Origin of the sequence: Amycolatopsis thermalba (assembly GCF_023376025.1) — a bacterium.
Classification (GTDB): domain Bacteria; phylum Actinomycetota; class Actinomycetes; order Mycobacteriales; family Pseudonocardiaceae; genus Amycolatopsis_E; species Amycolatopsis_E thermalba.
The window spans coordinates 4,477,430-4,590,119 of the sequence record NZ_CP091196.1; the positions used below are offsets into that span (position 1 = coordinate 4,477,430).

Here is a 112,690-nt window from a genome sequence, read left to right on the forward strand (position 1 = left end):
GCACGTATCCGCCGGTGGTCATGTAGCCGACCGCGTTGTTGGCGGCGAACACGATCGCGCCGAGCACGACGAGCCGCCAGTGGTGCCGGAACAGCTGGACCAGGGGCAGGCCGGCCTGGCTGCGCGTGCGGCGGACCTCCTCGAAGACCGGGCTCTCGGCGACCCGCGAGCGGATCACCAGCCCGGCGACGATGAGCACGGCGCTGAGCAGGAAGGGGATGCGCCAGCCCCAGGCGAGGAACTGCGCCGGCGTGGTCAGCGCGGCCACCAGCGCGAGCACGCCGTTGGCCAGCAGGAGCCCGACCGGAACCCCGATCTGCGGGAACGCGCCGAACAGGCCACGGCGGTCGGCCGGTGCGTGTTCGACGGCGAGCAGGGCGGCCCCGCCCCATTCGCCGCCCGCCGACAGTCCTTGCACGATGCGCAGCAGGACCAGCGCGACCGGCGCCGTCACGCCGATCGCCGCGGCGCTGGGCACCAGGCCGATCAGCACCGTGGAGACGCCCATCAGCAGCAGGGTGAGGACCAGCATCGCGCGCCTGCCGATGCGGTCGCCCAGGTGCCCGGCGATCACCGCGCCGACGGGCCGGAAGAAGAAGCTGATCCCCACGGTGGCGAAGGACAGGATGAGCGCGTCCTCCCCCAGCGCGGCGAAGTACTGCGTGGAGAAGACGAGTCCCGCGGAGATCGCGTAGATGAAGAAGTCGTACCACTCGATGGTGGTGCCGGCCATCGCCGCCAGGACGACGCGGCGGTGCTCGGGGCCGGTTCTCGTCAACGGTCGCGCCATCACGACTCCCTTGTTGTCGATGCGGACCGCCGGACCATATACGATCTGCGCGACAGCTGACAAGAACACCGAGAAGATGGACGTCTGGACGCCTGGTTCGTATATGACTGGTAGGCTGCGCGGGAGCTGCGAACGGGTCAGCGAGCAAGGAGGACCGGGTGCCTGCGCACGTGGACGACAAACCGGACGGCACGGCGAGCAAGTCCCAGCGAGCGCGCGAGGTGATCAAGGACCGGATCGCGCGCGGGGTGTACGGGCCGGGGCACCGGCTCGTCCTCGGTTCGCTGGCCACCGAGCTGGGCATGAGCACGGTGCCGATCCGCGAGGCGATCCGCCTGCTGGAAGCCGAGGGACTCGTGCACTTCCAGCACAACGTGGGGGCGACCGTGGCCGCCATCGACCCGGTGGAGTACCAGCACGCGATGGAGGTGCTGGCGATCGTGGAAAGCGCGGCGACCGCCCTCGCCGCGCCGCTGCTCACCCCGGCCGACCTGGCGAAGGCGGCCGGCCTCAACGAGCAGATGCGGACCTGCTTGCGGGATCTGGATCCGGTGGAGTTCACCCGGCTCAACCACGAGTTCCACGAGGTCCTCTATGGACGGTGCCCCAACCCGCGGCTCCTCGACACGGTGCGCCGCACCTGGTCCGGGCTCGCCACGATCCGGGAGTCGACCTTCTCGTTCGTCCCCGGCCGCGCGGCGGCGTCCGTCGCCGAACACGACCAGCTGGTGACCCTGATCAGGTCCGGCGCGGGCGCGGAGTGGATCGAGCACCTCGCCCGCGCCCACCGCACGGCCACCCTGACCGCCTTCCTGGACTGGGAGAAGGAGCACGGGACGCAGCGGCGGTCGTAGGCGCCGGGCGCCCGGCGGTCACCGCGGCGGCGTGGCCGGTTCGATTCCGGCGACCAGGTTGAAGGCGCCGGTCAGCAGGTTGAGCGACACCAGCCCGACCACCTCGGCGATGACGCGCTCGCTCCAGCCGTGCGCCCGGAGTCCGGCCACGTCGTCGTCGGTGCGGGATGCCGGTTCGGCCAGCACCCGCACCGCGAACTCGACGAGCGCGGTCTCGCGGCGGTCCGTCGCGGTGCCCTGCCTGGCCAGCGCGATGTCGGTGTCACTCAGGCCCGCGGCCCGGCCGCCCTCGATGTGGGCTTCCAGGCAGGCGCCGCAGCCGATCCATTCCTGCACGGCGATCGCGAGCTTCTCGCACACCGCGCGGGGCAGCTTCGTGCGTTTCATCGCCCGCGACAGCTCCAGGTAGCCCTGCAGCAACGCCGGCGAGTGGGCCATCGTGCGGATCATCTCCCCCGCCGAGCCGTGCCGCTCCACGATTCCGCCGAGCAGCTCGCGGGACTTCTCCGGCGCGCCGCCCGGGTCCAGCGCGCGGAGCCGGCGCCCTGTTTCCATCACATGCCTCCTACCGGTGAGGGGTACTTGACGCAGCATACCCCCCTTGGGTATAAATTCCTCATCGGCGGCAACGGGGAACCCGACCCGGAGGATACCGGTAGGGGGTATAGTCGAAGTCGTCGGCCGGATAGAGGAGATGGACATGCGGGGATACACCAGCGACAAGGACGGCTACCTGACGCGGCTGCGCCGGATCGAGGGGCAGGTCCGCGGGTTGCAGCGGATGGTCGAGAACGACGAGTACTGCATCGACGTGCTGACCCAGATCGCGGCGGCGACCAAGGCGCTGCAGTCGGTGTCGCTGGGGCTGATGGACGAGCACCTCAAGCACTGCGTGGCCGAGGCGATCGCCGTGGGTGGCAACACCGCGGACGCGAAGGTGCGCGAGGCCAGTGAGGCCATCGCCCGGCTGGTCCGTTCCTGACCACGAGAGAGGAAGCGAAATGACTCAGCAGACCTACACCGTGACCGGCATGACGTGCGGGCACTGCGTGGCTTCGGTGACCGAGGAGGTCGGCGAGATCCCGGGCGTCACGGACGTCGCGGTGGATCTGCCCACCGGCAAGGTCACCGTCACCAGCGAAAACGCGCTCACCACCGACGTGGTGCGCGCCGCCGTCGAAGAAGCCGGATACCAGCTGACCGCGTAGCGGCCGGCCCAGAGGACAGGAATGTCATGAACACTGCAGGGAAGCTCTCCGCCTACGGTGCGGCGCTCGTCCTGGTCGCCGGTGGCGCCTGGGCGATCGGCACCGCTGTCGGTCCCGTCACCAGCGAAGCTGGCACGCGCGGCGGCGAGGACGCCGCGCACGGGGACAGCCACAGCGGCACTGTCGCGGAGACCACGCAACCCGCTCTGCCCGCGGGGCTGGCGTCGTCCAGGGGCGGTTACACCCTCACGCCCACCCACACGACGCTGACCACCGGGACCACCAACCAGTTCGCCTTCCGGATCACCGGGCCCGACGGCAACGCGGTCACCGCGTTCGACGTCGAGCACGACAAGCGCATGCACCTCATCGTGGTGCGCCGCGACACCGCCGGGTTCCAGCACCTGCACCCGGAGATGGCCGGTGACGGCACCTGGACCGTGCCGCTGAATGTCGCCGACGCCGGCAGCTACCGCGCCTTCGCCGACTTCAAGCCGACCGGCGGCCAGGCCACGACCCTGGGCGTCGACCTCGCCGCGGCCGGCGACTTCCAGCCGCGGACCTACGCGCCCTCGCGCGTCGCGGAGGTGGACGGCTACCAGGTGCGCCTCGACGGCGACCTCACCGCCGGACACACGTCGAAGCTGACGGTCACGGTCACCAAGGACGGCCGGGAGGTCACCGACCTGCAGCCCTACCTGGGCGCCTACGGGCACCTGGTGGCGCTGCGCGAAGGCGACCTGGCCTACCTCCACGTCCACCCCGACGGCTCACCCGGTGACGGGACCACCCGGCCCGGGCCGACCGTGACCTTCTACGCCGAGGTCCCCTCGGCCGGCACCTACCGGCTGTTCCTGGACTTCCAGCACGAGGGCAAGGTCCGCACCGCCGAGTTCACCGTGGCGACCGGGACCACGCCACCGGCCACCACGCAGCCGCCCGCGACCGCCGACGGCCACGGCCACAGCCACGGCTGATCGAGGAAGGGGTACCACGATGACTTCGGACCTGCAGAACTCCCCGAAGACCGCGGCGCGGGACATCGAACTGGCGATCGGCGGCATGACCTGCGCCTCGTGCGCGATGCGGATCGAGCGCAAGCTCAACAAGCTCGACGGTGTCACCGCGACCGTCAACTACGCCACCGAGAAGGCGAAGGTCACCTTCCCCGCCGACCTCGACCCGGACACACTGGTCGCCCAGGTCGAGGCGGCGGGCTACTCGGCCACCGTCCCCCGGCCCGAAACCGCGGAACCGGAGGCCGCCGAGGAGGACCCGGCCCGCTCGTTGCGGCAGCGGCTCATCGGGTCGCTGGTGCTGTCGGTGCCGGTGATCGTGCTGGCGATGGTCCCGGCGCTGCAGTTCACCTACTGGCAGTGGATCTCGCTCACGCTGGCCGCACCGGTGATCGTGTGGGCCGCCTGGCCGTTCCACAAGGCGGCGTGGACGAACCTGCGGCACGGCGCGGCCACGATGGACACGCTCGTGTCGATGGGCACGCTGGCCGCGTTCGCCTGGTCGCTCTACGCGCTGCTGTTCGGCAGCGCCGGGGTGCCCGGCATGACCCACCCGTTCGAGCTGACCATCGAGCGGATCAGCGGGGACGGCAACATCTACCTCGAGGTCGCGGCCGGGGTGACCACGTTCATCCTCGCCGGCCGCTACTTCGAGGCCCGCTCCAAGCGGCGGGCCGGGGCCGCGCTGCGCGCGCTGCTCGAACTCGGCGCCAAGGACGTCGCCGTGCTGCGGAACGGCCGCGAGGAACGCATCCCGGTCGAGCAGCTGGCCGTGGGTGACCGGTTCGTGGTCCGGCCCGGCGAGAAGATCGCCACCGACGGCGTGATCACCGAGGGCAGTTCCGCGGTCGACGCGAGCATGCTCACCGGCGAATCGGTCCCGGTCGAGGTCGGGCCCGGTGACGCCGTCACCGGAGCGACCGTGAACTCCGGCGGGCGGCTCGTCGTGCGGGCCACCCGGGTGGGCGCGGACACCCAGCTGGCGCAGATGGCGAAGCTGGTCGAACAGGCGCAGACCGGCAAGGCCGCGGTGCAGCGGCTGGCCGACCGGATCTCCGCGGTGTTCGTGCCCATCGTCATCGCGCTGGCGGCCGGGACCCTGGCGTTCTGGCTCGGCGCCGGCGGCACGGTGTCCGCGGCGTTCACCGCCGCGGTCGCGGTGCTGATCATCGCCTGCCCCTGCGCGCTGGGACTGGCCACCCCCACCGCGCTGCTGGTGGGCACCGGCCGGGGAGCCCAGCTGGGCATCCTGATCAAGGGCCCGGAAGTGCTGGAATCCACCCGCCGCGTCGACACGATCGTGCTCGACAAGACCGGCACCGTCACCACCGGCAAGATGGCCCTGACCGACGTGCACACCGACGGCGCCGACACCGACGAGGTGCTTCGCTTGGCCGGAGCGCTGGAGAGCGCTTCCGAGCACCCGATCGCCCAGGCCATCGCCACCGGCGCGCGGGAGCGGGTCGGTGACCTCCCGGCCGTCGAGGACTTCACCAACCTCGAAGGTCTCGGCGTGCAGGGCATCGTCGACGGCAAGGCCGTGCTCGTCGGCCGCACCGCGCTGCTGGCGGACTGGAGCCAGCACCTGTCCCCCGAACTCGCCGCGGCCAAGGCCACGGCCGAGCAGCAGGGCAAGACCGCGGTCGCCGTCGGCTGGGACGGCCGGGCCCGGGCCGTGCTGGTGGTCGCCGACACCGTCAAACCCACCTCCGCCGAAGCCATCGGGCAACTGCGCGGCCTCGGGCTCACCCCGGTCCTGCTCACCGGCGACAACGAAGCCGTCGCCAAGGCAGTCGCCGCCGAGGTCGGCATCGAGACGGTGATCGCCGAGGTCCTGCCCGCCGACAAGGTCGACGTGGTCCAGCGCCTGCAGGACGAAGACAAGGTGGTGGCGATGGTCGGCGACGGGGTCAACGACGCCGCCGCGCTCGCCCAGGCCGACCTCGGCCTGGCCATGGGCACCGGCACCGACGTCGCCATCGAAGCCAGCGACCTGACCCTGGTCCGTGGCGACCTCCGGGTGGCGGCCGACGCGATCCGCCTGTCCCGGCGCACCCTGCGCACCATCAAGGGCAACCTGTTCTGGGCCTTCGCCTACAACATCGCCGCCCTCCCCCTGGCCGCCGCCGGCCTGCTCAACCCGATGATCGCCGGCGCCGCCATGGCGTTCAGCTCGGTCTTCGTGGTGAGCAACAGCCTGCGGCTGCGCGGCTTCCGCAGCACCATCGGGTGATCCACCGGCCCGGGTGACCGCAGCGGCCGGCGCTCACGGCAGGTGAGCGCCGGCCGCTACGGGTTTGAACCGCCCATTTTGGTCAACTACGACCTGGTGGTTTCTTCGACACCTGAGCCCACCGAATACCTCCCGCGCGTCGGCGAGGTGGGGCCCGCCCGGCCGAAGCCGTGGTGGCGGCGGCCCGCGACGATCGCCGCGGCGGCGGTCCTGCTCGCGCTCGCCGTCCTGTACGTGCTCGACCTCGCGCTGAGTTCGGGCGACGTGCCGCGGGGGACGACGGTGGCGGGTGTGCCGATCGGCGGGCTGAGCGAGTCCGCCGCCGAGCAGAAGCTGCGCGAGGAGCTGACGCCCCGGCTCAGCCGGCCGGTCCAGGTGCTGGCCGGGGACCGGGAGATCCCGTTCGTTCCCGCCGACGCCGGTGTCCGCGTCGACTTCGCCGCGACCGTCGCCGGAGCCGGATCACAGCCGCTCAACCCGTGGACCCGGCTGGTGTCGCTGTTCCGGGACCGCGAAACCGCCGTCGTGGCCGAGGCGAACCCCGGCTCCCTGACCGCCACGCTCGACGAGGCGCGGGCGGCGGTCGACCGGCCGGCCGTGGAGGGCGGCATCCGGTTCGACGGCACGACCCCCGTCCCGGTCGATCCCCAGACCGGGCAGACCCTCGACCTCGCACGGGCCGAGGACGTGCTGCGCACCGGGTGGGCCACCTCGCCGCGCCTGACGCTGCCCGTGCTCCCGCTCGCGCCACAGACCACCCCGGAGGGTGTCCGGGCGGCACTCGACCTCCTCGCCCGCCCCGCGGTGGCCGGCCCGGCGACGGTGCGCGGCGACGGCCGCGACGCCACGGTCGAGCCCGCGCAGCTCGCCGCCGCGCTGACGTTCCAGCCCGGCGGCAACGGCACGCTCACCGCCGGGCTCGACCGCGCACGGCTCGGTGTCCTGACCGATCAGCTCGCCCCGACGGAGAAGCCGGGGCAGGACGCGCGGATGCGGTTCGACAACGACCGGCCGGCGGTCGTGCCGTCCGTCGACGGCCGGGCGATCGACTGGGACCAGACCCTGACCGGGCTCCTGCAGGCCATCGGGCCCGGCGGCAACCGGACCACCGAGGCGCGCTACGTGGCGGTGCCGGCCAGGATCACCACCGACCGGGCCGGGCAGCTCGGGATCAGGGAGGTGATCGGCGAGTTCACCACCGGCGGCTTCGCCCCCGATTCCGGCGTGAACATCCGGGTGGTCGCCGAGGAGGTGACCGGCGCGATCGTGCTGCCCGGGGAAACGTTCAGCCTCAACGGGTACACCGGCCCCCGCGAGGCCGCGCAGGGGTACGTGGAAGCGGGTGTGATCGAGGAGGGCGTGCCGGAGCGTGAGGTGGGTGGCGGTATCTCGCAGTTCGCCACCACGTTGTACAACGCCGCGTACTTCGCCGGCATGACCGACGTCGAGCACAAGGAGCACAGCTTCTACATCAGCCGCTACCCCGCCGCGCGCGACGCGACGGTCTTCCAGAACCCGGACGGCAGCAGCGTGATCGACCTGAAGTTCGGCAACGAATACCCCACCGGGGTGGCGATCCAGACGATCTGGACACCGAAGTCCATCACCGTGCGGTTGTGGGGCACCAGGCACGTCACCGTCGAATCCGTGACCGGCCCGCGCGGCGACTACGTCAGCCCGTACACGGTCACCAAACCGGCGGGCCCGGAGTGCAAACCGGCCCGGGGCAAGCCGGGCTTCCGGACCTCGGACACCCGGATCGTCCGCGACCTGAGCGGCCGGGAGATCAGCCGCACCACGCGGACCGTGCGCTACGACCCGGAACCGACGGTGCGCTGCGCGGGCTGACCGCGCGCACGGTGGGTCCCGGCGGCGAGGAAGAGAAACGCGCCACTGCGGATTCCCAGCCACGTGGCGCTCCCGCCGCGCTACGCGGTCAGCAGGACCTTGCCGACGGCGCTGCCCTCTTCCACGCCGCGGTGCGCGTCGGCGGCCTGGCGGAGCGGGATGGTCCGGCCGACGACCGGCCGGACGCACCCGCGCTCGACGAGCGGCCACAGGTTCTTCCGCACCTGCGCGACGATACGGCCCTTCTCGGCCACCGGCTGGGGCCGCAGCGCGAGGGAGGCGATGCCGGCGCGTTTGCGCATCAGCGTGCCGATGTTCAGTTCGCCGGTGAGGCCGCCCTGGAACCCGATGATCACCAGCCGGCCGCCGGTGACGAGCGCGTCCAGGTTGCGGTCCAGATAGGACGCTCCCATGTTGTCCAGGATCACGTGCGCGCCACCGGTTTCCCGCTGCAGCTCGGCGACGAAGTCCTGGTCGCGGTAGTTGACGAGGATGTCGGCGCCGAGCCGCCGGCACTGTTCGAGCCGCTCGGCCGATCCGGCGGTCACCGCGACGGTCGCGCCGAGCGCCTTGCCGACCTGAACGGCGTGCGTGCCGATGCCGCCGGCAGCACCGTGCACCAGCAGCACCTCCCCGCTGCGCAGGCCGGCGCTCATCACCGCGGTGGCCCACACCGTGCAGGCGGCCTCGGGCAGGGCCGCGGCGGCGACGATCCCCACACCGTCCGGGACGGGCAGCAGTTGCGGAGCGGGCACCACGACCTGCTCGGCGTATCCGCCGCCGGCGAGCAGCGCGCACACCTGGTCGCCGACCTGCCAGCCGTCGACGTCCTCGCCGACTTCGATGATCGTGCCCGAGCACTCCAGGCCGGGGATCTCACTCGCACCGGGCGGCGGCGGGTAACGGCCCTGGCGTTGCAGCACATCCGCCCGGTTCACCGCGGTGGCGGCGACGCGGACCAGCACCTCCCCGGGGCCTGGACGGGGGTCCGGCACCTCGGTCCAGTCCAGGACTTCGGGGCCGCCGGAGGCGCGGATGGTGATCGCGTGCACGGAGATCTCCTTGACGTGACGGGTTTTCTCGGGCTGGTTCCAGTCCACCCGGAAACCCCGCCCCCACCAAGGCCCGTTTCGCGCTCGCTGCGATCAGGAAGCGTGATCGCAGGCGCGCAGCAGCTCGTCGAGACACCAGGGCGGGTTGGTCTCGGACACGGCGAGCAGCGTCGTCATGGTGATCGGCGGCACCGTGGGCCGGAACGCCACCCGGGGCGCCACCAGCCGGCGCGCCTGCGACTCGTACACGACGGTCCACGTGCCGGTGCCGCTGCCGATGATGGCCAGGGTGTCCTGCAGGTTGCCCGACGGTGGGCCGAACACCGGGTCGAACCCCGCCGACCGGCAGGAGGAGACCATCAGATCGTGCAGCGGCGCGTTGCGGCTCCGGTCGGCCAGGCGCAGCGGCAGGTCCGCCAGGTCGGTGAGCTCGACCTCGTCCGCCTCGGCGAGCGGATGCCGGGCGGGCAACGCGACGACGAGCCGGTCCAGCCACAGCGGGATCAGCCGCAGTTCCGGGCTGTGGGTCACGCCCCGGACGAACGTGGCGTCCAGCGCGTGCCCGCGGACCTGGTCCAGCCTCGTCTGCGTGGACGCCGAGACCAGCTCCACGCTCAACCGCGGGATGAGGGCGGTCAGCTCGTCCAGCACCCGGTCCAGGTGCTCGCCCAGGCCGTTGCTGGTGCCCAGCCGCAGCACGGTGGACCGGGCGGCGACGTCGGCGGCCACGGCCCGCGCCCGGCTCTCGGCGGCGAGCACGGCCCGCGCTTCGGGCAGGAACACCTGGCCCGCGGTGGTGAGCCGGACCGTCCGCGGTGACCGGTCGAACAGCTCCACGCCCAGCTCCCGCTCCAGCTTGCGGATCTGCTGGCTCACCGCGGCCTGCACGATGTGCAGCCGCTCCGCGGCCCGCCCGAAGTGCAGTTCCTCCGCGACGGTCACGAAGTACCGCAGTTGACGAAGTTCCACGAGCCCATTATCCGCCGATCACGATCGCTGATCGCAGCGGCAGCGGACTGCTCCTTGGTCGCGCCGGGATTCTCCTGTGGACTGAACCGGACCGAAAAACATCCGGCAGGAGAACGACATGCCCATCGTGACCGTTCAGCAAGGCCCGCGCACCGTGGAGCTCAAGCGGGAGCTGGTCAAGCAGATCACCGACGCGTTCGTCCGCGCGTACGCGATCCCGGCCGACGCCGTGCAGGTGTGGATCCACGAGGTCCCCACCGACAGCTGGGGCAAGGCCGGGAAGCTGACCGCGGACAAGTGATCACCTCGTCGTGGCGCCCGCCCCCCTCGCGCGCGGGCGCCACGACGGACGCCCTCGACCGGCGGGCGCGGTGGTGGACGGTGATCAGGCGCCGCCGGTGAGGGTGAGCGTGCCGTAGGCCACCAGGGCGACCAGGACGGTCGACACCGCGCCCAGCGCCAGCCCGCGGCGGCCGGTGCGCAGCAGTGCCCCGATCCGCACGCCGCTGCCCAGCCCGAACAACGCGGCGGCGAACAGCAGGGTGGTCACCACGCTGGTGGCGGACAGCACCGGCGCGGGCACGACACCCGAGCTGCGCACGGCCATCGTCGCCAGGAAGCCGAGCACGAACAGCGGCACCAGCGGCGGCCGCTTGCCCGCCGTGGCGCCGTGGCGGCGCCGCCGCACGATGCTCACCCCGGCCACCATCGGCGCCAGCAGCACCACCCGGGTCAGCTTCACCACGACCGCGGTGGCGACCGCGGCCGCACCCGCCGGGGACGCCGCCGCGACTACCTGCGCGACCTCGTGCACGCTCAGCCCGGCCCATTCGCCGAACCGCTGCGGGCCCAGGCCGAGCGCCCGCCCGGCCAGCGGCACCAGCGCGATCGCGGCGCTGCCGTACAGCGTCACCAGCGTGACCGCGGTGGCCACCTCCTCGCGGTCGGACTCGGTCACGCTGTCCATCGCCGCGATCGCCGAGGCGCCGCAGATCGAGAACCCGGTCCCCACCAGCAGCGCCATCCCGCGCGACACCCCCACCAGCCGCCCGGCCAGGATCGTGCCGAAGAAGCTGACGAGCACGGTGACCACGACGGCGAGCACCGTGCCGGCACCGAGCCGGAACACCTCGCCGAGGCCGAGCTGGAACCCGAGCAGCACCACCCCCAGCCGCAGGAACTTCTTCGTCGCCCAGCGCAGGCCGTCCTGCGCGGCCGGAGGCACGAAGCTCGCGACGAGCACCCCGAGCACGACCGCGACGGTCAGGGCGCTGATCGCGGGCACCAGCTCGTTCAGTCCGAACGCGACCGCCGTGCCGGCGGCGGCCACCAACAGGCCCGGCGCGAGCCGCCGGGCGGTCGTCGATCGCGGTGCTCGTCCCCGCGCGGATTCTGCTTTGGTCACCCTCGAATCGTCACCGCACCGGCCGCTCCCCGGTACCCGTCAAGCGATGCGGACGTCATACCCTTACTGCATGACCCGTCTGCCCGATGTCGAATCCCTGCGGCTGCTGGTCCTCGTGGGGCACCACGGCAGCCTGACCGCCGCCGCGCAGACCGCCGGGATCAGCCAGCCCTCGGCGAGCAAACGGATCAGCACGCTGGAACGGCTGCTCGGCATCCAGCTGCTGGACCGGTCCCGCCGCGGGTCGGCGCTCACCTCGTCCGGGCTGCTGGTGAGCGGGTGGGCGCAGCGTGTTCTCGACGAGCTGGACGTGATGATGGACGGCGCCGAGGCGCTGCGGCGCGAACGCGGCGCGCAGCTGTCGCTGGCGGCGAGCCTCACGGTGGCCGAGTACCTGCTGCCGGGCTGGATCGGCGAGCTGCGGCGCGCCGTGCCCGATCTGCACGTGGGCATGCAGGTGCTGAATTCCAGCCGGGTGCACGAACTGGCCCGCCACGGCGACATCGATCTGGGTTTCGTGGAATCCCGGGCGGGCTGCCCGGGGTGCGGTCCCGGGTGGTGGCCCGCGACCGGCTCGTCCTGGTGGTGTCGCCGGATCACCCGTGGCGGCGGCGCCGCCGCCCGGTCGATCCGGCCGAGCTCGCGTCGACCGCGCTGATCAGCCGCGAAACCGGCTCGGGCACGCGGGAAACGGCGGAGCAGGCGTTGCGGGCCGCCGGGGCCGAACCGGTGGAACCGCTGCTCGAACTGGGTTCGGCGACGGCGGTGCGCAGCGCGGTGGCGGCCGGGGCGGGGCCGGCGCTGATCAGCGAGCTGATCGTGGCGCCGGACCTGGCGGGCGGGGCTCTGGTGGAGATCCCGACCGTGGGCATGGACCTCGGCCGGGCGCTGCGTGCGGTGTGGCGATCGGGCACCACGCCGGTCGGTGCGGCCGCCCGGCTGCTGGCGATCGCGTTGCGCCGGAACCGCCGGACGGTCCCGCCGCCGGGGAGGTGACCGGTCAGCGGTTCCCGAGCAGGGCGGGCAGCCGGGCCACGGAGTCCAGCACGTGCGTCGCGCCGTGGGCCGTCAGCGTGGCCGCGTCGTGGGCGCCGGTGAGCACCCCCGCGACCACCGAGGCGCCGGCGCGGCGGCCGCTCACCATGTCGTAGCCGGTGTCGCCCGCGACGGCCACCGCGCGCACGTCACTGACCCGCAGCCGCAGCGCCGCGGTGAGCACCAGGTCCGGGAACGGCCGGCCGCGGCCCGCGTCGTCCGGGCAGAGCGCCAGGTCCGCCAGGTCCGTCCACCCGAGACGGTCCAGCAGGGCGTCCCGCGTCCCGGCGGAGAACCCGGTGCTCAGGCACACCCGCCGGCCCTGCTCGCGCAACGCGCGGATCGCCTCCTCCGCCCCGGGGACCGGTTCGGCCACCGCGATCGCCTGCTCCGCGAACGTCTCCTCGAAGACGGCGTTCGCCTTGTCCGCGCGCTCGTCCGGGAACAGCGCCCGGAACACCACGATCTTCGACGTGCCCATGGTGTCGTGGATGTAGGACCGCGCGCGCCGCCACTGCTCGGACCCGGCGGGCACGTCCACCGCGGACAGCGCGGCCGCGAACGCCGCCTCCACGGCGCCGTCGTCGCGGACCGTGGTGCCGGCCATGTCCAGCACGATGAGCTCGACGCGGGGGTTCACCGGACCTCCTGGGTGTCGTGGGCGGTCACCGCGTGCACCGCGGCGATCAGGGCCATCGTCTCGATCTCGGCGGCACCGCAGCCGCGGGAGAGGTCGTGCAGCGGCGCCTTCACCGCGCCGACCGCGTCCACGACCGCCGCGTCGAACTGCAGCTCGCCGTCCACCTCGATCCCGGGCAGCCGGTCGCGGACGAGCTCGGTGGCGCGGCGCACCTTGTCCACCACCGCGCAGTCGGCGAAGGTGACCGCCCGGCCGTCGCGCAGCAGCATCAGGAACGCGCTGCTCAGGGTCCGCACCCCGGGCGTGACCGACGCCGCCGCACCGACCAGCACCGGCTCGATCCCGCCGCGGTCGCGCAGCCGGGCCGCCGCGTGCAGCGCCCGCTCGTCGGTGCCATCGGCCAGCGCGACCCGCAGGCCACGGCCCGCGACGCGTTCCCACCAGCTCCCGGCCATCCTCATCGTCGGACTCCTCGCGTGCGGCGGCAGTGCTCCCCGTGAGGATGACCAGCCGCGCCGGGCGCCGACAGAGCCAGAACCGCGGCCGATGAGGGGTCCAGTCTGGCACCGCCGACCGGCCCGGTTCTGGTACTTCTGCCCGGGCCAGTCCTCCCCCACGCTCGGATCGACGCACACGGCAGATGGGAGCGGACGATGAGGATCGGTGTGCCTCGCGAGGTGAAGAACCACGAGTACCGGGTGGCGGCGACGCCGGCCGGGGTGCACGAGTTCACCGCGGCCGGACACGAGGTGTTCGTGGAACGCGGCGCGGGCGAGGGCTCGTCCATCCGGGACGAGGACTACGCCGCGGCCGGGGCGAAGCTGCTCGACAGCGCCGACGACGTGTGGGGCACCGCCGAGATGGTGCTCAAGGTGAAGGAGCCGGTCGCCCAGGAGTACCACCGCCTGCGCGAGGACCAGCTGCTGTTCACCTACCTGCACCTCGCGGCGAGCCAGGAGTGCACCCGGGCCCTGCTCGACGCCGGCACCACCGCCGTGGCGTACGAGACGGTGCAGCTGCCCGGCGGGGCGCTGCCGCTGCTGTTCCCGATGAGCGAGGTCGCCGGCCGCCTCGCGCCGCTGGTCGGCGCGCAGACCCTGATGCGGGTCAACGGCGGCCGCGGCGTGCTGATCGGCGGCGTGTCCGGGGTGGCCCCGGCGCGCGTGGTGGTGCTGGGCGCGGGCGTGGCGGGCATGAACGCGGTCGCGGTGGCCGCCGGCGCGTGGGGCGACGTCGTGCTGTTCGACAAGAACGTGGACAAGCTGCGCGCCGCCGACCGGATGTACCAGGGGCGGATCCGCACCGCCGCGGCCAACGCCTACGCGATCGAGCAGGCGGTGCTGGAGGCCGACCTGGTGATCGGCGCGGTGCTGGTGCCCGGCGCGAAGGCGCCCAGCCTGGTGTCCAACGAGGTGGTGTCCCGGATGAAGCCGGGCAGCGTGCTGGTGGACATCTCGATCGACCAGGGCGGCTGCTTCGAGGACTCGCGGCCGACCACGCACGCCGAGCCGACCTTCCGGGTGCACGAGTCGGTGTTCTACTGCGTGGCCAACATGCCCGGCGCGGTGCCGCACACCTCCACGCACGCGCTGACGAACGTGACCCTGCCCTACGCCCTGGAGATCGCGAACAAGGGGCTGCGGGACGCGCTGCGGGACACGCCCGAGCTGCGCGGCGGGGTGAGCACCGTGTCCGGCGCGCTGACGTCGGAGCCGGTGGCCCGCGCGCACGGCCTGCCCGCGGTGGGCGTGGACGCGGCGCTGGCCTGAGGTGCCGATCCGCGCCGGCGCGGGGTGGGAAAACCGGCCACGGCGGGTTAGGTTTCTGCTCACCCCGCTCCGGTGCGGCCCCACCAGGAGATGCCCTTGCCACGCACGCTGATCGAGATCGACCGGTCCTCCGACGAACCGCTGTACCGCCAGGTGCGGCGGGCGATCGAGCACGGCATCGCCATCGGCACGTTCGACCCGGCGCGCCGGCTGCCCAGCTCCCGTGAGCTGGCCGTCGAGCTGGGCGTGTCGCGCAACACGATCAACCTCGCCTACCAGGAGCTGGTGGCCGAGGGGTACGTGGAAAGCCGCGAGCGCAGCGGCCTGTTCATCAACGGGGAGATGCGCCCGCACTGCGCGGTGCAGGAACGCGACACCGAGTCCCGCATCGACTGGCCGAGCCGGGTGCGCCGGTTCCCCGACGCCGGGGTCGCCCACATCGAGAAGCGCACCGACTGGGCGAGCTACCCGTACCCGTTCCTGGCCGGGCAGGTCGACGTGTCGGCGTTCCCGGCGCGGTCGTGGACGCGGTGCCTGCGTGACGCGCTGTACCGGCCGCACGTGTTCCACAGCCTGCAGGACAGCGTGGGGTCCGACGATCCGATGCTGGTCGACATGGTGTGCCGCCACCTGCTGACCACCCGGGGCATCGAGGCGAGCCACGAGGAGGTGCTCATCACCGTCGGCTCGCAGCAGGGCCTGGACCTGCTCGGCCGGGTGCTGCTCGGCCCGGAGCAGGTGGTGGCGATCGAAAACCCCGGCTACCTGGACGCGCGGCACATCTTCCTGCGCACCGGCGCCCGCGTGGCAGGTCTGGACGTGGACGCGAGCGGTCTGCGGCCGCCGGCGTCGCTGGACGGGGTGGACCTGCTCTACCTCACCCCGAGCCACCAGCATCCGACGAACGCGACGCTGAGCATCGGACGGCGGCGCCGGCTGCTCGCGCAGGCGGCGGCGTCCGGCACGGTGGTCGTCGAGGACGACTACGACAGCGAGTTCCGGTACCAGGGCAGCCCCACCCCCGCGCTCAAGGCGCTCGACGGCACCGGCGACGCGGTGTACCTGGGCACGTTCTCCAAGTTCCTCTCCCCCGGGCTGCGCCTGGGTTACCTGGTGGGGCCGCGGGAGCTGGTGCGCGCGCTGCGCGAGGCCCGGCGCTACGTGCTGCGCCACCCGCCCGGGCACCTGCAGCGCGCGCTGGCGCTGCTCATCGAAAGCGGCGAGTACCACCGGTCGCTGCGCCGCTACCGGGCCAAGCTCCTGCGCAAGTGGACGGCCACCTGTGAAGCGGTCACCGAGCACCTGCCGTGGCCGCAACCGCCGTACCCGCCGGGCGGGGTGAGCCTGTGGATGACCGGGCCGCCCGAACTGGACTGCCGGGTGCTGGTGGAGCGCGCGGAGCGGATGGGCGTGCTGATCGAGCCCGGCGACATCTTCTTCCTCGGCGACGACCAGCCCCGCAACCACTTCCGCATCGGGTTCTCGGCCACGCCGATCTCGGCGATCGACCCGGGGATCCGGCTGCTCGGCCGCCTGTGCACCGCGCTGCTGGACGGGTGAGCCCGGCGCATCTGGCACCACCCGTCCGTCGCGTTCTGGACCTGTTCGCGGACCCAGTCCCCGGGGCACTGTCAGGGGCAGGAGACGTGGACAAGGAGGTCCAGCAGTGGGCGACACCACCCCGGGGACAGCGGCCGCCGATCTCGTCGTGCTCGGCGGCACGGTCCTGACCCTCGATCGCGGCGGCACGCGGGCGAGCGCGCTCGCCGCCTCCGGCGGCCGGATCACCGCGATCGGGGACGACCGCGCGATCGCGGGGCTGGCCGGTCCCGGCACGACCGTGGTGGACCTGGCCGGGCGCGCGGTGATCCCGGGTTTCGTGGAATCGCACAACCATCCCGCGTTCTTCGGCATGACGCTGGCCGCGCCGGTCGACGCCGGCAGCCCGCCGAACGACTCGATCGGCGACGTGGTGGAGCGGGTCCGGCAGGCGGTGCGCGAGTTCGGGCCGGGCGAGTGGATCCGCGGGTTCCGCTACGACGACACGCTGCTCGCCGACGACCGCCACCCCACCCGCGCCGACCTCGACCCGGTGTCCCCGCGCAACCCGGTCCTGCTCACGCACGTGACCGGCCACTTCTGCGTGGTCAACTCCGCGGCGCTGCGGGCGGTCGGCATCGACGCGCGGACCCCGGACCCGCCCGGCGGGGTGATCGCCCGGGACGAGCGCGGCGAGCCGACCGGGCTGCTGATCGAGACGGCGGCGTTCCTGGTCAACTCGGCGATGCCGGCGCAGGGGCCCGACCACCTGGCCGAGGCGCTGCTGCTGGCCGACGCCGAGTACCTGCGGCACGGGGTCACCTCGGTGCACGACACCGGCATCGGGCTGATCGGCGGCGCGGGTGAGCTCGCGGCCTACCGGCGGCTCACCCGCGCCGGGCGGTTGCGCACCCGCGTGCACGGCTACCTGTTCCACACGCTGGTACCCGGGCTGGACGAGGGCGAGCCGGAGCCGCCGCAGGCCGGCGAATTCCCGCTGACCGGGGTGAAGATCGTGGCGGACGGCTCGATCCAGGGCCGCACCGGCTGCCTGGCCGAGGGGTACGCGTGCGACCCCGGCGAGCACGGCATGATGCTGCTCGAACCGGGTGAGCTGGCGCGCCGCATCGCCGCGCTGGACGCGGCCGGCTGGCAGGTGGCGGTGCACGGCAACGGGGACGCCGCGATCGACGCCATCATCGACGGGTACGCGCGGCTGGGCGCCCCGGCGGGCACCGGGCGGCGGCACCGCATCGAGCACTGCCAGACGGTCCGCGAGGACCAGCTGGACCGGATGGCCGCGCACGACGTGACCGCGTCGTTCTTCATCAAGCACGTCTACTACTGGGGCGACCGGCACCGGGACGTGTTCCTCGGCCCGCGGCGGGCGCGCCGGATCAGCCCGCTGGCCTCGGCGCGGTCCCGGGGAATCCACTTCGGACTGCACTCGGACACGCCGGTGACCCCGGTCCCGCCACTGGAGGGCATCTGGTGCGCGGTCACCCGCCGCACCAGCGGCGGGGAGCTGCTCGGCCCGGAGCAGGCCGTCGACGTGGACGCGGCCCTGCGCGGCTACACCGTCGACGCGGCGTACCTGGCCGGCGAGGAGAACGACAAGGGCAGCCTGGAGGTCGGCAAGCTGGCCGATCTGGCGGTGCTGTCGGCGGATCCGACGGCGGTGGACCCGGACCGGATCCGCTCGCTGACCGTCGACGCCACCGTCGTCGGCGGCCGTCTGGCCTGGCAGCGCGCCGACGCGCCGGTGACCACGGAAGGTGCGCGATGATCCGCAGCTGGCCCAGTGTCCTCATCGGACTGGGCATTCCCGCGCTGGCGATCCTGGTCGTCACCCCGCTGCTGTCCGGCACGGCGGTGTCGGTGGCCGGGATCCCGCTGCTGTTCTTCTGGATGTTCTGCTGCTTCCCGCTGACCACGCTGTGCCTGTGGGTCAGCTGGCGGTTCTTCGACCGCCACCACTACCCCGCCGACCGGCGCACCGCACAGGAGGACCGCTGATGCTGATCGCGATCGTGGCCGTGGTGATGGCGGCGTCGGTCCTGCTGGCGTTGTGGGCGGGCCGCGCGAGCCGCGGCGGCGGGATCTCCGAGTTCCTGGTGGGCGGGCGGTCGTTCCCGGCGTGGCTGGTGTACTTCCTGGCCGTCGGCGAGGTGTACAGCATCGGCACGATGATCGGGTTCCCGAGCGGGATCTACGCCCACGGCGCCAGCTACGGGATCTGGTTCCTCGGCTACATCCTGCTCGCCTACTCGCTGGGGTACTTCCTGGCGCCGCTGGTGTGGCGGGCGGCGCACCGGCACGACGCGATGACGGTGCCCGACGTGTTCGGCCGGCACTACGGCAACCGGGCGCTCGAGCTGATCACGTGCGTGACGATGCTGATCGCGCTGGTGCCGTGGGGGCAGTACCAGTTCATCGGGCTGCAGGTGGTGCTGAGCAACCTCGGGCTGCGGCTGAGCCCGGTGCAGTGCGTGCTGCTGGCCGGGGTGATCGCGTTCGTCTACATCGCGGTGTCCGGCATCCGGTCGCCGGCGTTCGTGTCGATCCTCAAGGACGTGTTCATGCTGCTCGGGGTCGTGGCGGTGGGGCTGGCCGCGGTGCTGGCGGCAGGCGGCACCGCCGAGGTGACCGGGCCGGCGGTGCTGGCACGGGCGCAGACCACGATGGGCGGTCCGGCGCTGCTGTTCGCGATGACCACGATCCTGTTCCAGAGCGTGGTGTTCTACCTCGGGTTCGGCGGGGCGTACGTGTTCCCGGCGCGGTCGGAGCGGGCGGTGAAGAGCTCGACGGTGTGGATGCCGCTGTACATGCTGATCTACCCGTTCCTGGTGTTCGCCGCGTACTACGGCCTCCAGCACCACCCGGGGCTGGCGAACCCGAACACGGTGTTCATGGTGACGGCCAAGGGGTTGCTGCCGGAACCGGTGCTCGGGCTGGTGGCCGCGGGTGCCGCGTTGTCCGGGGTGCTGGTGCTGTCGGCGACGGCGCTGACGATCGGCGGCATGGTGAGCCGGAACCTGGTGCCGAACGTGCGGCCGGCGGCGCAGCGCCGCTGGACGGTCGGGGTGGTGGCGGCGTTCCTGGTGCTGGCCGCGGTGCTCACGCTGACCGCGTCGACGCTGATGCTGACGGTGCTGAACCTGACCTACAACTTGCTGGCGCAGGTGGTGCCGGGGTGGCTGGCGGTGCTGTTCGCGCGCCGGGTCCGCGCGGCGGCCATCGCGACGGGCATGGTGGTGGGCGTGGCGGCGGCGGTCACGCTGTACGTCACGGACGCGACGCTCGGCGGGATCAACCCGGGGCTGGTGTCGATGGGCCTGAACCTGGCGATCGTCTTCGGGTGGCGCCTGATAGCCCCCGGCCCCCGGCGAGCGCCGGTCGCGCGGGAAGGCGGCCCCGCGGTGACGCCACGCGCGGTGGCGACCCAGCCTGCGCCCTGAGCCCCGGCGGGGTGCCGATCGCACCAGCGGCAGGCACCTCCGCGGGCGGCGCCTGCTCGCCTCCGGCTGCGATCAGCGCCGGTGGCGCGCAAGAACGACCCAGCGGTGACGCCACGCGCGGTGGCGGCCCAGCCCGCGCGCCGAGGCCGCCGGGGGTTGCCGCCCGGAAGCGTCAACGCGTCAGGAGTCCCAGGATTTCCCGGAACGGGCGGTATCCCGTGCACTCCGCCGGGTCCAGTGCGACGCTGCGCCGGTAGTACCGGCTCAGGTCGAGGCCCACGCCCACCCCGTACACCTCCACCTCACCAGCGCGCTCCAAGTCGCCCGCCACCTGGGTCAGGTGCTGGTCCAGGTAGTGCCGGTCGTTCGCCAGGGCGGTCGCGCCGTCCATCGGGCTGCCGTCGGACAGCACGAAGACCACGCGCCGCCGGGCGTCGCAGCCCCGGGCGCGCTCCGCGGCCCACGCCAAGGCCTCGCCGTCGATGCCTTCGCGGTACAGGTCCGCCTTCAGCAGCGCGGCGATGTCCCGCCGGGCGCGGCGCCACGGCGTCGCCGCGTCCTTGAACACCAGGTGGCGGCGCTCGTTGAGCCGGCCGGGCCGGGCGGGGCGGCCGGCGCGCAGCCAGTCCCGCCGGGCGCGGCCGCCGTGCCACGCCGCGGTGGTGAAGCCGAGCACCTCGCTCGACGCGCCGGCCAGGTCCAGCGCCCGGGCGAACACGTCGGCCAGCACGGCCACGGTTTCGCTGTGCGCCTTCATCGACCCCGAGCAGTCCACGAGGAAGGTGACCAGCACGTCGGCGACCGGTTCGGTGCGCTCCACCCGGAACAGGCGACGCTCGGTGGGCGAGGCGACCAGCCGCGCCAGCGCCCGCCCGTCGACGTACCCCTCCTCCTGGGCGCCGTCCCAGCCGTCGCGGGCCGGGGCGGCGAGCACCGCCGTCAGGTCGCGCGCGAGCCGGGCGGCGTTGACGCCCTGCCGGGCCACGCGGTGGTCCAGCCGGTCCCGCTGCTCCCGCAGCAACTCCGGCCGCACCAGCGCCGCGGCCCGCTGCTCGCGGTCGTAGGCGGTGGTGAACACCCGGTACGGCCCCGCTTCCCCGGCCCGGGCCGCGCCACCCGCCGGCGCCGGAAGCCCACCGTCCTCATCGGACTCGCCGTCGAAGTCCAGCAGCAGCGCGTACGGCGAGTCGTCCTCGTCGCGGTCCCGTTCCTCGCCCGGCGCGGGTTCGAGCCACCCCGCCACGGCGGCCGCCAGCGCGCGGGCGTGGCGGGCGAACGCCGCCTGGTCCGCCCGGTGCCGGCGCAGCCCGGCCAGGTGCGTGCCGATCACCGGGGCGAGCGCGGCGCGCGCCGGTTCGATCAGGTCCTCGGTCTCGGCCACCACCGGCTCGCCGGTGATCCGGGACCGGCACACCTGCGCGAGCGTGTACACGAGCAGGCCCCGCTCGGTCGCCGTCAGGCCGGCCCGGTGCGCGGCGCGGGACCACCGTTCGTGCCGGCGCCGCAGGTTGGTCACCACCCCGGGCAGGGCGGCCGGGACCAGGGATTCCACCCGGAACTGTTCGAGCAGGTCGAACAGCAGCCGCTCGGCGCCGCCCGCGGGCCGCAGCCGGGCGTGCACGCGGCGGTCCGTGACGGCCAGGTGCAGCGCCAGCCCGTCGGCGGCGCCGCGGAAGGACACCACGTCCTCCTCGCCGGGCCGCAGGTGCGGGGCCGGGGCCGGCACGGGGCGGGTGCCGCGGTGCAGCCGCCCGCCGCGGAAGTGCGCGTCCGGTTCGCCGCTGATCGCGCGGATCGCGGCCGCGGACAGCTCCTCGACCCGTCGCCGCCGCCGGGTCCCGGCCCCGGTCACGCCGTGGCCGCGAGCGGGGAGGAGTCGAGCTCGCGGTCGAAGCAGCGCTGGAAGTACTCGGTGACCACCGGGCGTTCGGCCTCGTCGCACTTGTTCAGGAACGTCAGCCGGAACGCCAGCGCCGGATCGCCGAAGATCTCGCAGTTCTCCGCCCAGGTGATGACCGTGCGCGGCGACATCAGCGCGGACAGGTCACCGGCCCGGAACCCCTCGCGGGTCAGCCCGGCCACCGCGACCATCGCCGCGACCAGCCGCCGGCCGCGCTCACCGGCCAGGCCGGGCACGCGCGCGTGCACGATCGCGGCCTCCTCCGCGGGCGGCAGGTAGTCCAGCGCGGCCACGATGTTCCACCGGTCGATCTGGGCGTGGTTGAGCCGCTGCACGCCGTGGTAGAGCCCGTTGAGGTTGCCCAGGCCGACGGTGTTGGCCGTGGCGAACAACCGGAACCCGGGGTGCGGCCGCAGCACGGTGTTGGCGTCGGTGAGGGTGAACCGGCCCTCGCGTTCGAGCAGGCGCTGGATGACGAACATGACGTCGGGGCGGCCCGCGTCGTACTCGTCGAGGATCAGCGCGATCGGCCGGCGCAGTGACCACGGCAGCACGCCCTCGCGGAACTCGGTGACCTGCTTGCCCTCCCGCAGCACCACGGCGTCCCGGCCCACCAGGTCGAGCCTGCTGACGTGGCCGTCCAGGTTCACCCGCAGGCACGGCCAGTTCAGCCGTGCCGCGACCTGTTCGATGTGGGTGGACTTGCCGGTGCCGTGCAGGCCCTGCACGAGCACGCGCCGGTTGTGCGCGAACCCGGCGAGCAGGGCGAGGGTCACGTCCGGGTTGAACCGGTAGGCCGGGTCCGGCTCGGGCACGTGCTCGCCGGGTTCGGCGAAGCCGGGCACCACCAGGTCGGTGTCGAGTCCGAACACCTCCCGCACCGCGATGCGGGCGTCCGGGCCGTTGCTGGTCATCCGGGGGACCTCCGTCAGGACGGGATGGCGTCGGCGGCGCCGGCCGAACCCTCGGCCTCGACCTCGCGGATCGCCTCGGCGGCGCGCTGCAGGGCGGGCAGCGCCTGCAGCGCCTTGTCCGCGGTGAGCCGCATGACCGGGGCCTGCACCGCGACCGCCAGGTTGGAGCGGCCGGTGCGGCTGGGCACCAGCACGGCCACGCACACCAGCCCGGGCAGGAACTCCTCGTCGTCGAGGGCGAACCCGTCGCGGCGGATGCGGGCGAACTCCTCCTCCAGCGTGCCGAGGTCGGTGATGGTCTTGGGCGTGTACCGCTTGAGCGGGGCGTGCGCGAGCAGCTTGCGGCGCTGGCCGGGGCTCATCTGGGCGAGGATGATCTTCCCGCTGGCCGAGCAGTGGATCGGCACCCGCGACCCGGGCCGCAGGTAGAACCGCAGCGGCTCGGGGGTCTCGACGCGGTCGAGGTAGACGATCTCGCTGCCGGACAGGGCGGTGATGTTGCAGCTCTCCCCCAGCTCGTCGACCAGGTGCTTGAGCACCGCGTGCCGGGCGCCGTGGTGGGTGGCGTTGAGCAGCAGGTTCTCCGCGAGCCGGCGCAGCCGGACGCCGGTGCCGTAGTGCCGCCCGTCGGCCTGGCGGACCAGCAGCCCGGCGCCCTCCAGCTGCTGCAGCATGCGGTGCAGGGTCGGTTTGGGCATCCCGGTCTCCTCGACCAGGCCCTGCAGCGTGACCAGCTGGTCCTTCGCGGCGATCAGCTCGAGCAGCGAGAACAGCCGCATCGTGGGGGTGTCCCCGTTCACGCCGGCGGCGTCCGCTTCGCGCACGAGCTCGACGGCCCGGTCCTTCGACTGCACCATGTTCCGAAAACTAGCACATCTCGTCTCGTTTTTCACCGAACCCTGTTGACCCTCTCCCGCGCGAGCCTTATCGTCCATCCTGTTCAGGTTTCAGGAACGTGACGTTCCGGAAGTTCGGATTTCCACTGCTCGAAGGAGTGCAGCATGGCGGAGCGGAAGACGGGCGACGGGCGCACCGTCGTCAGCGGCCCGGCGAAGATGACCCCGTCGGAGGCCTTCGTCGAAACCCTGGTGGCCAACGGGGTCACCGACATCTTCGGCATCATGGGCTCGGCGTTCATGGACGCGATGGACATCTTCGCGCCGGCCGGCATCCGGCTGATCCCCGTCGTGCACGAGCAGGGCGCCGCGCACATGGCCGACGGCTATTCCCGGGTCAGCGGGCGGCACGGCGTGGTCATCGGCCAGAACGGCCCGGGCATCAGCAACTGCGTCACCGCGATCGCGGCGGCCTACTGGGCGCACAGCCCGGTGGTCATGATCACGCCGGAGGCCGGGACCATGGGCATGGGGCTGGGCGGCTTCCAGGAGGCCAACCAGCTGCCGATGTTCCAGGAGTTCACCAAGTACCAGGCGCACGTCAACAACCCGCGCCGGATGGCCGAGCTGACCGGCCGCGCCTTCGACCGCGCGATGTCGGAGATCGGCCCGACGCAGCTGAACATCCCGCGCGACTTCTTCTACGGCGAGATCGAGGCGGAGATCCCCGAGCCGCAGCGCGTCGAGCGCGGGCCGGGCGGGCAGCGGTCCCTGGACGAGGCCGCCGAGCTGCTGGCGAACGCCGAGTTCCCGGTGATCCTCTCCGGCGGCGGCGTGGTGATGGCCGACGCCGTGGAGGAGTGCCGGGCGCTGGCCGAGCGGCTGGGCGCGCCGGTGGTCAACAGCTACCTGCACAACGACTCGTTCCCGGCGAGCCACCCGCTGTGGTGCGGCCCGCTGGGCTACCAGGGCTCCAAGGCGGCCATGAAGCTGATCTCGCGCGCCGACGTGGTGGTCGCGCTCGGGTCGCGGCTCGGCCCGTTCGGGACGCTGCCGCAGCACGGCATGGACTACTGGCCGAAGAACGCCAAGATCATCCAGATCGACGCCGACCACCGGATGCTCGGGCTGGTCAAGAAGATCAGCGTCGGGATCTGCGGCGACGCCAAGGCCGCCGCGGTCGCGCTGACCCAGCGGCTGGCCGGCCGGGACCTGGCCTGCGACCACACCCGCGCGCAGCGGGCGGAGACGATCCGGTCCGAAAAGGACGCCTGGGAGACCGAGCTGTCCGAGTGGACCCACGAGCGCGACCCGTTCAGCCTGGACATGATCGCCGAGCAGGCGCAGGAGGACGGCAACTGGCTGCACCCGCGGCAGGTCCTGCGGGAGCTGGAGAAGGCGATGCCGCCGCACGTCATGGTCTCCACCGACATCGGCAACATCAACTCGGTGGCCAACAGCTACCTCCGGTTCGAGGAGCCGCGCAGCTTCCTCGCCCCGATGAGCTTCGGCAACTGCGGCTACGCGCTGCCCACCGTGATCGGCGCCAAGGCGGCCGCGCCGCACCGCCCGGCGATCGCCTACGCCGGCGACGGCGCGTGGGGCATGAGCATGGGCGAGATCATGACCGCGGTGCGCCACGACATCCCGGTCACCGCCGTGGTGTTCCACAACCGGCAGTGGGGCGCGGAGAAGAAGAACCAGGTCGACTTCTACAACCGGCGGTTCGTCGCCGGCGAGCTGGACAACGAGAGCTTCGCCGGGATCGCCCGCGCGATGGGCGCCGACGGGGTGGTCGTGGACCAGCTGGACCAGGTCGGGCCTGCGCTGCGGCAGGCGGTCGACGCGCAGATGAACGACGGCCGCACCACGGTCCTGGAGATCATGTGCACCCGCGAGCTGGGCGACCCGTTCCGCCGGGACGCGCTGTCCAAGCCGGTCCGGTTCCTGGAGAAGTACCAGGACTACGTCTGATCGACCGGACTGCCCAAAGCCGGCCGGGCGCGTGCCCGGCCGGCTTTTCGCGCGTCCAGGGCCCATCTGGACCCAGTGATCGCGCGCTCTCTGGCTCTGGGCCGGGGCCAGAGTTGTTGCGATCGTCGGAGGAGTCCCGTACTCGCACACACAGGAGGTCGCCAGGTGAACGTCACGGAGCTGCGAGCCACCGCTCGCCGACACCTCGGGCCGCACTTCACGCGCAAGGACACCTGGGCCGCCGACTTCCCGGTGTTCGTGCGCGGCGAGGGCAGCTACCTGATCGACACCGAGGGCCGGCGCCACCTCGACGGCCTGGCCGGGCTGTTCTGCGTGAACATGGGCCACGGCCGCGAGGACATCGCCCGCGCCGCCGCCGAGCAGGCCGGCACTCTCGCCTACGCCAGCAACTGGGGTTCGGCCCACCCGCCGTCGATCGCGGCCGCCGAGCTGATCGCCCAGCTCGCCCCGGGTGACCTGGGCACCACGTTCTTCGTCAACTCCGGGTCGGAGGCGGTGGAGACCGCGCTGAAGTTCGCCCGCCAGTACCACCGCAGCCAGGGCGCCCCGGAGCGGACGAAGATCATCAGCCGGGAGATGGCCTACCACGGCACCACGCTGGGCGCGCTGTCGGTCACCGGGCTGCCGAAGATCAAGGAGCCGTTCGGCCCGCTGCTGCCCGGCATCCGGCACGTGCCCAACACCCTCGGCTTCACCGGGGACTGCGGCCCGGCCGACCAGCTGGCCTGCGTGCGGGCCATCGAGGAGGTCATCCTGGAGGAGGGCCCGGAGACGATCGCGGCGGTGTTCGCCGAGCCGGTGCAGAACGGGCGCGGCGCGCTGGTCCCGCCGGAGGGCTACTGGCCGGCGCTGCGCGCGCTGTGCGACAAGTACGGCATCCTGCTGGTCTCCGACGAGGTGATCTGCTCGTTCGGGCGGCTCGGCCATTTCTTCGGCCACGGCCTGACCGGCGTGGTGCCGGACCTGATCACCTTCGCCAAGGGCTCCACCTCCGGCTACGCGCCGCTGGGCGGGGTCGTCGTGCGGGAGTCGCTGGTGGCGCAGCTGTACGACTCGCCGCTGGGCGGGGTGTTCACGCACGGCGCGACGTGGGGCGGGCACCCGGTCGCCACCGCGGTCGCGGTCGCCAACATCACCGCGATGCGCGACGAGAAGGTGCCCGAGCACGTGCTGGCCGAGGGGCCACGGCTGTTCGCCGCGCTGCGGTCGCTCCAGGACGCCCATCGCTGCGTCAAGGACGTGCGCGGCACCGGGTTCTTCTACGCCCTCGAGCTGATGGCCGACCGGGACGGCGGCCGGGAGTTCACCGAGGAGGAGTCGCGGACGGTGCTGCGGCAGGTGCTGCCCGAGGCGTTCCGGCGCACCGGCGTGATCCTGCGCGGCGACGACCGCGGCGCGACGATGCTGATGATCGCGCCGCCGCTGGTCGCCGACCAGGCCGTGCTGTCGGACCTGCTGCACGGCGTCGACGGCATGCTGACCGACGTGGAGAAGGCCGTCCAGCCCTGACGTCACGGGCGCCGCGTGGGCGCCGGGCACCCGGACCTGCCGGGCACCCGGCGCCCGTCGTGCTGCCCGGGGAATGTCCGCACTGGACCCAGAGCATGCCGCGCATCTGGCACTCGCGCAGGGGCCGGTCCGGTTCCTACGGTGACGGGAACCACACAGCAGTTCTCGGCGAGATCGCGGTGGTGCCGGCGCAGGGACGCGCAGTCCCTCCGGCGTCGCCGGAAGGAGGAGACGTGGGTTCTGCACCGGAGACGGCCGCCTCGAGCGGGCTCAAACCGGGTCTCAAACAACGCCACATGAACCTGATCGCCCTGGGCGGGGTCATCGGCGCCGGCCTGTTCGTCGGCAGCGGCGTGGTGATCCAGTCGGCCGGGCCGGCGGCCGTGGTCTCGTTCCTGATCGCGGGCCTGATCACCGTGCTGATCATGCGGATGCTGGCCGAGATGACCGTGGCGCGGCCCGCGCTCGGCTCGTTCTACGTCTACGCCCGCGAGGCGATGGGCAACCGCGCCGGGTTCGCGGTGGGCTGGATGTACTGGTACTTCTTCGTGATCGTGGTCGCCGTGGAGGCGGTGGCCGGCGGGCGGATCATGCAGCTGTGGCTGCCCGGCGTGCCGCTGTGGGTGCTCAGCCTCGGGCTGCTCCTGCTGCTCACCGCGACGAACCTGGTGTCGGCACGCTCCTACGGCGAGTTCGAGTACTGGTTCTCCTCGATCAAGGTCATCGCGATCGTGGTCTTCCTCGTGCTCGGCGCCCTCTACCTGCTCGGGTTCTGGCCCGGTTCGCACGGCGGGGTCGGCAACCTCGTCTCGCACGGCGGGTTCGCGCCACTCGGGATCGGGGCGGTGCTGGCGGCGGTGGTGCCGTGCGTCGGGTTCTACACCGGCGCGGAGATCGTCACCATCGCGGCGGCCGAGTCCACCGAGCCGCGGCGGGCCATCGCCAAGGCGATGCGGTCGATCGTGTTCCGCGTGGTGGCCTTCTACGTCGGGTCGGTGTTCGTGGTGGTCGCCGTCAAGGCGTGGAACGCGCCGGACACCGCGGTCAGCCCCTACGCGGCGGTGCTGGACGTGCTCGGCATCCCCGCGGTGTCCACGATCATGAACGCGATCGTGCTGACCGCGGTGCTGTCCTGCCTGAACTCGGCGCTGTACACCTCGTCGCGGATGCTGTTCGCGCTGACCCGCAACGGGGACGCGCCCAAGGCGTTCACCAAGCTGTCCCGCAGCGGGGTGCCCCGCCGGGCCATCATCGCCGGCACCGCCGTCGGGTACGTGTCGGTCATCGCCGCCTACACCTCGCCGGATCTGATCTTCCAGTTCCTGGTGAACTCCTACGGCGCGGTCGCGTTGTTCGTGTACCTGTCGATCGCGCTGGCGCAGGTGCGGCTGCGCAAACGCCTGCAGAACACCGATCCGGGGGCGCTGAGCCTGAAGATGTGGCTGTTCCCGTGGCTGAGCTACGCGACGATCGCGTTGATGGTGGCGGTCATCCTGGCGATGGCGTTCCTGCCGTCCACCCGGTCGCAGTTCTGGCTGAGCGCGGTCACGCTCGTGCTGATCCTCGCCGCCTACCAGGTCCGCAAACGCCGGCCGGCCGCACCCGCGCCGGTCGCGCAGGCGAGCGTGTCCGAGGGGACGGTGGGACGGTGAAGCTGCTGGAACCCTCCGAAGTGGACGACGGGGCACGCACCGAGGCGAGCCGGGTGCTCGGCGGCCTGCCGTCGTGCGTGGCGGTGGTGACCGCCACCGCGGCGACCGGGCCGGTGGGGTCGGCCGGCCACCCGGTCACCGCGGTGTCCGCGGATCCGCCGCTGGTGGCGTTCTTCGCACCGGCGCGTGCGGCGACGGTCGCGGCGGCACGCGAGTCCGGCCGGTTCGCGGTGAACGTGCTCGCCGCCGACCAGGGCGCCGTCTACGACCGGTTCACGCGCGCGGCCGCGTTCGACCCGGTCCACTGGGAGCCGGGGGCGCCACCCCGGCTCCGGCGGGCGCTGGCGGTCCTGACGTGCGACCTGGAGGCGGTGACCCCCGCCGGCGGGCGGGTCCTGGTCCTCGGCCGGGTACGCCACGTCGCCGGCCGGCGCGCCGACCCGCTGATCGCCAGCCGCGGCGCACTGCACGGTCTCGCCCACACGGCACCGGACCACCCGCACTACCGCACGGTGCCCTGAGCAGGCGCGGGGGGAGCCGTCCCGGTACGGCTCCCCCATCTGGCACCACCGGATACCCCGGTTCTGGCCCTACCGCTGTGTCCAGAAATGCACCAGGGTGATGGGCGTTCCCGTGCCCTGGAGGTCCGATGACCGCGCCCACCTTCTGGCAGCTGCCGGTGGCGGCGATGGCGTTCGCCGTCGGCGCGCTGGTGCTGGGCGGGGTGATCCGCGGCTATGCCGGCTTCGGCGCGTCCACGGTGTGGGTGGGCTGTCTCTGCCTGGTGCTGCCGCCGTCGGCCGTGGTGCCCAGCACGCTGCTGCTGGAGGTCGCCTCCAGTGCGGCTCTCGCGCCGCGCGTGTGGCCGGACGCGCACCGGCCGTCGCTGCGGTGGCTGCTCGCCGGGACGCTGGCCGGGTTGCCCGCCGGCATCTGGGCGCTGGCCGCGCTGCCGGTGCACGCGACGCGGCTCGCGGTGGGGCTGGTGGTGGGCGTCTCGGCGCTCGCGCTCGCCGTCACCCGCCGCACGCGGCCGCTCGGCGGGCCGGCCCGCACCGGTGGCGCGGGTGTCCTGTTCGGCCTGCTCAACGGGGCGTGCGGGGTGGGCGGGCCGCCGGTGGTCCTGATGTACCTGGCCTCGCCGCTGCCGATCGCCGTCAGCCGGGCCAGCCTGGTGGTGTTCTTCCTCGCCGCCGATCTGCTGACCGTCGCCGCGGCGGGCGCGGGCGGTCTGCTCGGCTGGGCCGTGCTCGCGCAGACCGCGCTGTTCCTGCCGATCGCGCTCACCGGGGTCGCCCTCGGTGGGTGGGCCTATCGTCGGGCGGCCGGGGACGTGCGGCAGATCGTGCTCGGCATTCTCGCCGTGGTGTCGCTCGGCCTGGTGGCCCAGGCGGTGGTCGCGTGACGCTGGTGCTCGCCGCGCTGGCCGTCGCCTTCGCGGGCCTGATCGGCGGGCTGACCGGGTTCGGCGCGTCCCTGGTGGGCACGCCGTTGCTGCTGCTGACCGGGTTGCCGCTGCCGCAGGTGGTGCTGATCAACCTGATCGTCACGATGACCACCCGGTTCGCCGTGCTGCACCGCGAACGGCGGCACGTGGTGTGGCGGCGGGTGGCGGTGCTGGGGGCGGCGAGCCTGCCGGGCGCGGCCGCCGGGGCGCTGACGCTGCACTGGCTGCCGCCGCACGGGTTGCGCATCCTGGCCGGGGCCGTGGTGATCCTGTCCGGGCTGCGGCTCCTGCTGCGCCCCGCGGACCGGGTGCACGAGGCGACCCCACGCAGGCAGGCGGTCGCCGGGCTGCTCGGCGGCTACCTGTCCACCACCACCTCCCTCAACGGCGCGCCGCCGGCCGTCCTGCTCGCCGCGGCGAAGGTGCCGCCGCGGACGTTCGTGGCCGATCTGGCCGGCTACTTCGTGGTCACCAACGCGTTGTCGCTGCTGCTGCTGGCCGCGGCCGGGCAGGTCAGCGCCGAGGGTCTGTGGCCGCAGCTGCTGGTGCTGCTCGCCGCGGGGGCGGTGGGCAACGCGATCGGCGGACGGCTCGTCGGCAGGGTGCCGCGGAAGCTGTTCGAGCGGGCGGTCGTCGGGCTGATCGTGGTGTCCGGAGTGGTCACCGTGGTGGGCGCCTGACCCGGGACGGCTGGACAGGTGCACCCGGGGGCCCACCGTCCACATCCGACGGCTCGTGCCCGCGCCCAGGCCCAACCCGATGGCCGGGACACCTAGTGGCGCTGCTGGCGGTGGGCGGCGGCGCGCAGGGCCGCCGCCGCGAGCAGGAACGCCGCGATGATCGCGAGGGTGAACAGCAGTTCTGCCATGTCTCGGTTCCACATCGTTGTGACCGTCGTTTCCGGCATGGTAGCTCAGGCGAGGAGGAAGTACCGCAGCCACAGGTAGGGCGCGGCGAGCAGGATCGTGATGGCGGTGACGACGATGCCCTTCTTGGTGAACTCCCAGAACGAGATCGGCGTGCCGGCCCGCTTGGCGATGCCCAGCACGACCACGTTGGCGCTGGCGCCGACCGCGGTGAGGTTGCCGCCGAAGTCGGCGCCCAGCGCCAGCGACCACCACAGCGCCTCGGCCTGCACGGGGTCGGCGATGCCCGCCGACAGGTCGGCGACCAGGGGGCTCATGGTCGCCACGTAGGGGATGTTGTCGATGACCCCGGATAGCACCGCCGAGACCCCGAGGATCAGCATGACCGCAACCAGCGCGTTCCCGCCGGTGGCGTCGGCGGCCCAGCCCGCGAGGGTGCCGATGACGCCGGTGTGGATGAGGGCGCCGACCATGATGAACAGGCCCGCGAAGAACAGCAGCGTCTCCCATTCGACACCGGCCAGGTAGTCCTTGGGCCTCGTTTTCGAGATCAGCACGAGCACGCCGGCGCCGAGCAGCGCGACCACCGACGGTTCCAGGTGGAAGATCGAGTGCCCGACGAAGGCGGTGAACACCGCGGCGAGCACGACGCCGCACTTGATCAGCAACGCGGGATCGTGGATGGCTTCACGTTCGTTGAGGGCCATCACGTCGGCCACCCGGTCCGGGTCGGCGTCGAACGAGCCGCGGAACAGCCACGGCAGGATCAGGGTGAACACGATCAGCTCGATCACCACGATCGGCGCCATGTTCACCAGGAAGTCGTTGAACGTCAGGCCGGCGCGGCTGCCGATGATGATGTTGGGCGGATCGCCGATCAGGGTCGCCGCGCCGCCGATGTTGGAGGCCATCACCTCGGCGATGAGGAACGGCACCGGGTTCACCCCGAGCCGGTCGCAGACCAGCAGCGTCACCGGGGCGATCAGCAGCACGGTGGTGACGTTGTCCAGGAACGCCGAGGCGACCGCGGTGATCAGCACCAGCAGGATCATCACCCGCAGCGGCGAGCCCTTGGCGCGTTTCGCCGCCCAGATCGCGACGTACTCGAACACCCCGGTGCGGCGCAGGATCCCGACGATGACCATCATCCCGAACAGCAGGAAGACGACGTCCCAGTCGATGCCCGTGTCGTGGGAGTAGAACGCCTCGTCCGAGCCGACGACCCCGGCGGCGAGCACCACCCCGGCGCCGGCCAGGGCGGCGACCATCTTCGGGATCCGCTCGGTGGCGATGAGCAGGTAGGCGACCACGAACACCGCGATCGCGATCGCGGTGGTCATGCCGGCCCCCTCAGCGCAGCGCCAGCTCCAGCAACCGCGACGCGGTGATCACCCCGACCAGCCGGCCGTCCCGGAGCACCGCCGCGAGCGGGCAGCGCAGGCGGGCCATCACCGCGGCGACCTCCACGATCGTGTCGTCGAAGCTGACCACCGCCAGCTCCGGACGGTCCTCCGGCAGCAACGAGCGCACGGTCTTGCCGGACAACTTGTCCGCGACGTGGTCGGCCATCGACTCCGACAGCACCCCGGCCAGCGACGGATCGTCCTGCACGTAGCCCGGCACCAGGAACCGCACCACCTGGGAGGCGGGCAGGATCGCCGTGGGCGCGCCGTTCGCGTCGGTCACCACGAGGCCGGGCAGCCGGTTGCGGGCCAGCAGACGGGCCGCTTCCAGCGCATCGGAGTCCAGGTCCACGACCGGGAAGTCCTCGGCGATGTCGGTGCAGCGCATATCCGCAGACTACGACGAAACGGGCACCTTCGCCGTGGGGCGTCCGATCTCCGAGCACCACACCGAAGGCGAATACCAGCGCCACCGAATCTCCCGCCGTCGACAACGAACCCGCCCCGTTGCGTGGGGCGGGTGTGCCGACCAGACTTCCCGGCGCGCCGCCCGTAAAGATGCCGCAAAGCCGGGCCCGAAGCAAACCGGTCGCGCCGGTGTGTGCAGTGACGTGACACACCCGGTGACCGCGCCGGTTTCCTCCGGCCGGTCCGTAGGCTGAGCCCCCGTGGCGTCCCTGAAATCGGTGCGTGCGGGGTGGCGGCGGGTGTTCGCCCAGTTCGCGCATCCGGCCCGGGTCGTGGTGGCGGCCTTCGGGTCGGCACTCGTGGCCGGCGCGGTCCTGCTGGCGCTGCCGGCGGCCACCGAGTCCGGCGAGCACACCCCGGTGGTGTCCGCGCTGTTCACCGCGGCATCGGCGCTGTGCGTCACCGGGCTGGTCGTGGTGGACACCGCGGGCCACTGGTCGGCGTTCGGGGAACTGGTGATCCTCGGGCTGATCCAGCTGGGCGGCTTCGGGGTGATGACGCTGGCATCGCTGTTCGGGCTGCTGATCAGCGGCCGGATGCGGCTGCGCACCCGGCTCTACGCGCAGACCGAGACCAAGAGCGCCGGGCCGGGCGCGGCGCGGCGCGTGGTGCTCGGGGTCGTGCGCACCAGCCTGCTCGTCGAGGCCGCCACCGCGGTGGTGCTGACCATCCGGTTCGCCACCGGGTACGGCGAGTCCTGGGGCCGGGCCGCCTACCTGGGGGTGTTCCACGCGGTCTCGGCGTTCAACAACGCCGGGTTCGCGTTGTGGCCGGACAACCTGGTGCGGTTCGCCACCGACCCGTGGATCTGCCTGCCGATCGCGGTCGCGGTGATCGCGGGGGGCCTCGGTTTCCCCGTGCTGTGGGAGCTGCGGCGGCAGTGGCGCCACCCGCGGCGCTGGTCCCTGCACACCAAGATCACCCTCGGGGTGAGCGGGGCGCTGCTGGGGCTCGGCACGATCGTCCTCACCGCGGTCGAGTGGTCGAACCAGGCCACGCTCGGCGCGCTGCCGGTGCCGGGGCGCCTGCTCGCGGGGTTCTTCCAGGCGGTCATGCCGCGCACGGCCGGGTTCAACAGCGTGGACGTCGCCGGGATGCACCCGGAGAGCTGGTTGTCGATGGACCTGCTGATGTTCGTCGGCGGGGGCAGCGCCGGCACCGCCGGCGGCATCAAGGTGACCACCTTCGCGCTCCTGGCCGTGGTGATCTGGGCCGAGCTGCGCGGCGAGCCCAGGGTCAACGTGCTGCGGCGGCGGCTGCCCGACGACGTCCAGCGCCAGGCGCTGACCATCGCGCTGCTCGGGGTGGGGGTGGTGATCGCGGGCATCTGGTTCCTGCTCACGATCACCCCGTTCACACTGGACCAGGTGGCCTTCGAGGTGGTCTCGGCGTTCGCGACCGTCGGCCTGTCCACCGGCATCACCGCCGACCTGCCCGCCGCCGGGCATGTCATGCTGACGGTGCTGATGTTCATCGGGCGGCTCGGCCCGCTCACCCTCGGTGCCGCCCTGGCGCTGCGGGCCCGGGCACGCCGCTACGAACTTCCCGAGGAGCGACCGATCGTTGGCTGACAAGCGAGAAGCGGGTGTGGTGGTCATCGGCCTGGGCCGGTTCGGCGCGTCGCTGGCCCTGGAACTGGCCAAGCGCGACGTCGAGGTGCTCGGCATCGACCGCAGTCCCCGCATCGTGCAGAGCCTGTCCGGCCAGCTCACCCAGGTGGTCAGCGCCGACTCCACCGACATCGAGGCCATGCGCCAGCTCGGCGTGCCCGAGTTCTCCCGCGCGGTGGTCGCCATCGGCACCGAGCTGGAAGCCAGCATCCTCACCGCGTCCCTGCTGGTCGACCTCGGCATCGACGACATCTGGGGCAAGGCGACGAGCCGGGAACACGGCAGGATCCTGGAGCGGGTCGGGGTGCACCACGTCGTGCTGCCCGAACACGACATGGGCGAACGGGTCGCGCACCTGGTCACCGGGCGGATGCTGGACTACATCGAGTTCGAGGACGACTTCGCCATGGTCAAGACCCGCGCACCCGCGTTCGCCGTCGGCAAGCCGCTGGGCGCGAGCGGGATCCGCGCCAAGTACGGGGTCACCGTCGTGTGCATCAAACGGCCCGGGCAGGACTTCACCTACGCCACCCAGGACACCGTCGTCCTTCCGGGCGACACCCTCATCGTCGCCGGCACGACGCGCCAGACCGAGCAGTTCGCCGAACTCAGCTGAGCTGCGCCCGCGACTGCCCGGCCGGCGCTCGTCCCGGAGTTCACGCCGTCAGCTGGAGACGGCGCTGGAGCACCGCCGACACCGTCCACCACGGTGCGCGGCGCCGTGGCCGGGCTACACTCCACCGGTCCACGATGCCGTGCAGGAGCCCCGTTGTGCCGATCTTTCTCACCCGGTTGATCGCCCGCCTGGTGTTCCTCCGCAGCTGGCTCACGCCGGTCCTGGTCATCGTGTTCGTGTTCGTCACCAGCTGGCCGCTCATGGCGCTGGCCGAGCCGGCCGGCAGCGACCTCGTCCGACCGGCCAACTACTGGTGGTACTTCGTCGTCACCGCGGCCACGGTCGGCTACGGCGACTTCTACCCGGTCTCGGGAGCCGGACACGTCGTCGGCGCTTACGTCGTGATCGGCGGCATCGTCACGTTGACCACCGTGTTCACCAAGCTCGCCGCGGTGCTGGAAGAGGCGAAAGGACGGCGGATGCAGGGAGTTGCCACCGTGACCGCGGCCGACCACGTGGTGCTGCTCGGCTACACCGCCGGGCGCACCGAGCGGCTGGTCCGGGAACTGGTCGCGGACGGAGCCGGCCGGATCGTCCTGTGCGCCTGGGACGAGGTCACCACCCATCCGATGCCCGAACAGGACATCGACTTCGTGCGGGGTGACCTCACCGGCGAGCAGGTCCTGCGGCGCGCCGTGGTGCAGCGTGCTCGTGCGGTCCTCATCGACGCCCGGGACGACAACGAGGCCCTCGCGATCGCCGTCACGGTGGATCACCTCGCCCCGGACGCGCACGTCGTGATCACCCTGCGGGACATGGCACGGGCGGATCTCATCCACTACGTCGATCCCGGCTTCCGGTGCGTGCAGTGGCACACCCCGCGGATGGTCACCGAGGAACTGACCTCCCCCGGGATAGCGGAGGTGTACGCCGAGCTGATGACCCACGGCGGCGCCAACACCTATTCCGCGGTGCTCCCGGCGGCGGTGCCCGTCGAGCGGTGCCAGACGACGCTGAGCCGGCAGCACCGGTCCACGCTGCTCGCCATCCGGACCGGCGAGCGGCTCGTCGTCAACCCGCCCTGGGACGCCGAGGTTCCCGCCGGATCGACCATCTACTACGTCGGCCCCCGCCGGCTCACCGGAGACGACATCGAGGCCGCCTTCGCCGGCGGCGGCTCCGCGCGCTGACGTCCCCCGGTCACAGCCACGGGACGTCCGCACCCCCGTCGACCGGCGGTTCGCCTCCTGCTTCGGTGAAGGCGCGGAGCGCCCGCACGAGGCCGCGGCGAGAGGTGACCGGCATCCTGGTCACGATCCGGGTGATCTCCGCGCGCCGCCGCCGGGTCACCGATCGCACGACCGCGGCGCCCTGGCCGGTCAGGCCGACGACCAGTTCGCGGCGGGACGTGGGGCTGGTCTCGCGGTCGACGAGGCCGGCGGCGACCAGCCGGTCCACCATGCGGGAGGCGGTCGACGGGTTGACGGCGAGGTGGCCGGCCAGTGTCGTCAGCTTCGCCGGTCCCCGGCTGTCGAGCACGACCAGCACCCGGAACTGGGCCACCGTGATCGACTCGTCGACCGCGCTGATCGACCGCGCCGACACCGCGACCAGCAGACGCGATGCCGTGAGGAAGGCGTCGGTCAGGGCGTCGACGTCGCCGGGCGCCGGTTTCGCCCCGGCGGTGCGGGTGGCGCGGCCGGTGGTGGGTGCGGTGCGTGGCGGGCGGCGAGCGGGCACATCTCAGTTCTACCCGATCGCCGATCGTTCCACCCCGGCCAAGGTTGGCGGGTGCAATCGTTGCCCTGGTCAGGGTTCCCGGCTCGGATCGAGACAACGCTCCTTCGCTCACCGCCCCGACTACGCTGTCGCGTGTCACCACTGGCCCGGGTGCATGCGAGCGCCGCCATCACGCCCCCGGCCACCCCGCCGATCACCAGCACCCCCGACGGCCACACCACGCGCGCCCGCGTTCCCCGGAACGTAAGGCAATCGCAAGGTGCGGCCGGGGCCGGGCGGGCGGCGCCGGGCGGGCGGGCGGGAAGAATGGCCGCTATGCCGACCCGAGTTCTCCTGGTCGAAGACGACGAGCGCATCGCGCAGGCCCTGACGCTGGCCCTCGACGACGAAGGGTTCGCCGTGGTGCACGTGCCCAGCGGTGAGCGCGCGCTGGAGACCGTGGAAGCCGGCCCCGTCGATCTCGTGCTGCTGGATCTGATGCTGCCCGGCGTGGACGGGCTCACCGTCTGCCGCACCTTGCGGGACAGCGGTGACCTGCCGATCATCGTGGTCACCGCGCGCTCGGAAAGCCGCGAGGTGATCGCCGGCCTGGAGGCCGGCGCGGACGACTACGTCACCAAACCGCTGGTCGCGGGCGAGCTGGCCGCCCGCATGCGCGCGTTGCTGCGGCGGCGGTCCCCCGGGCGGCCGGCCGTGCTGCACGTGGCCGACCTGGAGATCCGGCTGGACGCGGCGACGGTCTTCCGCGACGGCACGCAGGTGCACCTGACCCGCACCGAGTTCGGCCTCCTCGCCGAGCTGGCCGCGTCCGCCGGCAGCGTGGTGACCCGGGAGCAGCTGCTGAGCCAGGTCTGGGGCTACGACTACTTCGGTGACACCCGCCTGCTCGACGTCCACATCCGGCGGTTGCGGCGCAAGGTGGAGACCGATCCCGACCACCCGCGGACCATCGTGACCGTGCGCGGGATGGGGTACAGGATCGAGCCGGAACCGTGACGCGGTTCCGTCGCCCGCTCCGGCAGGTGCTGTCGCTGCGGTGGCGCGTCGCCGTCGCCTTCGGGCTCGGCTCGTTCCTCGTCTCCGGGCTGTTCGCCCTGGCGACCTGGAACCTGGCCAGCGGATACATGCTCGACCAGCGTCTGCAGAGCGCCACCCAGCAGGCCGCGGTGAACGCGCGGCTGGTCGAAGAGGCCATCCGCACCGGGTCCGGGGGCCTGGAGGAACTGCTGACCGGCCTCACCACGGGTCCGAACGCGACGATCATCGTGCAACGGCCCGGTCACGTGCTCACCGGCGGCAGGCAGGTCGAGTTCGCCGAGCTGCCCCGCGCGTTCGCCGACGCCGCCCGGTCGGGCACGCCCGTGCGGCAGCGCCTGCACGTGCGGGACGTCCCCGTGCTCGCGGTGGCGCTCCCCCTGGCCACCCAAGGCGGGTTCTACGTGGAGATCTTCCCCCTGGCCGAGATCGACCGCACCTTCCACTTCCTCAGCAGCCTCCTGGCCGGTGGCACCCTGGCCAGTGGAGTGCTGGGCGGTGCGCTCGGGTTGTGGACCAGCCGGCGGGCACTACGCCCGCTCACCGCCCTCACCGCCGCCGCCTCCCGGGTCGCCGCCGGTGACCTCGGCGCCCGCCTGCCCCAGCACGCCGACGCCGACCTGGCGCCGCTGGCCCGGACCTTCAACGAGACGACGCAGGCCCTCGAGCACCGCGTCCAGCGCGACGCCCGGTTCGCCGGCGACGTCAGCCACGAACTGCGGTCCCCGCTGACCACCATGACCAGTGCCGCCGAAGTGCTGCACCGCCGGCGGGACGATCTGCCCGAGACCGCCCGCCGGGCGCTCGACCTGCTGGTCCTGGAGGTGCACCGGTTCCGGCGCATGGTCATCGACCTGCTGGAGATCTCCCGCGCCGGCCAGCAGGGCGACGACGACGCCTGGGAAGTCCTCGACCTGCGCGAACTGGTGACCAACGTGCTCGCGCACCGGAACACGTCCTCGCCGCCGGTGGACGCCGGGCCGGAGCCGGCGCTGGTGCGGGGGGACCGGCGGCGGCTGGACCGCATCGTGGGCAACCTGCTCGACAACGCCGAGCACTACGCGGGCGGGGCGCGCCGGATCGGGATCGGCGTGGGAGCGAGCCGGGTGCGTCTCGAGGTCGACGACGAGGGGCCCGGCGTGCCGGCGCATCTTCGCGAGCAGATCTTCGAACGCTTCACCCGCGGCACGCGGGCCGGCGATCGCCGGGACGGCAGCGGCAGCGGCCTCGGGCTGGCCATCGTCGCCGAACACGCCCGGCGGCTCGGTGGGGCGGCCTGGGCCGAGGACCGGCCGGGCGGCGGATCCCGGTTCGTCGTGGAACTTCCGGAGGCCACCGCATGAGGCCGGGTGTGCGTCGCTTCGCGGTCGTCGTGGTGTGGCCGGTGCTGCTCGCGGCCGGCTGCGGGGTCACCACCCAGGACGAGCCGGAGCCGATCCCGTCGACCACCACGGCCGTGCCGACGACACCTCAGGTCACGCAACGTCCGGATCCCGCGGTGACCACGGGCCCCTCGTCACCCACTTCGTCGTGAGGGGGCCGGCGCCATTCCACGGCGTGGTTCCGCGTACCCACGTCCGCCAGACCGTGCGGGACGCGGCACGGGACCTCGAGGGACAGATCGTCGCGGAAGCTCTCGGCGAAATGCTCTACCGGCTGGCGCACTACCGCCTCAGCCGCGTCACCCACGTGCACATCTGACCCGGAGGACGGGTCGTGGTGGGTTTCCGAGCGGCCACAATGTCAGCTGACCGTCAGGCACGACCGCACCGGCCGGTGCGACGATGGTGATCGAGATCGGCGCGATCCAGGGAGAACGATGCCCACGACCACACCCCGGCTGACCCAGCTCACCATCGTCGTCAGCGCACAGCTCATGGCCGAGTTCGACGACGTCGACGCGGACGAGGTGTCCCGCGTCGTCCGCGAGTCCGTGCGCGACCTGAGCGGGCGGATCGCCTCCGAGGCGGTCAGCGAGCTGCTGCACCGCCTGGCACATCACCGCCTCACACGGCTGATCGCCGCCGGCCGCCCGCACGCGTGATCATCGGACACGGCCGGCACTGCCCCATCGCCCGGGCCGCGGAGCTGGTGGCGCTGTCCTGGATGCCGCTCATCCCGCGCGAACTGCTCCACGGGCCGCGGAAAGCCATGGAGAAGGTCATCGTCCCGTCGGGACAGTGGAGGCGGCGCCGGCCGACCGCGCGGGAACCGTCACCAGGGCTGGTACGGGCTCACCGTGATCGTCCCGTGCCCGCACACCGGGCCGTAGGACCAGCTCACGCGCAGGGGTTCGCCCCCGCCGGGCGGAACCAGGTCGAGGTGACCCGGTGGCGGCTGGCACGGCCCGGTCACCGGCTCGTCCCCCACCGGGACCACACCCCACCGCAGGTGCTGCCGCGCCGCGGTCCCCCGTTCGAGCCGCACCGGGGCCGGTCTGGGTCCGGCTTCCCGGCGGATGCGCGTGGGAACGGCACGCCCGTCCTGTCCCACCAGCCTGATCCGGCCGTACCCGTGCAGGGTGCAGGTGCCGCCGGTCGTCTTGGACAGCCGGATGACCGCGTACCTGCTGCCGGCGGCGGGGTGCTGGGCTTGCAGGTCGGCCGTCAACTCGTTCGTCGTGCACGGCGCGGCCTGGGTCGCGGCGACGTTGTCGGGCGCGGCGGCGTGTCCGCCCGGGTCCGGCGCCGGCCCGCAGGCCGAAGCCGCCGCCAGTGCGGCCAGGACGGCGATCCCACGCCGGCTGCGCGCAACGACCGTCCTCATTGCTTCTGCGATCCCATCGCGATGCAGGCGTAGTGCGGTATCGCATCGACCGGTTCCCGTGGCTGGACCTTCACGTCCAGACTGATCGGCCCGGTCCGGGAGAAGGTGAACGTCATCGGGATGGTGGTGCCCGCCAGCGCCTCCGTCGTGAACCCGGTGGCGTCCACGTAGTAGGGCAGGTGCCCGGTGAGCACCCGGCCGGGTGGAATCGGCACCGATGCCTTGGCCTGCACCGGGATCTCCGGGACCTGCTCGGCGGTGCCGTCACAGTACTGGTCCCACCGCAACGAAACAGCGCGCACCACCGGGCTGGTCACCCCGGTGAGGGTGTCGTCCTGGTCGCCGGTGTTGCTCACCGTGAAGAGCACCCGTGCGTTCTCCCCCGGCGAGTACCGCCCGTCGTCCGGCCGCTCGACGTAGACGTTGAGCAGCCGGACCGGGCCGTCCCCGGCGTTGGTCCCCATGGTGTCCGCCCCCTGCCCGTGCTGGCCGGGGTCGCTGCAGCCGGCGAGCACCAGGGCGGCCACCACCGCCGGGACGAGCGTTCGCACTCGGCTCTTCATGGTCCTCCTCGGTCGCCACCGAACCGTCGGCCCGCTGAGTCATCGTCTGCTCCCCTCGCCGGTTCACCCCCGTGGTGAGGGCATTCCCCGGCCGGGGACGGTGAACCTGACGGTTGCCTGACGAACTCGGACCGGAGCACCGGAAGGCGGACTGCGGCCGCCCGTCATCCCAGGGCGGTGATCAGGTCGCGGCAGGCCCGCTCGCAGCGCCGGCACGCCTCGGCGCACACGCGGCAGTGCTCCATCCGCTCCGCGTGCCCGGCGCACTCGTCGCCGCAGGAGCGGCACACCGTCGCGCACGCCTCGAGCACTGCCCGGGTGATGTTCGCGTCGTAGCCGGTGTGGCGGGACAGGATGCGAGCGGTGGTGTCGCAGACGTCGGCGCAGTCCACGTTGGACCTGATGCACTTGCGCAGCTCCGGCAGCCGCTCGTCCGGCTCGGACATGCAGGCGTCGGCGCAGGCGGTGCAGGCCTGGGCACAGGCGAGACACGCCTCGACGCACCGGACGAGCTGGGCGCGGTCGACCTGGCCGAGGTCGGCCGGGTAGGTGTCGAGCATTTCGGAGACCACGGTCATGACTTCTCCTTTCCCTCGGTGACGCCACGTGGCATACCCGCCGGTGTTCAGGGCAACCCCCGGACCAGGACGACGGGAGGGATCCTCGGTGGCACTCGTGCTGGCATTCGGGGTCGTGTTGCTCGTCAGCGTGTCGCTGTCCGGTCTGGCCGCCCGGACGGTGTTGTCCACCGCGCTGATGTTCCTGCTCGCCGGCGCACTGATCGGCCAGGGCGGCTTCGGGCTCGTCACGGTCCACCCCGCCGATCCCCTGGTGTCCACGCTCGCCGATCTGGCGCTGTTCACCGTGTTGTTCACCGACGGCCAGCGCGCCAATCTGCGGGCGCTGCGGGAGAACTGGCGGCTGTCCGGCCGGGCGCTGGGACTGGCCATGCCGCTGACCATGCTCGGCATCGCCCTGCCCGCGCACTTCCTCACCGGGCTGGACTGGCCCACCGCGTTCCTGCTCGGCGCCATCCTCTCCCCCACCGACCCGGTGTTCGCCTCCGCCATCGTCGGCCGCTCGGACGTGCCGGTGCGGTTGCGGCGGTTGCTCAACGTCGAGTCCGGGCTCAACGACGGGCTGGCCCTGCCCTTCGTGCTGGTCTTCCTCGCGCTCGCCACGCACGAGCGGTCGCACCCGGCCACGATCGCGCTCGAGCTGGCCGGCGGTCTCGCGCTCGGCGTCGGGATACCGGCACTGGTGACCCTGGCGTGGCGGCTGCGGATCCTGACGGCGGAACCACGCCTGCAGGCTCTCGGCCCGCTCGCGATCGCGGTGTCGCTCTACGCGGTCTGCCACCTCACCCACGCCAACGCCTACCTGGCCGCCTTCGCCGCCGGCTCCACCCTGGCGACGCTGAACCGGGCGGCCGCCGAGCGCTTCGAGCCGTTCGGCGACCTGTTGTCCGAGCTGACCAAGTTCGCCGCGCTGCTGGTGTTCGGCGCGCTGATCACCCCGGACCGGCTGAGCCACCTGTCGCCCGGCGGCTGGGCGCTGGCGGTGCTGGCGATCCTCCTGGTGCGGCCGGCGGCGATGCTGGTGTCGCTGCTGCGCACCCCGCTCCCCGGACGCGAGCGCGCGACCGCGGCGTGGTTCGGGCCGAAGGGGTTCGCCTCCGTCGTGTACGGCCTGCTGGCGCTGCAATCCGGCATCCCGGACAACCACACCGTCTTCGACCTGGTCGCGGTGACCATCGCGATGTCGATCGTGCTGCACTCCTCGACCGACGTGCCCGTCGCGCGGGCACTGCGGGTCGAGCCACCCGACAACCTGCCGGCCGGTCAGGCGGCGCCCGGCTCACCGGAAGACGCGGCGACGCCGAAGTGACTCCCATATCCGTGCGCTGCCCAAGTGTTGCCTACTGCAATAGTGTCGGCGGGAGCGAGCAGGTCGGCGGGGCGGGACCGGCGGCCCCGGGGTCGTGGTCGCGGCACCGCCGGGCGTGGCGCCGGTGATGGGCCTCCCGCCGATCCCGCCACGGCCGAAGTGTCGTCGCGCATGCCCTCAGTCCTCGCGCAGGTCGAGCACGACCTTGACGTCGTCGTCCTGGCGCTGGAACGCCTCCTCCGCCCGGGCGAGCGGCACCCGCCGCGAGATCAGGCGGGACAGCCATCCGCGGTCGGCTTTCGCGAGGGCGTCGGCGGCGATCCGGAAGTGGTCGCGGTTGGCGTTGACCGAGCCGAGCAGCGCGTCGTTCTCCAGCACGACCTCGCGGTTGAAGCCGCCCGCGTCGACCGGCAGCCGCCGCCCGGACGAGGACACGCCGGTCAAGCAGACGATCCCGTACGGCCCGGTCACGGTCATCGCCGCCACCACGACCGGGCCCGCCCCGGTGGCCTCCACCACGACATCGGGTTGCAGCTTCCGGCCGAGCGTCTCCAGGTCCTCGTGGTGGTAGGTGGCGCCCAGATCGGACACCAGCCGCGGCTTGGGACCGCTGGTGACCCGGTCCAGGACGTGCACGTCGAGGCCGCGCTGACTGCCGAGCAGGGCGGCCAGCAGGCCGATCGGGCCGGCGCCGGTGACCAGCACGGTCCGCGGGTCGAACCACGCGCGGTGGCCCACCCGATCGATCTGGTCCCACGCCTTGGCCACCACGCTCGCCGGTTCCATCAGCACCCCGGCCTGTTCGAGCCCGGGATCGAGGCGGACGGCGTAGGCCGCCTCGACGGTCCACGAGGTGCTGCCGTACCCGTCGAGTTCCTTGATCCCGCGCTCGGTGTAGCGGCCGTTGCGGCACATGTCGAACTGACCGTGCGCGCACGCGCCACACGGCACCGGGTCCGGGCGGCGCACCACTCCCGCCACGAGATCGCCGGCCGCGAAGCCGCTGTCCCCCGGTGCCTGCCGCACCCGCCCGAGTGATTCGTGCCCGAGCACCAGGTGGTCCCGCCCCGGCGGCGCCCAGCCGTACTCCCCGGAGAGGATCTCCCGGTCGGTGCCGCAGATCCCGAGCGCCAGGCCGTCCACCAGCAGCTCCCCCGCTGCCGGCGACGGATCCGGTACTTCGGCGACGGTGAGCGAGTGCGCCTGGCCCGGCCGGACCGTCACTGCCCGCATGACATCTCCTCTCGATCGCGTACCCGCCGCGGATACCCCGACCGGCCACCGGCTACCGCGCCACGGAAGCCCCCATCACGATCAGGCCGACGCATCGGAACAGCATCCGGTAGCCCGTCCGCCGGCCGGCCTGACGAACGCCTGACGATTGTCCCGGGGGTGAGCGGGGCGAACGCATGGCTGAAGTCTGCGCGGGTACCAGAGGAGAGTTGCCCTAGACAAGTGTCCGACCGGGAGGATTCGGCTGTGAAGCAGGGACGAGTGGTCGTCGTGACCGGAGCCAGTGCCGGTGTCGGCCGGGCCGCCGCGCGCGCCTTCGCCGAACGCGGAGACCGGGTGGCCCTGCTGGCCCGCGGCGAGAAGGGCCTCGAGGCGGCCGCCGCCGAGGCCGGACAGGCGGGCGGTCAGGCCCTGCCGGTGCCCGTCGACACGGCGGACGCCGAGGCCGTCGAGGCCGCGGCCGAGCAGGTCGAAGAGACGTTCGGCCCGATAGACGTGTGGGTCAACGACGCCTTCACCAGCGTCTTCGCGCCCTTCACCGAGATCGAACCGGAGGAGTTCCGCCGGGTCACCGCCGTCACCTACCTGGGCTACGTGAACGGGACCCGGGCGGCGCTGAAGCGGATGCTGCCGCGTGACCGGGGCGCGATCGTCCAGGTCGGGTCGGCCCTGGCCTACCGGGGCATCCCCCTGCAAAGCGCGTACTGCGGCGCCAAGCACGCCATCCAGGGGTTCACCGAATCACTGCGCTGCGAACTGCTGCACGACAAGTCGAACGTGCGCGTGACCATGGTGCAGATGCCCGGCGTCAACACCCCGCAGTTCGATTGGGTGCTGTCCCGGCTGCCCCGCAAGGCCCAGCCGGTCCCGCCCATCTACCAGCCGGAGATCCCGGCCAAGGCCATCGTCCACGCCGCCGGCCACTCCGGGCGGCGGGAGTACTGGGTCGGCGGGTCCACGGTCGGCACGCTCGTCGCGAACAAGGTCGCCCCCGGCCTGCTCGACCGCTACCTGGCCCGCACCGGTTTCTCCGCCCAGCAGGCCCGGCAGCCCCGGGACCGGGATCAGCCGGTGAACCTGTGGGTGCCTGCCGACGACACCGAGGGGACGGACTTCGGCGCGCACGGCCGCTTCGACCGCAAGGCCACCGCACGCAGCCCCCAGCTGTGGGCGTCCCAGCACCACGGCCTGCTCGGCGCCGCCGCGGCGACGCTGGTGGCCGCGGGCCTGGCCGCGCTGACGCGCAAGCGCTGAAGGAGACTGGATGTCCCTGCGCATCGAGGACTACGCGCTGATCGGCGACACCCAGACCGCCGCCCTGGTCGGGCACAACGGCTCACTGGACTGGCTGTGCCTGCCCCGAATCGATTCGGGCGCGTGTTTCGCCGCGCTCCTGGGCGACCCCGACCACGGTCAATGGACGCTCGCGCCGCTGGGCGGCGCCCGCACCACCCGCCGCGGCTACCGGGACGACACCCTGGTGCTGGAGACGGAACTGGTCAACGACGAGGGCACCGTGCGGATCGTGGACTGCATGCCGATCCGCCACGACCACCCGCGCGTGCTGCGGGTCGTCGAGGGCGTACGCGGCCGGGTCCGGATGCGCAGCGATGTGCGGGTGCGGTTCGAATACGGCCACGACCGGCCGTGGATCCGCACCGACGGCGAGCGGATCCGCGCCATCGCGGGCCCGCACGCGGTCGTCCTCGACGGCGACGTGCCGCACCGCGCCGACGAGCACGCGGTGTGCTCGGCCGAGTTCACCGTCGGCGAGGGCGACCGCGTCGGGCTGCGCCTGGCCTGGACCGGGCCGCGCCAGGCGGAGCCGGAGCCGGTCGACATCGCCGGGACCGTCCGCGCGACCGAACGCTGGTGGCGGGACTGGGCCGGCCGGTGCACCTACCGGGGCGAGTACCGCGACGCGGTGGTCCGGTCCCTGATCGCGCTCAAGGCGCTCGCCTACAGTCCCAGCGGCGGGATCGCCGCCGCAGCGACCACGTCGCTGCCCGAGCAGCTGGGCGGCGTGCGCAACTGGGACTACCGCTTCTGCTGGATCCGCGACGCGACCTTCACCCTGATGGCACTCCTGGAAGCCGGGTACGAACGGGAGGCTCGCGACTGGCGGGAATGGATGCTGCGGGCCATGGCCGGCGCCCCCGGGCAAATGCAGATCATGTACGGCGTCGACGGGGAACGCCGGCTCACCGAATCCGAGCTGCCGTGGCTGCCCGGCTACGCCGGTTCCCGCCCGGTGCGCATCGGCAACGCGGCCTCGGCGCAGTTCCAGCTCGACGTGTACGGCGAGCTGATGGACGCGCTGCACCAGGCCCGCACCCACGGCATCCCGCCCGATCCGGACGCCTGGCAGCTGCAGCGCACCCTGCTCGACTTCCTGGAATCCCACTGGGACGATCCGGACAACGGCATCTGGGAGATGCGCGGGCCGCGCCGGCACTTCACCCATTCCAAGGTGATGGCCTGGGCCGCGGTCGACCGAGCCGTGCAGGGCGTCGAACGCTTCGGCCTCGGCGGTCCCGCCGACCGCTGGAAAGCCCTGCGGCACGACATCTTCACCCAGGTCTGCGACCAGGGCTTCGACACCGCCCGCAACACCTTCACCCAGTACTACGGCGGGTCCGGCCCCGACGCGTCGCTGCTGCTGATCCCCGCGGTCGGGTTCCTGCCCGCCGGCGATCCGAGGATGCGCGGAACCGTCGACGCGATCGAACGGCACCTGGTCCAGGACGGCTTCGTGCAGCGCTACACCATGAACGAGCGCACCGAGGAACTGGACGGGCTACCACCCGGCGAGGGCGCCTTCCTGCCGTGCACCTTCTGGCTGGCCGACAACTACATCCTGCAGGGCCGCCACGACGAGGGCCGCCACCTGTTCGAGCGCCTGCTCGCGCTGCGCAACGACGTCGGCCTGCTGTCCGAGGAGTACGACACCGGCGCGCAGCGGCTCGTCGGCAACGTGCCCCAGGCGTTCTCCCACGTCGCGCTGATCGACACCGCGCTCAACCTGCAGAGCGAGGACGGGCCCGCCCGCCGCCGCGGCAGCCAGGGGCCGGGCTGATCAGTCCGGCGCCGGGCGGCGGGCGTCGGCCGGCGGCTGGTCCACGGTCGCCAGGACCGCGGTGAACGCCCCGGTCAGCAGCCACCACACCCCGCCGCCGGACGGGCCGGCGAGCAGCACCGCCCCCGAGGCCATTAGCGCGGCGCCGAACGCCTGCCCGGCCCTGGCGCTCCGCACCGCCGCCCGTGCCCGGTCCCCACGTCGGGCCGCGAGCGCCGCCCGCAGGATCCGGCCACCGTCCAGCGGCGCGGCCGGCAGCAGGTGGAACAGGGCCAGCGCGACGTTGAGTGCGGTCAGGCAGGTCAGCGCATCCACCGCCAGCAACGGTGCACCCAGGAGAGCACCGCCCCAGGCCGCAAGGCCCAGCAGGGCGCCGGCCGACAGGCTCGCGAGCGGACCGGCCACGGCCACGCGCAGCTCCGCGCCTGGCGCTTCCCGCTTCCGCGCCGTCCCACCGAAAAACCACAGCGTGACTTCCGGCGCGGCGGCGCCGTGGCGGCGTGCGACCAGCGCGGGCGCCACCTCGCGCACCATCAGCGACGCGACGAAGAACACCGCGGCCACCACCGCCGCGCCGAACAGCACCACGTCCGGGTAGGCGGGCAGCACCCGCGGCCACCGCGCGAACGCGAGCGCTCCGGCCACCAGTCCCAGGGCCGCCGTCACACTCCAGTGCGCGCGGACGCGGACACCGGCGAACTCGCCCAGCGGGACTGTTCCCGTCATCGTGCCGCAGCTCCTCTCCTCGGATCTCCCTCCCGGTCATACCCGCCCGCACCGGCTCGCGGTGCGGGACCGAGCTGACGAAAACCTTGCGATCACCGGGGAGCCACCGCGAGCCAGGTCGGCCCGGCACGCGATCGTCGTCGTGCTTCGCCTTCGCCGCCCGCCGACGCCTCGGCCACGGCCGGATCGCCCTCGTGCGTCGAACCGGCATCGCGCACGCCGAGTTGCGCAGGTCGTCGGCTGCCGTGTGCGCCGTCAGCTGGTGCCGCATCTCCGAGGTCAGCCTGCCGATCGAGACACCGGGGCAGCGGGTGGTCCGCGCTGCCGTCCGGCGGCAACTGCGCCGCACCACGGCCACGTCGGTCACCTCGTCGGCGGCGACCACCTGCCCGGAAGTCTCGTCCCCCCGTCGCGAAGACCACCGGGCCGGCCACGCACGTCCCTTCCCCGTGGGCGTGGGCGGTGGCCCGCCCGGGTAACCGGTGCTCGTGACACGACGGCGGTGGTGGGAAACGGTCAAGCGCATCGTCGCGGAGATCGGCGACGACAACGTCCCCACCTCGGCGGCCGCGATCGCCTTCTACGGGCTGCTGGCCCTGGCGCCGGCGCTGATCGCGCTGCTCACCATCTACTCGCTGGTCACCGACCCGCAGACCGTTCGCGACCAGCTCGCGCCCCTGGTGTCGGCGTTGCCCGATCCGGCGCGCAACATCGTGACCGAGCAGCTGGCGGGCGCCACGGCGCTCGGCTCGCGGGGGCTGACGTTCGGTCTCGTGGGCAGCGTCGTCGCGCTGCTGTGGACGACGTCCACCGCGATGGGGTCGATCATCGGCGGGCTGACGCGAGCGTTCGACGGGAGCGAGACGCGCAGTTTCCTCCGGGTGCGGCTGCTGGCGCTCGTGCTGACCCTCGGCGCGATCGCCGTCGCCGCGGTCGCGCTGGCCGCGATCACCGTGTTCCCGCTCCTGCTGGAGGTGTTGCACGTCCCCGGCGACAGCCGGTGGCTCGTCAGCACCGTGCGGTGGCTGGGCCTGGTCGTGCTGCTCGGCTGCGCGCTCGCGGTGCTGTACCGCTTCGCCCCGAACCTCGACCGCGCGCGGCGCCGGTGGTTCAGCTGGGGAGTACTCGTCGCGCTCGCCATCTGGCTCGCCGGATCCGCGGCCTTCACGGTGTACGTCGAGGGATTCGCGCACTACCACGCCGTCTACGGCACGCTCGCCGGCTTGGCCGTGCTCATGCTGTGGCTGTACCTCTCGGCGTTCGCCGTCCTCGCGGGAGCCGAAGTGGACGCCGAACTGGACCGCTGCCGGGCGCGGCACGCGGACGGCACCGGACCGGAGAGGCAGGACCGTGAGCACCGCCGGGAGGACGTCAGCGACCGGCGGCTACCGCAACCCCGCGCACCTCGCCCGGAACTGCCGGCGGAGCGGTGAGCCGCGGAGCGCGCTGGGCGAAGAACAGGCGGGCGATGAGGTCGCCGCGGGAGCCGGTGCCGGTTTGGCGAAGACCGCCTTCAGGTGGTCCTGGACGGTGTCGGCCGGCATCCGGAGCCGGTTGGCGATCTGCCTGGTGGGCAAACCCTGGGCGACGCATTCGGTGACCCGTCGCTCCCGCGGGGCGAGGCCGTACACGTCGGCCAGCAGTGGTGCCATCTCCGCCGGGCGGGCCGCTTCCAGCAGGACCGCCAGCGGTGCCGTCGGGCCCTCGCCCAGGAGCGAAGCCCGGACGATCACCCACCGGCCCGCCTTGGTGCGCACGCGCGCCCGGGCCAGGCCCGCACTCCCCTCCCCCACGTGCCCGCCGACGGCACGCGCCTGCCTGGCGACCGCACGGATCACCAGCGGGAGCGTGGTGCCTGCTCCGGGACCGATGCCGAGTCCGTCGATCCACGTCCCGGCCACCTGGTTGGCGAGGTCGACGCCGTCCTCGGGGTCCAGGACGAGCATTCCAGTGTCGTGGTGGCCGGCGCAGGCGCCGTCCAGGAGCAGCTTCCGGCGCAGCCCGTCGGAGATCACACCGGTCAGCGAGGTGACGAGCCGGACCTCGGCGGGCGAGAAGTACGGGCGGTCCTTCTCGCGGAACACGGTGAGCGCGCCCCACGTGCCGGTGCTGCTGGCCAGGACGACGCGGAGTTCGTCGGCGTAAGCCCGGGGGCGCCGGACCTCCCGGGGACGCCGGCTGAGGTCGGGTTCGCCCGCGGTGGCGTCGCTGAGACTCGCCGCGGTCCAGCCCGCGCGCGCCAGGTCAACCCATTTGGTGTAGTCCGGTTCGTGCAACTCGATCTCCACGAGCCGGCTGATCGCGTCCGCGGGCATCCCGTTCTCGACGAACTCGGCGGTCGGCAGCATGGTGGCCGGATCCATCGTCATCAGGCAGGAGCCCTCCGAAGGCACCGCGCCGTCCAGCGCATCGCCGCGAGAGGGTGTCGCGGTCGCGGGAAACCACCTCGCCGCATGATCGAAGCACTGGAGGTACCGCGATGAGAACCTTGCACGTCGGATTACGCGTGACCGATCCGCGGGCCACACCGACGGCATGACCGCCGCCGACTTCGCGGAGAAAGGGTCTGTCGACGGGTACATCGCCGGGCCGGACGACCGGATGTCCGAGGGACCCAACGGGCAGGTGTGCGCCGAAGCCCTGGCGACCGGGGCCGTGATCTCCGGACGCCGCACCTACGAGCTGGCCGGCCGGTGGCAGGGCGACCACCACGACGGGGTGCCGATCCACGTGCTCACCCACCACGTCGACCCGGCCGACGAGCCACCGGGCAGCGTGAAGTACTACGCCGACGCCGACGTCTGCGCCGCCGAAGCCCGGGAAGCGGCAGGCGATCGAGCGGTGCTGGTCCACGACGCGGGTGCGGCGCAGGCGTTGCTGGCCGCCGGGCAACTCGACGAACTCGAACTACACCTCGTCCCCGTGCTGCTGGGTGCCGGACGGCGATTGTTCGAGCCGACCGGACTCGGCCACGTCGAATGGGAACTCCTCCGCCGGCTCGACGGCCGCGATGCCACACATCTGCGGTACCGAATTCTTCATTCAGAAGGGAAACGGCCATGACTGCCGCACTGCTGACCATCGACGCTCTCGGCGCCCGGGACCTGCGAGGACTCCGGCGGTCCCCAGACGATCGCCGACGTGCCGACTGACTGCTCCCGCCACCACGACGATCCCACGGCCTCGGTGAACACTGCGAACCGCATGCGCGACCCCCGAGGGCACCGGCCCCACCGCGCGGCACGGGCTGCTCGAACTGCCCGGAAGGCTGACGATCCGGGGCATCACGCGCGCGATCGCCCTGGAGGTCGAGGTTCCTCGGCCTCAACGAGACCGGCCTGCCGCGCGGTCCCACCCTCGCGCTGTGCCAGAACACCTGGACGCCGGGCGCGTACTGCGAGTCCTACTGCCGGGTGGTCAGCATCCACCACCGGCGCGAGGACTCCGGCGTGTTCCCCGCCCTGCGCCGGTTCGCGCCCGGCCCGGCCCCGTGCTGGACCGGCTCGACCTGCTCACCGACCCCAGCTGTCGCATCTGTCCGATGAGGAACGCGAGCTGCCCGACCCCCTCGCCCGGCTGTCGCGGCGCCAGCCCCGGCAGCGGTCATGATCTGGTGTGACCGGCCGCGGCTCAGGGAAGGTAGAGGTCCCTCGCCCCCGCGTCCACGGCGAGCCAGGCGTCGAACGCGTCCCGGTCGGACTCGGCGACGGTCAGCGTGACGTCCGCGCCGTAGAGCCGTCTCGTCACAACTCGACCGCGTCGGCGAGTGCCGACCGCACAGCATCGTCCTCGAGCGTCCGGGCGGGCACGACGTCGACCGGGGAGCCGAGCAGTCGCCCCAGCTCGATGTCCAGCGTCGCGAGACGAGGTTCTGGCGCGCCGGCCAGCACACCGACCGTGCCGTCGACCAGGAACTCCATCGCGATCAGGATCGCGAACTGCAGCCAGACCCGGCCCAGCGCCGGATCGATGAACTGCGGCAGCAGCGCGATCGTGTAGGTGACCATCTTCGGGTTCAGCAGGCTGGTCAGGAACGCGCGGCGGCCCGTCACCCCGCCCGCGGGCACCTCCCCGGGCACGCCCTTGCGGTGCCGGATCATCTGCACCCCAGGTACACCAGGTACACCGCGCCCACGATGCGGACCACCGTGAACGCACCGGCACCGCGAGGAACAACGCCGCCAGCCCGGCCGCCGCGACCGCCACGTGCACCGCCTCGCTGACCGCCACCCCGGCCGTCGCCAGCAAGCCCGCGCGCGGCCCGCCCCGCATGCCGCACCCGAGCACGAACAGCATGTCCGGACCGGGCGTGATCATCGCGACGGTCGTCGTCAGCACGAACAGCGCGAGCAGGTGCGGGTCGATCGGCGTGAGCGGCTACCGCCGGGATCACAGCGAGTTTCCGGCTGCTTCCGCCCTGCGGCAGCGCGGTGCCGGCCCGCGCCCGGCGATCAGCGTCCACGGCCGCCGGAGTGCCGGGCGCGTGGTGCGGTCGCACCGGCCGGCTCCGGTCCGCAATCCACGTCTTCCGCACCGCTGCGAGTCTGCCGGAGCAGCGCGAGAGCCTCGTCGGAGGGAGAGCCGGCGAGCGTCGTGCACACGATCAGCACCTGGCCGGGGGAACGGGCGATCGACAGCGTCTGCTGGGTCACGGTCACCAGGCCGACGACGGGGTGGTGCAGTTCGTAGGACGCGGCGTCACAGGGTGCCACGCGGTGGTCGCCCCAGAGCGCGACGAACTCCGGGCTCCGCATCGTCAGTTCGCCGATCAACTCCGCGAGCAGCGGGTCCTGCGGGTACTTGCCGACGGTGATCCGCAGGTTGCCGACGACCGCGCGGGCCTTGCGCCTCCAGTCCGTGTACAGCTCACGGCAGTGCGGGTCGAGGAACAGCATCCGGGTCATGTTGGGCCGTCGCGCCGGGTCGTCCGGACTGTGGAAGTCCAGGTGGCCAGCCAGCAGAGAGTGCCCGAGAGCGTTCCACGCCAGCACATCCGTGCGCCGGCCGAGCACCAGCGCCGGAACGCCGTCCACGGCGCGCAGAAGGTCCCGTGTCTCGTCGGCGAGTTTTTCCGGCCGGGGGCGGCGCGCGCGGGGCGTGCGGCGGGCGGCATCGGCGAGCCGGACCAGGTGCTCGCGCTCGTGGTCGTCGAGCCGCAGGGCGCGGGCGATCGCGTCGAGCACTTCGGCCGAGGCCCCGCGGGACAGGCCCTGCTCCAATCTGGTGTAGTACGACACGCTGACCCCCGCCAGCTGGGCCAGTTCCTCGCGCCGCAGCCCCGCCACCCGTCTGCGAGGCCCGACGTCGCGCAGACCGACGTCCTCCGGCCGCAGCAACGCCCTTCTGGCCTGCAGGAAATCGCCGAGTGGGCCAGGTCCGTCCATGCCCCCAGTATCCGGTGCCCGGGCGAATCCCAGCCACACCCTGCGAGGGGTAGGACGACACGGGAGTGGTTCCGCAGCCGCCCGCGTTCCCAGACTCGGTGTCATGGAGCACGAACCCGAACAGATCGCACTGGGCGAGGTCACCGTCACCCGCATCAAGGAGTTCTACGGTTCGGTCGAGATGAGCCCGGACGATTTCTTCCCGGACAGCCCGGACGGCGCGTGGGACGAGCACCGCGGCTGGCTGGCGCCCGACTTCTGGGACCCCGGCACCGGCCAGTGCCAGTCCGCGATCCAGTCCTGGCTGCTGCGCAGCGAGGGACGCACGATCCTCGTCGACACCGGTGTGGGCAACCACAAGGACCGGCCGTACGCCCCGGTCTGGAACCGCCTGGACACCAGCTACCTGGACAACCTCGCCGCCGCCGGGGTCCGGCCCGAGGAGGTCGACGTCGTCGTCAACACCCATCTGCACATCGACCACGTGGGCTGGAACACCCGGCTCGACGGCCGCGCCTGGGTGCCGACCTTCCCCAACGCCACGTACCTGATGCCGAGGCGGGACTTCGAGTTCTGGGACCCCGCCAACGAGAACGAGTCCGTGCTGGGCCGGGGGAACCAGAACGTCTTCGAAGACAGCGTCGCGCCGGTCCACCGGGCCGGCCTGACCGAACTGTGGGACGGCTCGTACCGGATCGACAAGAACCTGAGGCTCGACCTCGCTCCCGGGCACACGCCCGGCTCGTCGGTGCTCGTCCTGGAGTCCGGCGGGGATCGGGCCCTGTTCGTCGGGGATCTGGTGCACACCGCGCTGCAGATCGCGGAGCCGGACACCAACTCCTGCTTCTGCGAGGACCCGGCCGGGTCCCGGGCCACCCGGCACAGGCTGCTCGGCCACGCCGCCGAGACCAACGCGCTCGTGTTCCCCGCGCACTTCGCCGGCGCGGGGGCCGCCGAGGTCGAGCGCGACGGGTCGAAGTTCACGATCAAGGAGTGGGCGGCGTTTTCCCGCATCTCCTGACTCTGCTTGGAAAGGAAGCGTTTTCCGTGACCCATCATGCGGATCCGGTGGTCGAGACCCCGGCGGGCGCCGTGTGCGGCGTCCGCGACGACTCCGGTGAGTTCTACCGCGCCATCCCCTACGCGGCGGCACCGCTCGGCGCCCGCCGGTTCGCCCCGCCCGAGCCGCACCCGGGCTGGTCGGGCGTGCGCGACGGCACGCGGCCTTCGCCCACAGCGCCCCAACCCGTCCGCGACTTCGGCCGGCTCGACATGACCCCCTACTTCGGGCCGGGCTGGATACGGGGCGAGGAGTATCTGACCGTCGACGTCCGCACACCCGCCGCGGACGGCGGCAAGCGCCCCGTCCTGGTCTTCGTGCACGGAGGCGGGTTCGTCACCGGCTCGACCCGCGCCGCGCTCTACGACGGCAGCGCGTTCGCCCGCGACGGCATCGTGCTCGTGACGGTGAACTACCGCCTCGGCATCCCCGGGTTCCTCGACCTGCCGGGCGCTCCAGCCAACCGCGGGCTGCTCGACGTGCTCGCCGCGCTCGGCTGGGTGCGCGCCACGATCGCGGCGTTCGGTGGTGACCCGGACAACGTCACGATCTGCGGCCAGTCCGCGGGCGCCACACTCGTCGGAGCACTCCTCGCGACGCCCGGGGCCACGGGGCTGTTCCGGCGGGCGATCATCCAGAGCGGCAGCGGCACCGGCGCCTTCACCCCGGAACAGGCGCGCCGGGTCACCGCCGCGGCGGCTGCCGCACTGGGCGTCGAACCGACCGCCGAGGCGTTCGCCGCGATCCCGGACGAGCATTTCGTCAAGATCCTGCCCGCGCTGGCCGGCCTCGACCTGCGCACCAGCACCGCGACGGACCCCCTGGCCGGTCTCAGCCCGTTCAGCCTCGTTCTCCCGGCCCAGCCCGCCGACGCTCTCGCCGACGGTCCGGCCCGTGACGTCGACCTGCTGATCGGCACCAACACCGAAGAGGGCCACCTCTACCTCGTGCCGAAGGGCATCCTGGAGACCACCACGGAAGCGGACCTGCTGGCGCTGGCCGAGCAGGCGCACCCGGCCCCGGAGACGGCGGTCGCCGCGCGCCGGGCCGCGCTGCCAGATGCGACCCCGGGCGAACTGCGCTCGGCAGTGCTCGGCGAAGCGCTGTTCGGGGCCGGGACGGCGCGCATGGCGCAAGCCCACGCGCGGATCTCGGACGGCCGCACACACGTGTACTCGTTCGGGTACCGCTCCACGGCCCTCGGTGGACGGCTCGGCGCCGCACACACCGTCGAGTTGCCATTCGTCTTCGACATCGCCGACGAGCCGTGGCTGCACGGTGACACCGGCCTGCTCGGGCCCGGCCCCGTCCCGGACGGTCTCGCCGCCCAGGTCCACGCCACCTGGGTCTCGTTCGCCCGGACCGGGGACCCGGGCTGGGCCGCCTACGATCCGCGACGGCCGGTGGTGGAGGTCCTCGGCACCGTGCGGTGACGAAGTGCCTCGCGCGCTGGCGGGCGCCGGCACACCACAGCCGCTCCCGGGTTCTCCCCGGGAGCGTCCAAAGACGACAGTGAGACGCCCTGGGTTTCGCATCGCCGGCTGCGGGGCGTGCACCGACGCGTCGGAGGCGGACAGAGTGATCGTGACGGTCCACGCCATCGCGACGAACCCCAGCAGGGCGAGCGAGCACCAGCAGCTTGCCGCGCCAGAACGGCATCGCCAGCGGCAAGACGGCGCGGCGATCATGGGGATGGAGGCCGGCGAGGAGAAGTAGCCGACGCCGGTCAGGCACACGACCCTCCACCACGCCTGCTGGGCCCTGTTCTTGGCGTTGAGCATGGTCAGCAGGATGCGGTAGGCGATGTAGGGCACGAACCGGCCGGCGTGGGCGAGGATGAACTGGATGCCGGGGTAGGCCGTCATCGCGCCGGACAGGATCAGGCTGATGGCCGTGCGAGTGGTGTCGAGCAGGAAGTCCGCGGTGAACGTCGGGATGCCGGGCACGTCGGGCCCGGGCAGCTCGCCGGGGTGGATGAACACCGCGGCTTCCCGCTCGTGCAGGAACTCCAGCAGCGGCCGGGACCCGGGATCGCCGAGGTAGCGGCCGTCGTTGTTGGCCAGCAGCACGATCCCGTCCGCGTGCAGCTCGTCCAGTGCGTAGGCGGCCTCGGCGAGCGCCCCTTCGACGTCGGGCAGCGTGAGCGTGGCGAAGAAGCCGAACCGGCCGGGACGCCGGGCCACAACCTCCGCGCTGTACTCGTTGACCTCACGTGCCCACCGCCGCGCCTGCCCGTCGTCGCCGAACCAGACGCCCGGCGTGGACAGCGACAGGATGCCGGTCTGGATGTCGTGCCCGTCCCTGAACTTCAGCGCCGGGCTCTCCGACCAGGACGGCAGGTCCACGCCGCCCGGGCGGATGCCCTTCTCGTGCATCCAGTCCGCGTACCGCGGCGGAACGAGGCGCCGGTGGGTGTCGATGCGGCGCGCACGCGTCATGACGATTCGGGCACTTCTTCGATCGGTGCGAGGAACCCGCCCAGCGCCCTGGGCAGGATGTCGGTGAGGCGCCTCGGCGAAGAACTCGGCGTCGAGGAGGTCCGGTCGCATGCGCACCACCGCGAACACCACCGGCACCGCGAGGAACAGCGCCACCAGCCCGGCCGCCGCCAGGAGACCGGCACGCGGACCGCCCCGCATGCCGCATCCGGGCACGAAGAGCACGTCCGGTCCGGGCGGGATCATCGCGGTGGTGGTCGGGACGAACACGGCCGGCAGCTGCGGGTCGATCGGCATGGCGGCATCTTCCCGCGACCCGCTGGAAAGCGTGCTCAAGCGTCCCGTCGCTGCAGCACCAGCCCGCCGCCCAGCAGGAGCGCCAGCGCCCAGGCCGCCAGCACACCCAGCCCGGCCCAGGGGGCGATCGGCAGGCTCTCCAGCCCGGTCGTCGCCTGGATGGACAGGCCCGCCGTCATCGGGCCGAAGCGTTCCAGTTGTCGCTGCCACTCCGGGTCCGGCACCACCGAGACCAGGATCGGCACCAGGTACAGCAGGCCGAGCACCAGCCCGATCGCCGTCGCCGAGTCGCGCGCCGCGGTGGCTGCGCCCAGGCTCAGCAGCGCGATCAGCGCCAGGTACAGCACCGATCCGGCCGCGGCGCGCAGCATCGGCCCGTCGGCCGGGAACGCGGGCAGCAGCACCCACCCGGCCAGCAACGACCCCAGCACCGCGAGCACCCCCGCGACCGTCACCACGCCCACCACCACCGACGACTTGGCGGCCAGGACGACCACCCGCCGCGGGATCGCGGTGAGCGTCGTGCGCACCATGCCGCTGCTGTACTCACCGGACATCACCAGCACGGCCAGGATCGCGACCGCCGCCTGTCCCAAGTAGACACCGGTGAGACTGGTCTGCACCGGATCGCAGCCGTCGCACCCGGTTCCGGCCGCCAGCGCGCCGAGCCCGGCGGTGACCACGACGACCGCGGCCAGCAGCCACCCGGTGCCCGGCGCCGTGCGCAGCTTCGTCCACTCCGCGTGCAGCGCGTTCCTCACGCGTCCCTCCGCCGCAGCACGTACATCGCCAGCCCGAGCGCCGCCGCCGCGTACGCGCACAGCACCGCGAACCCGCCCTACGGCGGCAACGGGTAATACCCCTGCGCGGGCGTGTACGCCGCGAGCACCTGCGGATACTCGGGAATGCTCTGCTGCACCGCGAACGCCGCGGCCGGGGTGACCCGCAGCAGCCATTGCGCGGCGCCGGACGGCAGCACCGACGAAGTCGCCAGCAGGTAGGGCAGCACGAGCGTGGCGATGCCGAGGGCGACGGCCCCGGCGCTGCGCCGCAGCAGCGAACCCACCGCGAGGGCGAACACGGCCGCGACCGCGATCACCGCCGCCGTGCCCACGACGACCCGCAGTTCCGTCGTGGTCGGCACCGGGATGAGGATGTTGCCGTTGCCGCGCAGGATCGCCCGGCTCAGCGGCACCACGGCCAGCGCGGCTGCGAACGTCACCGCCCCCAGCACCAGGGCCTTCGCGGCGAGCACGCGTTCCCGCCGCGGGCTGACGATCAACGTGGTACGGATCAGCCCGCGCCGGTACTCCGAGGTCGCGAACAGCGTGCCGACCACGACCGCGGCGATCAGCCCGGCGAAGGCGCCCACCAGGCTCTCCTCGACCCTCTCGCCGTCACCGGTCACGGCGGGCGCGATGTCGCCGGACCCCCGCACCGTGATCGCGCCGCCGGATTCGGTGAACCCGCCGCCCAGCGAGGGGTAGGACATCGAGTCGGCGCCCAGGTCGTCCCCCCGCCAGCCGCCGGAGAACCCGCCCTCCCGCGCGATGCCGTCGAAGGACGCGCTGACCTGCGTCGGCCCGCCGGTGATCTTGGTGCCGCCCAAGCGCCCGTCGGCGATGACGTTGTGGCTGGGCGAGGTCGCGAACAGCCCGGCCTCGATGGTCTCCGGCAGCCCGGGCAGGTCGACCGCGCCGGCGTCGGTCCAGGTGACCCCGTCCGCCGACACCGAGCCGGTGATGGTGTCGCCGGTGCGCGTCAGTCGCGACCAGGAACCGGGCGGCGCCGCGAGGTCCTCGGTGAAGTTGTGCTGCATCCGCACGCCGTGGGCGCCGGTCTGCATCAGGGCGGCGTAGGCCGACCCGCGCGTGGTGCCGTCCTTGAGGATGAGCCCGGCCTTCGCCCACGGTTCGACGCCGCGCGTGCCGGTCAGCGGGGAGACCCGGGCGGTGAGGGTGCCGTCGCCGGTGAGGGCCGAGTGGACGAAGAAGAACGAGTCGGTCACCGCCTGCCCGCCCGGTCCGACCGGGACCGCCCGGTCGCACTTGCGGTCACCGCAGGAGGTCTGGCTGCCCAGTGCGGAGAACAGTCCGATGAGGACGGTGACCAGCGCGGTGACGGCCAGGCCCGCGACCCAGCCGCGCACGGTGCGGAACTTGGTCCATTCGGCGTGCAGCAGCTGGGCGAAGCCGTCCCGGCCACGGTGTCCCGAGCGGTACGGCGCGAGAGTGGTCATCGGGCGGCCTCCGAGCGGAACTCGACCGCGTCGCGGGTCAGCTCCATGTAGGCCTCTTCGAGCGACGCGCGATGGGCCGAGACCTCCGAGAACGGCACCGCGTGCCCGGACAGCAGCGCGACGATCCGCTCGGCGGGCAGGCCGGACACGGTGAGCACGTCCCGGTCGGTGGCGGCGACCGTGCCGCCCGCGCGGGCCAGCACCGCTCTACGCTCCCCCGCCGCTGCTGCTGCGCATGGTCGACGCCGGGCTGCTGGGCCGCAAGTCGGGCCGCGGTTTCTACGACTACGGCTGAACCGCCTCGCCGAACGTGGCCAGCAGCAGGTCGACGAGCACCTCCGCCCGCGCCCCGAAGGCCACCCGCGCGTTCGGCTCGCCGGTCGCGTTCGGACGGAGGTCCATCACGGTCCGGCCGACGGTCAGGGCGCCGGTGGTTTCGACCTCGACGCGCACCGGGCGGGTGGTGATCACCTCGGGCCGCACCAGGTAGGCCACGCACACCGCGTCGTGCACGGGCGCCGAATCGGGTGCGTGCACGCCGTGGCCGGCGGAGTAGGCGTCGATGCGGCGGGTGATCAGGCCGGCGGCCGCGCGCCCGGCGGCGGTGCCCAGGCCGGCCAGTCTCGCGCAGTCGGCGCGGTTGACCAGCGCCTGGTGGGTGGCGTCCAGCGGGACCAGTGTCAGGCGCGGGAAACCGGCCGAGAAGACCATCGCCGCGGCCTCCGGGTCGGCCCAGACGTTGAACTCGGCCGAGGGCGTCACGTTGCCGTGGGCGTGCGCCCCGCCCATGATCACGACCTCGTCGACGGCGTCCCGCACGGACGGATCGGCGGCGAGCACGGTGGCGATGGTGCTCAGCGGCCCGACCGGCACCAGCGTCACCGGCTCGGTGGTGGTGCGCAGGGTGTGCAGCAGGAACTCCACCGCGGATTCCTCGCGCGCGGCCGTCACCGGCGTGGGTAGCGGCAGGGAGGTGCCGTGCATGTCCCGGGCCGAGTCGCGCTCGAAGTGCGTCTGCCCGGGAAACCCGCGCCGCGCGACGGGGTGTGCGAGGCCCGCGTGCACCGGGATGTCCGGCCGTCCGATGGCGTCCAGCACGCGCAACGTGTTGTCGGTGGTGGCCGGCAGGGGCACATTGCCGCTGACGGTGGTCACGGCGGCCAGGTGGAGATCGGGGTGCAGGGCGGCCAGCATGATCGCGACCGCGTCGTCGGTACCGGTGTCGACGTCGAGGATCACCTTGCGTGTCACCCCGGCAGCGTCCCACACGACGTGCCCGCGGCGGATTCCAGCACCGGCGGCCGTGCTCCGTCGGAATCCCCCAGCTGCGCTCCGGTGGCTGGGCGAAACCGGGACCGCAGCAGCAACCTGTGCGGCGTGACTGATCACGACATCGACCGCATCGACCACTCCGTCCTGTACACCACCGACATCGAAGCCACCGCCGCGACGTACGAGGCGCTCGGCTTCACCCTCAGCCCGCTGTCGCTGCACACCGGCTCCGATCGCCCCGGCGGCGAGCGCAAGCCGATGGGCGCCGGCAACCGGTGCGCGCTGTTCGGCCGGACCTACCTGGAACTGCTCGGCCTGTTCGGCGACGGCTCGGTGGACCCGTGGAACATCCGCCCGCTGATCGCCCGGTACGAGGGCCTGCACGGCTGTTCGTTCGGCTGCGACGACGCCGGTACCGTCTACCAGCGGCTGCGCGAAGCGGGACTGTCGTCGTCCGGGGTGCTGCCACTGCAACGGGACGTCGCCACCCCCGGCGGGACGGCGACCGCGCGGTTCCAGGCGATTCACCTGGACCGCGCGCTCACCCCGGAAGGGCTGATCCACATCGCGCACCACCTGACGCCCGAGTTGATCCACCAGCCCCGCTACACCAGCCACGCCAACGGCGCGATCCAGCTGCACAGCGTGTTGCTGGTGGTGGACGACGCCGACCTGGAGGCCACGGTCGCTCGCTACGCCCTCACCCTGGGCACCGAACCCGTGGCCGAGGAACCGCTGCGGGTCCTGTCCCTCCCGACCGGCCGAATGGAGATCGTCGCGGTCTCCGCTTTCGGCGAGGTGCTGCCCGGCGAGCCGGTGCCCACGCTGCCCTACCTCGCGGGGCAGGCCGTCGCCGTCACGGACGTCGACGCGGCTCGCGCCCTGGTCGAGAGCAACGGGTTCACCGTCCGCGAGCTGCCCGGCGGGTTCTTCGTCGGCGCCGGTGAGGCCCGCGGCGCGGCCATCGCCTTCCTGGCGGCGTGACCGATGACCGGCCTCGTTCGCGCGCCCGCCGGGGCACTGCGCGGTGTTCCCACCGGCGCGGTCACGGCCTTTCCCGGTGTCCCGTACGGCAGCGCCGGGCGGTTCGCCGCGCCCCGGCCGGCCCCCGCCTGGGCGGGGGTGCGGGACGCCGGCCACCCGGGTCCGGCGTGCCCGCAGCCGCCCTCCCGGCTGGCCCGCATCATGGGGCCGGGCAGCGACCTGGCCCAGGCCGAGGACTGCTTGTCCGTGAACGTCTGGACTCCGGGCGGGACCGGGCTGCCGGTGCTGGTGTGGCTGCACGGCGGCGGATTCTCCAGCGGATCGGGCGCGGAAGCCTGGTACGACGGAGCCCTGCTGGCCGAACGCGGCCGGATGGTGGTCGTCACGGTCAACTACCGGCTGGGCGCCCTCGGGTACCTGTACCTGTCACCCGGGTTCGGTCCGGCCAACCTCGGCCTGCTCGATCAGATCGCCGCGTTGACGTGGGTGCGGGACAACATCGTCGCGTTCGGCGGCGACCCGGACCGCGTCACGCTGGCCGGGCAATCCGCCGGGGCGCTGTCGGCGCTCGCGCTCCTGGGCCGTCCCGCTGGTCCCGGCCTGTTCCACCAGGTCATCCTGCAGAGCACACCGGCCGGGGTCACCCCGTTCAGCCGACGGGAAGCAGCCGGGATCGGCCGCCACCTGCTGGAGGTTCTCGGCCCGCACCCGGCCGAGGCAGAACACCTGCGGACCGTGCCCGTTCCCCGCCTCCTGGCCGCCCAGCAGGAACTCGCGCGGCGCAGGGCGGCGCCGCTGTCCGTGACCCCACCGTTCCAGCTGGTCGCCGACGGCGTCCCCGCCGACCTGCTCGCCGGCGCGCCCGGCGACCTTCCCGTGCTGATCGGCACGACCCGCGACGAGGCCTCGGCGTTCTTCCCCGGCGCGCCCGCGGACCTGACCGCGCGGCTCTTCGGCGACGGCAGCCGCCGGCTGGCCCGGCAGGCCGGTTCCGCCTTCGCCTTCCGGTTCGACTGGTCACCACCCGGCAGCCCCTTCGGCGCCTGCCACTGCATCGAACTGCCGTTCGTGTTCGGCGGCCTGGACGCCTGGCGCGCGGCGCCGATGCTGGCCGGCGCCGATCCCGCCGATCTACGGCGGCTGGTGGACCAGGTGCAACGCGCCTGGACGGGACTCGTCCACACCGGATCACCCGGCTGGCCGCCGTTCCCGCACGTCAGGCACTTCGCCTGACCCCCGCTACCCTGACGCCGGTGAGTTCCCTGGTCCTGGACGAGCTCGACCGCTCGATCGTCCACGCGCTGCACGTCGACGGCCGCGCGCCCTTCAGCCGCATCGCGTCCGTGGTCGGTGTATCGGATCAGACAGTCGCGCGGCGCTACCGCAGGCTTCGGTCCACCGGATCGCTCCGGGTGATCGGCCTGCCGGACGCCCGGCGGCTGGACTGGGTGGAATGGTTCGTCCGGGTCCAGGTGACACCCGACGCGGCGGTGCCCGTCGCCGACGCGCTGGCTCGCCGGCCGGACACCTCCTGGGTGTGCCTCACCTCCGGGGGAAAGCAGATCTGCTGCGTCACGCGGGTGCGCAGCACCGGCAAACGCGACGCGCTGCTCCTCGGGCAACTACCCAGGACACCCCGGGTCACCGGCGTCACGGCGCACTGCCTGCTGCGCGTCTTCGCCGGCGGCCCGTCCGGCTGGCACGGCAGGGCCGACTTCCTCACGCCCGAGCAGATCGCGGCTCTCGCCCCCGAACCACCGCGCGACCGGAAAGAACGGGTCGTGCTGCAAGACGGCGACGAGCAGCTGCTGGCCGCCCTCGCCCGCGACGGCCGGGCGACCTACCCCGATCTCGCCAAGGCGACCGGTTGGTCGGAGATGACGGCCACACGCAGGCTCGCGCAGCTGCGTCAGCGCGGCGCGCTGTTCTTCGACGTGGACATCGATCCCCTGCTCCTGGGGTTCGAGACCCTCGCCATCCTCTGGCTGACCGTCGATCCGGCCCGGATGCGCCCGGCGGCCGAAGCCCTCGCCGCGCATCCCGAGGTCGCCTTCGCCGCGGCCACCACCGGCCCGGCCAACCTGCTGGTCTTCGCCGCCTGCCGCGACGTGGACTCCCTCTACGACTTCCTCGAACGCGGCATGGGCACGCTGCCGGGGATCCGCCAGCTCGAGAGCGCACCGGTCATCCGCAACAGCAAGCGAGCCGGGGGAGCCCAGGCGCCCGGTTCCGGAACGCCACGTCCTCCGAAGCGGTAGAAGATCCACCGATCACGGCCGGCGGCGTCAGCTGTCGATCTTCCCGAGCTGGATCAGCAGCTCCAGCTGGTCGTAGTAGAGGTGGCTGTCGGTCATCTGGCCGGCCCGGACGCGGTGGACCTCGCAGAACGGGATGTCCACCGTCCGCTGCGTCGGGGCGATGTCGCCGGCCGGGGTGACCAGCCGGCCGGTGTGGGTGCCCTGGAAGCGGCCCTCCAGCACGCCGCCGTCCTCGTCGCCGTGGATGCTCATGACCGCGATCTGGTTGTCCGGGAACGCGTCGTGCCAGGTCGACCACTCCGCCTCCAGCGCCTCGCGTCCGGCGAGCCGGAACCCGCCGGGAGCGCGGAGCTCGAAGGCGGTCTGGTCGGTCATGCCCCGCCAGCCCTCGCGGTCGCCGGCGTTCCACAGGTCGACCCACCGCTGGGTGAGGCTGTTCGTGCCGCCCTCCCGCACGGTGGTGAACAGCAGCCGGTACTCGCCCACCGACCGGACCTGCGCGTGGATCCGCGCCAGGGTGTCGGCACGCAGGCGGGCCACCGCGGCGCGGCTGTCCGCCAGCTGCTCCATGGTTTCGTAGGCGGCGATCACCAGGCAGCGGCCCTGCTCGCGGTCGGCGAGCATCTGCGCGCTGCACAGCCCGTCCATCTTCACCAGGCCGGGCACCGCGTTCTCGCGGAAGGCCTGGATCGCCGCGCCGACCTCGCCGGGCGGGCAGTCGATGGTGGTCATCCGGACGCCGGCGCCCGGACCGGGGCGGCTGCGGCGGACGAAGACCGGGACCTCGAAGTGGTCCACGGTGATCAGGCCCGCGCCCAGCTCGGCGGCTTCCTTGCGGGAGGCTTCCACGGCGTGCTCGGAGAGCGTCATCGACTCCGCGGAGTCCCAGTAGGTCCCGGCGACGGTGATGCCCAGCTCGCTGTTGGTGAGGACGGCCAGCCCGCGGTTGCCGGCCTGCGCCTCCACGAAGGGGCGCACGGTCGTGTCCAGGTAGTGCGTGACCTCGTCGATCCGGGCGGGGTCGCCGATGAGCGTGTTGATGCGTGCGTACACGAGACCCTCCCTCGATGCTGGTGGTGGTGCCCGGAACCCTCCAGCGTCGTCCTCGTCCCGGGCCGCGGCTAGGGCCGAAAGACCGGGGCTCAGGACGGCCTGCCGTCACCGGGCGCCGGTTCGGCGGGCCTGGGCGGATCGCCCGCGCCGGGCTCCTCGGGAGCGACCCGGTACGCGTCCAGGGCATCCAGCCCCGGCCGGAACCCGGAGCCGACGAAATCACCGAACAGGCGCCACATCGCGCGTTCCTCGTCGATCTGCTGCGGAAGCGCGAACCCGAGTGCGGTGGCCAGTGGCTGCCGGCCGAGGTTGACCATCGCCCGGACCGCGCCTGCCCACTCGTCGGTGGCCACCACGGCCAGGCGGTACCAGATCACCGTCAGCGGCAGCAGGCCGATCATCGTCGCCACGACCAGCCAGGGACGCACGGCGGCGCCGAGGGCGAGATCGATCCCGGCTGCCACGACGACGAGCAGGTGCCCGTAGAGCAGGCAGACGAAGAAGTCGACGCTCATCCGGGCGTCGTCGGTCTGTTTGCGCACCGGTTCGGGCACGGCGGCGTTGAGTTCGTGCCACAGCACCTGCGAGTCGAGCCGGTACCGGTCGTGCCCGTACTCCTCGAACCGCCGGATCGCGTTGCCGAGCCGGGTCGCGGCGACCTGCCGGTCGTCCACCGGGTACCGATGCAACCGCTCCTCCAGCACCGCGAACCAGACCGGGCCCCTGCGGAGATCCGCGGCGAGGTGGCGGCTGATGACCGGGTGCGCGCGGAAGGCGTCCAGCACGGACTTCTCGTCGCCGGTCAGGTGGCGTTCCCGCCGCACCAGGGACACGGCGTCGACGCGGTTGCGCACCAGGTGCTTGCGGGCCAGATGGCGCCGGCGACGAGCCTGGGCCAGGCGGCGGGGCCAGCCGAGATGGCCTTCGAGGACGCGGTAGAGCGGGATCTGCAGGGCCGCCAGGACCAGGCCGAGCACCGCGGTGGCGACCAGGCCGAAGATCGCGGCGCGAGCCGCCTCGGCGCCGGGCGCGTCGAACCGGCTCAGTTCCGGCACCACCACGAACCCGAAGATCAGCACGTTGATCAGGCTGGGCAGGATCCAGCCGACCAGCAGCCCGCGCCCACCGGCGAGGGCGCTCTGGAATATCCCGGTCACCGGCTACCCGCGCCGCCGCAGTGCGCGGCGGTACCACGGCTCGCGCACGTCGTCGTAGGGACCCGGGATCCCGGAATCCGAGCCGGCACGGGCCGAGCCCGGTGCCGGCGCCGTGTCCGCGATGGCCTCGGCCAACGGCAGTGCACGCTCGTACAACCCGTCCAGAAGGGCCTGCCGCCGCTGTTCGTCAGGATCTTCGTAGAACCGCGGGCCAGCCGAAGGGCGGGCGCCGATGCGTCCCGTCGGCCCGTCCGCGGACGTGGGCGTGGCCTTGGGCGTGGGCTTGGGCAGAGGCGGAGGTTCATCGAGACCGGCGACGGCGATGTCGAGTTGCTGCTTGGACAGGGTCAGCAGCGTCTCGACTCCCCTGCCGGTGTACGTGGCGAACGATGCGTGCGCGACCCGGGTGGCCTCCACGAACGCCGCGAACGCGACGCGCGGATGGTACGGGGCGATCCGCGGGTGTGCTCCGGCGCCGCGGCGCACCATGTCGGCCCACGCGGCCATGACCGGCGCCACCCGGACTTCCAGTTCGTCCACCACGGCCGTCATCGCGACCCGCGTGCCTTCCAGCCGTGGGTCGCCCGGCGTCAACCCGGTGCGAAAACCCGGATCGTCCCGCAGCCGGTCCAGTGCGCGGCCGAGGGCCTCGTGCACCGTCCGGACCACCCCCTCGGCCTTCTCCATGAGCCGACCGTACTGGCGCGACTACGGTGCGTCTGGCGAATGGCGCAAAAACTTCTCGGCCGGCTAGATCCCGCGGCCGGCGGCCTTGAGCCGGCCGATGGCGGCGGCGTCGCCGTCGAAGGTCACGTGGACGGCGTCCCGGCCGAAGACGAACAGCAGCAGCTCCACGGGGTCGCCGGTGACGGTGACCTGCTCGGCGCCGGTTCTGGCGGTGGCTTCGCGGCCGTCGGTGGTGCGCAGCGTGACGCCGACGGGTACGCGGCGCAGGTTGATCCTGGCCGCGGTCCGGGCGGCGCGCCACGCGGCGGCGTCGCGGGTGGCCTCGGCCGGGCGGGGTGCCCAGCCCGGACGGCCGCGGCGCACGTCCTCGTGGTGCACGAGGAACTCGGCGGTGTTGGTCAGCTCGTCGAGCCGGCCGATCGAGGTGGGCCAGTACCAGGCCGGCCCGCGGCGGACCCGGTCGACCAGCTCGGGCCACGGCTGCGCGGCGATCGCGTCCTGGACGCGCTGGGTGTGCCCGGCCAGCGGCGGCAGCAGGATGCCCAGGGCGGCGTCCGGACGGCTCTCCCGCACGACGAGGTGCGCGGCGAGGTCGCGGGTCAGCCACCCCTGGCACAGGGTGGGCGCGTCGGGCCCGGTCTCGTCCAGCAGGAGGCTCAGCAGACGACGTTCCTCAGCGGCGACACCCATGCGACCACCCTACCGGCCGGTAGGGGGTGAGGGGGCGCGCCGCGGCGGGGCACCAGGTGCACAGCGGGGGCCAGGGGCCCGGCAGCGGGGTGACCCTGCACGCCTCAGGCCCGCGGAGGCCGCGCAACCCCACCGGACGGAACGCGGCCGTGGCGGACCGCGTGCTGGCGGCCGCCGACCGGCGAGCTCTTCGTCCCTAGGCGCTCACCGCCTCCTCACCGGCGCCGACGATGTGGTCCACGAATCCGTAGGCGAGCGCCTCGTCGGCGTCGAACCAGCGGTCGCGGTCCGCGTCGGCCGTGATGCGTTCCACCGGCTGCCCCGTCTGGCGCGCCGTGATCTCCGCGAGGCGGCGCTTCATCCGCCCGAACACCTCCGCCTGGATCGCGATGTCCGTGGCCGCGCCGCCGATCCCGGCCGACGGCTGGTGCATCACCACCCGCGTGTTCGGCAGCAGATAGCGCTTTCCGGGCGTCCCGGAGGACAGCAGGAACTGGCCCATCGACGCCACGAACCCCAGTCCCCACGTGGAAACGTCCGGTTTGATCAGTCGCATCGTGTCGTAGATCGCCATTCCGGCGGTGACCGAACCGCCCGGCGAGTTGATGTAGAACGTGATGTCCTTGTGCGGATCCTCGGCCGCCAGCAGCAACAGCTGCGCGGTGATCCGGTTGGCGACCGCGTCAGTCACCTCCGTGCCGAGGAACACGATCCGGTCACGCAACAGCTGCCCGTACACCGAATCGTCCAAAGAGGCCGACGCGTTCGCCGACGGGAGCACTCGTAGAGTCATGCCCCGAACCTAGGCGGGACAAGGCAAGCACAACACCCGTGTTCGCCGTGAGCATGACGGTTTCGCCACCAGCGATCAACCCGCGTCGATCAACCCTCGCGAACAACGCCGCCTGCGTCCGCGACGGCAGCTGGAGCTTCGTCAGCACGTGGCTCACGTGCGTGCGCGGCGTGCGCTCGCTGATCGACAGCTTCGTCGCGATCTGCCGGTTGGACAACCCGCGCCCGACCAGCGCCAGGATCGTGCGTTCCCGCGCGGTGAGCGCCGCCAGGCCCATCGGCGGCGACACCAGCTGCCGCGTCAACCCGGCCGCCCCCGCCTGCAGCGCCGCGTGCACCCGCTCGGTCTCCCCGAAGCTCGTCAGCACCACCACCCGCACGCCCGGGTACTTCGCCGTGATCGCCTTCAAGGCGGTGATGCCGTTCAGCTCGGGCATCAGCACATCCATCAGCACCACCGGCGGCAGCGACCCCAGCGCGGCCAGCCGCGCCAGCTCGGCCAGCGCCCGGTCCCCGTCGACGGCCTCGCCGACCACCTCTATGCCCTCGGTGCTTTCCAGGTAGGCCGCGATCCCCCGCCGCACCACGGCGTGGTCGTCGGACACCAGCACCCCGATCACCGCGGGCACGGCATCCGCATGCGGACCCGGCACCCGGTGGCCGTGTCGCCGAACTCCATCGTCCCGCTCGTACCAGCCGGTGCCCAGGCCGAGTTCGACGCGGCCGCCGCTCATCTCGTCGACGCCGGCGACGATGGTGGCGAGGATGCCGGGCTGCCGGAACGTGGCGGCGCCGACCACCGCGCCGAGCCGCACCCGGCGGGTGTCGCGGGCCAGGCCGCCGAGGGTGGTCCAGCAGTCGGTGGGCCGGTAGCCGGCGTCGGCGGGGTCGACGCCGAGGAGGTGGTCGGAGCGGCCGGTGACCCCGGCGCCGAGTGCGGCGTTGACCGCGACCTGCCCGGCCTGCAGTCCCTTCGACATCCGCACGGCGCGGCCGAGGTCCCGCGTCCAGACGGAGGCGACCAGGCCGTAGCCGGTGCCGTTGGCCACCTCCAGAGCGTCCTCTTCGGACTCGACGGGGATGACCGACAGCGCCGGGCCGAAGATCTCCTCCTGCGCGATGCGCATGTCCGGGGCGACGTGGTCGAACAGCGTGGGCTCGACAAAGAACCCGCGGTCGAACCCGTCCGGGACGCCGCCGCCGAGGACCAGTTCGGCGCCCTCCTCCCGGCCCACGCGCACGTAGTCGAGAACGCGGGCGTGCTGCTTGGCGTTGATGAGCGTGATACCCATCGCGATCGCCGGGATGGCGGTGTCCAGGTCGGCGTCGGCGAAGACGATCTGCGGGGACTTGCCGCCGAGTTCCAGGTGCAGCGGCACGAGGTTGCGCGCGCAGGCGGCCATGACGAGCGAGCCGGTTTCCGGGGAGCCGGCGAAGCTCGTCCGCCGGATGCCGGGGTGCACGGGCAGGGCCGCGCCGGCTTCGCCGCCGTACCCGGTGACGACGTTGATCACGCCCGGCGGGATGCCCGCCTCGAGCGCGAGCCGGGCCAGCGCGAGCGGGGTGAGCGGCGCGTCCTCGGCCGGTTTGACGACGATGGTGTTGCCCGCGGCGATGGCGGCGCCGGCGTCGTTGACGAACATCGGGCCGGGCGCGTTCCACGGGATGATGCTGCCGACCACGCCGTAGGGCTCGCGCAGGGTCAGGCCGAGCACACCGGGACCGGCGGGCAGCGACACACCCTGGACCTTGTCGGCCTGGCCGGCGATGAAGGTGAGGATGCGCGCCAGCGGCGGCGGTCCCCAGTGCGGGCGGCCCACCTCGCGTGATTCGAGCCGGTCGATCTCGGTTTCGTGCTGCTCGATCAGCCGCACCCAGCGCAGGATCAGCGCGGCGCGCTCGGTGGCCGGGGTGTCGCGCCAGGCCGGGAAGGCTTCCGCCGCAGCGGTCACGGCGGCGTCGGCGTCGGCGGGTCCGCCGCGCGGGACCCGGGCGAGGACATCCCCGGTGGACGGGTCGAGCACGTCGATGCTGTCCCCGCCGGCCGCGGGAACCCAGTCGCCGCCGACGAGGTGGGTGTTCTCCGTGACCAGGGCCCCGGGGCCCGGGGCCCGGCAGAACAGTCGTCATAACCGCTCCTCGCTGTTGGTCCACCCGAGGATGCCAGGCCGCGGAAGAGCGGAGCGAGGCGTCTTTCGTGACGCGGAAAGGGTTCCCGGGCCGCCCGCCGTGGGGCGGCCCGGGCCGGGTCAGAGCTTGCCGCTGGTCCGGGCGAGGACGCCGGCGAGCAGGTCGTAGTCGACGTCCTGCCCCTCGGTGAAGTCGGCGGCCTTGCGGTCGCCGTTGCCCAGGGATCTCAGCACGCCCTTGACGGGTTCGACGTCGCCGGCCTCGAACACCATGAACGACACCTTGTTCCGCGCCACGTGGATCACCGCGGCGTGCTTGCCGTTCTTGAGGAAGTGCGGTTTGCCGTACTGCAGCTGTTCCCCGGCGTCCGGGATGGTGGCGTGCACCATCTCGCGCAGCTTGGTGCAGATCTCGGCCTGCCAGGGCAGCGTCTTCGCGATGTAGCCGGTGACTTCGTCGTTCACGATCTTCTCCTCCGGTGCGGTTCAGGACGTGGCCGTGGCGGGCCGGTAGGTGTGGACGACGGCGCCGGTGGTGAACGTCGTCGTGCCGAGCAGGTCGAGGCTCATGGCGCTGTCCTCGCGGAACAGCGGCTCGCCCTGGCCCTTGATGACCGGGCACACCCAGATCCGGTACTCGTCGAGAAGGCCGGCCGCCGCGAGCGTGTCGGTGAGCCGGCCGGCGCCCCAGATCAGGATGTCGGCGCCGTCCTGCTCCTTCAGCGCCGCGACGCGGGAGACGACGTCGTCACCGGGGATGACGACGGTCGGGTTCCAGGCCGACGTGTCGACCGGCTGCGACGCGACGACGTACTTGGTGATGCCGTTGACGTGGTCGGCGTAGGGGTTTCCGCCCATCTGCGGCCACGCTTGCGCCATGCCTTCGTAGGTGACGCGGCCCAGCAGTAGCGCGTCGGCGGCGGTGGTCATCGTGAAGGCGTAGGCCTGCGCTTCCTCGTTGGAGTACTGCAGGGACCACTCGTGCGGGTTGTCGATGAAGCCGTCGAGGGTGGCGTAGGTGGAGTTGATGACCTTGCGCACGGGTTGTCTCCTCATCGGTCGGCCCGGCGGAAGTCCCGCCAGACGGTGCTGTCCACGAAGTGGTTGTCGTAGCGGTCCTGCGCATCGAGGACGTGCGCCGGTTCGGCGTCGCCCCGGCGGACCCGGTCGAGGAGCCGGAAGTACCCGAACCGCTCGACACCGGGGGTGAACACGATCAGCAGGTCGGCGCCGGATCCCGGGGCCGCGCCGAACGCGTGGACGGTGCCCGGCGGCACGAACAGCAGGTCGCCTTCCCGCGCCGTGACGATCTCCTCGCCGACCAGGACCTCCAGGACACCGCCGAGGACGAAGAACGTCTCCGCCGAGGTGCGGTGGTAGTGGGGCGCGGCCCCGTCCTGTCCCTCGTCCAGCGTCGTGCGCGTGGCGCTCAGGAACCCTGCGGTCGAGGGCACGTCGGCAAGCAGCGAGACCGTGGCCGGCCCCGCGCCCAGGACTTCCGCCTCGTCTCGCCGTACCAGGAGTGGCGGAGCCTCCTGGTCGGTCAGTGGTGGTGTGCTCATGGCCTTATAGTCACACGGCTGATAGTAAGCTGTCAAACTATCTCGCGCCAAATAGCACGGCGTCGAATAGGACGGCGTCGGATAGTCTCGTCATCGAATAGACTGGGAGCCGTGAGTGAGACGAACGAACAGCCGGCCGACGCCGTCGACGCCGTGATCGAGGCGTGGCAGCGGGAACGACCGGACCTGGACCTCGACGCCATCGCCGTCGCCGGGCGGCTGGGCCGCGTGGGGCTCCTGCTGGGCCCGGCGCAGGAGACGGTCTTCACCTCGTTCGGGCTGCAGAGGGGCGAGTTCGACGTCCTCGCGGCGCTCCGGCGCTCCGGCGCTCCGTACACGCTGACGCCGTCGCAGTTGTCCGCGACCCTGATGCTGACCCGCGCGGGCATGACCAACCGGCTGGACCGGCTGGAGGCGGCCGGGCTCGTCGAGCGCACCCTCGACCCCGCGGACCGCCGCAGCTTCCGCGTCCGGCTCACCGACCAGGGCTACGCCACCGTGGACGACGCGATGACGGCACACACCGCCAACGTCACCCGGCTGCTGTCGGCGCTGGACCAGGAGCAGCTCGGCACCCTCGACGGGCTCCTGCGAATCCTGCTGCGCGCTCTCGAACTCTGAGGCCGGCACTCCCCGGGCGCGGCAACAGGCCGACGACGCGCGCGGGCGGTGCTCCTTTACTGGAGGCACCCGGTTCCGACGTCGAAGGTGGGTGCTCCCGTGGCAGGCACTCCACCCACCAGGGCCTCGATCCTGCTGGCCAGTTGCGTCGGGACGTCGATCGAGTGGTACGACTCCTACGTCTTCGGCAGCGCCTCGGCTCTGGTGTTCGGATCGCTGTTCTTCCCGTCGTTCTCCCCGCTGGCCGGGACGCTCGCCGCGTTCGGCACGTTCGCGGTGGGGTTCATCGCGCGGCCGCTCGGCGGTGCAGTGATCAGGCACTTCGGCGACCGGATCGGGCGCAAGTCGATGCTGGTGCTGACGCTCATGCTGGCCGGGCTCGCCACGTTCCTGATCGGCCTGCTGCCGACCTACGCCGCGATCGGGGTCGCGGCGCCGATCCTGCTGGTGTTCCTGCGGCTGGTGCAGGGGTTCGGCGTCGGCGGCGAGTGGGGTGGCGCGGTGCTGGTCGCCACCGAGCACGCCACGCCGCGGCAGCGCGCGGTGTACGGCAGCTTCGCGCAGTTCGGCGTGCCGATCGGGGTGCTGGCCTCGAACCTGGTGTTCCTGCTGGTGGTGGAGACCACCGGGGACGGGTTCGCCACCTGGGGCTGGCGGATCCCGTTCCTGGTCAGCGTCGCGCTGCTGGTAGTCGGGATGCTGGTGCGGCGCACGCTCACCGAGAGCCCCGAGTTCCAGAGGGTCCGCCAGCAGCGGCAGGTCAGCCGGGTGCCGGCGGCGACGCTGATCCGCGAGCGCCCGGGGACGCTGGTGCTGGCGAGCCTCGCCGCGATCGCGCCGCCCGCGGTGGGCTACACGGTGATGGTCCACATGCTCAGCTACGGCACCCAGGCCGCCGGGTTCGGGCGCAGCACGCTGCTGACGCTGATCCTCGCCTCCACGGTGCCGTGGATCGCCGGATCTACGTGGCGGCGCGGTGCGCGGACCGGTGGGGCAGCAAACGGGTGTACGCGCTGGGGCGCGGCCGCGGCGGTCGCGTGGGCGTTCCCGTTGTTCCTGCTCGTCGACACCGGCAGCGTGGGCGCGGCGCTGCTGTCGTTCCTGGTCGCCGGGATCGTGCAGGCGATCATGGCCGGGGCGCAGGGCGCGTTGTTCACCGAGATCTTCCCGGTGCGGATGCGGTTCAGCGGCGCGTCGATCGCCTACCAGATGGGCGGCCTGGTGGGCGGCGCGGTGACACCCGGCCGCGACGGGCCTCTACGGCGCCTACCACTCCCCGCCGCCGATCGCGCTCTACCTGGGACTGTTGTGCGCGGTGAGCCTGGTGGCGGTGCTGGTGCTGCCGGTGCCGGGCCGCGTCGCGGCGCCCGCGCCGGTCGGGAGCGCGAGATGACCACCGCGGCGGGCCGGGTGCTGGCCGTGCTGTCCGCGTTCGGGCCGCGGCACCGGTCGCTGTCGCTGGGCGACATCGCGCGCCGGGCCGGGCTGACCTTGCCGACGGCACACCGGCTGGCGGGCGAGCTGGTGTCGTGGGGCGGTCTGGAACGGGACCCGGCGGGCCGGTACTCGGTGGGACTGCGGTTGCTGGAACTGGCCGCGCTGGCCCCGCGCGAGCTGCAACTGCGGGAAGCGGCGTTCCCGTTCCTGGACGACCTGCACTCCCTGACTCGCGGGAACGTGCACCTGGCCGTGCGGGACGGGCGCGAGGTGGTCTACGTGGAGACCCTGCGGGCGCGGGCCGCCGCGACCAACAGCCGGGTGGGCGACCGGTGGCCGATGCACGCCACCGGCACCGGGCTGGTGCTGCTGGCCCACGCCGAGCCCGCGTTCCAGGCCGAAGGTGCTGCGGTCGCCGCTGGCGCGGTACACGCGGTACACGATCACCGATCCCGGGGAGCTGCGGCGGCAGCTGGCGTTCATCCGCCGGTCTGGGGTGGCCGTCGCGCGGCGCACGATCACGCCGGACGAGCTGGTGGTGGCCGCACCCGTGCGGGACCCGTCGGGCCGGGTCGCCGCGGCGATCAGCGCGGTGGTGCGGGTGGCCGGGGCGCGGCCGCGCGAGCTGGCGCGCCTGCTGTCGGCCACGTCGCGGTCGTTGTCGCAGCGGCTGGCGGGACCCGCGCGGGTGATGGCGGAATCCTCTGGCGCGCGACCGGCCCGCCGGGTTACACCGGCTGTGTGCACTTCCGGCCGCTGACGGAGCCCGCGCAGCACAGGCTGCGGGGCACGGCCGAGCGCGGCCGCACGATCGTGGCGGTGGACGAGGGCGAGATCGTCGGCGGTGTGACAGTCGTGTCGCGGGAGCTGACGGTGCCCGGGGCGGTGGTGCCGGTCGCCGAGGTGGTGGCGGTCTCCCCCGCGCAGGACTGGCTGCTGGCGGAGTTGCTGGGACGGCAGCTGACCGAGTTGTACGAGTCGGGCGAGACGATCGCGTCGGGCGCTGGGAGCTGCGCGCGGTTCGGGTTCGGGCCAGCGGCGCGAGCGGTGCGGCTGCACGCGCGCGGCGTGCTCCGGCCGGACGCGGACCTGGGGGCGGGCCGGATCCGGCTGCTGGACGGATCGTCGGCAGGGGCGTTGCTCGAACCGGTGTACGACGCGGTGCGGCCGAGGTCGGTGGGCTGGACTTCGCGGCCGCCGCGGTTCTGGGACACGCTGCTCACGTCGGCCGCGGTGCACGACTCGCCGGAGGGCGAGGTGACCGGCTACGCGCTCTACCGCAGGGGCGACGCGGGCGCGCTGCGGGTCGCCGAGGGTGGTCGCGACGACGGACCAGGCTCACGCGGCGCTGTGGCGGTTCCTGCTGGCGGGCCCTCGCCGGGTGTCGGCGCTGGTGCCGGTGGATTCACCGCTGCCGCGCGGGCAGCTCGCGCCGGTGGACAACCTGTGGGTGCGGCTGGTCGACGTGGAGCGCGCACTGGCCGTGCGCCGGTACGCCACGCCGCTGAACGTGGTGCTGTCCGTGTGCGACTCGTTCTGCCCGTGGAACTCCGGCCGGTACCGGCTGACCGCGGACGGCGCCCGGGTGACGTGCTCGCGGACCACGGCCCCGGCCGAGTTGTGCGTGCGCGCGACCGACCTCGGCGCGGCCTACCTGGGCGGCCCGTCTCTGGCGACGCTCGCCGAGACGAGCCGGGTGACCGAGCTACGGGCGGGCGCACTGGCCCGGACTTCGGCCGCGTTCCGCGGCGAGCACGAGCCGTTCCACCCCGCGGCCTCCTGAGCGGGCAGCACGTTCCGATGCGCAGGTGAGCGCGCTCCGTCCGGGGTGACCGGAACAGGTCACGGGCCACCGCGGCAGGACCACCACCCCCGAGACTGCTCACCACGGACGAGCGGCAGCGAGGTGGTCGGGAATGGCCGGGTCACCAGGAAGCGGCGGCGCTCCCCCGGCGGACTCCGGTGGAGCCGCGCCCGCGGCACCAGCGTCATCGGATCCGGCTCCGTCCGCGGACCAGCCCGCGAAGGGCTCACCGTCCGGGGAGCAGCCGTCCGGTGAGAACCGCGCGGGTGAAACGCAAGGGGAGGCCCCCGCCGACGAACGGTCCACATCGGACCGATTCCCCGATGGTGCGGGCCCGGAAGCGCGGCAGCAGGAGGACTCCGGACGGACAGCGGAGCGGGAGGCCACCGACGGCCGGCGCGATCCGAGCACGACGGAGCCGGCGCAGAGTGACTTCACGCGGGAAGTGGAGTCACTCGCACCGACCCCTGCCCGGCCGGACGGAATCCACGAGGCCGGCGAGGCGTGGAGCCGGGCCGGTGAGGACACCCAGCCCGCGCGGGACGAAGCGCACCGGTTCGCCGGCCACACCGGCCAGGAGTGGCGTGGCGAGCCGGCCGAGGCGGCGCGGGAACGCGCCCGGACGTCGGCCGCGGACGCGCAGGCGGCGGGCGACGACGCCCGGGCCCTCACCCGGTTCGCCACGGCGAGCGGCAACGAGATCTCCAGCGCCCGGCAGGACACGGCGGCCAACACCGCCCGCGCCGACGCCGACGACCAGCTCGGCAAAACCCTGCTGTCCCCGGAGGAAAGCGAAGTCGTCACCCGCAACCTCGTCGCCACGACCGCCGAGCAGAACCAGAACAGGTACGCCGTGGCGGCGGCGAACATCAAGACGATGGGCGACGACCTGAGGGGCGCCGAGGTCGCGAATCCGGGCAAGACGCCGAAGACGCCCGGCGCGCCGGGCTCGACCGGGAGCAAGGGTGACGTGCCGGAGGCGGAAAACCTTCGCGCGCTCGGCAACCTCGCGAGCTTGGCCGGACGGACACTGGACGATGTCGCCGAGACCGGTGTCGAGACCGCGGCCCGCGCCGTGGACGCCGCCTCGGAATGGCTCGCCAGCGTGACCGGCAACGACCAGCTGGAAGCAGTCGGCAAAGCGCTCACCCCGGACACCGTGGATTTCCTGGGCAACCACGCGGGCGACGCCGTGCTCAACGCGAGCTCGCAGGCGCGCAACGAGCTGCACCACACCGCCCAGGCCCTGGACGGCAAGAAATCGCCGGTCGAGGTGTACCTGGACCGGGACCGGCACAAGGACAGCCTGCAACACATCCGGGAGTCGCAGCGGGGCCAGATCTGGTCCGGCGACACCTACGTGATGAGCCGGTCCACCCCGGAGGTGCTCACGGTCGACAAGAACGCCGCCGAAAAGGAAGCCCGCCGGGACGAGGCGATGCAGGGTATCCCGTACGGCCGGGACGTCGGACTGCCGGGTCATGACCGGGACGAGTTCCCGCCCGCCATGAGCGTGGAGGGCGGCAGGCGTCACGACGACTGGGACCCGAGCGTCAAGCTCATCCCGTCCCGCGACAACCGCTCCGCCGGTGCCACCATGGGAGGCCAGACGAAGAACCTCGACCCCGGCGACACCTTCGTGATCAGGGAGACCGACTGACATGCGCACCCATCCCGCCTTCGACGAGCTGCTCCGGGCCGGCCGCCACCCCCTCGGCGCCGCGGTGCGCGCCGACCTCGGCGCCGCCCACGGGCCGGTGGGCGAACTCGCGGACCTGCTGAGCCGGGTCAACGGGTTCACGCTCGCCAACGCCGGTGCTCAGGTCTTCCGCGTCGGCCCGGAGGGGCTCGGCCCGGAGCTGATCCGGTGGAACGCACCGGAAACGTGGAAGGACACCTACTCCGGCCTCGCCGACGGCCTGCTGTGCTTCGGCCAGGACCTCTTCGGAGTGCAGTTCGCGATCGAGGACAACGCCCGGGTCGTCACCTTCGACCCGGAGACCGGGCACCGCGAGTTCCTCAGCGACACCCTGTCCGGCTGGACCGAATGGCTCGCCTCCGACGCCGACGCACACGCCGCGCGCGCCTTCGCCACCCGCTGGCAGCGCGTCCACGGCGCCCTCGACTACGACGAACGGCTGATCCCGCTGCGGTTCTTCGTACTCGGCGGCGAGTACGACGACGACAACCTCGTCGCCAAGGACGCGGTCACCTGCATGCGCATCCGCGGACCGATCGCGCGGCAGCTGCATGACGTGCCCGACGGGACCCCGGTCCGCCTGAGCTCCGGCTGACACCGTCCACCCGTGCCGTGCCGGTCAGCCGGCCGCCGGATCGTGCCAGAAGGCCTCGCTCAGCCGGTCGATCGTGTTCTGCATCTGGTTCAGCGCCTCGGGGATCTGCGCGCGGCCGAACCGGGTGCGCGGGCCGTTCAGCGTCAGGATCGCCACCAGGGTTCCGCTCGCGTCGCGGATGGGGCGGGACAACGACAGCAGCTCGGGTTCCAGCTCGTTGTCGATGATGGCGAAGCCCTGTTCGCGGACCTGTTCCAGCTCCCGCAACAGGACCGCCCGGTCGGTGATGGTGTGCGGCGTGTAGGCCTCGAGCTTCTCCGGCAGCAGCGCCGGCAAACGCTCGGGTGGCTGCTCGGCCAGCAGCACCTTGCCGGTCGAGCTGGCGTGCAGCGGATAACGCTGCCCGATCATGTTGCGGCCGAGGACACCCAGCACGTGCGAGCCGGCGGCCTCCGCCACCAGGTCCAGCCCGCCCTCGGCGTTCGGCACCGACAGGGTCACCGACTCGTTGAACTTGTCCGCCAGCTCCTGCAGCAACGGCTGGGCCCGCGCCACCAGGCCGGCGTGCGGGTCGGCGCGGCGGCCGAGCCGGGCCAGCTCCCAGCCGAGGATGTAGTTGTTGTCGATCCGGTCGACGAGCCCCTCCTGCTCCAGGCTGAGCAGCAGACGGAACGCGGTGGGCCTGCTCAGGCCGGCGGCTTTCGCGAGCACGGTGGCGGTGGCACCGGTGCGCGGTTGAGCCGCCAGTTCGCGCAGCAGGCGCACCGCCTTCGCGACCGACTTGTTGGTCAGCTCCGTCTGCTCGTCCCCCATCGCCCCTCCTCGTCACGCGTTCAGAGAACACCCAGGGTGTTCAGTATACGAACGCGCGCGGACGAGGTTACGGGCGGTGCGGCGCCGAGGTCTCGCTCAACGGCCTGCCCATCGTCTCCGGCGCGAGGACCTGGGAGACCACCGCGCCGACGACGCAGACCCCGGCCGCGATGAGCATGGTCGGCCCGGCCCCCAGGTTGTGCATCGACCACGGGAGCAGGAACGTGCCGACGCCGGCGCCGATCCGGCTGAACGCGGTCGCGAACCCGGTGCCGACACCGCGGATCTCGGTGGGGAAGATCTCGCCCGGGTAGACGCCGGTCAGCGCCGTGCACATGGCGTTGGCGAAGGCGAAAACCAGGAAGCAGACCAGCACCACACCGGCCGGCGCCCCGGGCCACGACCCGATGACCACCAGGACCACGGCGGCCACCCACTGCTGCGGGATCGTGAGCTTGCGCCGCCCGATCCGGTCGATCAGCAGCAGGGAGACCAAGACGCCGAGCAGGGCGAGCCCGTTGACGCCGAGTGCGCCGACCAGCCCGTCGCCGAGACCGTAGTCGGCCAGCACGCTGGCGGCGAAGGTCGCGATGGCGAAGTACGGCGCGACGGCGCAGAACCAGAACACCGAGATGAAGGTCGTCGCGCGCCAGTAGTCGCGGGAGAACAGCATCCCGAGCGCACCGCGGCGGGGCCGCCCGTCACCCGGGTCGAGCGCGTCCTCCGGCTCCTCCAGGTAGGTGTGCGCGATCCGGTGGGCCTCCTCCACACGGCCCTGGTTCATCAGCCAGCGGGGCGATTCGGGCAGCCCGAACCGGACCACGAACAGGATCACGGCGGGCACGGTGCTGGTGCCCAGCACGATCCGCCAGTCCACGGAGAACACCGCGACCAGGACGTAGGCCACGGCGGAGGCCAGCATGAACCCGACGTACCAGAACACCTCGGACAGCGACATCAGCCTGCCCCGCAAGCGGGCGGGCGCGAACTCCGCGAGCAGCGGCCAGCCCACCGAGTACTCGGCGCCGATCGCGACGCCCATCAGCAGCCGCACGAAGAACAGCTGCCAGGCCGAGTCGACGAAGAACTGCAGCACCGAGCCGATGATGAACAGGGCCAGGTCCAGGGTGAACATGGGCTTGCGCCCGAGCTTGTCGGCGAGCCACCCGCCGAGCGGCCCGCCGAAGAAGATGCCGATCAGGGCGGCCGCGCCGGTGAGGCCCTCCATGAACAGCGACATACCGAGCTCGTCGTTGACCGCGCCGATGGCGTTGCCGACGATGCCCAGGATGTAGCCGTCGATGAACATGCCGCCGACCGTGGCTGCGGTCAGCTTGGCGAGGAAGCGTCGTTTGGCGGTCCGGGTCTTCTCGGTTTCCCCGACGTCACCGGGGTTGTGGGTCGTGGTCATCGTTGATCACTTCCTTGCGGTGGGGGTTACGCGACGTCGAACTCGACGGTTCCGAGGCCGTCGAAGGTGCCCGACCAGTGGCCGGCCTCGCGCATCGGCACGGCTTCCAGACAGCTTCCGGGGAGGATCACCTCCCCCGGGGCGAACGCGACATCGTAGGCGGCGAGCCGGTTGCACAGCCAGGCGGTCGCGGCCAGCGGGTTGCCCAGGATGTTGCCCGTGTTCCCGGACATGACCGGGCGGCCGGCGAAGTGCAGCACGCCCGGTGTGTCGCGCAAGGTCAGGTCGGTCAGGCACCGCGGTGTGCCGCCGAGGACGACCGCGCCGGTGGATCCGTTGTCCGCCAGGGTGTCCGGCAGGTCGATGGCCCAGTTCTCGACGCGGGAGTCGATGATCTCGATCGCGGGCAGGACGTAATCGACCGCGGTGATGACCTCGGCGACGGTGGCGTTGGGCCCGCGCAGGTGGCCCTTGAGGACGAACGCCGGTTCCAGCTCCACGAACGGCGCGATGAACCGGCTCCGGTCGATCGTGGTGCCCTCGCAGGCGAAGGTGCTCGCCAGCAGGTGGCCGTAGTCGGGCTGATCGAGGCCGAACGCGTCCTGCATGGCCTTGGCGATGTTGCCCAGCTTGTAGCCCACCACGCGGTCCCCTTCGGCGACCGCGGCTTCGGCGCCCATGCGCTGGACGGCGAAGGCGCTGTCGGCGTCGAGGTCCGGCCAGGTCTTCGTCGGCGCCGGGATCGCTTCGCGGTTGTTCCGCGCGGTGCGCAGGGCGATGGCGACGTCGCGGAGTTCGGAGGTCTGCATCAGTGGCTCAGCTCCAGCGTGCGTGCCCGGTGGGCGAAGGCGTGCCCGGGGTGGTCGTCGCGGAGCCGGACGGTACCGGGCCCGTAGAGCTTCTCCCGCAGGGTGCTGCCTTCGTACTCGGTCCACATCGCACCGCGGCGCTGCAGTTCGGGGACGACGAGCTCGATGAAGTCGGCGATGTCGGCGTGTTTCACGGCGTGCCCGAGGTTGAACCCGTCGACGCCGGTTTCGTCCATCCAGCGGATCAGCTCGGCGGCCACGGTGGCCGGGGACCCGACGATGGTGGGGCCGGTGCCACCGATGCCGATGAACTCGGCGATGTCGCGCGGTGTCCACTCCTTGTCCGGGTCCATCTTGGAGAAGAGGTCGACCATGGTCTGCCCGGCGTTGGTCTTGACGTGCCGCAGCGGCACGTCGGGGTCGAACTGGGCCATGTCCAGGCCGGTCCAGCCGCTGTAGCGGGCCATCGCGCCGGAGTAGCTCACCAGGCGGCGGTAGGACTCGTACTTCTCCTGGGCGGCTTCGTCGGTGGGGGCGACCACGACGTTGAGCATCTGCAGCACCTTGACGCTGCCCGGATCCCGGCCGGTTTCGGCGGCTAGGCCCCGCACCGCGCCGACCTGCCGTGTGAGGGCGGGCATCGACACGGCGTTGACGAAGACCGCTTCCGCGTGCGCCGCGGCGAGCGCCCGTCCCTTGGACGAGCCGCCGGCCTGGAAGATGACCGGGGTGCGCTGGGGCGACGGTTCGCACAGCGCGATGCCGGGCACGGTGAAGTACTTGCCGTGGTGGCCGATCTCGTGCACGCGGGCGGGGTCGGCATAGACCCCGGTGGCCCGGTCGCGGACGACTGCGTCGTCCTGCCACGAGGCCTCCCACAGCTTGTAACAGACCTCCAGGTACTCGGCGGCCATGTCGTAGCGCTCGTCGTGCGGGACCTGCTGTCCGGTGCCCAGGTTGCGGGCGGCGCTGTCGGCGTAGGAGGTCACCAGGTTCCACCCGACGCGGCCGCGGGTGAGGTGGTCCAGCGTGGTGAACCGGCGCGCCAGCGCGTAGGGGTGCTCGTAGGAGGTCGAGCCGGTCAGGCCGAACCCGAGGTGCTCGGTGACGCTCGCCATCGCCGAGACCACGAGGAACGGGTCGTTGGCGGGGATCTGCGCGGCGTCGGCGAGAGCGGCGGCGACGCTGCCCTGGTACACGTCGTGGTATCCGACGTTGTCCGCGAAGAAGATCCCGTCGAACCGGCCCTCCTCCAGCAGCTTCGCGTAGTCCGTCCAGTAGCGCAGGTCCGTGTAGCCGGCGCTGCGATCCCGCTCGTGGCGCCACAGGCCCGCCGAGAGGTGCGCGGGGCCCTGGAAATCGAAGGCGAACAAGCGCATCCGCCGAGACGTCATCGTCGTGCTCCTTCTTCCGAGTGGTGAGATCAGGCGATCTGTTCGAGCCGGTGGCCCATGCGGTGCCGTTTGGCCGCGAGGTAAGCCGTGTTGTGCTCGTTCGCCGGGGCTTCGAGGGTGAGGCGCTCGTTGATGGTCACGCCGCAGCCGGTGAGCGCGCGGCACTTGTCCGGGTTGTTGGTCAACAGCCGGACCGAGGAGACGCCGAGGTCGGCGAGGATCCACGCGGCGGCGGTGTAGTCGCGGCTGTCGACCGGGAAGCCGAGCGCGACGTTCGCTTCCAGCGTGTCCAGTCCCTGGTACTGCTGCAGCTGGTAGGCGCGGAGCTTGTGCCCCAGCCCGATCCCCCGGCCTTCGTGCCCGCGCAGGTAGACGACGACGCCGCGCCCCTCGGTGGCGATCGCCTCCAGCGCCATGTGCAGCTGCGCCCCGCAGTCGCAGCGCAGCGAGCCGAGCAGGTCACCGGTGAGGCATTCGCTGTGCAGCCGGACGAGCACGTCCCCGCCGTCGAGGTCGCCCATCGTCAGCGCCACGTGCTCGACGTCGCCGGACCGGTAGGCGCGGACCTGGAAGGTGCCGAGGTCGGTGGGGATGGCGGCCTGCCCGGTGCGGCGCACCGCGGGATCGCCGCCGTCCAGCCAGCGGACCAGGTCCTCGATGGAGATCATCGGAATGCCGTGGCGCGCGGCGAACTCGGTCAGCTCCGGGCCGCGCATCATCCGCCGCCGGTCCGGGGTGACGATCTCGCACAGCAGGGCGGCTCCGCTCAGCCCGGCCCGCCGGCACAGCTCCACTCCCGCTTCGGTGTGCCCGCGCCGCTGCCGCACCCCACCGGGCTTGGCGAGCAACGGCATGACGTGACCAGGCCGGGCGAGGTCGGCGGGCTGCAGGCCCGGATCGGCCAGGGCGCGGATCGTCTTCGCCCGGTCCTCCGCGCTGATCCCGGTGGTGGTTCCGTGCCGGTAGTCGACGCTGACCAGGAACGCGGTGCGCTGGCTCTCGGTGTTGTCCGCGACCATCAGGTCCAGCCCGAGGGCGTCCGCCCGGTCCTCGTCGATCGCGACGCACAGGAAACCCGAGGTGTGCTCCAGGAAGAACGCAACCTCGCCGGTGGTCGCGTGCTCGGCGGCCATGATCAGGTCGCCCTCGTTCTCCCGGTCCTCGTCATCGACCACGAGGACCTTCCCGCCTGCGGCGAGTGTGGCGAGGGCTTCGGCGACGTTCGACGAGGGCATGATCCACTCCTGCGTAGTGTTCACATATTGACCGTTATGTTCGAACAAGGTGACACGGGTCATCCTCGCCCGTCAACCCTCCGGCGGAAAAATTGCTTCTACGCTTGACGTTTCTCGGCTCTTGACGGTTCCCGGGACGAGAAGTCACAATGCTGCCGTGTTCATTTTATGAACATCTAGTTCAGGATTCCGACCACGACGGAGTGTCACAGTGCCTGAGGAAGTCGACGTCGCCGTGATCGGCGGCGGGATCGCCGGGTTGGTCGCCGCCCGTGAGCTGAGCGCCAAGGGCCTCCGGGTTCTCGTGCTGGAAGCCCGCGACCGGCTGGGCGGCCGCGTGTGGACCGACCACCGGCTGGGCCGCGACCTGGAGATGGGCGGCACCTGGCTGCACTGGGTGCAGCCGCACGTGTGGGCCGAGGTGACCCGCTACGGCCTCGCGGTGACCCGCGGTCCCCGCCCCGAGCAGGCGTACTGGCTGGCCGGCGACGAGGTCCGCACCGGCACGCTGGAGGAGTTCATGCAGCTCATCGACCCCGGCATGCGGCGCCTCCTGGCCGGCACCATGCGCTGGCTCCCCCGCCCCGCCGAGCCGCTCGCCGAGCCGGCACTGGCCGAGGTCGACGGGTTCAGCGTGCAGGACAAGCTCGACGAACTCGCCCTGCCGGCCGAGGAGTACCACGCCAACGAGGCGGCGTGGGTCGGGCACTTCAACGCTCCCCTCGCCGACGGCGCCTTCACCAGCGCGCTGCGCTGGACCGCCGCCACCGCAGGATCCTGGCACCTCATGCACGAGGCGTCGGCGGTCTTCCGGCTCGCCGGCGGCACCCGGTCCCTGGTCGACGCGATCGCCGCCGACGCCGGCGCCGAGATCCGCACCTCCACGGAAGTGCGCCGGATCGATCACGGGCCGGACCGCGCGGTGCTCACCACGGCCGCCGGTGAGCGGATTCGCGCGCGGCGGGTCGTGGTGACGCTGCCCCAGAACATCCTCGGCGACCTGGAGGTCTCCCCGCCGTTGTGCGCCGGGAAGCTCGCCGCGAGCAAGGAGAAGGCGGCATCGAAGGGCGTCAAGGTGTGGATCCGCGTGCGCGGGCCGATCGAGCCGTTCTTCGCCTATTCCTCGGCCGCCCATCCCCTGTCGGTCGTGCGCACCGAATACCTCGGGGACGACGACGCCGTCCTGGTCGCCTTCGGCGCGGACGCCGCCCGGATCTCGCCGGACGACTGCGACGCGGTGACTGCGGCGCTGCGGGTGTGGCGCGACGACCTCGACGTCCTGGACACGACCGGCCACGACTGGATGTCCGACCCCTATTCGCGGGAGACGTGGATGATGCACCGTCCGTACCAGGTCACCCGGTACCTGAACGCCCAGCAGCAACCGGAAGGCGTCCTGCACTTCGCCAGCAGCGACCACGCCGGCCTGTGGGCCGGCTTCATCGACGGCGCCATCGAAAGCGGGCTGCGGACCGCACGCGAACTCGCCACGCACCTCACCGGCGCACGCTGACCACCACCTGGTTGGAGGAACTCCCGTGATCACCTCACCTTCGACGATCGAACCCCGGCACTTCCGCGACGTGATGGGACACCTGCCCACCGGTGTCGTGGTCGTCGCCGGCCGCCGCCGGACCGGGGAGCCCGCGGGCCTCGTCGTCGGCACGTTCCAGTCCCTGTCCCTGGACCCGCCCCTGGTCAGCTTCAGCGTCGCGCTGACCTCCAGCAGCTGGCCGAAGATCCGCCCGGCAGGCCGGTTCAGCGCCAGCGTCCTCGCCGCCGGGCAGGAGGACGTGTGCCGGGCGCTGTCCAGCAAACGCGAGGACAAGTTCAGCGCGGTGGACTGGCACGAATCCCCGCACGGCACCCCGCGCATCTCCGGGGCGCACGCCTGGATCGACTGCGAAACCCGGCACGAGCTCGACGGCGGCGACCACGTCATCGTGATCGCCCGCGTCCGCCACCTGGAAGCGGGCGACGGCGACCCCCTCGTCTTCCACCGCGGGCGTCTCGGCGAAATCCGTTCCTGAAGCGATCGAAAGGAAGCTGGCATGACCACAGTGGACAGTGCGGAGCACGAGACACCGGCCGCGGAGGTCGACCGATGTCTGGACGCGGCGGCCACGGCGGCACCGGAGTGGGGGCAGTGGGCACCGCGCCCGCGCGCCGAGGCGCTCTCCGCGGTCGCCGACGCACTCGACGCCGCCACGGCAGACCTCGTCGCCGCCGCCGTGACGGAGACCGGCCTCCCCGAGGCCCGCCTCACCGGTGAGGTGAAGCGGACCACCGTGCAGCTGCGCATGTTCGCCGATCTGCTGCGCGACGGCTCCTGTCTCCGCATCGTCATCGACCGCAGCGACCCCGGATACGCCCTCGGCGCCCGGCCGGATCTGCGGCGCTGGCTGGTCCCGCTCGGCCCGGCGCTCGTCTTCGCCGCGAGTAACTTCCCGTTCGCCTTCTCGGTGGCCGGCGGAGACACCGCCTCCGCCCTCGCCGCAGGCTGCCCCGTACTCCTGAAGGCCCACCCCGGCCACCCCGCGACCTCGCGGCTCACCGCGGACCTCGTCCGCTCGGCACTGCTCGGTGCCGGGGCGCCGGAGGGCACCTTCGACCTGATCACCGGCCGGGACGCCGGCGTGCGGGCGCTGCGGGACCCGCGCGTCGCCGCGGCCGCGTTCACCGGATCGGTCGCGGGTGGCCGGGCCCTTTTCGACATCGCCGCCTCGCGGCCCTCGCCCATCCCGTTCTTCGGCGAGCTCGGGAGCATCAACCCCGCGATCGTCACCCCGGAAGCGGCACGCGAGCGCGGCGAGCAGATCGCCGAGGGCTTCGTCGGATCGTTCACCCTCGGCGCGGGTCAGTTCTGCACCAAGCCGGGCGTGCTCCTCCTCCCCCGGGGCACCGGCCTGCCGGAGCGCGTGGCCGAGCTCGCCGACGGCGTGCCGCCCGCCCGGATGCTCACGACCGGCATCGCGCGGCGGTACCACGAGCGGCTCGGCGAACTGGCGAACGTGGCCGGTGTCAAGGTTCTGACGAGCGGGCGGGAACACGCCGATCCGTCCGGCATTCCCGCGGTCAGCCCGGCCCTGTTCCACGCGGGGCCGGTGCAGAACCTGCACGAGCACCGCGACGTGCTCCTGGACGAGAACTTCGGCCCCTCCGCGGTGATCGCGGAGTACGAAGTGGACGATGCCCTGCCCGGACTCCTCGCCGCGGTGGCGGGAAGCCTGACGGTCACGGTGCAGACGTCGAACCGTCCGGACGGGGAGGAACGGGCACGCCTGGCCGCGCTGGTCGAGGTGGCGGCGCGATGCAGCGGTCGCGTGGTGTTCAACGAATGGCCGACCGGGGTGGCGGTCACCCCGGCCCAGCACCACGGCGGTCCCTACCCCGCCACCACCGCCGTGTCGCACACCTCGGTCGGCACGGCGGCCATCGAGCGTTTCCTGCGCCCGGTGACCTACCAGAACGCCCCGGACGCACTGCTTCCGCTCGCGCTGCGGGACGCGAACCCGCTGGGGCTGCCCCGCATCGTCAACGAGCCCGGCGACTCCGGCCGCTGGCGGTGAGCCCGGAGGGGGGCACAGCGGCCGGCCAGTGACAGCTCGGCGTCGGCAGGTGGCGGGCCACCTGCCGACGCCGTACCCGACTCGTCACACGGACAGTTCGCGGCGCACGAAAGCCACCAGGACCTCCCGCATCACCGTCACCGTGATGCCCGGCGCTCCGGTCAGCACCTGGATCGCCAGGCCGTCGGTGAGGGCGCTCAGCCGCACGGCCACCTCGTCCGGGTCGACGTCGGCGGAGAAGGTGCCCTGCCGCTGGCCGCGGCGGACGATCCGCGCGATCGTGTCGTGCCAGCGCGCGTAGAAGGCGTTGTGCACCGGGCGCAGCTCCGGGTTGATCGTCGCCTCCGCCCAGAACTGCATCCACACCGACCACTCGTCGCGCACCACCCCGACCTTCGGCAGCTGCATCTCGATCAGCCGGAGCAGCCGCGCGTGCGCGTCGTCCAAGCGGCGCAGCTCCGCGCTCTGCCGTTCGAACGCGCGGTCCACCGCGCTACGCAGCGCCGCGGTGAGCACGTCGTTCTTGCCCGGGAAGTAGTAGTGCACCGCGCCGGTGCTGGTCCCCACCTCGCGCGCGATGTCGGCGACCCGCACGGCGTGGTAGCCGCGTTCGGCGATCAGCCGCGCGGCCGCGTCGAGGATCGCCGCGCGGCGGGCGTCCCGTTCCGGCTCGGCGGGCGGTGTGCTGGTGGCGCTCTCGGCCGCGGTGGGCACTCCTGGTCCTCCCTCTGCCGGTGTGCTGTCCCGGCCCCGATCTAACCACACCCCTCCAACTGACGCGTCAGTCAGACCACCGCGCGGAATCGGTCAAGGCCGGTCGACCCGGGCATATCCCCACTTGACCAGCGTTCTTCTCACCCAGACCCCGACCGCACCTCTTGACAACCACCCACACCATGCCGCTAACTGACGCATCAGTCAGACCGGTTGGAGAAGGGTGGGGCTCGATGACACTCAACGGGCAGGGGCACGAGGGCGTGCTCCGGCCGGACGCGCTGGCGGGGCGGATCGCCCTGGTCACCGGCGGCGGCACCGGCATCGGCCGGGCGACCGCGCTCGCGCTGGCGCGGTGCGGCGCCGGGGTGGTGCTGGCCGGCCGCCGCGCCGAGCACCTGGAGAAGGTGCGCGGGGAGATCGCCGAACTCGGCGCCCGCGCGCTGGCCGTGCCCGCGGACATCCGCGACGAGGAGCAGGTGACACGGCTGGTGGACCGGGCGCTGGCGGAGTTCGGCCGGATCGACGTGCTGGTCAACAACGCCGGGGGCCAGTTCGCCGCGCCCGCCGAGGAGATCACCGCCAAGGGCTGGCGGGCCGTGCACCGGCTCGCGGTCGACGGCAGCTGGGCGGTCACCCGGGAGGTCGCGGTGCGCGCGATGATCCCCGCGCGCACCGGCGTGGTGTTCTTCCTCGCCTTCTCGCCGCGCCGCGGCATCCCCGGCATGGTGCACGCGACCGCCGCCCGCGCCGCGCTGGAGAACCTCGCCGCGGGGCTGGCGCTGGAGTGGAGCCGCTACGGCATCCGCTCGCTGTGCGTGGCGCCCGGCACGATCGAGACCGAGGGCCTGCGCGAGAACTACCCCGCCGCCGACCGGGCGCGCTGGGCGCAGGCGGTGCCGCTCGGGCGGCTGGGCACGCCCGAGGAGGTCGCCGACGTGGTGGCGTTCCTGGCCTCGCCGGGCGGCCGGTACGTCACCGGGACGACGATCACGGTCGACGGTGGCGCGGACGCGTGGGGCACCGGCCACCCGGCGCCGGAGCCGGTGCGATGACCGCCGTGCTCCCCCGCGCAGGGCGGGACGCAGACGTGTTGTTCGACCCGTCGTCGGTCGCGGTCGTGGGCGCCAGCGACGACGAGTCGAAGTACGGCAACTGGATCGCGGTGCAGGCGCTGCGCATGCTCGGCCGCCGCCCGGTGCACCTGGTCAACCGCCGCGGCGGGACCGTCCTCGGCCGCCCCGCGGCCCGCTCGCTGGCCGAGCTCGCCGAACCGGTCGAGCTGGTGGTGGTGGCGGTGCCGGCGGCCGGGTTCGAGGCGGCCGTGGACGACGCCCTGGCCGCGGGCGCCCGCGCCGTCGTGGGCATCACCGCGGGCTTCGCCGAGCTCGGCGCCGAGGGCCGCGCGCTGCAGCAGCGGGTCACCGAACGGGTGCGATCCGCCGGGGCCGTCCTGCTCGGGCCGAACTGCCTCGGCGTCGCGGACTCGACCACCGGGCTCACCCTGGCCTCCAACCCGCTGCCGTCCGGCACGGTCAGCCTGCTGTCGCAGAGCGGCAACATGGCGCTGGAGCTGAGCGGGTTCCTCACCGGCCACGGGCTCGGGTTCGCGCGCTTCGCCTCGCTCGGCAACCAGGCCGACGTGGGCGTGGCCGACCTGATCCGCTCGTGCACCCGGCACGCGGGCACCGAGCTGATCGCGGTGTACTGCGAGGACTTCGGCGACGGCCGCGAGTTCACCGACGCCGCCGCGCAGGCCCGGCGGGCCGGCAAACCCGTCGTGCTGCTCACCGTCGGCGGCAGCGCGGCGTCGGTGCGAGGCGCGGCGTCGCACACCGGCTCGCTCACCTCCGACAGCGACGTCATCGACGCCGCCTGCCGCGCGGCCGGGGTCTACCGCGTGGCGACGCCGCGGGAGCTCGCCGACCTGGCCGCCACCCTGCGCCAGCAGGGACCGGTCGAGGTGCGCCGGGTGGCGGTCCTGGCCGACGGCGGCGGACACGCCTCGGTCGCCGCGGACGTCACCGAGGCCGCCGGCCTGGCGGTGCCCGAGTTCTCCGCGCGGCTGTCGGCCGCGTTGCGCCGCGAGCTGCCGCCGTCGGCGGGTGTGCGCAACCCGATCGACCTGGCCGGCGCGGGTGAGCAGGACATCACCTCGTTCACCCGGGTGCTCGAGGTCACCCTGGCCGAACCGGACACCGACGCGGTCCTGATGACCGGCTACTTCGGCGGCTACCGGGAGTACGGGGAGCGGCTGGGCGCCGGGGAGCTGGCCACCGCGCACCGCATCGCGGACCTGGTGCGCGGGCAGGGCAAGCCGGTGGTGGTGCACACCATGCGCGCGGACAGCCCGGCGGCGCGGGCGCTCGCCGAGCGCGGGGTGCCCGTGTTCGGTGCCGTCGAGCAGGCCGCCCGCGCCCTGGCGCTGCTCGGGTCCGCCCCCGCCCCGGAAGCCCCGGCCGCGGTGCCCGCACCGGCCGAACCGGTCACCGACGACGGCTACTGGTCGTCGCGGGCGCTGTTCGCCGCCGCCGGGGTGCCGTTCCCGGACGGCGCCCGCGTCACCACCGCCGCGGAGGCGGTGGCCGCGGCCGAGCGGATCGGCTACCCGGTCGTGCTCAAGGCCGAAGGGCTGCTGCACAAGTCCGACGCCGGCGGTGTCGCACTGGGACTGTCCACAGCGGACGAGCTGCGGGCGGCGCTGGCGGACATGCACGCCCGGCTGCGGGCGCCCGGCTACACCGTCGAGGCGATGGCCGACCTGCGCGACACCGTCGAGCTGATCGCCGGCGTCCGCCGGGACCCGCGGTTCGGGCCGGTCGTCATGGTCGGCCTCGGCGGGGTGTTCACCGAGGTGCTCGCCGACGTCGCCTTCGCACTCGCCCCGGTGGACCAGGCCGGTGCCGAGCAGCTGCTGCGCAGCCTGCGCGCCGCCGCGTTGCTGACCGGCGCCCGCGGCCGCCCGCCGGTCGACGTGCCCGCCGCCGCGCGGGTCGTCGCCACGATCAGCGCGCTCGCCGCCGCCCACCCCGAGATCGCCGAGCTGGAGATCAACCCCCTGCTGGCCGCGCCCGGCCGGGTCACCGCGCTCGACGCCCGCATCGTCCTCGCCGACGACTGACACCAAGTTTCCCGACACCGGAAGGATCACGATGGATTTCGCCTACTCCCCCCGCCTGGCCGAGCTCAAGCAGCGGGCCGCCGACCTCACTGCCAAGATCATGCCGTACGAGGACCAGTGCGAGCGGGAGAACGGCCTGCCGCCCGAGGCGCACGCCGCGATCCGGCAGGAGGTCCTGGCCAGCGGCCTGCAGGCGATCAACACCCCGGTCGAGTGGGGCGGGGCCGGCCTGTCCGTGCTGGAGCAGGTCGTGGTGCAGGACGAGCTGGGCAAGCTGACCAACGCGCTGTGGGACACGGTGTGGCGGCCGGCGAACCCGCTGGTGCACGCCACCCCCGAGCAGCGCGAGCGCTACCTGGTGCCGGACGCGCGCGGCGACCGCCGGGACGCGGTGGCGATCACCGAGGCCGACGCCGGGTCCGACCCGTCCGGGATCGCCACCACGGCGGTCCGCGACGGCGACGGGTACCTGCTCAACGGCGAGAAGTGGTTCGTCACGGTCGGCGACGCGGCCGACTTCCTGCTGGTGCTGGCGAACGTGCCGGACGGCGGGCCGACGATGTTCCTGGTCGACACCGGCACGCCGGGGGTGCGGATCAAGCGGGTGCCGCGCTACACGCACACCTTCGTCTACGAGCACCCCGAGTTCACCTTCACCGACGTGCGGCTGGGCGCGGACGCGGTGCTCGGCGGTGTCGGCCAGGGCTACGAGCTGACCCGGGACTGGTTCACCGAGGAACGGCTGATGATCGGCGCCCGCACGATCGGGGCGGCCGAGCGCGCGCTCACCCTCGCCACCGACTGGGCGCGGGAACGGGTGCAGGGCGGGGTGCCGCTGATCGAGCGGCAGCTGATCCAGGGCATGATCGCCGATTCGGTGGTGGACATCGCCACCAACCGGGCGCTGACCCACCAGGTGGCGTGGGAGTTCGACCAGGCCGACCTGGACGACCCGACGGTGCGCAAGACGTTGCACGCCAAGGCGGCCACGGTCAAGCTGGCCGCGTCCGAGGCGGCCAACCGCGTGGCCGACCGCTGCCAGCAGATCTTCGGCGGCCGCGGCTACATGCGCGAGTACCCGGTCGAGCGGCTGTGGCGGGAGCTGCGGGTGGACCGGATCTGGGAGGGCACCTCGGAGATCCAGCGCCTGGTGATCGCCAACCACGTCGCCAAGCGCGGCCTGGGCTCGCTGGTCACCTTCCCGGAGGCGGAGTGACCGGGCCGGACGCCGGCGCGGTCGGGGTGACGACGGCCGGCGGCATCGCCGTCGTCGCCCTGGACCGGGCCGCCAAGCGCAACGCCCTGTCCACCCACCTGGAGTCGCGGCTCGCCGAGGCGCTGCGGTCACCGTCCGTCGTGGACTCCCGCGCGGTGGTGATCACCGGCGGGGCGGCGGTGTTCTCCGCCGGCGCGGACGTCACCGAGCTGCGGGAGATGACGCCGGCCGCGATCGCCGCCTACTACCGCGCGTCCGGCGCGGTGTACGAGGCGGTCGCGAACCTGCCGCAGCCGACGGTCGCCGCGATCACCGGCTACTGCCTCGGCGGCGGGCTGGAACTCGCGCTGGCCTGTGACCTGCGGGTGGCCGACGAGCGGGCCGAGTTCGGCTTCCCCGAGATCGGGCTCGGCATCCTGCCCGGCTCCGGCGGCATCGCCCGGGTGGTGCGCGAGCTGGGCCCGGCCCGCACCCGCGACCTGGTGCTGCGCGGCCGCCGGTTCGGGCCCGCGGAGGCGGCGAGCTGGGGTCTGCTCACCGAGGTCGTGCCGGCCGGGGCGCATGTCGACCGCGCCCGCGCGCTCGCCGCCGAGCTCGCGGCCGCGCCACCCCAGGCACTGGCCTGGACCAAGCAGGTCATCGACGCCGCCGCCGAGTCCTCGCACCGCACCGCGCTGCTGCTGGAGCAGCTGGCCTACGCCGCGCTCAACCGCACCTGACCTTCACCCCACCGGAGGAGTCATGGACACCGTCGTCAACTCCCGGAACACCCCGCCACGCCCCGGCGGCCTGCGGGGCATCGAATCCCGCTCCATCGACTACGTACCCCTGCGCGAACGGCACGGCAAGGCCTGGCACCTGTGGCCGGTGTGGTTCACCGGCGACGCGCACCTCGCCACCGTCGCCACCGGCGTGCTGGGGATTTCGATGGGGTCGAATCTGCTGTGGACCGGGATCGCCATCGTCGCCGGCTGCGCGTTCGGCACGTTCTTCATGGCGTTCCACTCCTCGCAGGGGCCGCAGCTCGGGCTGCCGCAGATGATCCAGTCCCGCCCGCAGTTCGGCTACCTCGGGGCGCTGCTGGTGTGGGTGGTCGCGCTGGTCACCTACCTCGGCTACAACGCGTTCAACCAGCTGCTCGCCGGGGAGGCGGCGCACCTGTTGTTCGGGGTCGACCCGACCGTGGCCTACCTGGTGTTCACGGTCCTCGCCGTGCTGCTGGCGGTGTTCGGCTACGACTGGATCCACAAGGCGCAGCGGTGGCTGGCGTACGGGTTGCTGCTGGTGCTGGGTGTGTTCAGCGTGGGCATCGGGTTCACCGGCGAGATCCCGGCCGGGCAGTTCTCCGCGTCCGGCTTCCACGCCGAGGCGTTCGCCATCCAGTTCTTCGTCGCCGCGGCCTACCAGCTCAGCTGGGCGATCTACGTGTCGGACTACTCGCGCTACCTGCCGCGCACGGTCGGGGTGCGGGCCACGTTCTGGTGGACCTACCTCGGCGCGCTGATCGGTGGCGCGTGGATGATGCTGGTCGGCGCGGTGGCGGCCTCGCTCAACGCCGGGCTGAACACCTCGGAGGCGATCCACCAGGCCGGGAACGCGATCTTCCCCGGGTTCGGGACGGTGCTGGTGGTGCTCGCGCTGCTCGGGCTGATCACCATCACCGGGCTGAACTTCTACGGCGCGTCGCTGACCCTGCTGTCCATTGCGGACTCGGTGCGGCCGGTGCGGTCCAGCCGTGCCAAGCGGATCGTCACGCTGGTGGTCTGCGCGGTGCTGTCCACTTCGGTGGCGCTGTCGGCGTCGGCGAACTTCCTGCACGAGTTCGAGCACTTCCTCGGCGTCCTGCTGTTGTTGTTCACGCCGTGGACCGCCATCAATCTGGTGGACTTCTTCTGGGTGCGGCACACGCACTACTCGATCCGGGAGATCTTCAACCCGCGCGGCATGTACGGCCGCTGGGGCTGGCGGGGCCTGCTGGCCTACGCGATCGGGTTCGTGGCGATGCTGCCGTTCGTCAACTCCGCGGTCTACACCGGACCGGTGGCGCGGCTGCTCGGCGGCACCGACATCGCGATGCTGCCCGGGCTGGTCGTGTCCGGCGCGGTGTACCTGCTGGTGTGCCGCAGCCTGGACACCGCGGCCGAGCGAGCGCTGATCGCCCGCGCGGACGCCGATCTGGAGACGGCGGAGGTCCGCTGATCCCGTCCGGCGGCGAGTACTTCCCGGTGCTCGCCGCCGGGCCGGGGTTCGCTCCGCGTCCGGGCGGCTCCGGCTCCGGGTGGAGTAGCCTCGATCGCGGCAGCGGCGAGAGGGGATCCGGATGGCGCTCGACGCGGTGGACGAGCCCGGCCGAAGATCCGGCGAGGCCCTCGTCCGCGAGGTCACCGCCGTGGCGGCTCAGGCCACCATCCTGCGCCGGGTCCTCCTCGGCTGGGTCCGCGGCCGCGGGCTGCCGCCCGAGCTGGCCGCCGACCTCGAACTCGCCGCCTACGAGGCCATGGCCAACGTCGTGGACCACGCCTATCCCGACGGCACGCACGGCACCATGACCGTCACCGCCCGCCACGATCCCGGCGCGATCGTGGTCTGCGTCGCCGACACCGGGCGATGGCGCGACGGGCTCAGCGATCCCCTGCGCGGCCGCGGGCTCCCCCTCATCCGCGCCCTCGCCCCCGAAGTCACCGTCACCAGCACCTCGACCGGGACCACCGTCACCATGACCTGGCCCTGGAAGGCCGCCTGACCGCACATCCCGGCTCGTCCCGCCGTCCTTCGAGCGAGTGAAAGGTGCCTCGGCTCCAAACCGAAGCCCGTCCAGCTCCGAATCCGCGCTCGTGACCGCTGTCACACCTGCCGGCGCGGTGCTACGCGCCGGCAGGGTCTTCGAACGGAGCACGATGTTCGGCCAAGACTACGTCGCCAAGATCATCCACCGGAGCGCGGAGACGCCCGCGGACCGGCGGCGCTTCCTCCGCAGCGCCGGCCTGGCCGGCCTCGGTGTCGTCGGTGCCGGCGCGCTCGGCTCGCCGGGCTTCGCCTCGGCCGCCACCGCGGCACGCACCCGGCAGGACGCGCAGCAGCTCAGCGATGCGTCGGTCCTGAATTTCGCGTTGAACCCGGAGTACCTGGAAGCCCAGTTCTACCTGCATGCGGTGCGCGGAGAGGGCCTGCCCGAGACGTTGCGGACGGGACGCGGGAACCAGGGGCCGGTGACCGGCGGGCGCCGGGTGCGGTTCCGTTCCAAGCGCATCCGGCAGTACGCCGAGGAGATCGCGGGCGACGAGCTGGCGCACGTCCGGTTCCTGCGCAGCGCACTGGGCTCGGCGGCGGTCGCCCAGCCGGCCATCGACGTCCAGACCAGCTTCACCGCGGCAGCACAGGCGGCCGGCATCGTCCGGCAGGGCCGCACGTTCGACCCCTACGCCTCGGAGGAGAACTTCCTGCTGGCCGCGTTCCTCTTCGAGGACGTCGGCGTCACCGCCTACAAGGGCGCCGCACCGCTCATCCAGAACAAGACCTACCTCGAAGCGGCCGCCGGCATCCTCGCCGCCGAGGCCTACCACGCCGCCAACATCCGGACCTCGATCCTGGAAACCGGGGCGAACGTGTTCGGCGCGGGCGTGCTCAGCCGCAATCTCGACGACGCGGCGAACAAGCTCTCCGACGCGCGCGACAGCCTCGACGGAACCACCGATCTGGACCAGGGCGTCCGCGACGCCCGAGGCAACGCCAACATCGTGCCCACGGACCAGTTCGGCGTCACCTACAGCCGTAGCGCCGCCCAGGTGCTCAACATCGTCTACCTCACCCCCGGGCAAACCACCCGCGGCGGGTTCTTCCCCAGCGGTGTCAACGGCGAAATCAACACCAGCGCCGGCAACGCCTGATCGCCTCCCGCCAGGCCCGGCCGCGCCTCCGGGTGCGGCCGGGCCCCGCGGCATGCGCACTCGCGGAGGTCAGGCCGATGCCGTGAACGACACCGCGCCCGCGGCGAGCGCGCCGGTCTCCGCGGCGCGGCGCACCTGCGTGGCGGCGTGCCCGCGACCACCGGATTCCCCTTCACGCAGCCCGAAACCCGAACCCACGAACACCAGCACGACGCCGCGCCCGGCCGCGACCTCCACCCAGTTCCCGGGAACATCGAGCACCGCATCCGCGAGCAGCGGCTGGAAATGCGGCCACTCGAGCGTCAGCTCACCCCGCCTGGTCACGTGCATACGCCACCCCGGCGCCGCGTGGAGGGGCAGATGGTCCAGATCCGTCGTCAGCCGCACCCCGCGCGCCAGGACGACCCGGAACAACGCATCTCGCACCACCGTCGCGCCGGACCGGGCACCCACCTCACCCTCCATGAACAGCGCCGCGAACACCACGCCGCGGTGGTCCCACAACGACGCCTGCACGTGCAGCCGGCTGACACTCATGATCCGGAAATCCCTGCTCGGCGAGGCGCGAACCGCCCTGCCGGTCAACCCTCGTTCGTCACGAACGCCAGTCGGGTTTGGTGGCCCCCGCCGGTCCGGGTCACCCCGTGCGCAGCTCGCCAAACCGGAGACGGCGCCACCACGAATACCCGGGTGAGCCAGGTACTGGCCGCTCCGCAGGAACAGGACACCACGATGGACGTCTCCACGATGCGTCAGCCCGCCGTGTGGCTGGCGGGCCGCTGTCCCACCGCCCCGAGCCGGGCCACCACCGTCCGGGACGACCAGGGACGCAGGTGGCACCTCGGCGGCGACCAGTGCTGGCACACCGACGACGACCGGCACCACACGACGTGGCGGGACCTGTCCGGCCGTACCGATCTCGTCGAAGTGCCGATCACCCCCGCACCGTGATCCGCCACGCCGCCGGCCCGCCACCGATGCGGGGACCGACCGGCACGGGCGGGTCGGACTGCCGGGCGGGCGTCGCCACACCCTCGTCGGTGTGGTTCGCCCAGGGGCCCAGGTCCAGCAGCAGCTGGATGTCGCCCAGCGCCGGGCCGTCAACCCGGCTGGGCACCGTCGTGGTCGCCGGGTGTCAGCCGCAGCTGGTCGGCCAGCAGCGCGGCCTGAACGCGGTTGTCCAGCCGCAGCTTCGCCAGGATGCGGGAAACGTAGGTCTTGACCGTGGACAGGCTCATGTAGAGGCGTTCGGCGATCTGGGTGTTGTCCAGGCCGAGCCCGACGTGGCCGAGTACCTCGCGTTCACGCTCGCTGAGCAGGTCGAGCCGCTCGGCGGCGTCCGGGAAGGCGGTCGCCGCGGCGGTGGTCCTGGCGGAGAGGCGCCGGAGGATCCGCTTGCCGAGTTCGATGTTCAGCACCGCGGCGCCTCCGTGCACCGCCCGGACCGCGCTGATCAGGTCCTTGGGCGTGAGCTGTTTGAGCAGGAAACCGTCCGCGCCCGCCGTCAGCGCCTCGATCATGAGCTGGTCGTCGTTGAAGGTGGTCAGCGCCAGTACCAGCGGTGGCCGCGGGTCCTTCTTCAGCTGCGCGGTGGCGGTCACCCCGTCCACCCGGGGCATGCGCAGGTCCATCAGCACCACGTCCGGCCGGTGCTCGCGGCAGGCCACGACCGCCTCGGCACCGTCCGCCGCCTCACCGATCACCTCGATGTCCTCCGCGGACTCCAGGATCGCCCTGGTCCCGGCGCGGATCAGAGCCTGGTCGTCGACGACGAGCACCCTGATCACGATGTCGATCGTCCCATCGGCTCCCCGGCCTCGCGACCGCCCGGCGACAGCGGCAGGTCGGCCTCCAGCACGAACCGGGCGCCGTCGGCCGAGGAACCGGCGGTGAGGCTGCCGCCGGCCAGCGCCGCCTCCTCGGCGAGCAGGCGCAGGCCCCGGCCCGTTCCCGGAAAGGAGGGCCGGTCCTCCGGCGCGACCGGGCTGGACACCGTCAACCGCAACCGGCCCGCCGCCTGGGTGAGCCGGATGTCGGCTCGCGGCGCACCGGCGTGCCGCAGCACGTTGGTCAGCGCTTCCCGCACGATGCGATAGCACAGGTCCTCGCCGGTCGAGTCGCACACGGGCCCGGCCGCCGGCGAGTAGGCCACCTCGACACCGAGCGACCGGTAGTCCCGCACCAGGTACTCGATGTCTGCGATGCGGAACCCGTCGGCCACCCCGTCGATCTCCCCGATCGGGGTGGACAGCACGTCGAGCACCTCGCCGAGCTGCCCGATGGCCTTCTGGCCGACGCTCACGATCAGCTCGCTGCGCCGCCGGATGGGCTCGGTGACCGCGGCGTCGACGCTGATCGCGCCCGCCATGCTCACCATCACCGTGACGTGGTGGCCGACGCCGTCGTGCATCATCGACGCCAGCCGCGCCCGTTCGGTCAGGCTCCGCTCCCTGAGCGTGCTCTCCCGGAGCCGTCGCTGCCGTTCCGCCGACTGCGCGGCGTGCCGCTCGCGCTCGGTCAACGCCTCCTCGAGACTGTTCTTCGCCGCGCCCATCGCCAGCGGCGCCACCGCGGCGAGGGACCAGTAGACCAGCCCGTCGAGCCCGCTCGACGGCAGGCTGGTCTCGAACTCGAACAGCCGGCCGGGGCCGGTGACCGGCTCGAAGAACAGCTGGTGCGCGGGCCAGACCAGGAGCAACCCCATGCAGGTGACGGCGAGCGCCCAGCGCCGTCGCCGGGCCAGCGAGTAGGTCATCACGTAGTTCGCGTAGGGCAGGTTCGTCATCAGGAACGTGGCGCAGGCCACCACCGTGGCCGCCCAGTCGTACTCCCGCCGCCACCGCCCGACCACCACCGCGCACAACGCCGCGACCGCGGCGTAGACCGACAGCGACACGGGAGCGGTGCGGTGCAAGCCGGTCAGCAGCCCCACCGCCGCGGGACCGGCGATCACCAGCGCAGCCATCGCGTCACGCGGTCGCCGGGACCGGAACAGCTGCTGCCAACGCTCCATCACCTCCCCCATCGAAACAGCTCACCGCCGCCGGGGCGACTTCCACGGCCTCGATCGAGTGGCGCGTCGACCACTTCGTCAACCGGGGGCTACAAGACGGCGTGAGCCGTCACCCCAGGACGACGCGAACCTCCCCCGGCTGAGCTGTGCTGGAGGAGACCAACCGCCCCTGACCTGGAGGAACCGATGACCGCGATCCTGCCGCAGACCGACCGACCGGCCACCCGGCGGCCTCCGCTCATCGCCGGCGCGGCACCGCGCTCCGGCGGCGTCGCACTGATCCTCGCGACGCGGCCGGAAATCTTCAAACTCGCCCCGGTCCTGTGCCGGCTCGGCCGGCGGGCCAGGGTGGTGCGGCCCGGGAACCACTCCCCCAGCGCACTGCCCAACCCGGAGTTCGGCGGCGGCACCGGGACCGGATCCCGGAGCTTCCGGGTCGCGGGGGCGCTGGAACAGCTGACCCGGCTCTTCGCCGCCGACCGCCCCGAGGTCGTGCTCGTGCACGGCGCGACCGACACCGCGCTCGCCGGCGCGCTCGCCGCTCATTCGCACGGCATCCCCCTGGTGCACGTCGAGGCCGGGTTGCGCAGCCACGATCTCGCGCTTCCCGAGGAGCGCAACCGGGTGCTCGCCGACCGGGTCTCCGACGTGCTCTGCGCGCCGACCCCGGTCGAGGTCGGCAACCTCGAAGCCGAGGGACTCGGGGGCCGGGACGTGCGGCTGACCGGCACCACCACCGCCGAGGCCGTGCACCACCGGCTCATGCCCGGGCCGGACCGGATCAACGTGCTGCGGAAGTGGGGACTCCAGCCGGACGGATACGTGCTGGCCACCCTCGACCGGCCGGAGAACACCGACGACGAGGAAGCGCTGTTCGCGATCGCGAACCAGCTCTCCGGAATCGCCGACGCCGGATACCCGGTCGTGCTGCCCGTCGACCCGCGAACCAGGGCCGCGGTGATCCGCGCCGGTGTCCTGGCGTCCGCGATGAACCTGCGCGTGGTGAACCGGCTCTGGCACTCCGAGTTCCTCGCGCTGGCCAAGCACGCCGCGCTGCTGGTCTCAGACTCGGGATCGGTGCAGGAGGAAGCCACCGTGCTGAAGCGGCCGATCCTGGTCGTCCGGCGATCCACCGAACGCCCGGAGGTGCTGCGGGACTTCGGCAAGCTCGTGCGGCCGCACGACGACATCGCCGGGATCGCGCTGGACTGGCTCACCGACGGCGTCGAGTGCCGCGCCAGGCTCGCGGACACGCCCTCCCCGTTCGGGGACGGGCGCAGCAGCGAGCGCATCGCCGACGCCGTCCACCACTTGTCCCTGCTGAACCGCTGAAGTAGCGCGGTCTCGATGCCCCGGGCGCCTCCCGGCAGCGTGAACCGGGAGGCGCCGCCGGCTGCCAAGGTGTGCGTCGTTGCCTAGGGTGGAAGCGCGAGCCGCCGATCACGGACCCGAAACGGTCGCGGCAGCGCACAAGGGAGGAACCGGATGCCGCAACAGCACGCGTCGACGCTGGACGGACACGACCCGCGCCGGCCGGTGCCCGCGCCGTTACCCGAGGACGAGGACGCGAGGCTGGCCGCGGTGCGCCGCTACGACGTCCTCGACACCCCACCGGACGGGGCGTTCGACCGGGTCGCGGCGATGGCGGCGCACCTGTTGCAGGTGCCCGTGGCGACCGTGTCGATCGTGGACGAGAACCGGATCTGGTTCAAGGCCGCCCACGGCCTGGAGGGAGTGCCCGAGATCGGCCGTGACCCCGGGTTGTGCGCCTCGGCGATCTGCCAGGACCAGGCGCTGGTCATCCCCGACACGCTGCGCGATCCCGTGGCCGCGGGCAATCCGCTGGTGACCGGTGACCTCGGGGTGCGGTTCTACGCCGCCGCGCCGATCACCACCGCCGACGGCCACCGCCTGGGCACCGTCAACGTGCTGGACACCCGGCCCCGCGTGATCACCCCCGAGGACACCGCGATCCTGACCGATCTGGCCGCGATCGTCATGGACGAGCTGGAGCTGCGGCTGTCGGCGCTGCGCGCGGTGCGGGCCGAACGGTTGCTCCGCCAGGCCGAGACCACTCGCGCCGAGACCGAACAGGCCGCGCGGGAACGGGCCGAACGCGATGCTGCCGCCATCGCCGCGTACGCCGCGACACTGCAGCAGACCCTGCTGCCACCCGCGCTGCCGTCGATCCCGGGCGTGGAGCTGGCTTGCCACTACCACCCCGCCTCCCGGTACGAGGTCGGCGGGGACTTCTACGACGTGTTTCCGCTCGACGACGGCCGATGGGGGTTCTTCCTGGGCGACGTGTGCGGCAAGGGCGCCGAGGCCGCCGCGCTGACCTCGCTGAGCCGCTACACCCTCCGCGCCGCCGCCCACCAGCACGTCGACGACCCCCTCGCCGTGCTGGCCACGCTGAACGCCGCGCTGCTCGCCGACCCGGCCGTGGGGAGCCGCTTCTGCACGGTCCTCTACGGCACCATCACCCCCGCCGACGACGAGAGCGGGGGTACCGTGGTCCGCCTGGCCGGTGGTGGACATCCACCGGCGTTCCACCTGATCCCCGCCCCCACCGGGCACGGCGGTGCGCGGGTGCACCCGGTGGAACTGCACGGCAGCACGCTCGTCGGCGCCCTGCCCGACGCCCGGTTCGTCGCCACCACCGTGCTCCTGCGCCCCGGCCAGGCGCTCCTGCTCTACACCGACGGCCTGTCCGAATCCCGCGACGCCGACGGACGGCTGCTCGACATCGACGGCGTAGCCGCCTTCCTGGCCGCCCGCACCGGCCCCACCACCGCGGCCGCCCTGGTCGCCGACACCGTCGCCCTGCTCACCGGCCTGCCCCACGGCCTGGACGACGACGTCGCCCTGCTCGCCCTGGCCGCCACCACGACCGAGAGCGGGCTGGCGGTCACGAACACCGGCGCACCGGGCCGGGCCGCCCAGGAGCGCTGACCGTCACGACCGGACCACCGCACGGTCAGCCCAGGCGGTGCATCACGTGCTTGACGCGCGTGTAGTCGTCGAAGCCGTAGTGCGACAGGTCCTTGCCGTAGCCGGAGTGCTTGAAGCCGCCGTGCGGCATCTCCGCCACCAGCACCATGTGGGTGTTCACCCAGACCGCGCCGAAGTCGAGCCCGGCCGTCAGGCGCATCGCGCGGCCGTGGTCGCGGGTCCACACGCTGGCGGCCAGCGCGTAGTCCACGCCGTTGGCCAGCTCCACCGCCTCCTCCTCGCTCGCGAAGGTCTGCACCGTCAGCACCGGGCCGAAGATCTCCTCCTGCACCGCCGCGTCGTCCTGGCGCAGCCCCGTCACGACGGTCGGCGCGAAGAAGAAGCCCTCGCCGCCGACGCGGAACCCGCCGGCGAGCACCCGCGCGTGGGCGGGCAGGTCCGCCACGACACCGCAGACCCGCTCCAGCTGGGCGGCGTTGTTCAGCGGCCCGAACTCGGCGTCCTCGTCCGAGGGCGGCCCGCACCGGGTCGCCGACGCCTCCACGACCAGGGCCTCGACGAACTCGTCCGCCACGGCCTCGTGCACCAGGACGCGGGTCGCGGCCGTGCAGTCCTGGCCGGCGTTGAAGAACCCGCTCGCCGCGATCCCGGCGGCGGCCTCCGCCACGTCCGCGTCCGGGAACACCAGGGCCGGTGCCTTGCCGCCCAGCTCCAGGTGCACCCGCTTGACGTCCCGGGCCGCCGCGGCCGCGACCTCCTGCCCGGCGCGGGTGGAGCCGGTGATCGACACCATCGCGGCGTCCGGGTGCGCGACCACCGCCCGGCCGGTGTCCCGGTCGCCGCACACGACGTTGAACACGCCGGGCGGGAGGATCCCGGCGGCCAGCTCGCCGAGCAGCGACGCGGTCACCGGTGTGGTGTCCGCGGGTTTGAGCACCACGGTGTTGCCCGCCGCGAGCGCGGGCGCGATCTTCCACACCGCCATCAGCAGCGGGTAGTTCCACGGCGCGACCTGGCCGATCACCCCGACCGGTTCCCGGCGCACGTAGGAGGTGTGGCCCGGCGCGTACTCACCGGCGGCGGTGCCCTCCAGCAACCGCGCCGCGCCCGCGAAGAAGCGCAGGTGGTCCACGGCGGCACCCACCTCCTCGACGCGGGTGAGCGCCACGGGCTTGCCGGTGTTCTCCACCTCGGCCGCGACGAACTCCTCCGCCCGGCGCTCCAGCTCGGCGGCCAGGCGCAGCAGGAACCCTTGCCGCTGCGCCGGAGTGGTGCGGCGCCAGTCGCGGAAGGCCCGGACCGCCGACCGGTACGCGGCGTCCACATCGGACTCCGCGGACAGGGCCGCGACCGCGAAGACCTTGCCGGTGCACGGATCGACGAGGTCGGTGCGGCGACCGTCGGCCGCCTCCACCACCGTGCCGTCGACGACGTTGTTGACCACGCGCATCAGCGGCCTCCCACCGGCAGGACGCTGAGCAGCTCGTAGACCACGTGCGCGGCGGCGATCCCGGTGATCTCGGCGTGGTCGTAGGCCGGGGAGACCTCGACGACGTCGGCGCCGACGACGTTCAGCCCGTCCAGCCCGCGCAGCACCTCCAGCAGCTGCATGCTGGACAGGCCGCCCGCCTCCGGCGTCCCGGTGCCGGGCGCGAACGCCGGGTCGAGCACGTCGATGTCCAGCGACACGTACACCGGGCGGTCCCCGAGCCGCGTCCGCACGCGCTCGATGATTTCGTCCAGCGGCTGCCGGGCGAAGTCCCGGCAGTGCACGGCCGCGAACCCGAGCTTCTCGCTCTCGTCCAGGTCGAGCCGGGCGTAGAGCGGGCCGCGGATCCCGACGTGCGCCGAGTGCGCGAAGTCGATCAGGCCCTCCTCCGCGGCGCGGCGGAACGGGGTCCCGTGGGTGTGCGGGGCGCCGAAGTAGGTGTCCCAGGTGTCCAGGTGCGCGTCGAAGTGCAGCACCGCGACCGGGCCGTGCCGCTCGTGCTGCACGCGCAGCAGCGGCAACGCGATCGTGTGGTCACCGCCGACGGTGAGCAGGCGCCGCCGCGTGCCGGACAGCTCCCGCGCGCCGGACTCCACGGTGGCGATCGCCTCGTCCAGGTCGAACGGGTTGACCCCGAGGTCGCCGCCGTCGGCGACCTGCACGCGGCCGAACGGTTCGACGTCGAGGGCCGGGTTGTAGGGCCGCAGCAGGCGGGAGCTCTGCCGCACGTGGTTGGGACCGAACCGGGCCCCCGGGCGGTAGCTGACCCCGCTGTCGAACGGCACCCCCCACACCACGACGTCCGCGTCCGGGACGTCGGTGAGCCGGGGCAGCCGGGCGAACGTGGTGTCGCCGCCGTAGCGGGGGACCCGGGTGGCGTCCACCGGGCCGATCGGGTTGGTCACGTCGTCTCCTTCGGGCATCACTGGTCGGCGGCGAGGATCTCGGCGGCGCCGCGGCGGCCGGACTCGATCGCCCCGTCGATGAAGGCGCGCCAGCGCCGGGCGGTGTGCGATCCGGCGAAGTGCACCCGGCCCTCGGGACGGCCCAGCGCCAGCTCGTAGCGGGCGAACTGCCCGGCGCGGAAGGTGGCCCAGGTGCCCTTCGAGTACGGGTCGTGCACCCACTCGTGCGTGCACGCGTCGAGCACCTCGGCCCGCGGGGCGAACTCACGCACCGCGCGCTGCACGTCGGCGAGGTCGGCGGCGTCCACGCGGTCGTGTTCCGGGGCGAAGCACACCAGCACCACACCGCGTTCCGTGGTGTGCATGGCGCCGACGTAGTCGAAGCTGGTGCCCCAGCCGAACCCGCTCAGGTCCTCGGGCACGTTCCGCGCCAGCGCCCAGATCTTCTGGCCCTGCCCGGCGTGGTTCTCCGCCGACGCGGCCCGCTTGTCGGCGGGCAGCCCGGGGCTGAACTCGATGTCGCCGAGCACCCCGATCGGGACGGTCACCAGCACCCGGTCGCCGCGCACCGCTCCCCCGGCGTGCTCCACGACGACACCGGTGTCGTCGGCGCGCACGGCCGAGACCGGGCTGGACAGCTCCAGGCGCGCACCGCTGTCGTCGAGGATCGCGCGGGCCAGCGACACGGTGCCGTCGGTGAACGTGTAGCCCAGCACGCTGGCCTGCACCATCCCCCACAGGGAATTGTCCATCGAGGACAGCCAGCGGATGATGTCCAGCGCGGAACCGGTGTCCTCGCTGGCGTTCGCGCAGCCGCAGAACCAGGAGATCAGCAGCTCCCGCGCGTTGCCGGTGAGGCCGGCGTCGTCGGCCCACCGCCGGATCGGCACGTCCAGGTCGGCGAGGTCCTGTTCGGACAGCGGCCGCTCCGGGTCGAGCCGGGCGCCCGCGGCGAGCAGCTGCCGCAGCGCGTGTTCGAGCGCCCCGTACTCCTCCGGCGGCACCGGCAGCAGCGTGTCCAGCACCTTGCCGCCCGCGGACCAGGTCATCCGCTGCGGCAGCTCGCTGTCCCGCACGGCGATGCCGTAGCGCTCCACCTCGGCGAAGACGTGCGGCTGCTGCGGCACGATCCAGGTTCCGCCCATCTCCAGGCCCGCGCCGTCCATGGCGTCCGGGCGGTACCAGGTGGACCCGCCGATCCGGTCCCGCGCCTCCAGGACGAGGACGCGCCTGCCGGCCGCGCCGAGGTCACGGGCGGCGGTCAGCCCGGCGAAACCGGCGCCGATCACGACCACGTCGTAGCGTTCCATGATTACCTTTCCGTTTCTGGATCCAGGTCAGGACGGGGTGGCCACGGAGGACCGGCCGGGGGCGGCGAGCCGCGGGTCGTCTCCGGGCACGGGTTGCGGGCTGCGCCGGGTCAGCAGGAAGTAGGCCAGGCCGCTGCCCGCCGCGGCGAGCAGGAAGCTGACGTCGATGCCACCGGTGAACGCGAGCAGCGGTCCGTGGTAGACGGTGGTGTCGACGGACAGCAGGCCCAGGACCGCGCCGAAGGTCCACGCGACGACGGCCGGGACGCTCCACCCGCCGGTGTACCAGTAGATCCCGCCGCGCGAGCGCCGGTTGTAGACCTGCAGCGCGTCGGCGTCGTAGCGGCCCCGGCAGCGGGCGAACCCGATCAGCGTGATCACCGCCCACGGGGTGCCCAGCGCGGTGATGAGCAGCACGAACGCGGTGACCGCGTCCTGCGCGTCCCACACGAAGTAGCCGCAGAACACCAGGACCGTGGCGATCACCGACACCAGCACGGTCGCCCGCACCCGGGACAGCCGCGGCACGATCGCGTCCAGGTCCAGGCCCATGCTGTAGAGCAGGATGCCGGCGTTGCCGACCGTGCCGAACAGGCCGTTGAGCAGCAGCGGCACCAGGAACCACACCGGGGCGGCCTGCACCAGCGAGCCCACGTAGTCCTCACCGGCGCGGGTGGCGAACGCGGTGAACGTCCCGAACAGCTGCGGGATCAGCAGACCGCCGATCATGCCGCCCGCGGTGGCGGCGACCACGCGGTGGGCCGGATACCGGCGTGGCGAGACGTAGCGGGTGTAGTCGCCGAGCAGGGTGATGAACGCGATCGGCCCGGACAGTCCCGCGGCCACCGTGGACAGCAGCCAGGTCGGCCAGAACGCGCCGAGCAGGTAGCCGCCCTCGACGACCGGGGCGGTCGTGAAGTCCCCGGCGTAGGCGGCGAACCCGGCGAGCATCAGCACGGTCATGCCGATCGCGAGCCAGCGGCCCATGCGGTTGAGCAGCCGGTAGCCGAACACCGCCACGAGCACGGCGAGCACCGCGAGCAGCGCGTACACGACAACGTAGCTGGCGGCGCCGTCCGGGAGGCCGAGCAGCCGGGCCAGCGGGCCGACCACCGCGGCGCCGCCGGTCCACAGCGTGAGCGCGGCGTAGCCCAGGGACAGCAGCAGCCCGATCACGGAGCCGATCAGCCGTCCCCGCACCCCGAAGTGGCCGCCGCTGCTGGTGGACAGGTTCGTCCCGGTGCGCAGCGACACCAGCGCCAGCGGCGCGACGAGCGCGGTGCCGAGCAGGGTGCCGGTGATCATCGAGGTGACACCCGCCCAGAAACCCAGGCCGAACGACGCGGGCAGCCACCCGAAGATCACGACGCCGAGGCACAGGTTGGAGCCGACCAGGATGCCCGCGACGTCGCGCGGACGGCCGGTGCGGTCGGCGTCCGGGATGGTGTCCACCCCGTGCACCTCGATGGCGCGCGTGGTCGGCGGAGGTTCAACAGCCATTGGCGAACTCCTTGGTGGCGCTGGTGGTGGTCAACCGGCCGGTTCTCCCGGCGGCGACCAGGGTGCGCCGAGATGGCGGGGTGCCGTAAGTCACCGATCGTCCCAAGTCCGGCAGGGGCGTTGTCGGATCGCACAACGGGGCTGACGGCGGCCGACGGCCCACCCAGCGAAGACCGGGGGGAACAGGCCGACCCCTTGGGGCAGGCGCCAGCCTGCCCCTATGCCCTGCCGAAGGGAGCGAGCGGTTCCCCCCGGTCGGAGCGAACCGGCACCGCACCTACGGCAGGTTCAGTGCCCGCAGGGCCAGGAAGAGGTCCACCCGGTCCTGGGTGCTCGCCAGGCTGCGGCCGGTGAGTTCCTCCACCCGGCGCATGCGGTGCCGGAGCGTGTTGATGTGCACGTGCAGCGCCTGGGCGGACTCCTGCCAGCGGCCGCCCGAATCCAGGAACACCGCCAGTGACGGCAGCAGGTCCCCGCCGCGGCGTTCGTCGTGTTCCAGGATCGGGCCCAGCACCGCCTTGGCGGTCGCCGCCAGGAGGTCGGGGTCCTGGGCCGCCAGCAGGAGCGTGGGGCTGTGCAGCTGCTCGTAGGTCAGCCAGCCGCTGGACTCCCGCGCCGCGGCGGCCTCGGCGGCGTGGCGGGCCTGCAGCAGGCTCAGCCGCAGCTCGGCGGCCCCGCCCGGGCTGCCCGCGCCCAGGTGCCCGTGCACGCCCGCCCGCTGCAGTCCGGCGTGCAGGCTTCCGGCGAGTTCGGCCATCGAGCGGGGCGCCGGAGTCAGGGCGAGCACCTCGGGCCCGCGCTCGACGACGACCGAGCCGGGGTCCAGCAGCCGTCGCAGCCGGTCCGCGGCGCCCGAATCCGGGTCGGTCCGCAGGACCAGCGCCGCGATCGGGCGATCGGTGCCCACCCCCAGGGAGCGCAACCGCGTCGCCAGCGTCGCGGCGCTCGTCGTGCCGCCCTGGATCCATTCGAACAGCTCCCACGCGTACCGCAGCTCCGTCGCGCGCACGGCGCGTTCCCGCTCCAGCTCCAGCGCCAGGAACGGCATCGCCCGCACGACCGCCGCCTGGGCGTCGACGTCCAGGTCCGGCAGCGGGCGGGGCAGGAGGATCTCCGCGTCGGCGAGGCCCTCGCCGATCAGCGGCAGCGGGTGGGGCGGCTCGGGCACCTCGCCGGTGACGGTGCCGCCGGAGCGCAGCGCGACCGGCATGCCGAGCTGGCTCACCAGGATCCGCAGTACCGTGGCCACCCCGCGGCGGTGGCGCAGGGCGGCCACGATCGCGTCGTGCTGGTCGAGGTGCCGTCGCAGCGGGCGTTCCCATTCCGCGCGTTTGACGCTGACGAACGTCTCGACGATCTGCACGAACGGCACCGCCACCGGCACCACGAAGCAGGTCAGCCCGTGCTCCGCGGCCGCCGCGACGAACTCCGGCGGCACCTCGTCCCCGGCGGTGACCAGACCGAACCCGACCGCGGCGACGTCGGCGGCGGCGAGATCGGCGACGAACCGTTCGGCCGGGACCCCGCTCGCGCGCCACACCCCGGCGGTGAGGACGACCTCGCCGCCCCGCAGGAACCGGCCGGGGTCGGCGACCTCGATGGTGTGCACCCACCGGATCGGCCGCCGCACCCGGCCGGACACCCGCACGTCCAGCGCGAGCGCGGGATCGGACAGCAGGTCTTCGACGAGCAACCGGCACCTCCCTCGCGGAGGGTCCAGACTACGGCGCGCCGGCGGCGAAGCCGCCGAGCGGCGGCCGGCACCCTGATCAGCCGGACAGCCGCGCCCGGAACTCCTCGCTCGTCAGGACGTCCGCTGTGGACTGGGCCAGCACCACGAGGGTGGCGGCGTGGACCTCGGCGGCCTTCATCGCGCCGTGGCCGAGGTCCGGGTGGTCGTAGGTCGCGCACAGGTCGGACAGCACGGCGGGCCGGAAGTCGCGGAACATCGCGTCGCGGATGGTGGCGTGGACGCAGTCCTCCGTGGTGACGCCGGTGGCCACCACGGTGTCGATCCCGCGCCCGCGCAGGATCATCTCCAGATCGGTGCCGAAGAACGCGCTGTAGCGGTGCTTGCGGATCACCGGCTCGTCCGGCCGCCGGTCCACCTCCGCGTACAGCTCGGCGCCGGGCGTGCCGTCGATCAGCGCCGCCCGCTCGGCGATGGGCGGGTAGAGGTCGGCGAACCGGCCCATGTCCGAACCGTCGGCGCGGTGCACGTGCGCGGTGAACACCACGAACACCCCCGCCCGCCGGCACAGCTCCAGCGTCTCGTTGAGCCGCGGCACCATGGCCCGGCCGTCCGGCGACTCCAGCGGCGCGCCGGGCGCGAGGAAATCGTGCTGCATGTCGACCACGATCAGCGCGGTGCGCCCGGGCTCGATCGGGTCCAGCCGGTAACCCATCCCGGATGAGTAGCACGCGAACGCTACGACCGTCAACGATCCGTCATACGCCACCAGATCCGGAACAGCCGGTGCGGCACCCCGCGGTTCCGCGGCCGGACCGGGCGCCACGCGATCCGGACCGCCATCTCACCCCTTCCCCAGCAGCACGTCCAGCGGCGCGTGTTCGCGGTCGGCGACCAGGCGTCCGGCCTCCGCACCACCCACCCCGGCCTCGGCCAGCACGGCCAGCGCCTGTGATTCCGGCAGCAGCGTGAACCACCGCCGCGCCAGGGCTTCCCGCGCCGCCTCGGTCGGCTGCCCGTAGAGGCGGAACCGGCCCACGCCACCGTCCGGGTGAATGGCGATCCGCACCCGCGTCACCGGGCGCGGCGCGCCGAGCCGGAACCGGTGGGTGGTGTCGGCCTGCAGCTTCGTCTCCGGCAGCAGCGGGAACCACTCGCCGCCGGCGGACCCGGACAGCGAGACCCGGTCCGGGCTGTTGCCCCGGTAGTGGGTGGTGGCGATCTCCGCGACCAGCGGGGTGGCCTCGCACGCCAGCTCGACCACGGCCCAGTCGTGCCCGTCGTCGCGGCGGCGCCCGGTCTCCCAGCCGTCGGCCATGAACCGCGACTCGCCGGGCTGGAGCATGTTGGCCGGCGGGGAGAAGAAACTGTCGCTGCACTCCACGACCCTCCCGCCGTGCAGCGTGCTCACCAGGTCGAACGGGACCGCGTCGAGGTCGCGGGGGTCCGGCACGACCTCACCGTGCACCCGCAGCCGGGCGATGCCACCGTCGGGCAGCGCGTGCAGCCGCACGTGGGTGACGCGCCGCTCGGCGTGCACGGCGAACACGTTGTGCTCGCCGCCCTTGAGCGGCGAGGCGGGCACCAGCTCGAACCAGTCCGCCCGGCCCAGCTCCTCCGGGCTCGGGTAGCCCTCCACGCCGGTGCCCTCGATGCGGCACTGCTCGGGGTAGTTGCCGAGGAAGAACGCGGTGTCCACGTCGATCGCGCGCACCACGCCCGGGGCGCCGAGCCGGACGAGGACCCAGTCGTGCCCGCCGCGCCGCCCGAACCGGCGGCGGGTCTCCCACCCGTCGTACTGCTGCCCCTTCGGGGTGAACGTGTGCGGCTGGTAGGTCGGCGCCGCCGGCTTGATCAGGTTCTCCTTGTCCGCGAAGAACTCGTCGCTGGCGGCCATCACCGTGCCGCCGTGCGGGCGCGCGGCCAGATCGGGCAGGGTCGTCGGGTCGTGCGGTGCGGTCATGCTTCCTCCCTCGTCAACAACGTTCCGGCCGGTTCGCCGTCCACCTCGCGGCCGCGGAGCCAGACCCGGTGGACCGCCCCGGTCAGGCGCAGGCCGGCGTAGGGGGTCAGCGGGTGGCGGTGGCGCAGCGCGTCCGGGGTCACGGTGACCTCCTCGCCGGGGGCGAAGGCCACCAGGTCGGCGTCGGCGCCCTCGGCGATCCGGCCCTTGCGGTGCAGCCCGACGAGCGCGGCGGGCGCGGACGCCATCCACCGCACCACGTCGGCCAGGGTGTGCCCGCGCCGCCGCGCCTCGGTCCACACCACGGGCAGGCCCAGCTGGAGCGAGGCGATCCCGCCCCACGCCGTGTCGAAGCCGCCGCGTTTGAGGTCCGGTGTGGACGGTGAGTGGTCGGACACCACGCAGTCGATCACGCCCTCGGCCAGCCCCCGCCAGAGCCGGGCCTGGTTCGCCGCGTCCCGGATCGGCGGGCAGCACTTGAACTCGGTCGCCCCGGCCGGGATCGCCTCGGCCGCCAGCGTCAGGTAGTGCGGGCAGGTCTCGGCGGTGATCGGCGTGCCGGCGCGACGGGCGGCGGCCAACCGGTCCAGGGCCGCCGCCGAGGACAGGTGCAGCACGTGCACCCGGGCGCCGGTGCGCGTGGCCCGCTCGATCAGCCCGTGCACCGCGCCGGTCTCCACCTCGTCCGGACGCGAGGCCAGGAATTCCGGATAGGACGGTCCGGCCTCCGGCGCGGCCGCGAGCCGCGCCCCGTCCTCGGCGTGGACGATCATCAGCGCGCCCAGCCGCGCCAGCTCGGCCAGGGCGGCGTCGAACTCGGGCCAGCTCAGCGGCGGGAACTCCGGGACCCCCGACGGCGAGAGGAAGCACTTGAAGCCGAACACCCCGGCCTCGTGCAGCGCCGCCAGATCGCCCACGTTGCCGGGGATCGCGCCGCCCCAGAAGCCCACGTCGACCTGGCACTGCCCGTCGGCTGCCCGCCGCTTCACCGCCAGCGCGTCCGCCGTCACCGTGGCGGGCAGGCTGTTCAGCGGCATGTCCACGATCGTGGTCACGCCGCCCGCGGCCGCGGCGGCGGTGGCCGTGGCGAACCCCTCCCATTCGGTGCGGCCGGGCTCGTTGACGTGGACGTGGGTGTCCACCAGCCCGGGCAGCAGGGCGAGGTCACCCAGGTCCAGGTCGAGGCGGGTGTCCAGCCGCGCGGTGCGGCCGGTGACGGCGGCGATCCGCCCGTTCCGGACGGCCACCGCGGCGGGCCGTTCGCCGCCGGGGGTCAGCACCCGGTCGGCGCGGACCACGAGGTCGTAGCCGGTCATGCGCAACTCCTTCCCAGCCAGTCCGCGGCGAGCCGTCCGGCCAGCCGGCGCAGCAGCGGCCCGGCGTCGGTCATGCACCGGGCGGGGTCGGGTTCGAGGTCGGTGAGGGCGTAGGCGGCGCGGATACCGGCCGCGGCGAGCTGCTCGCCGTCCAGCAGGCACCGCCC

Annotated in this window: 108 protein-coding genes and 7 pseudogenes (2 of these 115 cut by a window edge); 60 read left to right on the top strand and 55 right to left on the bottom strand. The window is 72.8% G+C overall.

Annotated elements, in window-relative coordinates; translation table 11 throughout:
- Nucleotides 1-790 carry the 5' portion of an MFS transporter gene (locus L1857_RS21655; protein ID WP_094002686.1) on the bottom strand. 560 nt of this gene lie to the left of the window's left edge, so the window shows 790 of its 1,350 coding nt (coding positions 1-790); the start codon lies at nucleotides 788-790; its stop codon lies beyond the left edge, outside the window.
- A 158-nt stretch (nucleotides 791-948) separates the two neighbouring features.
- Between L1857_RS21655 and L1857_RS21660 the strand changes: the two genes are divergently transcribed.
- On the top strand, nucleotides 949-1,644 hold the full coding sequence (locus L1857_RS21660) for a GntR family transcriptional regulator (protein WP_233156982.1): 696 nt from the start codon (nucleotides 949-951) through the stop codon (nucleotides 1,642-1,644).
- Between the two features lie 18 nt (nucleotides 1,645-1,662).
- Here the strand turns inward: L1857_RS21660 and L1857_RS21665 are convergent, their stop codons facing one another.
- Nucleotides 1,663-2,199, bottom strand: a complete 537-nt coding sequence (locus L1857_RS21665) for a carboxymuconolactone decarboxylase family protein (protein ID WP_094002684.1) — start codon at nucleotides 2,197-2,199, stop codon at nucleotides 1,663-1,665.
- 145 nt (nucleotides 2,200-2,344) lie between these two features.
- Between L1857_RS21665 and L1857_RS21670 the strand changes: the two genes are divergently transcribed.
- The 5 genes from L1857_RS21670 to L1857_RS21690 all read left to right on the top strand — a co-directional run bounded on the left by L1857_RS21670 (nucleotide 2,345) and on the right by L1857_RS21690 (nucleotide 7,949).
- On the top strand, nucleotides 2,345-2,626 hold the full coding sequence (locus L1857_RS21670) for a metal-sensitive transcriptional regulator (protein WP_094002846.1): 282 nt from the start codon (nucleotides 2,345-2,347) through the stop codon (nucleotides 2,624-2,626).
- Between the two features lie 19 nt (nucleotides 2,627-2,645).
- On the top strand, nucleotides 2,646-2,852 hold the full coding sequence (locus L1857_RS21675) for a heavy-metal-associated domain-containing protein (protein WP_094002683.1): 207 nt from the start codon (nucleotides 2,646-2,648) through the stop codon (nucleotides 2,850-2,852).
- Nucleotides 2,853-2,878: 26 nt separating this feature from the next.
- A complete protein-coding gene (locus tag L1857_RS21680) occupies nucleotides 2,879-3,829 on the top strand; it encodes a hypothetical protein (RefSeq protein WP_094002682.1) in 951 nt (316 codons plus the stop codon).
- A 19-nt stretch (nucleotides 3,830-3,848) separates the two neighbouring features.
- On the top strand, nucleotides 3,849-6,101 hold the full coding sequence (locus L1857_RS21685) for a heavy metal translocating P-type ATPase (RefSeq protein WP_094002681.1): 2,253 nt from the start codon (nucleotides 3,849-3,851) through the stop codon (nucleotides 6,099-6,101).
- Between the two features lie 96 nt (nucleotides 6,102-6,197).
- Nucleotides 6,198-7,949: a VanW family protein gene (locus L1857_RS21690; protein ID WP_094002845.1), complete on the top strand. Its 1,752-nt coding sequence runs from the start codon at nucleotides 6,198-6,200 to the stop codon at nucleotides 7,947-7,949.
- 80 nt (nucleotides 7,950-8,029) lie between these two features.
- Here the strand turns inward: L1857_RS21690 and L1857_RS21695 are convergent, their stop codons facing one another.
- Nucleotides 8,030-9,001, bottom strand: a complete 972-nt coding sequence (locus L1857_RS21695) for an NAD(P)H-quinone oxidoreductase (protein WP_094002844.1) — start codon at nucleotides 8,999-9,001, stop codon at nucleotides 8,030-8,032.
- A gap of 93 nt (nucleotides 9,002-9,094) precedes the next feature.
- On the bottom strand, nucleotides 9,095-9,970 hold the full coding sequence (locus tag L1857_RS21700; RefSeq protein ID WP_116109719.1) for a LysR family transcriptional regulator: 876 nt from the start codon (nucleotides 9,968-9,970) through the stop codon (nucleotides 9,095-9,097).
- A 100-nt stretch (nucleotides 9,971-10,070) separates the two neighbouring features.
- Between L1857_RS21700 and dmpI the strand changes: the two genes are divergently transcribed.
- On the top strand, nucleotides 10,071-10,271 hold the full coding sequence (gene dmpI, locus L1857_RS21705; RefSeq protein ID WP_275895886.1) for a 4-oxalocrotonate tautomerase DmpI: 201 nt from the start codon (nucleotides 10,071-10,073) through the stop codon (nucleotides 10,269-10,271).
- A gap of 84 nt (nucleotides 10,272-10,355) precedes the next feature.
- On the opposite strand, the gene L1857_RS21710 is transcribed toward dmpI, so the two are convergent.
- Nucleotides 10,356-11,375, bottom strand: a complete 1,020-nt coding sequence (locus L1857_RS21710) for a YeiH family protein (RefSeq protein ID WP_429727774.1) — start codon at nucleotides 11,373-11,375, stop codon at nucleotides 10,356-10,358.
- Between the two features lie 70 nt (nucleotides 11,376-11,445).
- On the opposite strand from L1857_RS21710, the pseudogene L1857_RS21715 reads away from it, so the two are divergent.
- Nucleotides 11,446-12,371 (top strand): annotated as a pseudogene (locus L1857_RS21715) (LysR family transcriptional regulator).
- Nucleotides 12,372-12,375: 4 nt separating this feature from the next.
- Here L1857_RS21715 and L1857_RS21720 read toward each other — a convergent pair.
- Nucleotides 12,376-13,050 (bottom strand): phosphonatase-like hydrolase, encoded by a 675-nt coding sequence (locus L1857_RS21720; protein WP_094002677.1) that lies wholly within the window; start codon nucleotides 13,048-13,050, stop codon nucleotides 12,376-12,378.
- Complete coding sequence (locus tag L1857_RS21725) at nucleotides 13,047-13,511, bottom strand: phosphate acyltransferase (RefSeq protein WP_249466105.1); 465 nt, start codon at nucleotides 13,509-13,511, stop codon at nucleotides 13,047-13,049. The genes L1857_RS21720 and L1857_RS21725 overlap by 4 nt, the downstream gene beginning before the upstream one ends.
- Nucleotides 13,512-13,703: 192 nt before the next feature.
- Between L1857_RS21725 and ald the strand changes: the two genes are divergently transcribed.
- The 5 genes from ald (at nucleotide 13,704) to L1857_RS21750 (ending at nucleotide 19,816) form a co-directional block, all read left to right on the top strand.
- Nucleotides 13,704-14,819, top strand: coding sequence for an alanine dehydrogenase (ald, locus tag L1857_RS21730; protein WP_249466107.1), 1,116 nt, complete (start codon nucleotides 13,704-13,706; stop codon nucleotides 14,817-14,819).
- Between the two features lie 90 nt (nucleotides 14,820-14,909).
- Nucleotides 14,910-16,379 (top strand): MocR-like pyridoxine biosynthesis transcription factor PdxR, encoded by a 1,470-nt coding sequence (gene pdxR / locus L1857_RS21735; RefSeq protein WP_198958077.1) that lies wholly within the window; start codon nucleotides 14,910-14,912, stop codon nucleotides 16,377-16,379.
- 106 nt (nucleotides 16,380-16,485) lie between these two features.
- Nucleotides 16,486-18,144, top strand: coding sequence for an amidohydrolase (locus L1857_RS21740; RefSeq protein WP_249466110.1), 1,659 nt, complete (start codon nucleotides 16,486-16,488; stop codon nucleotides 18,142-18,144).
- Nucleotides 18,141-18,374 carry a DUF3311 domain-containing protein gene (locus tag L1857_RS21745; protein ID WP_094002672.1) on the top strand — a complete coding sequence of 78 codons (234 nt, stop codon included), beginning with the start codon at nucleotides 18,141-18,143 and terminating at the stop codon, nucleotides 18,372-18,374. Before L1857_RS21740 ends, L1857_RS21745 begins: the two co-directional genes overlap by 4 nt.
- Nucleotides 18,374-19,816: a sodium:solute symporter family protein gene (locus L1857_RS21750; protein ID WP_116109727.1), complete on the top strand. Its 1,443-nt coding sequence runs from the start codon at nucleotides 18,374-18,376 to the stop codon at nucleotides 19,814-19,816. The genes L1857_RS21745 and L1857_RS21750 overlap by 1 nt, the downstream gene beginning before the upstream one ends.
- A gap of 172 nt (nucleotides 19,817-19,988) precedes the next feature.
- On the opposite strand, the gene L1857_RS21755 is transcribed toward L1857_RS21750, so the two are convergent.
- Genes L1857_RS21755 through L1857_RS21765 form a run of 3 tightly spaced genes read right to left on the bottom strand, consistent with a single transcriptional unit; the run spans nucleotide 19,989 to nucleotide 23,487 of the window.
- Entirely contained in the window at nucleotides 19,989-21,668 is a 1,680-nt protein-coding gene (locus L1857_RS21755) for a cobaltochelatase CobT-related protein (RefSeq protein WP_249466116.1), read from the bottom strand.
- Complete coding sequence (locus L1857_RS21760) at nucleotides 21,665-22,630, bottom strand: AAA family ATPase (RefSeq protein WP_249466120.1); 966 nt, start codon at nucleotides 22,628-22,630, stop codon at nucleotides 21,665-21,667. The genes L1857_RS21755 and L1857_RS21760 overlap by 4 nt, the downstream gene beginning before the upstream one ends.
- Before the next feature lie 14 nt (nucleotides 22,631-22,644).
- On the bottom strand, nucleotides 22,645-23,487 hold the full coding sequence (locus L1857_RS21765) for an IclR family transcriptional regulator (protein ID WP_094002668.1): 843 nt from the start codon (nucleotides 23,485-23,487) through the stop codon (nucleotides 22,645-22,647).
- 144 nt (nucleotides 23,488-23,631) lie between these two features.
- Between L1857_RS21765 and xsc the strand changes: the two genes are divergently transcribed.
- The 6 genes from xsc (at nucleotide 23,632) to L1857_RS21795 (ending at nucleotide 30,749) form a co-directional block, all read left to right on the top strand.
- Complete coding sequence (gene xsc, locus L1857_RS21770; RefSeq protein WP_249466127.1) at nucleotides 23,632-25,440, top strand: sulfoacetaldehyde acetyltransferase; 1,809 nt, start codon at nucleotides 23,632-23,634, stop codon at nucleotides 25,438-25,440.
- A gap of 165 nt (nucleotides 25,441-25,605) precedes the next feature.
- Nucleotides 25,606-26,970 carry an aspartate aminotransferase family protein gene (locus tag L1857_RS21775; protein WP_094002666.1) on the top strand — a complete coding sequence of 455 codons (1,365 nt, stop codon included), beginning with the start codon at nucleotides 25,606-25,608 and terminating at the stop codon, nucleotides 26,968-26,970.
- A gap of 296 nt (nucleotides 26,971-27,266) precedes the next feature.
- Complete coding sequence (locus L1857_RS21780; RefSeq protein WP_116109731.1) at nucleotides 27,267-28,622, top strand: amino acid permease; 1,356 nt, start codon at nucleotides 27,267-27,269, stop codon at nucleotides 28,620-28,622.
- Complete coding sequence (locus L1857_RS21785) at nucleotides 28,619-29,143, top strand: flavin reductase family protein (protein ID WP_094002664.1); 525 nt, start codon at nucleotides 28,619-28,621, stop codon at nucleotides 29,141-29,143. The genes L1857_RS21780 and L1857_RS21785 overlap by 4 nt, the downstream gene beginning before the upstream one ends.
- Nucleotides 29,144-29,271: 128 nt before the next feature.
- The gene (locus tag L1857_RS21790; protein WP_249466134.1) at nucleotides 29,272-30,027 is read left to right on the top strand and encodes a sulfite exporter TauE/SafE family protein; all 756 of its coding nucleotides are present in this window, start codon (nucleotides 29,272-29,274) and stop codon (nucleotides 30,025-30,027) included.
- Nucleotides 30,024-30,749, top strand: coding sequence for a sulfite exporter TauE/SafE family protein (locus L1857_RS21795; protein WP_249466138.1), 726 nt, complete (start codon nucleotides 30,024-30,026; stop codon nucleotides 30,747-30,749). The genes L1857_RS21790 and L1857_RS21795 overlap by 4 nt, the downstream gene beginning before the upstream one ends.
- A gap of 233 nt (nucleotides 30,750-30,982) precedes the next feature.
- Here the strand turns inward: L1857_RS21795 and L1857_RS21800 are convergent, their stop codons facing one another.
- Both L1857_RS21800 and L1857_RS21805 read right to left on the bottom strand, forming a co-directional pair.
- Nucleotides 30,983-32,275: an ArsB/NhaD family transporter gene (locus L1857_RS21800; RefSeq protein ID WP_094002662.1), complete on the bottom strand. Its 1,293-nt coding sequence runs from the start codon at nucleotides 32,273-32,275 to the stop codon at nucleotides 30,983-30,985.
- 10 nt (nucleotides 32,276-32,285) lie between these two features.
- A complete protein-coding gene (locus tag L1857_RS21805) occupies nucleotides 32,286-32,726 on the bottom strand; it encodes a CBS domain-containing protein (protein WP_094002661.1) in 441 nt (146 codons plus the stop codon).
- 280 nt (nucleotides 32,727-33,006) lie between these two features.
- Here L1857_RS21805 and L1857_RS21810 point away from each other — a divergent pair, with 280 nt between their 5' ends.
- From L1857_RS21810 to L1857_RS21820, 3 genes are all read left to right on the top strand, one after another.
- Complete coding sequence (locus L1857_RS21810) at nucleotides 33,007-34,377, top strand: TrkH family potassium uptake protein (RefSeq protein WP_249466143.1); 1,371 nt, start codon at nucleotides 33,007-33,009, stop codon at nucleotides 34,375-34,377.
- On the top strand, nucleotides 34,370-35,032 hold the full coding sequence (locus L1857_RS21815) for a potassium channel family protein (protein WP_233156978.1): 663 nt from the start codon (nucleotides 34,370-34,372) through the stop codon (nucleotides 35,030-35,032). The genes L1857_RS21810 and L1857_RS21815 overlap by 8 nt, the downstream gene beginning before the upstream one ends.
- Before the next feature lie 155 nt (nucleotides 35,033-35,187).
- The gene (locus L1857_RS21820) at nucleotides 35,188-36,222 is read left to right on the top strand and encodes an NAD-binding protein (protein ID WP_094002645.1); all 1,035 of its coding nucleotides are present in this window, start codon (nucleotides 35,188-35,190) and stop codon (nucleotides 36,220-36,222) included.
- 10 nt (nucleotides 36,223-36,232) lie between these two features.
- Here L1857_RS21820 and L1857_RS21825 read toward each other — a convergent pair whose 3' ends face one another.
- Nucleotides 36,233-36,772 carry a MarR family winged helix-turn-helix transcriptional regulator gene (locus L1857_RS21825; protein WP_249466146.1) on the bottom strand — a complete coding sequence of 180 codons (540 nt, stop codon included), beginning with the start codon at nucleotides 36,770-36,772 and terminating at the stop codon, nucleotides 36,233-36,235.
- A gap of 315 nt (nucleotides 36,773-37,087) precedes the next feature.
- On the opposite strand from L1857_RS21825, the gene L1857_RS21830 reads away from it, so the two are divergent.
- From L1857_RS21830 to L1857_RS21850, 5 genes are all read left to right on the top strand, one after another.
- Nucleotides 37,088-37,768, top strand: a complete 681-nt coding sequence (locus L1857_RS21830) for a response regulator transcription factor (protein WP_116114120.1) — start codon at nucleotides 37,088-37,090, stop codon at nucleotides 37,766-37,768.
- Complete coding sequence (locus L1857_RS21835; RefSeq protein WP_094002642.1) at nucleotides 37,765-39,150, top strand: sensor histidine kinase; 1,386 nt, start codon at nucleotides 37,765-37,767, stop codon at nucleotides 39,148-39,150. The genes L1857_RS21830 and L1857_RS21835 overlap by 4 nt, the downstream gene beginning before the upstream one ends.
- A gap of 8 nt (nucleotides 39,151-39,158) precedes the next feature.
- On the top strand, nucleotides 39,159-39,341 hold the full coding sequence (locus tag L1857_RS21840; RefSeq protein WP_116114125.1) for a hypothetical protein: 183 nt from the start codon (nucleotides 39,159-39,161) through the stop codon (nucleotides 39,339-39,341).
- Nucleotides 39,342-39,364: 23 nt separating this feature from the next.
- Entirely contained in the window at nucleotides 39,365-39,508 is a 144-nt protein-coding gene (locus L1857_RS21845) for a hypothetical protein (RefSeq protein ID WP_162831228.1), read from the top strand.
- 118 nt (nucleotides 39,509-39,626) lie between these two features.
- Nucleotides 39,627-39,851, top strand: coding sequence for a hypothetical protein (locus tag L1857_RS21850; RefSeq protein ID WP_094002639.1), 225 nt, complete (start codon nucleotides 39,627-39,629; stop codon nucleotides 39,849-39,851).
- 170 nt (nucleotides 39,852-40,021) lie between these two features.
- Here the strand turns inward: L1857_RS21850 and L1857_RS21855 are convergent, their stop codons facing one another.
- From L1857_RS21855 to L1857_RS21865, 3 genes are all read right to left on the bottom strand, one after another.
- The gene (locus L1857_RS21855; protein ID WP_116114131.1) at nucleotides 40,022-40,573 is read right to left on the bottom strand and encodes a DUF4232 domain-containing protein; all 552 of its coding nucleotides are present in this window, start codon (nucleotides 40,571-40,573) and stop codon (nucleotides 40,022-40,024) included.
- Nucleotides 40,570-41,136, bottom strand: a complete 567-nt coding sequence (locus L1857_RS21860; RefSeq protein WP_094002637.1) for a copper chaperone PCu(A)C — start codon at nucleotides 41,134-41,136, stop codon at nucleotides 40,570-40,572. The genes L1857_RS21855 and L1857_RS21860 overlap by 4 nt, the downstream gene beginning before the upstream one ends.
- A gap of 164 nt (nucleotides 41,137-41,300) precedes the next feature.
- A complete protein-coding gene (locus L1857_RS21865) occupies nucleotides 41,301-41,714 on the bottom strand; it encodes a four-helix bundle copper-binding protein (protein WP_094002636.1) in 414 nt (137 codons plus the stop codon).
- Nucleotides 41,715-41,802: 88 nt separating this feature from the next.
- Here L1857_RS21865 and L1857_RS21870 point away from each other — a divergent pair, with 88 nt between their 5' ends.
- Entirely contained in the window at nucleotides 41,803-43,023 is a 1,221-nt protein-coding gene (locus L1857_RS21870; RefSeq protein ID WP_116114133.1) for a cation:proton antiporter, read from the top strand.
- 177 nt (nucleotides 43,024-43,200) lie between these two features.
- Here L1857_RS21870 and L1857_RS21875 read toward each other — a convergent pair whose 3' ends face one another.
- The gene (locus tag L1857_RS21875; protein ID WP_116114135.1) at nucleotides 43,201-44,256 is read right to left on the bottom strand and encodes a glucose 1-dehydrogenase; all 1,056 of its coding nucleotides are present in this window, start codon (nucleotides 44,254-44,256) and stop codon (nucleotides 43,201-43,203) included.
- Between the two features lie 246 nt (nucleotides 44,257-44,502).
- Here L1857_RS21875 and L1857_RS21880 point away from each other — a divergent pair, with 246 nt between their 5' ends.
- Together L1857_RS21880 and L1857_RS21885 are read left to right on the top strand one after the other, a co-directional pair.
- Nucleotides 44,503-45,510, top strand: a complete 1,008-nt coding sequence (locus L1857_RS21880; RefSeq protein ID WP_116114138.1) for an SDR family oxidoreductase — start codon at nucleotides 44,503-44,505, stop codon at nucleotides 45,508-45,510.
- Between the two features lie 10 nt (nucleotides 45,511-45,520).
- Nucleotides 45,521-47,332: a glycoside hydrolase family 15 protein gene (locus L1857_RS21885; protein ID WP_249466149.1), complete on the top strand. Its 1,812-nt coding sequence runs from the start codon at nucleotides 45,521-45,523 to the stop codon at nucleotides 47,330-47,332.
- Here the strand turns inward: L1857_RS21885 and L1857_RS21890 are convergent, their stop codons facing one another.
- Nucleotides 47,333-48,058 carry a site-2 protease family protein gene (locus tag L1857_RS21890; RefSeq protein WP_116114142.1) on the bottom strand — a complete coding sequence of 242 codons (726 nt, stop codon included), beginning with the start codon at nucleotides 48,056-48,058 and terminating at the stop codon, nucleotides 47,333-47,335.
- A 488-nt stretch (nucleotides 48,059-48,546) separates the two neighbouring features.
- Between L1857_RS21890 and L1857_RS21895 the strand changes: the two genes are divergently transcribed.
- On the top strand, nucleotides 48,547-49,491 hold the full coding sequence (locus L1857_RS21895; protein WP_162831229.1) for a YihY/virulence factor BrkB family protein: 945 nt from the start codon (nucleotides 48,547-48,549) through the stop codon (nucleotides 49,489-49,491).
- Here the strand turns inward: L1857_RS21895 and L1857_RS21900 are convergent.
- Nucleotides 49,444-50,427 (bottom strand): helix-turn-helix transcriptional regulator, encoded by a 984-nt coding sequence (locus L1857_RS21900; protein WP_162831230.1) that lies wholly within the window; start codon nucleotides 50,425-50,427, stop codon nucleotides 49,444-49,446. The genes L1857_RS21895 and L1857_RS21900 overlap by 48 nt on opposite strands.
- 166 nt (nucleotides 50,428-50,593) lie before the next feature.
- Between L1857_RS21900 and L1857_RS21905 the strand changes: the two genes are divergently transcribed.
- Nucleotides 50,594-51,121, top strand: a complete 528-nt coding sequence (locus L1857_RS21905; protein WP_116114149.1) for a dihydrofolate reductase family protein — start codon at nucleotides 50,594-50,596, stop codon at nucleotides 51,119-51,121.
- Between the two features lie 680 nt (nucleotides 51,122-51,801).
- Here the strand turns inward: L1857_RS21905 and L1857_RS21910 are convergent.
- From L1857_RS21910 to L1857_RS21915, 3 genes and pseudogenes are all read right to left on the bottom strand, one after another.
- Nucleotides 51,802-52,158 carry a LysE family transporter gene (locus tag L1857_RS21910; RefSeq protein ID WP_275895927.1) on the bottom strand — a complete coding sequence of 119 codons (357 nt, stop codon included), beginning with the start codon at nucleotides 52,156-52,158 and terminating at the stop codon, nucleotides 51,802-51,804.
- A 121-nt stretch (nucleotides 52,159-52,279) separates the two neighbouring features.
- Nucleotides 52,280-52,375, bottom strand: a pseudogene (locus L1857_RS35605) (LysE family translocator); the annotation flags it as partial.
- 134 nt (nucleotides 52,376-52,509) lie between these two features.
- Entirely contained in the window at nucleotides 52,510-53,442 is a 933-nt protein-coding gene (locus L1857_RS21915; RefSeq protein ID WP_240323403.1) for a helix-turn-helix domain-containing protein, read from the bottom strand.
- A gap of 103 nt (nucleotides 53,443-53,545) precedes the next feature.
- Between L1857_RS21915 and L1857_RS21920 the strand changes: the two genes are divergently transcribed.
- From L1857_RS21920 to L1857_RS35430, 3 genes are all read left to right on the top strand, one after another.
- Complete coding sequence (locus L1857_RS21920) at nucleotides 53,546-54,463, top strand: MBL fold metallo-hydrolase (protein WP_116114151.1); 918 nt, start codon at nucleotides 53,546-53,548, stop codon at nucleotides 54,461-54,463.
- A gap of 26 nt (nucleotides 54,464-54,489) precedes the next feature.
- Complete coding sequence (locus L1857_RS21925) at nucleotides 54,490-55,935, top strand: carboxylesterase/lipase family protein (protein ID WP_116114153.1); 1,446 nt, start codon at nucleotides 54,490-54,492, stop codon at nucleotides 55,933-55,935.
- A gap of 151 nt (nucleotides 55,936-56,086) precedes the next feature.
- Entirely contained in the window at nucleotides 56,087-56,218 is a 132-nt protein-coding gene (locus L1857_RS35430; protein WP_275895926.1) for a hypothetical protein, read from the top strand.
- Nucleotides 56,219-56,289: 71 nt separating this feature from the next.
- Here L1857_RS35430 and L1857_RS21930 read toward each other — a convergent pair.
- The 4 genes and pseudogenes from L1857_RS21930 to L1857_RS21945 form a co-directional block, all read right to left on the bottom strand.
- Nucleotides 56,290-57,237, bottom strand: a pseudogene (locus L1857_RS21930) (amidohydrolase family protein); the annotation flags it as partial.
- A 35-nt stretch (nucleotides 57,238-57,272) separates the two neighbouring features.
- Nucleotides 57,273-57,998: an ABC transporter permease gene (locus L1857_RS21935; protein ID WP_094002626.1), complete on the bottom strand. Its 726-nt coding sequence runs from the start codon at nucleotides 57,996-57,998 to the stop codon at nucleotides 57,273-57,275.
- Between the two features lie 77 nt (nucleotides 57,999-58,075).
- Entirely contained in the window at nucleotides 58,076-59,476 is a 1,401-nt protein-coding gene (locus L1857_RS21940) for a DUF1349 domain-containing protein (RefSeq protein WP_249466153.1), read from the bottom strand.
- Nucleotides 59,473-59,679: a hypothetical protein gene (locus L1857_RS21945; RefSeq protein WP_198958073.1), complete on the bottom strand. Its 207-nt coding sequence runs from the start codon at nucleotides 59,677-59,679 to the stop codon at nucleotides 59,473-59,475. The genes L1857_RS21940 and L1857_RS21945 overlap by 4 nt, the downstream gene beginning before the upstream one ends.
- Between L1857_RS21945 and L1857_RS21950 the strand changes: the two are divergent.
- A pseudogene (locus L1857_RS21950) lies at nucleotides 59,679-59,771 on the top strand (3-hydroxyacyl-CoA dehydrogenase family protein); the annotation flags it as partial. The gene L1857_RS21945 and the pseudogene L1857_RS21950 sit on opposite strands and share 1 nt — an antisense overlap.
- On the opposite strand, the gene L1857_RS21955 reads toward L1857_RS21950, so the two are convergent.
- A complete protein-coding gene (locus L1857_RS21955; RefSeq protein WP_094002836.1) occupies nucleotides 59,762-60,727 on the bottom strand; it encodes a nucleoside hydrolase in 966 nt (321 codons plus the stop codon). The pseudogene L1857_RS21950 and the gene L1857_RS21955 overlap by 10 nt on opposite strands.
- 126 nt (nucleotides 60,728-60,853) lie before the next feature.
- On the opposite strand from L1857_RS21955, the gene L1857_RS21960 reads away from it, so the two are divergent.
- From L1857_RS21960 to L1857_RS21970, 3 genes are read left to right on the top strand one after another with little or no spacing between them, the layout of a single operon-like run.
- Entirely contained in the window at nucleotides 60,854-61,732 is an 879-nt protein-coding gene (locus L1857_RS21960; protein WP_158224372.1) for a VOC family protein, read from the top strand.
- Nucleotides 61,733-61,735: 3 nt separating this feature from the next.
- Nucleotides 61,736-62,965, top strand: coding sequence for a carboxylesterase family protein (locus tag L1857_RS21965; protein ID WP_116114161.1), 1,230 nt, complete (start codon nucleotides 61,736-61,738; stop codon nucleotides 62,963-62,965).
- Nucleotides 62,966-62,985: 20 nt separating this feature from the next.
- A complete protein-coding gene (locus tag L1857_RS21970) occupies nucleotides 62,986-63,990 on the top strand; it encodes an Lrp/AsnC family transcriptional regulator (protein WP_116114164.1) in 1,005 nt (334 codons plus the stop codon).
- Between the two features lie 27 nt (nucleotides 63,991-64,017).
- On the opposite strand, the gene L1857_RS21975 is transcribed toward L1857_RS21970, so the two are convergent.
- From L1857_RS21975 to L1857_RS22015, 9 genes are all read right to left on the bottom strand, one after another.
- Nucleotides 64,018-65,043, bottom strand: a complete 1,026-nt coding sequence (locus L1857_RS21975) for an ester cyclase (protein ID WP_205413393.1) — start codon at nucleotides 65,041-65,043, stop codon at nucleotides 64,018-64,020.
- A gap of 89 nt (nucleotides 65,044-65,132) precedes the next feature.
- Complete coding sequence (locus tag L1857_RS21980; protein ID WP_240323404.1) at nucleotides 65,133-66,200, bottom strand: hypothetical protein; 1,068 nt, start codon at nucleotides 66,198-66,200, stop codon at nucleotides 65,133-65,135.
- Between the two features lie 3 nt (nucleotides 66,201-66,203).
- Entirely contained in the window at nucleotides 66,204-66,887 is a 684-nt protein-coding gene (locus L1857_RS21985; RefSeq protein WP_116114166.1) for a hypothetical protein, read from the bottom strand.
- Nucleotides 66,888-66,950: 63 nt separating this feature from the next.
- On the bottom strand, nucleotides 66,951-67,577 hold the full coding sequence (locus L1857_RS21990; protein ID WP_094002621.1) for a TIGR03085 family metal-binding protein: 627 nt from the start codon (nucleotides 67,575-67,577) through the stop codon (nucleotides 66,951-66,953).
- 196 nt (nucleotides 67,578-67,773) lie between these two features.
- Nucleotides 67,774-68,370, bottom strand: coding sequence for a ClpP family protease (locus L1857_RS21995; protein WP_094002620.1), 597 nt, complete (start codon nucleotides 68,368-68,370; stop codon nucleotides 67,774-67,776).
- Nucleotides 68,294-70,393, bottom strand: a complete 2,100-nt coding sequence (locus L1857_RS22000; protein ID WP_116110545.1) for an aldehyde dehydrogenase family protein — start codon at nucleotides 70,391-70,393, stop codon at nucleotides 68,294-68,296. The genes L1857_RS21995 and L1857_RS22000 overlap by 77 nt, the downstream gene beginning before the upstream one ends.
- Before the next feature lie 225 nt (nucleotides 70,394-70,618).
- Entirely contained in the window at nucleotides 70,619-70,963 is a 345-nt protein-coding gene (locus L1857_RS22005) for a DUF1801 domain-containing protein (protein WP_094002618.1), read from the bottom strand.
- Nucleotides 70,964-70,984: 21 nt separating this feature from the next.
- Nucleotides 70,985-71,539: a dihydrofolate reductase family protein gene (locus L1857_RS22010; RefSeq protein ID WP_094002617.1), complete on the bottom strand. Its 555-nt coding sequence runs from the start codon at nucleotides 71,537-71,539 to the stop codon at nucleotides 70,985-70,987.
- Nucleotides 71,540-71,550: 11 nt separating this feature from the next.
- Nucleotides 71,551-72,060 carry a cupin domain-containing protein gene (locus L1857_RS22015; RefSeq protein ID WP_094002616.1) on the bottom strand — a complete coding sequence of 170 codons (510 nt, stop codon included), beginning with the start codon at nucleotides 72,058-72,060 and terminating at the stop codon, nucleotides 71,551-71,553.
- 111 nt (nucleotides 72,061-72,171) lie between these two features.
- On the opposite strand from L1857_RS22015, the gene L1857_RS22020 reads away from it, so the two are divergent.
- From L1857_RS22020 to L1857_RS22045, 8 genes and pseudogenes are all read left to right on the top strand, one after another.
- Entirely contained in the window at nucleotides 72,172-72,681 is a 510-nt protein-coding gene (locus L1857_RS22020) for a MarR family winged helix-turn-helix transcriptional regulator (RefSeq protein WP_094002615.1), read from the top strand.
- A 99-nt stretch (nucleotides 72,682-72,780) separates the two neighbouring features.
- A pseudogene (locus L1857_RS22025) lies at nucleotides 72,781-73,863 on the top strand (MFS transporter); the annotation flags it as partial.
- Nucleotides 73,864-74,070: 207 nt separating this feature from the next.
- Nucleotides 74,071-74,448 (top strand): annotated as a pseudogene (locus L1857_RS35745) (helix-turn-helix domain-containing protein); the annotation flags it as partial.
- A 73-nt stretch (nucleotides 74,449-74,521) separates the two neighbouring features.
- Nucleotides 74,522-74,878 carry an IclR family transcriptional regulator domain-containing protein gene (locus L1857_RS35615; protein ID WP_346009481.1) on the top strand — a complete coding sequence of 119 codons (357 nt, stop codon included), beginning with the start codon at nucleotides 74,522-74,524 and terminating at the stop codon, nucleotides 74,876-74,878.
- 23 nt (nucleotides 74,879-74,901) lie between these two features.
- Nucleotides 74,902-75,138, top strand: a pseudogene (locus tag L1857_RS35750) (GNAT family N-acetyltransferase); the annotation flags it as partial.
- 502 nt (nucleotides 75,139-75,640) lie between these two features.
- Entirely contained in the window at nucleotides 75,641-75,901 is a 261-nt protein-coding gene (locus tag L1857_RS35755) for a sterol carrier protein domain-containing protein (protein WP_429728399.1), read from the top strand.
- Nucleotides 75,902-76,367: 466 nt separating this feature from the next.
- Nucleotides 76,368-77,582, top strand: a complete 1,215-nt coding sequence (locus L1857_RS22040) for a NucA/NucB deoxyribonuclease domain-containing protein (protein ID WP_116110547.1) — start codon at nucleotides 76,368-76,370, stop codon at nucleotides 77,580-77,582.
- Nucleotide 77,583: 1 nt separating this feature from the next.
- The gene (locus tag L1857_RS22045) at nucleotides 77,584-78,216 is read left to right on the top strand and encodes an SMI1/KNR4 family protein (RefSeq protein ID WP_094002612.1); all 633 of its coding nucleotides are present in this window, start codon (nucleotides 77,584-77,586) and stop codon (nucleotides 78,214-78,216) included.
- Nucleotides 78,217-78,240: 24 nt separating this feature from the next.
- Here L1857_RS22045 and L1857_RS22050 read toward each other — a convergent pair whose 3' ends face one another.
- From L1857_RS22050 to ribA, 5 genes are all read right to left on the bottom strand, one after another.
- The gene (locus L1857_RS22050; RefSeq protein ID WP_094002611.1) at nucleotides 78,241-79,029 is read right to left on the bottom strand and encodes an IclR family transcriptional regulator; all 789 of its coding nucleotides are present in this window, start codon (nucleotides 79,027-79,029) and stop codon (nucleotides 78,241-78,243) included.
- A gap of 67 nt (nucleotides 79,030-79,096) precedes the next feature.
- On the bottom strand, nucleotides 79,097-80,440 hold the full coding sequence (locus tag L1857_RS22055; protein ID WP_094002610.1) for an MFS transporter: 1,344 nt from the start codon (nucleotides 80,438-80,440) through the stop codon (nucleotides 79,097-79,099).
- A 26-nt stretch (nucleotides 80,441-80,466) separates the two neighbouring features.
- Complete coding sequence (locus L1857_RS22060; protein WP_094002609.1) at nucleotides 80,467-81,249, bottom strand: 2-keto-4-pentenoate hydratase; 783 nt, start codon at nucleotides 81,247-81,249, stop codon at nucleotides 80,467-80,469.
- Nucleotides 81,249-82,643 carry an LLM class flavin-dependent oxidoreductase gene (locus L1857_RS22065; RefSeq protein WP_094002608.1) on the bottom strand — a complete coding sequence of 465 codons (1,395 nt, stop codon included), beginning with the start codon at nucleotides 82,641-82,643 and terminating at the stop codon, nucleotides 81,249-81,251. The genes L1857_RS22060 and L1857_RS22065 overlap by 1 nt, the downstream gene beginning before the upstream one ends.
- A 29-nt stretch (nucleotides 82,644-82,672) precedes the next feature.
- Nucleotides 82,673-83,878 carry a GTP cyclohydrolase II gene (gene ribA, locus L1857_RS22070; protein ID WP_116110548.1) on the bottom strand — a complete coding sequence of 402 codons (1,206 nt, stop codon included), beginning with the start codon at nucleotides 83,876-83,878 and terminating at the stop codon, nucleotides 82,673-82,675.
- Between the two features lie 211 nt (nucleotides 83,879-84,089).
- On the opposite strand from ribA, the gene L1857_RS22075 reads away from it, so the two are divergent.
- From L1857_RS22075 to L1857_RS22085, 3 genes are read left to right on the top strand one after another with little or no spacing between them, the layout of a single operon-like run.
- Nucleotides 84,090-85,391: a flavin monoamine oxidase family protein gene (locus L1857_RS22075; protein WP_116110549.1), complete on the top strand. Its 1,302-nt coding sequence runs from the start codon at nucleotides 84,090-84,092 to the stop codon at nucleotides 85,389-85,391.
- A gap of 25 nt (nucleotides 85,392-85,416) precedes the next feature.
- Nucleotides 85,417-85,908, top strand: a complete 492-nt coding sequence (locus L1857_RS22080; protein ID WP_233156970.1) for a flavin reductase family protein — start codon at nucleotides 85,417-85,419, stop codon at nucleotides 85,906-85,908.
- A 21-nt stretch (nucleotides 85,909-85,929) separates the two neighbouring features.
- Nucleotides 85,930-87,447, top strand: a complete 1,518-nt coding sequence (locus L1857_RS22085; RefSeq protein WP_094002605.1) for an aldehyde dehydrogenase (NADP(+)) — start codon at nucleotides 85,930-85,932, stop codon at nucleotides 87,445-87,447.
- Nucleotides 87,448-87,531: 84 nt separating this feature from the next.
- Here the strand turns inward: L1857_RS22085 and L1857_RS22090 are convergent, their stop codons facing one another.
- The gene (locus L1857_RS22090; protein ID WP_094002604.1) at nucleotides 87,532-88,161 is read right to left on the bottom strand and encodes a TetR/AcrR family transcriptional regulator; all 630 of its coding nucleotides are present in this window, start codon (nucleotides 88,159-88,161) and stop codon (nucleotides 87,532-87,534) included.
- Nucleotides 88,162-88,394: 233 nt separating this feature from the next.
- Here L1857_RS22090 and L1857_RS22095 point away from each other — a divergent pair, with 233 nt between their 5' ends.
- The 7 genes from L1857_RS22095 (at nucleotide 88,395) to L1857_RS22125 (ending at nucleotide 96,385) form a co-directional block, all read left to right on the top strand.
- Complete coding sequence (locus L1857_RS22095) at nucleotides 88,395-89,216, top strand: SDR family NAD(P)-dependent oxidoreductase (RefSeq protein WP_116110551.1); 822 nt, start codon at nucleotides 88,395-88,397, stop codon at nucleotides 89,214-89,216.
- Nucleotides 89,213-91,282, top strand: coding sequence for an acetate--CoA ligase family protein (locus L1857_RS22100; RefSeq protein WP_249466157.1), 2,070 nt, complete (start codon nucleotides 89,213-89,215; stop codon nucleotides 91,280-91,282). Before L1857_RS22095 ends, L1857_RS22100 begins: the two co-directional genes overlap by 4 nt.
- A gap of 31 nt (nucleotides 91,283-91,313) precedes the next feature.
- Nucleotides 91,314-92,498 (top strand): acyl-CoA dehydrogenase family protein, encoded by a 1,185-nt coding sequence (locus L1857_RS22105; protein WP_116110552.1) that lies wholly within the window; start codon nucleotides 91,314-91,316, stop codon nucleotides 92,496-92,498.
- A complete protein-coding gene (locus L1857_RS22110) occupies nucleotides 92,495-93,217 on the top strand; it encodes an enoyl-CoA hydratase/isomerase family protein (protein ID WP_249466162.1) in 723 nt (240 codons plus the stop codon). Before L1857_RS22105 ends, L1857_RS22110 begins: the two co-directional genes overlap by 4 nt.
- Before the next feature lie 22 nt (nucleotides 93,218-93,239).
- Entirely contained in the window at nucleotides 93,240-94,697 is a 1,458-nt protein-coding gene (locus L1857_RS22115; protein ID WP_116110554.1) for a purine-cytosine permease family protein, read from the top strand.
- Nucleotides 94,698-94,818: 121 nt separating this feature from the next.
- The gene (locus L1857_RS22120; protein WP_094002599.1) at nucleotides 94,819-95,241 is read left to right on the top strand and encodes an ATP-binding protein; all 423 of its coding nucleotides are present in this window, start codon (nucleotides 94,819-94,821) and stop codon (nucleotides 95,239-95,241) included.
- Nucleotides 95,242-95,395: 154 nt separating this feature from the next.
- Nucleotides 95,396-96,385 (top strand): ferritin-like domain-containing protein, encoded by a 990-nt coding sequence (locus tag L1857_RS22125; protein ID WP_116110555.1) that lies wholly within the window; start codon nucleotides 95,396-95,398, stop codon nucleotides 96,383-96,385.
- Between the two features lie 69 nt (nucleotides 96,386-96,454).
- On the opposite strand, the gene L1857_RS22130 is transcribed toward L1857_RS22125, so the two are convergent.
- Nucleotides 96,455-96,922 carry a hypothetical protein gene (locus tag L1857_RS22130; protein ID WP_116110556.1) on the bottom strand — a complete coding sequence of 156 codons (468 nt, stop codon included), beginning with the start codon at nucleotides 96,920-96,922 and terminating at the stop codon, nucleotides 96,455-96,457.
- A gap of 153 nt (nucleotides 96,923-97,075) precedes the next feature.
- Between L1857_RS22130 and L1857_RS22135 the strand changes: the two genes are divergently transcribed.
- The gene (locus tag L1857_RS22135) at nucleotides 97,076-97,336 is read left to right on the top strand and encodes a hypothetical protein (RefSeq protein ID WP_094002596.1); all 261 of its coding nucleotides are present in this window, start codon (nucleotides 97,076-97,078) and stop codon (nucleotides 97,334-97,336) included.
- On the opposite strand, the gene L1857_RS22140 is transcribed toward L1857_RS22135, so the two are convergent.
- Genes L1857_RS22140 through L1857_RS22150 form a run of 3 tightly spaced genes read right to left on the bottom strand, consistent with a single transcriptional unit; the run spans nucleotide 97,320 to nucleotide 99,410 of the window.
- The gene (locus L1857_RS22140) at nucleotides 97,320-97,502 is read right to left on the bottom strand and encodes a hypothetical protein (protein WP_116110557.1); all 183 of its coding nucleotides are present in this window, start codon (nucleotides 97,500-97,502) and stop codon (nucleotides 97,320-97,322) included. The genes L1857_RS22135 and L1857_RS22140 overlap by 17 nt on opposite strands.
- Nucleotides 97,486-98,172, bottom strand: a complete 687-nt coding sequence (locus L1857_RS22145; RefSeq protein ID WP_094002594.1) for a response regulator transcription factor — start codon at nucleotides 98,170-98,172, stop codon at nucleotides 97,486-97,488. Before L1857_RS22145 ends, L1857_RS22140 begins: the two co-directional genes overlap by 17 nt.
- The gene (locus L1857_RS22150; RefSeq protein ID WP_249466165.1) at nucleotides 98,169-99,410 is read right to left on the bottom strand and encodes a sensor histidine kinase; all 1,242 of its coding nucleotides are present in this window, start codon (nucleotides 99,408-99,410) and stop codon (nucleotides 98,169-98,171) included. Before L1857_RS22150 ends, L1857_RS22145 begins: the two co-directional genes overlap by 4 nt.
- Before the next feature lie 174 nt (nucleotides 99,411-99,584).
- Here L1857_RS22150 and L1857_RS22155 point away from each other — a divergent pair, with 174 nt between their 5' ends.
- Both L1857_RS22155 and L1857_RS22160 read left to right on the top strand, forming a co-directional pair.
- Complete coding sequence (locus L1857_RS22155) at nucleotides 99,585-100,730, top strand: UDP-N-acetyl glucosamine 2-epimerase (RefSeq protein WP_116110559.1); 1,146 nt, start codon at nucleotides 99,585-99,587, stop codon at nucleotides 100,728-100,730.
- 153 nt (nucleotides 100,731-100,883) lie between these two features.
- A complete protein-coding gene (locus L1857_RS22160) occupies nucleotides 100,884-102,350 on the top strand; it encodes a PP2C family protein-serine/threonine phosphatase (RefSeq protein WP_094002591.1) in 1,467 nt (488 codons plus the stop codon).
- Nucleotides 102,351-102,375: 25 nt separating this feature from the next.
- Here L1857_RS22160 and L1857_RS22165 read toward each other — a convergent pair whose 3' ends face one another.
- The 9 genes from L1857_RS22165 to L1857_RS22205 form a co-directional block, all read right to left on the bottom strand.
- Nucleotides 102,376-103,800, bottom strand: coding sequence for a gamma-aminobutyraldehyde dehydrogenase (locus tag L1857_RS22165; protein ID WP_116110561.1), 1,425 nt, complete (start codon nucleotides 103,798-103,800; stop codon nucleotides 102,376-102,378).
- The gene (speB, locus tag L1857_RS22170) at nucleotides 103,800-104,762 is read right to left on the bottom strand and encodes an agmatinase (protein ID WP_205413230.1); all 963 of its coding nucleotides are present in this window, start codon (nucleotides 104,760-104,762) and stop codon (nucleotides 103,800-103,802) included. The genes L1857_RS22165 and speB overlap by 1 nt, the downstream gene beginning before the upstream one ends.
- Nucleotides 104,762-106,054, bottom strand: coding sequence for a flavin monoamine oxidase family protein (locus L1857_RS22175; protein WP_116110563.1), 1,293 nt, complete (start codon nucleotides 106,052-106,054; stop codon nucleotides 104,762-104,764). The genes speB and L1857_RS22175 overlap by 1 nt, the downstream gene beginning before the upstream one ends.
- A 27-nt stretch (nucleotides 106,055-106,081) precedes the next feature.
- Nucleotides 106,082-107,554 carry a purine-cytosine permease family protein gene (locus L1857_RS22180; protein WP_116110564.1) on the bottom strand — a complete coding sequence of 491 codons (1,473 nt, stop codon included), beginning with the start codon at nucleotides 107,552-107,554 and terminating at the stop codon, nucleotides 106,082-106,084.
- Between the two features lie 277 nt (nucleotides 107,555-107,831).
- The gene (locus L1857_RS22185; RefSeq protein WP_116110565.1) at nucleotides 107,832-109,247 is read right to left on the bottom strand and encodes a helix-turn-helix domain-containing protein; all 1,416 of its coding nucleotides are present in this window, start codon (nucleotides 109,245-109,247) and stop codon (nucleotides 107,832-107,834) included.
- A 76-nt stretch (nucleotides 109,248-109,323) separates the two neighbouring features.
- Complete coding sequence (locus tag L1857_RS22190) at nucleotides 109,324-109,959, bottom strand: cysteine hydrolase family protein (RefSeq protein ID WP_116110566.1); 636 nt, start codon at nucleotides 109,957-109,959, stop codon at nucleotides 109,324-109,326.
- Nucleotides 109,960-110,088: 129 nt separating this feature from the next.
- Nucleotides 110,089-111,207 carry an allantoicase gene (gene alc, locus L1857_RS22195; RefSeq protein WP_116110567.1) on the bottom strand — a complete coding sequence of 373 codons (1,119 nt, stop codon included), beginning with the start codon at nucleotides 111,205-111,207 and terminating at the stop codon, nucleotides 110,089-110,091.
- Nucleotides 111,204-112,523 (bottom strand): allantoinase AllB, encoded by a 1,320-nt coding sequence (allB, locus tag L1857_RS22200; protein WP_116110568.1) that lies wholly within the window; start codon nucleotides 112,521-112,523, stop codon nucleotides 111,204-111,206. Before allB ends, alc begins: the two co-directional genes overlap by 4 nt.
- Nucleotides 112,520-112,690: the 3' portion of a glycerate kinase gene (locus L1857_RS22205; protein ID WP_249466171.1), read on the bottom strand. The gene runs 936 nt beyond the window's last position; the window shows 171 of its 1,107 coding nt (coding positions 937-1,107); its start codon lies off the right edge, out of view; the stop codon is at nucleotides 112,520-112,522. Before L1857_RS22205 ends, allB begins: the two co-directional genes overlap by 4 nt.

Bases quoted from the DNA above. Each gene is read 5' to 3' on its own strand.
- L1857_RS21995 (WP_094002620.1), bottom strand. From the start codon at position 68,370: ATGACTCTACGAGTGCTCCCGTCGGCGAACGCGTCGGCCTCTTTGGAC.
- L1857_RS21860 (WP_094002637.1), bottom strand. From the start codon at position 41,136: ATGAAGAGCCGAGTGCGAACGCTCGTCCCGGCGGTGGTGGCCGCCCTG.
- L1857_RS21750 (WP_116109727.1), top strand. From the start codon at position 18,374: ATGCTGATCGCGATCGTGGCCGTGGTGATGGCGGCGTCGGTCCTGCTG.
- L1857_RS22120 (WP_094002599.1), top strand. From the start codon at position 94,819: ATGGCGCTCGACGCGGTGGACGAGCCCGGCCGAAGATCCGGCGAGGCC.
- L1857_RS21670 (WP_094002846.1), top strand. From the start codon at position 2,345: ATGCGGGGATACACCAGCGACAAGGACGGCTACCTGACGCGGCTGCGC.
- L1857_RS21680 (WP_094002682.1), top strand. From the start codon at position 2,879: ATGAACACTGCAGGGAAGCTCTCCGCCTACGGTGCGGCGCTCGTCCTG.
- L1857_RS21745 (WP_094002672.1), top strand. From the start codon at position 18,141: ATGATCCGCAGCTGGCCCAGTGTCCTCATCGGACTGGGCATTCCCGCG.
- L1857_RS21900 (WP_162831230.1), bottom strand. From the start codon at position 50,427: ATGACGATGGATCCGGCCACCATGCTGCCGACCGCCGAGTTCGTCGAG.
- speB (WP_205413230.1), bottom strand. From the start codon at position 104,762: ATGCCCGAAGGAGACGACGTGACCAACCCGATCGGCCCGGTGGACGCC.
- L1857_RS22190 (WP_116110566.1), bottom strand. From the start codon at position 109,959: ATGGGTTACCGGCTGGACCCGATCGAGCCCGGGCGCACCGCGCTGATC.
- L1857_RS21800 (WP_094002662.1), bottom strand. From the start codon at position 32,275: ATGACCACCGCGATCGCGATCGCGGTGTTCGTGGTCGCCTACCTGCTC.
- L1857_RS22055 (WP_094002610.1), bottom strand. From the start codon at position 80,440: ATGACCACGACCCACAACCCCGGTGACGTCGGGGAAACCGAGAAGACC.
- L1857_RS22165 (WP_116110561.1), bottom strand. From the start codon at position 103,800: ATGCGCGTGGTCAACAACGTCGTCGACGGCACGGTGGTGGAGGCGGCC.
- L1857_RS22155 (WP_116110559.1), top strand. From the start codon at position 99,585: ATGACCGCGATCCTGCCGCAGACCGACCGACCGGCCACCCGGCGGCCT.
- L1857_RS21985 (WP_116114166.1), bottom strand. From the start codon at position 66,887: ATGGAGAAGGCCGAGGGGGTGGTCCGGACGGTGCACGAGGCCCTCGGC.
- L1857_RS21940 (WP_249466153.1), bottom strand. From the start codon at position 59,476: ATGACCACTCTCGCGCCGTACCGCTCGGGACACCGTGGCCGGGACGGC.
- L1857_RS22065 (WP_094002608.1), bottom strand. From the start codon at position 82,643: ATGACGTCTCGGCGGATGCGCTTGTTCGCCTTCGATTTCCAGGGCCCC.
- L1857_RS21990 (WP_094002621.1), bottom strand. From the start codon at position 67,577: ATGGGTGTCGCCGCTGAGGAACGTCGTCTGCTGAGCCTCCTGCTGGAC.
- L1857_RS21805 (WP_094002661.1), bottom strand. From the start codon at position 32,726: ATGCGCTGCACCGACATCGCCGAGGACTTCCCGGTCGTGGACCTGGAC.
- L1857_RS22045 (WP_094002612.1), top strand. From the start codon at position 77,584: ATGCGCACCCATCCCGCCTTCGACGAGCTGCTCCGGGCCGGCCGCCAC.
- L1857_RS22125 (WP_116110555.1), top strand. From the start codon at position 95,396: ATGTTCGGCCAAGACTACGTCGCCAAGATCATCCACCGGAGCGCGGAG.
- L1857_RS21905 (WP_116114149.1), top strand. From the start codon at position 50,594: ATGACCGCCGCCGACTTCGCGGAGAAAGGGTCTGTCGACGGGTACATC.
- L1857_RS21885 (WP_249466149.1), top strand. From the start codon at position 45,521: ATGTCCCTGCGCATCGAGGACTACGCGCTGATCGGCGACACCCAGACC.
- L1857_RS21790 (WP_249466134.1), top strand. From the start codon at position 29,272: ATGACCGCGCCCACCTTCTGGCAGCTGCCGGTGGCGGCGATGGCGTTC.
- L1857_RS21855 (WP_116114131.1), bottom strand. From the start codon at position 40,573: ATGAGGACGGTCGTTGCGCGCAGCCGGCGTGGGATCGCCGTCCTGGCC.
- L1857_RS22085 (WP_094002605.1), top strand. From the start codon at position 85,930: ATGACCACAGTGGACAGTGCGGAGCACGAGACACCGGCCGCGGAGGTC.
- L1857_RS21910 (WP_275895927.1), bottom strand. From the start codon at position 52,158: ATGATCCGGCACCGCAAGGGCGTGCCCGGGGAGGTGCCCGCGGGCGGG.
- L1857_RS21875 (WP_116114135.1), bottom strand. From the start codon at position 44,256: ATGCGGGCAGTGACGGTCCGGCCGGGCCAGGCGCACTCGCTCACCGTC.
- L1857_RS22150 (WP_249466165.1), bottom strand. From the start codon at position 99,410: ATGGGGGAGGTGATGGAGCGTTGGCAGCAGCTGTTCCGGTCCCGGCGA.
- xsc (WP_249466127.1), top strand. From the start codon at position 23,632: ATGGCGGAGCGGAAGACGGGCGACGGGCGCACCGTCGTCAGCGGCCCG.
- L1857_RS22095 (WP_116110551.1), top strand. From the start codon at position 88,395: ATGACACTCAACGGGCAGGGGCACGAGGGCGTGCTCCGGCCGGACGCG.
- L1857_RS22015 (WP_094002616.1), bottom strand. From the start codon at position 72,060: ATGAGCACACCACCACTGACCGACCAGGAGGCTCCGCCACTCCTGGTA.
- L1857_RS21850 (WP_094002639.1), top strand. From the start codon at position 39,627: ATGCCCACGACCACACCCCGGCTGACCCAGCTCACCATCGTCGTCAGC.
- ald (WP_249466107.1), top strand. From the start codon at position 13,704: ATGAGGATCGGTGTGCCTCGCGAGGTGAAGAACCACGAGTACCGGGTG.
- L1857_RS22130 (WP_116110556.1), bottom strand. From the start codon at position 96,922: ATGAGTGTCAGCCGGCTGCACGTGCAGGCGTCGTTGTGGGACCACCGC.
- L1857_RS21780 (WP_116109731.1), top strand. From the start codon at position 27,267: ATGAACCTGATCGCCCTGGGCGGGGTCATCGGCGCCGGCCTGTTCGTC.
- ribA (WP_116110548.1), bottom strand. From the start codon at position 83,878: ATGCCCTCGTCGAACGTCGCCGAAGCCCTCGCCACACTCGCCGCAGGC.
- L1857_RS21920 (WP_116114151.1), top strand. From the start codon at position 53,546: ATGGAGCACGAACCCGAACAGATCGCACTGGGCGAGGTCACCGTCACC.
- L1857_RS21965 (WP_116114161.1), top strand. From the start codon at position 61,736: ATGACCGGCCTCGTTCGCGCGCCCGCCGGGGCACTGCGCGGTGTTCCC.
- L1857_RS21765 (WP_094002668.1), bottom strand. From the start codon at position 23,487: ATGGTGCAGTCGAAGGACCGGGCCGTCGAGCTCGTGCGCGAAGCGGAC.
- L1857_RS21665 (WP_094002684.1), bottom strand. From the start codon at position 2,199: ATGGAAACAGGGCGCCGGCTCCGCGCGCTGGACCCGGGCGGCGCGCCG.
- L1857_RS22160 (WP_094002591.1), top strand. From the start codon at position 100,884: ATGCCGCAACAGCACGCGTCGACGCTGGACGGACACGACCCGCGCCGG.
- L1857_RS22100 (WP_249466157.1), top strand. From the start codon at position 89,213: ATGACCGCCGTGCTCCCCCGCGCAGGGCGGGACGCAGACGTGTTGTTC.
- pdxR (WP_198958077.1), top strand. From the start codon at position 14,910: ATGCCCTTGCCACGCACGCTGATCGAGATCGACCGGTCCTCCGACGAA.
- L1857_RS21760 (WP_249466120.1), bottom strand. From the start codon at position 22,630: ATGACCAGCAACGGCCCGGACGCCCGCATCGCGGTGCGGGAGGTGTTC.
- L1857_RS22115 (WP_116110554.1), top strand. From the start codon at position 93,240: ATGGACACCGTCGTCAACTCCCGGAACACCCCGCCACGCCCCGGCGGC.
- L1857_RS21830 (WP_116114120.1), top strand. From the start codon at position 37,088: ATGCCGACCCGAGTTCTCCTGGTCGAAGACGACGAGCGCATCGCGCAG.
- alc (WP_116110567.1), bottom strand. From the start codon at position 111,207: ATGACCGCACCGCACGACCCGACGACCCTGCCCGATCTGGCCGCGCGC.
- L1857_RS21685 (WP_094002681.1), top strand. From the start codon at position 3,849: ATGACTTCGGACCTGCAGAACTCCCCGAAGACCGCGGCGCGGGACATC.
- L1857_RS21915 (WP_240323403.1), bottom strand. From the start codon at position 53,442: ATGGACGGACCTGGCCCACTCGGCGATTTCCTGCAGGCCAGAAGGGCG.
- L1857_RS21725 (WP_249466105.1), bottom strand. From the start codon at position 13,511: ATGAGGATGGCCGGGAGCTGGTGGGAACGCGTCGCGGGCCGTGGCCTG.
- allB (WP_116110568.1), bottom strand. From the start codon at position 112,523: ATGACCGGCTACGACCTCGTGGTCCGCGCCGACCGGGTGCTGACCCCC.
- L1857_RS21865 (WP_094002636.1), bottom strand. From the start codon at position 41,714: ATGACCGTGGTCTCCGAAATGCTCGACACCTACCCGGCCGACCTCGGC.
- L1857_RS21675 (WP_094002683.1), top strand. From the start codon at position 2,646: ATGACTCAGCAGACCTACACCGTGACCGGCATGACGTGCGGGCACTGC.
- L1857_RS22105 (WP_116110552.1), top strand. From the start codon at position 91,314: ATGGATTTCGCCTACTCCCCCCGCCTGGCCGAGCTCAAGCAGCGGGCC.
- L1857_RS22050 (WP_094002611.1), bottom strand. From the start codon at position 79,029: ATGGGGGACGAGCAGACGGAGCTGACCAACAAGTCGGTCGCGAAGGCG.
- L1857_RS22060 (WP_094002609.1), bottom strand. From the start codon at position 81,249: ATGCAGACCTCCGAACTCCGCGACGTCGCCATCGCCCTGCGCACCGCG.
- L1857_RS21890 (WP_116114142.1), bottom strand. From the start codon at position 48,058: ATGACGGGAACAGTCCCGCTGGGCGAGTTCGCCGGTGTCCGCGTCCGC.
- L1857_RS22175 (WP_116110563.1), bottom strand. From the start codon at position 106,054: ATGGAACGCTACGACGTGGTCGTGATCGGCGCCGGTTTCGCCGGGCTG.
- L1857_RS22180 (WP_116110564.1), bottom strand. From the start codon at position 107,554: ATGGCTGTTGAACCTCCGCCGACCACGCGCGCCATCGAGGTGCACGGG.